The 112,644-nt window shown below is 45.4% G+C and carries 117 protein-coding genes, 1 pseudogene and 1 riboswitch (1 of these 119 only partly in view); of the genes and pseudogenes, 52 read left to right on the forward strand and 66 right to left on the reverse strand.

Going from position 1 to position 112,644, the window contains the following annotated elements; genetic code table 11:
- Positions 1-1,386: 1,386 nt before the first annotated feature.
- From ACQCVE_RS12040 to ACQCVE_RS12055, 4 genes are all read right to left on the reverse strand, one after another.
- On the reverse strand, positions 1,387-1,911 hold the full coding sequence (locus ACQCVE_RS12040) for an NAD(P)H-dependent oxidoreductase (RefSeq protein ID WP_426862979.1): 525 nt from the start codon (positions 1,909-1,911) through the stop codon (positions 1,387-1,389).
- 2 nt (positions 1,912-1,913) lie between these two features.
- Positions 1,914-2,564 (reverse strand): SDR family NAD(P)-dependent oxidoreductase, encoded by a 651-nt coding sequence (locus tag ACQCVE_RS12045; RefSeq protein WP_426862980.1) that lies wholly within the window; start codon positions 2,562-2,564, stop codon positions 1,914-1,916.
- Positions 2,565-2,612: 48 nt separating this feature from the next.
- The gene (locus ACQCVE_RS12050; protein ID WP_426844672.1) at positions 2,613-3,047 is read right to left on the reverse strand and encodes a MarR family winged helix-turn-helix transcriptional regulator; all 435 of its coding nucleotides are present in this window, start codon (positions 3,045-3,047) and stop codon (positions 2,613-2,615) included.
- 163 nt (positions 3,048-3,210) lie between these two features.
- A complete protein-coding gene (locus ACQCVE_RS12055) occupies positions 3,211-3,792 on the reverse strand; it encodes a LysE family transporter (protein ID WP_426844902.1) in 582 nt (193 codons plus the stop codon).
- A gap of 116 nt (positions 3,793-3,908) precedes the next feature.
- Between ACQCVE_RS12055 and ACQCVE_RS12060 the strand changes: the two genes are divergently transcribed.
- The 4 genes and pseudogenes from ACQCVE_RS12060 to ACQCVE_RS12075 all read left to right on the forward strand — a co-directional run bounded on the left by ACQCVE_RS12060 (position 3,909) and on the right by ACQCVE_RS12075 (position 7,904).
- Positions 3,909-4,463, forward strand: a complete 555-nt coding sequence (locus ACQCVE_RS12060) for a helix-turn-helix domain-containing protein (protein WP_426862981.1) — start codon at positions 3,909-3,911, stop codon at positions 4,461-4,463.
- A gap of 1,105 nt (positions 4,464-5,568) precedes the next feature.
- Positions 5,569-5,796: pseudogene (locus tag ACQCVE_RS12065) on the forward strand (cupin domain-containing protein); the annotation flags it as partial.
- Between the two features lie 66 nt (positions 5,797-5,862).
- Entirely contained in the window at positions 5,863-7,212 is a 1,350-nt protein-coding gene (locus ACQCVE_RS12070; RefSeq protein ID WP_426862982.1) for an MFS transporter, read from the forward strand.
- 47 nt (positions 7,213-7,259) lie between these two features.
- A complete protein-coding gene (locus ACQCVE_RS12075; RefSeq protein ID WP_426862983.1) occupies positions 7,260-7,904 on the forward strand; it encodes an ArsR/SmtB family transcription factor in 645 nt (214 codons plus the stop codon).
- A gap of 30 nt (positions 7,905-7,934) precedes the next feature.
- Here ACQCVE_RS12075 and ACQCVE_RS12080 read toward each other — a convergent pair whose 3' ends face one another.
- Entirely contained in the window at positions 7,935-8,258 is a 324-nt protein-coding gene (locus ACQCVE_RS12080) for a winged helix-turn-helix transcriptional regulator (protein WP_426844676.1), read from the reverse strand.
- A 114-nt stretch (positions 8,259-8,372) separates the two neighbouring features.
- On the opposite strand from ACQCVE_RS12080, the gene ACQCVE_RS12085 reads away from it, so the two are divergent.
- The gene (locus tag ACQCVE_RS12085; RefSeq protein ID WP_426844677.1) at positions 8,373-8,867 is read left to right on the forward strand and encodes a lactoylglutathione lyase family protein; all 495 of its coding nucleotides are present in this window, start codon (positions 8,373-8,375) and stop codon (positions 8,865-8,867) included.
- 117 nt (positions 8,868-8,984) lie between these two features.
- On the forward strand, positions 8,985-9,455 hold the full coding sequence (locus tag ACQCVE_RS12090) for an AraC family transcriptional regulator (RefSeq protein WP_426862984.1): 471 nt from the start codon (positions 8,985-8,987) through the stop codon (positions 9,453-9,455).
- A gap of 49 nt (positions 9,456-9,504) precedes the next feature.
- Here the strand turns inward: ACQCVE_RS12090 and pdaA are convergent, their stop codons facing one another.
- On the reverse strand, positions 9,505-10,284 hold the full coding sequence (pdaA, locus tag ACQCVE_RS12095) for a delta-lactam-biosynthetic de-N-acetylase (RefSeq protein WP_426862985.1): 780 nt from the start codon (positions 10,282-10,284) through the stop codon (positions 9,505-9,507).
- 128 nt (positions 10,285-10,412) lie between these two features.
- On the opposite strand from pdaA, the gene ACQCVE_RS12100 reads away from it, so the two are divergent.
- From ACQCVE_RS12100 to nagB, 3 genes are all read left to right on the forward strand, one after another.
- Positions 10,413-10,733 (forward strand): hypothetical protein, encoded by a 321-nt coding sequence (locus tag ACQCVE_RS12100; protein ID WP_426844683.1) that lies wholly within the window; start codon positions 10,413-10,415, stop codon positions 10,731-10,733.
- 161 nt (positions 10,734-10,894) lie between these two features.
- Complete coding sequence (gene nagA, locus ACQCVE_RS12105) at positions 10,895-12,106, forward strand: N-acetylglucosamine-6-phosphate deacetylase (protein WP_426862986.1); 1,212 nt, start codon at positions 10,895-10,897, stop codon at positions 12,104-12,106.
- The gene (gene nagB, locus ACQCVE_RS12110) at positions 12,093-12,830 is read left to right on the forward strand and encodes a glucosamine-6-phosphate deaminase (protein ID WP_426862987.1); all 738 of its coding nucleotides are present in this window, start codon (positions 12,093-12,095) and stop codon (positions 12,828-12,830) included. Before nagA ends, nagB begins: the two co-directional genes overlap by 14 nt.
- Positions 12,831-13,099: 269 nt before the next feature.
- On the opposite strand, the gene ACQCVE_RS12115 is transcribed toward nagB, so the two are convergent.
- The 3 genes from ACQCVE_RS12115 to ACQCVE_RS12125 form a co-directional block, all read right to left on the reverse strand.
- On the reverse strand, positions 13,100-13,915 hold the full coding sequence (locus ACQCVE_RS12115; RefSeq protein WP_426862988.1) for a pentapeptide repeat-containing protein: 816 nt from the start codon (positions 13,913-13,915) through the stop codon (positions 13,100-13,102).
- A 63-nt stretch (positions 13,916-13,978) separates the two neighbouring features.
- Positions 13,979-15,514 carry a fumarate hydratase gene (locus tag ACQCVE_RS12120; protein WP_426862989.1) on the reverse strand — a complete coding sequence of 512 codons (1,536 nt, stop codon included), beginning with the start codon at positions 15,512-15,514 and terminating at the stop codon, positions 13,979-13,981.
- A 798-nt stretch (positions 15,515-16,312) separates the two neighbouring features.
- Positions 16,313-16,654: a winged helix-turn-helix transcriptional regulator gene (locus ACQCVE_RS12125; RefSeq protein ID WP_426844903.1), complete on the reverse strand. Its 342-nt coding sequence runs from the start codon at positions 16,652-16,654 to the stop codon at positions 16,313-16,315.
- Between the two features lie 108 nt (positions 16,655-16,762).
- Here ACQCVE_RS12125 and ACQCVE_RS12130 point away from each other — a divergent pair, with 108 nt between their 5' ends.
- Positions 16,763-17,146 (forward strand): RidA family protein, encoded by a 384-nt coding sequence (locus ACQCVE_RS12130; RefSeq protein WP_426844688.1) that lies wholly within the window; start codon positions 16,763-16,765, stop codon positions 17,144-17,146.
- A gap of 28 nt (positions 17,147-17,174) precedes the next feature.
- On the opposite strand, the gene ACQCVE_RS12135 is transcribed toward ACQCVE_RS12130, so the two are convergent.
- The 5 genes from ACQCVE_RS12135 to ACQCVE_RS12155 form a co-directional block, all read right to left on the reverse strand.
- Positions 17,175-17,648, reverse strand: a complete 474-nt coding sequence (locus ACQCVE_RS12135; RefSeq protein WP_426862990.1) for a DUF3278 domain-containing protein — start codon at positions 17,646-17,648, stop codon at positions 17,175-17,177.
- A 2-nt stretch (positions 17,649-17,650) separates the two neighbouring features.
- A complete protein-coding gene (locus ACQCVE_RS12140; RefSeq protein ID WP_426844691.1) occupies positions 17,651-17,845 on the reverse strand; it encodes a helix-turn-helix transcriptional regulator in 195 nt (64 codons plus the stop codon).
- Positions 17,846-18,092: 247 nt separating this feature from the next.
- Positions 18,093-18,974 carry an ROK family protein gene (locus ACQCVE_RS12145; protein WP_426862991.1) on the reverse strand — a complete coding sequence of 294 codons (882 nt, stop codon included), beginning with the start codon at positions 18,972-18,974 and terminating at the stop codon, positions 18,093-18,095.
- Positions 18,975-19,005: 31 nt separating this feature from the next.
- Positions 19,006-19,953: a mannose-6-phosphate isomerase, class I gene (gene manA / locus ACQCVE_RS12150; protein WP_426844693.1), complete on the reverse strand. Its 948-nt coding sequence runs from the start codon at positions 19,951-19,953 to the stop codon at positions 19,006-19,008.
- 115 nt (positions 19,954-20,068) lie between these two features.
- Positions 20,069-20,266: an SE1561 family protein gene (locus tag ACQCVE_RS12155; protein ID WP_426844694.1), complete on the reverse strand. Its 198-nt coding sequence runs from the start codon at positions 20,264-20,266 to the stop codon at positions 20,069-20,071.
- Between the two features lie 127 nt (positions 20,267-20,393).
- Between ACQCVE_RS12155 and yfkAB the strand changes: the two genes are divergently transcribed.
- Positions 20,394-21,515 carry a radical SAM/CxCxxxxC motif protein YfkAB gene (gene yfkAB, locus ACQCVE_RS12160; protein WP_426862992.1) on the forward strand — a complete coding sequence of 374 codons (1,122 nt, stop codon included), beginning with the start codon at positions 20,394-20,396 and terminating at the stop codon, positions 21,513-21,515.
- A 52-nt stretch (positions 21,516-21,567) separates the two neighbouring features.
- On the forward strand, positions 21,568-21,738 hold the full coding sequence (locus tag ACQCVE_RS12165; protein WP_426862993.1) for a hypothetical protein: 171 nt from the start codon (positions 21,568-21,570) through the stop codon (positions 21,736-21,738).
- 32 nt (positions 21,739-21,770) lie between these two features.
- Here ACQCVE_RS12165 and ACQCVE_RS12170 read toward each other — a convergent pair whose 3' ends face one another.
- Positions 21,771-22,565, reverse strand: a complete 795-nt coding sequence (locus tag ACQCVE_RS12170; RefSeq protein ID WP_426844697.1) for a YfkD family protein — start codon at positions 22,563-22,565, stop codon at positions 21,771-21,773.
- A gap of 170 nt (positions 22,566-22,735) precedes the next feature.
- Here ACQCVE_RS12170 and ACQCVE_RS12175 point away from each other — a divergent pair, with 170 nt between their 5' ends.
- Both ACQCVE_RS12175 and ACQCVE_RS12180 read left to right on the forward strand, forming a co-directional pair.
- On the forward strand, positions 22,736-23,305 hold the full coding sequence (locus tag ACQCVE_RS12175; protein WP_426844698.1) for a copper resistance CopC family protein: 570 nt from the start codon (positions 22,736-22,738) through the stop codon (positions 23,303-23,305).
- 1 nt (position 23,306) lies between these two features.
- Positions 23,307-24,380, forward strand: coding sequence for a copper resistance D family protein (locus ACQCVE_RS12180; RefSeq protein ID WP_426844699.1), 1,074 nt, complete (start codon positions 23,307-23,309; stop codon positions 24,378-24,380).
- Between the two features lie 155 nt (positions 24,381-24,535).
- Here the strand turns inward: ACQCVE_RS12180 and cax are convergent, their stop codons facing one another.
- Positions 24,536-25,591, reverse strand: a complete 1,056-nt coding sequence (cax, locus tag ACQCVE_RS12185) for a calcium/proton exchanger (RefSeq protein ID WP_426844700.1) — start codon at positions 25,589-25,591, stop codon at positions 24,536-24,538.
- A gap of 115 nt (positions 25,592-25,706) precedes the next feature.
- Between cax and ACQCVE_RS12190 the strand changes: the two genes are divergently transcribed.
- Entirely contained in the window at positions 25,707-26,129 is a 423-nt protein-coding gene (locus ACQCVE_RS12190; RefSeq protein WP_426862994.1) for a pyridoxamine 5'-phosphate oxidase family protein, read from the forward strand.
- Between the two features lie 1,091 nt (positions 26,130-27,220).
- Positions 27,221-28,237, forward strand: coding sequence for a nuclease-related domain-containing protein (locus tag ACQCVE_RS12195; RefSeq protein WP_426844702.1), 1,017 nt, complete (start codon positions 27,221-27,223; stop codon positions 28,235-28,237).
- Positions 28,238-28,766: 529 nt separating this feature from the next.
- Here the strand turns inward: ACQCVE_RS12195 and ACQCVE_RS12200 are convergent.
- Positions 28,767-29,150 (reverse strand): OsmC family protein, encoded by a 384-nt coding sequence (locus ACQCVE_RS12200; protein WP_426862995.1) that lies wholly within the window; start codon positions 29,148-29,150, stop codon positions 28,767-28,769.
- A 92-nt stretch (positions 29,151-29,242) separates the two neighbouring features.
- Here ACQCVE_RS12200 and ACQCVE_RS12205 point away from each other — a divergent pair, with 92 nt between their 5' ends.
- Both ACQCVE_RS12205 and ACQCVE_RS12210 read left to right on the forward strand, forming a co-directional pair.
- The gene (locus ACQCVE_RS12205) at positions 29,243-30,436 is read left to right on the forward strand and encodes an MFS transporter (RefSeq protein ID WP_426862996.1); all 1,194 of its coding nucleotides are present in this window, start codon (positions 29,243-29,245) and stop codon (positions 30,434-30,436) included.
- 110 nt (positions 30,437-30,546) lie between these two features.
- Positions 30,547-30,693 carry a BH0509 family protein gene (locus tag ACQCVE_RS12210; protein WP_426844705.1) on the forward strand — a complete coding sequence of 49 codons (147 nt, stop codon included), beginning with the start codon at positions 30,547-30,549 and terminating at the stop codon, positions 30,691-30,693.
- A gap of 47 nt (positions 30,694-30,740) precedes the next feature.
- Here the strand turns inward: ACQCVE_RS12210 and ACQCVE_RS12215 are convergent, their stop codons facing one another.
- From ACQCVE_RS12215 to ACQCVE_RS12235, 5 genes are all read right to left on the reverse strand, one after another.
- Positions 30,741-30,878 (reverse strand): hypothetical protein, encoded by a 138-nt coding sequence (locus tag ACQCVE_RS12215; protein WP_426844706.1) that lies wholly within the window; start codon positions 30,876-30,878, stop codon positions 30,741-30,743.
- 538 nt (positions 30,879-31,416) lie between these two features.
- Entirely contained in the window at positions 31,417-32,253 is an 837-nt protein-coding gene (locus tag ACQCVE_RS12220; protein WP_426862997.1) for a YihY/virulence factor BrkB family protein, read from the reverse strand.
- A gap of 14 nt (positions 32,254-32,267) precedes the next feature.
- The gene (locus tag ACQCVE_RS12225) at positions 32,268-32,597 is read right to left on the reverse strand and encodes a hypothetical protein (RefSeq protein ID WP_426844708.1); all 330 of its coding nucleotides are present in this window, start codon (positions 32,595-32,597) and stop codon (positions 32,268-32,270) included.
- 19 nt (positions 32,598-32,616) lie between these two features.
- Positions 32,617-33,090, reverse strand: a complete 474-nt coding sequence (locus ACQCVE_RS12230; protein ID WP_426862998.1) for a low molecular weight protein-tyrosine-phosphatase — start codon at positions 33,088-33,090, stop codon at positions 32,617-32,619.
- 75 nt (positions 33,091-33,165) lie between these two features.
- Positions 33,166-33,609 (reverse strand): N-acetyltransferase family protein, encoded by a 444-nt coding sequence (locus tag ACQCVE_RS12235; protein ID WP_426844710.1) that lies wholly within the window; start codon positions 33,607-33,609, stop codon positions 33,166-33,168.
- A gap of 119 nt (positions 33,610-33,728) precedes the next feature.
- Here ACQCVE_RS12235 and ACQCVE_RS12240 point away from each other — a divergent pair, with 119 nt between their 5' ends.
- The gene (locus ACQCVE_RS12240; RefSeq protein ID WP_426844711.1) at positions 33,729-33,950 is read left to right on the forward strand and encodes a DUF1128 domain-containing protein; all 222 of its coding nucleotides are present in this window, start codon (positions 33,729-33,731) and stop codon (positions 33,948-33,950) included.
- A 57-nt stretch (positions 33,951-34,007) separates the two neighbouring features.
- Positions 34,008-34,178, forward strand: coding sequence for a hypothetical protein (locus tag ACQCVE_RS12245; RefSeq protein WP_426844712.1), 171 nt, complete (start codon positions 34,008-34,010; stop codon positions 34,176-34,178).
- A gap of 47 nt (positions 34,179-34,225) precedes the next feature.
- On the opposite strand, the gene ACQCVE_RS12250 is transcribed toward ACQCVE_RS12245, so the two are convergent.
- The 3 genes from ACQCVE_RS12250 to ACQCVE_RS12260 all read right to left on the reverse strand — a co-directional run bounded on the left by ACQCVE_RS12250 (position 34,226) and on the right by ACQCVE_RS12260 (position 37,138).
- Positions 34,226-34,741 (reverse strand): type 1 glutamine amidotransferase domain-containing protein, encoded by a 516-nt coding sequence (locus ACQCVE_RS12250; protein ID WP_426862999.1) that lies wholly within the window; start codon positions 34,739-34,741, stop codon positions 34,226-34,228.
- A gap of 77 nt (positions 34,742-34,818) precedes the next feature.
- The gene (locus tag ACQCVE_RS12255) at positions 34,819-36,099 is read right to left on the reverse strand and encodes a lysine N(6)-hydroxylase/L-ornithine N(5)-oxygenase family protein (RefSeq protein ID WP_426863000.1); all 1,281 of its coding nucleotides are present in this window, start codon (positions 36,097-36,099) and stop codon (positions 34,819-34,821) included.
- Between the two features lie 103 nt (positions 36,100-36,202).
- Positions 36,203-37,138: an alpha/beta hydrolase gene (locus tag ACQCVE_RS12260; RefSeq protein WP_426844715.1), complete on the reverse strand. Its 936-nt coding sequence runs from the start codon at positions 37,136-37,138 to the stop codon at positions 36,203-36,205.
- A gap of 241 nt (positions 37,139-37,379) precedes the next feature.
- Between ACQCVE_RS12260 and ACQCVE_RS12265 the strand changes: the two genes are divergently transcribed.
- A complete protein-coding gene (locus ACQCVE_RS12265) occupies positions 37,380-38,873 on the forward strand; it encodes an FAD-dependent oxidoreductase (protein WP_426863001.1) in 1,494 nt (497 codons plus the stop codon).
- Between the two features lie 314 nt (positions 38,874-39,187).
- Here the strand turns inward: ACQCVE_RS12265 and treR are convergent, their stop codons facing one another.
- The 7 genes from treR to ACQCVE_RS12300 form a co-directional block, all read right to left on the reverse strand.
- Positions 39,188-39,907, reverse strand: coding sequence for a trehalose operon repressor (gene treR, locus ACQCVE_RS12270; RefSeq protein ID WP_426844717.1), 720 nt, complete (start codon positions 39,905-39,907; stop codon positions 39,188-39,190).
- Positions 39,908-39,922: 15 nt separating this feature from the next.
- A complete protein-coding gene (treC, locus tag ACQCVE_RS12275; RefSeq protein WP_426863002.1) occupies positions 39,923-41,617 on the reverse strand; it encodes an alpha,alpha-phosphotrehalase in 1,695 nt (564 codons plus the stop codon).
- A gap of 86 nt (positions 41,618-41,703) precedes the next feature.
- Positions 41,704-43,101, reverse strand: a complete 1,398-nt coding sequence (gene treP, locus ACQCVE_RS12280) for a PTS system trehalose-specific EIIBC component (RefSeq protein ID WP_426844719.1) — start codon at positions 43,099-43,101, stop codon at positions 41,704-41,706.
- A gap of 185 nt (positions 43,102-43,286) precedes the next feature.
- On the reverse strand, positions 43,287-44,165 hold the full coding sequence (locus ACQCVE_RS12285) for a cation diffusion facilitator family transporter (protein ID WP_426863003.1): 879 nt from the start codon (positions 44,163-44,165) through the stop codon (positions 43,287-43,289).
- Positions 44,166-44,319: 154 nt separating this feature from the next.
- Positions 44,320-44,964 carry a DUF429 domain-containing protein gene (locus tag ACQCVE_RS12290; protein WP_426844721.1) on the reverse strand — a complete coding sequence of 215 codons (645 nt, stop codon included), beginning with the start codon at positions 44,962-44,964 and terminating at the stop codon, positions 44,320-44,322.
- 109 nt (positions 44,965-45,073) lie between these two features.
- Positions 45,074-45,463, reverse strand: a complete 390-nt coding sequence (locus tag ACQCVE_RS12295; RefSeq protein ID WP_426844722.1) for a DUF1992 domain-containing protein — start codon at positions 45,461-45,463, stop codon at positions 45,074-45,076.
- A gap of 18 nt (positions 45,464-45,481) precedes the next feature.
- The gene (locus ACQCVE_RS12300) at positions 45,482-46,195 is read right to left on the reverse strand and encodes a glycerophosphodiester phosphodiesterase (protein ID WP_426863004.1); all 714 of its coding nucleotides are present in this window, start codon (positions 46,193-46,195) and stop codon (positions 45,482-45,484) included.
- A gap of 266 nt (positions 46,196-46,461) precedes the next feature.
- Here ACQCVE_RS12300 and ACQCVE_RS12305 point away from each other — a divergent pair, with 266 nt between their 5' ends.
- Together ACQCVE_RS12305 and ACQCVE_RS12310 are read left to right on the forward strand one after the other, a co-directional pair.
- The gene (locus tag ACQCVE_RS12305) at positions 46,462-46,836 is read left to right on the forward strand and encodes a hypothetical protein (protein WP_426844724.1); all 375 of its coding nucleotides are present in this window, start codon (positions 46,462-46,464) and stop codon (positions 46,834-46,836) included.
- A gap of 209 nt (positions 46,837-47,045) precedes the next feature.
- Positions 47,046-48,878 (forward strand): solute:sodium symporter family transporter, encoded by a 1,833-nt coding sequence (locus tag ACQCVE_RS12310; RefSeq protein ID WP_426844725.1) that lies wholly within the window; start codon positions 47,046-47,048, stop codon positions 48,876-48,878.
- Between the two features lie 68 nt (positions 48,879-48,946).
- On the opposite strand, the gene fosB is transcribed toward ACQCVE_RS12310, so the two are convergent.
- Positions 48,947-49,369 carry a metallothiol transferase FosB gene (fosB, locus tag ACQCVE_RS12315; protein WP_426844726.1) on the reverse strand — a complete coding sequence of 141 codons (423 nt, stop codon included), beginning with the start codon at positions 49,367-49,369 and terminating at the stop codon, positions 48,947-48,949.
- Positions 49,370-49,479: 110 nt separating this feature from the next.
- Here fosB and ACQCVE_RS12320 point away from each other — a divergent pair, with 110 nt between their 5' ends.
- The 4 genes from ACQCVE_RS12320 (at position 49,480) to ACQCVE_RS12335 (ending at position 53,459) form a co-directional block, all read left to right on the forward strand.
- A complete protein-coding gene (locus ACQCVE_RS12320) occupies positions 49,480-50,763 on the forward strand; it encodes an MDR family MFS transporter (RefSeq protein WP_426844727.1) in 1,284 nt (427 codons plus the stop codon).
- A gap of 80 nt (positions 50,764-50,843) precedes the next feature.
- Positions 50,844-51,404, forward strand: a complete 561-nt coding sequence (locus ACQCVE_RS12325; protein ID WP_426844728.1) for a thioredoxin family protein — start codon at positions 50,844-50,846, stop codon at positions 51,402-51,404.
- 13 nt (positions 51,405-51,417) lie between these two features.
- Positions 51,418-51,687 carry an acylphosphatase gene (gene yccX, locus ACQCVE_RS12330; protein ID WP_426844729.1) on the forward strand — a complete coding sequence of 90 codons (270 nt, stop codon included), beginning with the start codon at positions 51,418-51,420 and terminating at the stop codon, positions 51,685-51,687.
- A 476-nt stretch (positions 51,688-52,163) separates the two neighbouring features.
- Positions 52,164-53,459, forward strand: a complete 1,296-nt coding sequence (locus ACQCVE_RS12335) for an O-antigen ligase family protein (protein ID WP_426863005.1) — start codon at positions 52,164-52,166, stop codon at positions 53,457-53,459.
- 450 nt (positions 53,460-53,909) lie between these two features.
- On the opposite strand, the gene ACQCVE_RS12340 is transcribed toward ACQCVE_RS12335, so the two are convergent.
- Entirely contained in the window at positions 53,910-55,016 is a 1,107-nt protein-coding gene (locus tag ACQCVE_RS12340; RefSeq protein ID WP_426844731.1) for a nitric oxide synthase oxygenase, read from the reverse strand.
- A gap of 166 nt (positions 55,017-55,182) precedes the next feature.
- Between ACQCVE_RS12340 and ACQCVE_RS12345 the strand changes: the two genes are divergently transcribed.
- A complete protein-coding gene (locus ACQCVE_RS12345; protein ID WP_426844732.1) occupies positions 55,183-56,640 on the forward strand; it encodes an aldehyde dehydrogenase family protein in 1,458 nt (485 codons plus the stop codon).
- Positions 56,641-57,251: 611 nt separating this feature from the next.
- On the opposite strand, the gene ACQCVE_RS12350 is transcribed toward ACQCVE_RS12345, so the two are convergent.
- Positions 57,252-58,208 (reverse strand): NAD(P)/FAD-dependent oxidoreductase, encoded by a 957-nt coding sequence (locus ACQCVE_RS12350; protein WP_426863034.1) that lies wholly within the window; start codon positions 58,206-58,208, stop codon positions 57,252-57,254.
- Positions 58,209-58,363: 155 nt separating this feature from the next.
- On the opposite strand from ACQCVE_RS12350, the gene ACQCVE_RS12355 reads away from it, so the two are divergent.
- Positions 58,364-59,389 (forward strand): NADP-dependent oxidoreductase, encoded by a 1,026-nt coding sequence (locus ACQCVE_RS12355; protein ID WP_426844733.1) that lies wholly within the window; start codon positions 58,364-58,366, stop codon positions 59,387-59,389.
- A 23-nt stretch (positions 59,390-59,412) separates the two neighbouring features.
- Here the strand turns inward: ACQCVE_RS12355 and ACQCVE_RS12360 are convergent, their stop codons facing one another.
- A complete protein-coding gene (locus ACQCVE_RS12360) occupies positions 59,413-60,147 on the reverse strand; it encodes a 5-formyltetrahydrofolate cyclo-ligase (protein ID WP_426844734.1) in 735 nt (244 codons plus the stop codon).
- 432 nt (positions 60,148-60,579) lie between these two features.
- Between ACQCVE_RS12360 and ACQCVE_RS12365 the strand changes: the two genes are divergently transcribed.
- The gene (locus ACQCVE_RS12365; protein WP_426863006.1) at positions 60,580-62,136 is read left to right on the forward strand and encodes an ABC-F family ATP-binding cassette domain-containing protein; all 1,557 of its coding nucleotides are present in this window, start codon (positions 60,580-60,582) and stop codon (positions 62,134-62,136) included.
- A 64-nt stretch (positions 62,137-62,200) separates the two neighbouring features.
- Here the strand turns inward: ACQCVE_RS12365 and ACQCVE_RS12370 are convergent, their stop codons facing one another.
- Positions 62,201-63,718 carry a cryptochrome/photolyase family protein gene (locus ACQCVE_RS12370; RefSeq protein ID WP_426863007.1) on the reverse strand — a complete coding sequence of 506 codons (1,518 nt, stop codon included), beginning with the start codon at positions 63,716-63,718 and terminating at the stop codon, positions 62,201-62,203.
- Between the two features lie 141 nt (positions 63,719-63,859).
- Between ACQCVE_RS12370 and ACQCVE_RS12375 the strand changes: the two genes are divergently transcribed.
- The gene (locus tag ACQCVE_RS12375; RefSeq protein ID WP_426844737.1) at positions 63,860-64,348 is read left to right on the forward strand and encodes a hypothetical protein; all 489 of its coding nucleotides are present in this window, start codon (positions 63,860-63,862) and stop codon (positions 64,346-64,348) included.
- Between the two features lie 79 nt (positions 64,349-64,427).
- Here the strand turns inward: ACQCVE_RS12375 and ACQCVE_RS12380 are convergent, their stop codons facing one another.
- The 6 genes from ACQCVE_RS12380 to ACQCVE_RS12405 form a co-directional block, all read right to left on the reverse strand.
- On the reverse strand, positions 64,428-64,892 hold the full coding sequence (locus ACQCVE_RS12380; protein WP_426863035.1) for a DinB family protein: 465 nt from the start codon (positions 64,890-64,892) through the stop codon (positions 64,428-64,430).
- Between the two features lie 231 nt (positions 64,893-65,123).
- The gene (locus tag ACQCVE_RS12385; RefSeq protein ID WP_426844738.1) at positions 65,124-65,876 is read right to left on the reverse strand and encodes an STAS domain-containing protein; all 753 of its coding nucleotides are present in this window, start codon (positions 65,874-65,876) and stop codon (positions 65,124-65,126) included.
- Positions 65,866-66,525, reverse strand: a complete 660-nt coding sequence (locus ACQCVE_RS12390; RefSeq protein ID WP_426844739.1) for a cobalamin B12-binding domain-containing protein — start codon at positions 66,523-66,525, stop codon at positions 65,866-65,868. The genes ACQCVE_RS12385 and ACQCVE_RS12390 overlap by 11 nt, the downstream gene beginning before the upstream one ends.
- Positions 66,526-66,688: 163 nt before the next feature.
- Positions 66,689-68,587 (reverse strand): ABC-F family ATP-binding cassette domain-containing protein, encoded by a 1,899-nt coding sequence (locus tag ACQCVE_RS12395; protein ID WP_426863008.1) that lies wholly within the window; start codon positions 68,585-68,587, stop codon positions 66,689-66,691.
- Between the two features lie 118 nt (positions 68,588-68,705).
- The gene (locus ACQCVE_RS12400; RefSeq protein ID WP_426863009.1) at positions 68,706-70,871 is read right to left on the reverse strand and encodes a DNA topoisomerase III; all 2,166 of its coding nucleotides are present in this window, start codon (positions 70,869-70,871) and stop codon (positions 68,706-68,708) included.
- Positions 70,872-71,120: 249 nt separating this feature from the next.
- Entirely contained in the window at positions 71,121-72,287 is a 1,167-nt protein-coding gene (locus ACQCVE_RS12405) for a DEAD/DEAH box helicase (RefSeq protein WP_426844742.1), read from the reverse strand.
- 155 nt (positions 72,288-72,442) lie between these two features.
- On the opposite strand from ACQCVE_RS12405, the gene ACQCVE_RS12410 reads away from it, so the two are divergent.
- Genes ACQCVE_RS12410 through ACQCVE_RS12420 form a run of 3 tightly spaced genes read left to right on the forward strand, consistent with a single transcriptional unit; the run spans position 72,443 to position 73,661 of the window.
- Positions 72,443-73,000, forward strand: a complete 558-nt coding sequence (locus tag ACQCVE_RS12410) for a TetR/AcrR family transcriptional regulator (RefSeq protein ID WP_426844743.1) — start codon at positions 72,443-72,445, stop codon at positions 72,998-73,000.
- An 11-nt stretch (positions 73,001-73,011) separates the two neighbouring features.
- Positions 73,012-73,347, forward strand: a complete 336-nt coding sequence (locus ACQCVE_RS12415) for a DMT family transporter (protein ID WP_426844744.1) — start codon at positions 73,012-73,014, stop codon at positions 73,345-73,347.
- Positions 73,347-73,661, forward strand: coding sequence for a DMT family transporter (locus tag ACQCVE_RS12420; RefSeq protein ID WP_426844745.1), 315 nt, complete (start codon positions 73,347-73,349; stop codon positions 73,659-73,661). Before ACQCVE_RS12415 ends, ACQCVE_RS12420 begins: the two co-directional genes overlap by 1 nt.
- Before the next feature lie 876 nt (positions 73,662-74,537).
- On the opposite strand, the gene ACQCVE_RS12425 is transcribed toward ACQCVE_RS12420, so the two are convergent.
- Complete coding sequence (locus ACQCVE_RS12425) at positions 74,538-75,827, reverse strand: ATP-binding protein (protein ID WP_426844746.1); 1,290 nt, start codon at positions 75,825-75,827, stop codon at positions 74,538-74,540.
- A gap of 205 nt (positions 75,828-76,032) precedes the next feature.
- Between ACQCVE_RS12425 and ACQCVE_RS12430 the strand changes: the two genes are divergently transcribed.
- Complete coding sequence (locus tag ACQCVE_RS12430; protein WP_426844747.1) at positions 76,033-76,221, forward strand: hypothetical protein; 189 nt, start codon at positions 76,033-76,035, stop codon at positions 76,219-76,221.
- Between the two features lie 211 nt (positions 76,222-76,432).
- On the opposite strand, the gene ACQCVE_RS12435 is transcribed toward ACQCVE_RS12430, so the two are convergent.
- Positions 76,433-77,047, reverse strand: a complete 615-nt coding sequence (locus ACQCVE_RS12435; RefSeq protein WP_426844748.1) for a cell wall hydrolase — start codon at positions 77,045-77,047, stop codon at positions 76,433-76,435.
- 225 nt (positions 77,048-77,272) lie between these two features.
- On the opposite strand from ACQCVE_RS12435, the gene ACQCVE_RS12440 reads away from it, so the two are divergent.
- A complete protein-coding gene (locus ACQCVE_RS12440) occupies positions 77,273-77,680 on the forward strand; it encodes a MarR family winged helix-turn-helix transcriptional regulator (RefSeq protein WP_426844749.1) in 408 nt (135 codons plus the stop codon).
- A gap of 72 nt (positions 77,681-77,752) precedes the next feature.
- Positions 77,753-78,949: an MFS transporter gene (locus ACQCVE_RS12445; RefSeq protein WP_426844750.1), complete on the forward strand. Its 1,197-nt coding sequence runs from the start codon at positions 77,753-77,755 to the stop codon at positions 78,947-78,949.
- 42 nt (positions 78,950-78,991) lie between these two features.
- Here the strand turns inward: ACQCVE_RS12445 and ACQCVE_RS12450 are convergent, their stop codons facing one another.
- Together ACQCVE_RS12450 and ACQCVE_RS12455 are read right to left on the reverse strand one after the other, a co-directional pair.
- Positions 78,992-80,746 (reverse strand): ABC transporter ATP-binding protein, encoded by a 1,755-nt coding sequence (locus ACQCVE_RS12450; protein ID WP_426863010.1) that lies wholly within the window; start codon positions 80,744-80,746, stop codon positions 78,992-78,994.
- A complete protein-coding gene (locus ACQCVE_RS12455; RefSeq protein WP_426844752.1) occupies positions 80,743-81,522 on the reverse strand; it encodes a MerR family transcriptional regulator in 780 nt (259 codons plus the stop codon). The genes ACQCVE_RS12450 and ACQCVE_RS12455 overlap by 4 nt, the downstream gene beginning before the upstream one ends.
- Before the next feature lie 98 nt (positions 81,523-81,620).
- Here ACQCVE_RS12455 and ACQCVE_RS12460 point away from each other — a divergent pair, with 98 nt between their 5' ends.
- On the forward strand, positions 81,621-81,929 hold the full coding sequence (locus ACQCVE_RS12460; protein ID WP_426863011.1) for a hypothetical protein: 309 nt from the start codon (positions 81,621-81,623) through the stop codon (positions 81,927-81,929).
- 181 nt (positions 81,930-82,110) lie between these two features.
- Here ACQCVE_RS12460 and ACQCVE_RS12465 read toward each other — a convergent pair whose 3' ends face one another.
- Positions 82,111-82,446 carry a winged helix-turn-helix transcriptional regulator gene (locus tag ACQCVE_RS12465; RefSeq protein WP_426863012.1) on the reverse strand — a complete coding sequence of 112 codons (336 nt, stop codon included), beginning with the start codon at positions 82,444-82,446 and terminating at the stop codon, positions 82,111-82,113.
- 180 nt (positions 82,447-82,626) lie between these two features.
- Between ACQCVE_RS12465 and ACQCVE_RS12470 the strand changes: the two genes are divergently transcribed.
- The 4 genes from ACQCVE_RS12470 (at position 82,627) to ACQCVE_RS12485 (ending at position 85,784) form a co-directional block, all read left to right on the forward strand.
- Complete coding sequence (locus ACQCVE_RS12470; protein ID WP_426844755.1) at positions 82,627-82,821, forward strand: hypothetical protein; 195 nt, start codon at positions 82,627-82,629, stop codon at positions 82,819-82,821.
- A gap of 113 nt (positions 82,822-82,934) precedes the next feature.
- Entirely contained in the window at positions 82,935-83,585 is a 651-nt protein-coding gene (locus tag ACQCVE_RS12475; RefSeq protein ID WP_426844756.1) for a nitroreductase family protein, read from the forward strand.
- Positions 83,586-84,070: 485 nt separating this feature from the next.
- A complete protein-coding gene (locus tag ACQCVE_RS12480; protein WP_426863013.1) occupies positions 84,071-84,994 on the forward strand; it encodes a DMT family transporter in 924 nt (307 codons plus the stop codon).
- A gap of 70 nt (positions 84,995-85,064) precedes the next feature.
- The gene (locus ACQCVE_RS12485; protein ID WP_426863014.1) at positions 85,065-85,784 is read left to right on the forward strand and encodes a 3-ketoacyl-ACP reductase; all 720 of its coding nucleotides are present in this window, start codon (positions 85,065-85,067) and stop codon (positions 85,782-85,784) included.
- Positions 85,785-86,003: 219 nt separating this feature from the next.
- Here the strand turns inward: ACQCVE_RS12485 and ACQCVE_RS12490 are convergent, their stop codons facing one another.
- Complete coding sequence (locus ACQCVE_RS12490; protein WP_426863015.1) at positions 86,004-86,462, reverse strand: YrvL family regulatory protein; 459 nt, start codon at positions 86,460-86,462, stop codon at positions 86,004-86,006.
- 410 nt (positions 86,463-86,872) lie between these two features.
- On the opposite strand from ACQCVE_RS12490, the gene ACQCVE_RS12495 reads away from it, so the two are divergent.
- Entirely contained in the window at positions 86,873-87,838 is a 966-nt protein-coding gene (locus ACQCVE_RS12495; RefSeq protein WP_426863016.1) for a LysM peptidoglycan-binding domain-containing protein, read from the forward strand.
- Between the two features lie 85 nt (positions 87,839-87,923).
- On the opposite strand, the gene ACQCVE_RS12500 is transcribed toward ACQCVE_RS12495, so the two are convergent.
- Positions 87,924-88,193, reverse strand: a complete 270-nt coding sequence (locus ACQCVE_RS12500) for a hypothetical protein (RefSeq protein WP_426844761.1) — start codon at positions 88,191-88,193, stop codon at positions 87,924-87,926.
- Between the two features lie 72 nt (positions 88,194-88,265).
- Positions 88,266-89,549 (reverse strand): ATP-binding protein, encoded by a 1,284-nt coding sequence (locus tag ACQCVE_RS12505; RefSeq protein WP_426863017.1) that lies wholly within the window; start codon positions 89,547-89,549, stop codon positions 88,266-88,268.
- A 161-nt stretch (positions 89,550-89,710) separates the two neighbouring features.
- On the opposite strand from ACQCVE_RS12505, the gene ACQCVE_RS12510 reads away from it, so the two are divergent.
- Positions 89,711-90,457 carry a lipase family protein gene (locus ACQCVE_RS12510; protein ID WP_426863018.1) on the forward strand — a complete coding sequence of 249 codons (747 nt, stop codon included), beginning with the start codon at positions 89,711-89,713 and terminating at the stop codon, positions 90,455-90,457.
- Between the two features lie 246 nt (positions 90,458-90,703).
- On the opposite strand, the gene ACQCVE_RS12515 is transcribed toward ACQCVE_RS12510, so the two are convergent.
- From ACQCVE_RS12515 to ACQCVE_RS12540, 6 genes are all read right to left on the reverse strand, one after another.
- Positions 90,704-91,228 carry a type 1 glutamine amidotransferase domain-containing protein gene (locus ACQCVE_RS12515; protein WP_426844764.1) on the reverse strand — a complete coding sequence of 175 codons (525 nt, stop codon included), beginning with the start codon at positions 91,226-91,228 and terminating at the stop codon, positions 90,704-90,706.
- 81 nt (positions 91,229-91,309) lie between these two features.
- Positions 91,310-91,654: a helix-turn-helix transcriptional regulator gene (locus tag ACQCVE_RS12520; protein WP_426844765.1), complete on the reverse strand. Its 345-nt coding sequence runs from the start codon at positions 91,652-91,654 to the stop codon at positions 91,310-91,312.
- Between the two features lie 299 nt (positions 91,655-91,953).
- Entirely contained in the window at positions 91,954-92,082 is a 129-nt protein-coding gene (locus ACQCVE_RS12525) for a hypothetical protein (protein ID WP_426844766.1), read from the reverse strand.
- Between the two features lie 74 nt (positions 92,083-92,156).
- A complete protein-coding gene (locus ACQCVE_RS12530; RefSeq protein ID WP_426844767.1) occupies positions 92,157-93,938 on the reverse strand; it encodes an ABC transporter ATP-binding protein in 1,782 nt (593 codons plus the stop codon).
- Positions 93,925-95,658 (reverse strand): ABC transporter ATP-binding protein, encoded by a 1,734-nt coding sequence (locus ACQCVE_RS12535; RefSeq protein ID WP_426844768.1) that lies wholly within the window; start codon positions 95,656-95,658, stop codon positions 93,925-93,927. The genes ACQCVE_RS12530 and ACQCVE_RS12535 overlap by 14 nt, the downstream gene beginning before the upstream one ends.
- A 136-nt stretch (positions 95,659-95,794) precedes the next feature.
- Positions 95,795-96,577, reverse strand: a complete 783-nt coding sequence (locus ACQCVE_RS12540; RefSeq protein WP_426844769.1) for a YhfC family intramembrane metalloprotease — start codon at positions 96,575-96,577, stop codon at positions 95,795-95,797.
- Between the two features lie 125 nt (positions 96,578-96,702).
- On the opposite strand from ACQCVE_RS12540, the gene ACQCVE_RS12545 reads away from it, so the two are divergent.
- Positions 96,703-97,020: a DUF3784 domain-containing protein gene (locus ACQCVE_RS12545; RefSeq protein ID WP_426863019.1), complete on the forward strand. Its 318-nt coding sequence runs from the start codon at positions 96,703-96,705 to the stop codon at positions 97,018-97,020.
- 53 nt (positions 97,021-97,073) lie between these two features.
- Here the strand turns inward: ACQCVE_RS12545 and ACQCVE_RS12550 are convergent, their stop codons facing one another.
- The 3 genes from ACQCVE_RS12550 to ACQCVE_RS12560 all read right to left on the reverse strand — a co-directional run bounded on the left by ACQCVE_RS12550 (position 97,074) and on the right by ACQCVE_RS12560 (position 99,136).
- Positions 97,074-97,769, reverse strand: coding sequence for a DsbA family protein (locus ACQCVE_RS12550; RefSeq protein WP_426844771.1), 696 nt, complete (start codon positions 97,767-97,769; stop codon positions 97,074-97,076).
- Positions 97,770-97,904: 135 nt separating this feature from the next.
- Entirely contained in the window at positions 97,905-98,357 is a 453-nt protein-coding gene (locus ACQCVE_RS12555; protein ID WP_426844772.1) for a threonine/serine exporter family protein, read from the reverse strand.
- A gap of 11 nt (positions 98,358-98,368) precedes the next feature.
- Positions 98,369-99,136: a threonine/serine exporter family protein gene (locus tag ACQCVE_RS12560; protein ID WP_426844773.1), complete on the reverse strand. Its 768-nt coding sequence runs from the start codon at positions 99,134-99,136 to the stop codon at positions 98,369-98,371.
- A gap of 446 nt (positions 99,137-99,582) precedes the next feature.
- Here ACQCVE_RS12560 and ACQCVE_RS12565 point away from each other — a divergent pair, with 446 nt between their 5' ends.
- Positions 99,583-100,425 (forward strand): STAS domain-containing protein, encoded by an 843-nt coding sequence (locus tag ACQCVE_RS12565; protein ID WP_426844774.1) that lies wholly within the window; start codon positions 99,583-99,585, stop codon positions 100,423-100,425.
- A gap of 166 nt (positions 100,426-100,591) precedes the next feature.
- Here ACQCVE_RS12565 and ACQCVE_RS12570 read toward each other — a convergent pair whose 3' ends face one another.
- Positions 100,592-102,943 (reverse strand): sensor domain-containing protein, encoded by a 2,352-nt coding sequence (locus ACQCVE_RS12570; protein ID WP_426863020.1) that lies wholly within the window; start codon positions 102,941-102,943, stop codon positions 100,592-100,594.
- Positions 102,944-103,070: 127 nt separating this feature from the next.
- Between ACQCVE_RS12570 and ACQCVE_RS12575 the strand changes: the two genes are divergently transcribed.
- Together ACQCVE_RS12575 and ACQCVE_RS12580 are read left to right on the forward strand one after the other, a co-directional pair.
- Positions 103,071-103,274, forward strand: a complete 204-nt coding sequence (locus tag ACQCVE_RS12575; RefSeq protein WP_426844776.1) for a hypothetical protein — start codon at positions 103,071-103,073, stop codon at positions 103,272-103,274.
- A gap of 2 nt (positions 103,275-103,276) precedes the next feature.
- Positions 103,277-103,474, forward strand: coding sequence for a YwbE family protein (locus ACQCVE_RS12580; RefSeq protein WP_426844777.1), 198 nt, complete (start codon positions 103,277-103,279; stop codon positions 103,472-103,474).
- Positions 103,475-103,568: 94 nt separating this feature from the next.
- On the opposite strand, the gene ACQCVE_RS12585 is transcribed toward ACQCVE_RS12580, so the two are convergent.
- Positions 103,569-104,192: an exonuclease domain-containing protein gene (locus tag ACQCVE_RS12585; protein ID WP_426844778.1), complete on the reverse strand. Its 624-nt coding sequence runs from the start codon at positions 104,190-104,192 to the stop codon at positions 103,569-103,571.
- Positions 104,193-104,321: 129 nt separating this feature from the next.
- On the opposite strand from ACQCVE_RS12585, the gene ACQCVE_RS12590 reads away from it, so the two are divergent.
- A complete protein-coding gene (locus tag ACQCVE_RS12590; RefSeq protein WP_426863021.1) occupies positions 104,322-105,101 on the forward strand; it encodes an SDR family NAD(P)-dependent oxidoreductase in 780 nt (259 codons plus the stop codon).
- 24 nt (positions 105,102-105,125) lie between these two features.
- Here ACQCVE_RS12590 and ACQCVE_RS12595 read toward each other — a convergent pair whose 3' ends face one another.
- Positions 105,126-106,499: a tetratricopeptide repeat protein gene (locus tag ACQCVE_RS12595; protein ID WP_426844780.1), complete on the reverse strand. Its 1,374-nt coding sequence runs from the start codon at positions 106,497-106,499 to the stop codon at positions 105,126-105,128.
- 277 nt (positions 106,500-106,776) lie between these two features.
- Entirely contained in the window at positions 106,777-109,467 is a 2,691-nt protein-coding gene (locus ACQCVE_RS12600; RefSeq protein ID WP_426863022.1) for a dynamin family protein, read from the reverse strand.
- A 342-nt stretch (positions 109,468-109,809) separates the two neighbouring features.
- Here ACQCVE_RS12600 and ACQCVE_RS12605 point away from each other — a divergent pair, with 342 nt between their 5' ends.
- Complete coding sequence (locus ACQCVE_RS12605) at positions 109,810-110,031, forward strand: hypothetical protein (protein WP_426844782.1); 222 nt, start codon at positions 109,810-109,812, stop codon at positions 110,029-110,031.
- Positions 110,032-110,037: 6 nt separating this feature from the next.
- Here ACQCVE_RS12605 and ACQCVE_RS12610 read toward each other — a convergent pair whose 3' ends face one another.
- A complete protein-coding gene (locus ACQCVE_RS12610; RefSeq protein ID WP_426863023.1) occupies positions 110,038-110,268 on the reverse strand; it encodes an excisionase family DNA-binding protein in 231 nt (76 codons plus the stop codon).
- Positions 110,269-111,111: 843 nt separating this feature from the next.
- Positions 111,112-111,156, forward strand: a riboswitch (PreQ1 riboswitch).
- Positions 111,157-111,162: 6 nt separating this feature from the next.
- Here ACQCVE_RS12610 and ACQCVE_RS12615 point away from each other — a divergent pair.
- Positions 111,163-111,648, forward strand: a complete 486-nt coding sequence (locus tag ACQCVE_RS12615; RefSeq protein ID WP_426844784.1) for a QueT transporter family protein — start codon at positions 111,163-111,165, stop codon at positions 111,646-111,648.
- Positions 111,649-111,750: 102 nt separating this feature from the next.
- Entirely contained in the window at positions 111,751-112,257 is a 507-nt protein-coding gene (locus tag ACQCVE_RS12620) for a GNAT family N-acetyltransferase (protein WP_426844785.1), read from the forward strand.
- Positions 112,258-112,447: 190 nt separating this feature from the next.
- Here the strand turns inward: ACQCVE_RS12620 and ACQCVE_RS12625 are convergent, their stop codons facing one another.
- Positions 112,448-112,644: the final stretch of an NAD(P)H-binding protein gene (locus ACQCVE_RS12625; RefSeq protein ID WP_426863024.1), read on the reverse strand. The gene runs 1,258 nt beyond the window's last position; 197 of the gene's 1,455 nt are visible here — the last part of the coding sequence; its start codon lies beyond the right edge, outside the window; its stop codon occupies positions 112,448-112,450.

Here is a 112,644-nt window from a genome sequence, read left to right on the forward strand (position 1 = left end):
GAGATCGAAAGTACATGTATGACGGGCAAGAGAACTAAGTTCTCTCCCTTTATAAATTAATACCCTATCCAATTTATAAACTTGAAAACATTGTAATGAACTTTTACACAGAAAAATGGACTTGACCAAATCTTGACCGATATCCTGTGATTTCGGCCGATTTATTGCAATCTTGACCGATATCCTGTGATTTCGGCCGATTTATTGCAATCTTGACCGATATCCTGTAATTTCGGCCGATATATTGCAATCTTGACCGATATCCTGTGATTTCGGCCGATTTATTGCAATCTCGGCCGATATCCTGTAATTTCGGCCGATTTATTGCAATCTTAACCGATATTCTGTGATTCCGGTCGATATATTTAAATCTTGACCGATATCCTGTGATTTCGGCCGATTTATTGCAATCTTGACCGATATCATGTGCTTTCGGCCGATATATTGAAATCTTGACCGATATCTTGTAATTTCGGTCGATATATTTAAATCTTGACCGATATCCTGTGATTTCGGTCGATATATTGAAATCTCGGCCGATATCCTGTAATTTCGGCCGATTTTTTGCAATCTTAGCCGATATCTTGTGCTTTCGGTCGATATATTGAAATCTCGGCCGATATCCTGTGATTTCGGCCGATATATTGCAATCTTGACCGATATCCTGTGCTTTCGGCCGATATATTGAAATCTTGACCGATATCTTGTAATTTCGGTCGATATATCAAAATCTTGACCGATATCCTGTGCTTTCGGTCGATATATTGAAATCTTGGCCGATATCCTGTGCTTTCGGTCGATATATCAAAATCTTGACCGATATCCTCTAATTTCGGTCGATATATCAAAATCTTGACCGATATCTTGTGCTTTCGGTCGATTTATTGCAATCTTGACCGATATCCTGTGCTTTCGGTCGATATATCAAAATCTTGACCGATATCTTGTGCCTTCGGTCGATATATTGCAATCTTGACCGATATCCTGTGTTTTCGGTCGATATATCAAAATCTTGACCGATATCCTCTAATTTCGGTCGATATATCAAAATCTCGGCTGATTTACTAGAATTTCGGCCGATAAACCGAACTCATTACATCCGCAAACAAATCTGGGCACCTTCAAAGAAAGGTACCCAGTTACATTCTTCTATTTTTTTAAACTAGCATCAGATAACGACTGAATAGAGTCCATTAAACTGCTCCGCAATGCTTTTTTCAGGATGGCCTTGCGGCTGCGCTTACCTTTCCGCTTTTGATAGGCCCATTTTAAAACGCCGAAACACATGAACACGCCCTCCTTCTACTAAATACTATATGATATGAGGGTTGTACCATTTTTGTTCAGGCTATGAGTGGAATTTGCCATTTTAACTGAAATTTCCTCTTATTTTGCAGCCGTCAAGTAGGCAGCCAGCTGATCTGCACTCTCTTTAATCTGCTCTGGCGACATCGTCCGGACCCCTTGCGCGAGGAAGGCCGGCAGGATTTTCATGCCGGTCAGATTCGCCATCGCTTCGAACGGCTTGAGCAATTCGTTCATGCTGTATTTGTTGTAGCCGCCTGCCTGATACGCTTCCTTCGGTCCGCCGGTTGAGGTGGCAATGGCAAATTCTTTCCCGTGCAGCTTTGTCCCTTTTGCTCCATAAGCCCAGCCGTATGTCAGGACCACATCCTGCCACTCTTTTAAGATGGCCGGACTGCTATACCAGTAGAAAGGGAACTGGAAGATGATCCGGTCGTGCTTCAGCAGAAGCTCCTGTTCTTTTTCTACATCGATCTTGAAATCCGGATACGCTTCATATAGATCGTGAACGGTAATGTCTTTCTCTTGGCTAAGCCTGTTTTTCCAAGCGCGGTTGACAGTTGAAGCCTCTAGATTTGGATGTGCAGCAATGACTAATGTTTTCATCTTTATTGCTCCTTTTCATACATGATTTCAAGATCTTTCCGGCTTTCATACATGCTGTAGATGGCTTGGGCAATATTTTCAGCGGAGAAGAAGGTTCCTTCCTCTACAAAACCTTTAATGGTCAGCGTGCCGACATAGATCCCTTTTGGGCTCAGCTCTTCATGAAGGCTGTAGGCCAGGCTGCGGATTCCTGCTTTTCCGATAGCCAATGATGAATAGTCCGCGTAAGGGTAAAGCGCCAAGCCTCCGCCTGTAAGCAATAGTGCTCCTTTTTCCATGTGCGGCAAGACTTCCTGCACGCTGGCAAGGGCCCCGGCTACATTCACTTTAAAATCCTGAACGAGCTGATCGCCGGTTAATGTGGTTGGTTTGCCAGGCGTTCCTGTCGCAGCGTTGTATAAAAGGACATCGATTGCTCCAAACGTATTTACCGCTTCATTTATAGCCGATTTTAGAGAGGCAGCTGAAGAAACGTCTCCCGCAAATCCTCTCGCTTTTATCCCCTCATTATTCAGTTGATTCTCATATTTGAGCAGCGATTCCGCATTACGGGAAATCATCGCAACGTTAAAGCCTTCTTTGCCGAATTTCTTTGCTGCAGCTAAGCTGATCCCCGGTCCGGCACCAACAATTAGTATCGTTTTTTGTATCAAAATAATTCCTCCAAACATTTGTATATGCAAATGAAACAACAAAAAAATTTATTTCTCTTTTTCAAGCTTTAAGCTGGATTCATGCAGCATCCGGCTCAAATCAAGGCTGAATTCTTTTCCGAGCAGGCCGGAGTACGATTCAAAAAGCTCTTTCAGTGAAGTCCTGAACTGTTTGTAAACTTCCTCTCCATCCTCAGTTAAAGAAATCATCGATTGCTTTCCTTCCATTTTTCTCAGAACAAGCTTTTGTTTCTCAAGCTTGTCGATGAATCTCGTGCTCGTGGAAGGGGCAATGGATAATTTTTTGCACAGCTCTTTTTGAGTAATTTCAGGATGAAATTTAATCGTCATGATCATATACAGATAAGAAGGAGCCAGATCGCCAAAATCAAAGATCTCCTCTGCAAGCTTATTCATGTTTCTCGCAAAGCGGCTCGCCGTAAAGTACAGACAGTGAATGAGTACCTCTTCTTCTTGATTCATTGCATCATTCCTCTTTTCATTTGCATATACAAATTAACATGCTGGGTATTAAAAGTCAATCCTTATGGATGGTGAAAAACAGACCTCAAGACTTGCCGGAACGTGCGAAAAACCGCCTATCGTTTTACACCATTCCACTGAAAAAAGGACCCGATCAGGTCCTTTAGATAAGGATGGTTACCGCACTATACATCAGCAGCAGTGCCATCAGAACATTGAACTGCATGCGGTATTGATGCAGCACCTTCTGGAAAACGGCACCGAAAAAGGCCCAGAGGATGGTTGCCAGAAAACCGAGAAAGGCGAGGAACAGCGAGAAAAACAGATAGCTTGCCGGTGATGCATAATAGGGAAGAATAAAGGTCGAAATGACAGTAATTCCGTAAAGAATCAGCTTTGGATTGATGAATTGCAGCATCATTCCCGCTGTAAAGGAAATGTTTTTCGGGTTGGAGTTGTCCTTGCCGCCGGGTTTGCTTTTCAGGATCTGAAAGGCAAGGAACAGCATGTAAGCGGCACCAAGGATGGTCATAAAAAATTCGACCTTCGGCAGGTATGTACCAAGCAGCATGTTAAAAGAACTGCAGGCGAGCAAAATCAGGAAACAGCCAGCACCAACACCGAGACAAAATTTGAAGGTCCGCTTAAATCCGTACTGATTGGCGAACGCCATCGCCATGATGTTGTTGGGGCCCGGGGTAAAGGACGTTACGAACGCAAAAACGAGAAAAGAAACGACTGACAAAATCTTCATCCCCCTCAAGTTGTGTGTTAAAATGACTAAAACGGTCTATATAACGATTTATATTATATTGTACATTATGGACGTTATATTGTACATCAGAAAATAGGAGTGTTTTTGTGGAGGAATTAAATCTTATTCTCGCAAGAAATCTGAAAGCCATTAGAGAAGAGAAGAAATTAAGTCTGGAGAGGGTGGCAGAGCTTACGGGTGTGAGCAAAACGATGATCGGCCAGATTGAGCGGGGCGGATCGAGCCCGACCATCACGACCGTTTGGAAAATCGCAAACGGCTTGAAAATCTCTTTTTCCTCCTTAATTCACGAAAAGCAGCCGGACACGGAAGTGGTCCAGAAAAATCGCGTGAACATGCTTTCCATCGATAACGGCAGATACCGGGTCTTCCCCTACTTCCCATTTGAGGATGAGCGGCGCTTTGAAATGTACAGCGTGGAAATCGATCCGGAAGGAAATTTGGATTCAGAATCCCACAATCCCGGAACGGAAGAGTTCATCACGGTCTTTGACGGGGAGCTTACAATCCGGATAAAACAGCAGGAACACACCATCAAGTCAGGCGATTCCATTCGTTTCAAAGCTGATGTTCCACACAGTTATCACAATCTGGGTGAACAAAAAATCCGGTTGAGCATGGTGATTTATTATCCGGAATGAGTGTGCTTCTTGTCTTCGGATGAGTCCCCCGAATACCGGATCCGGTGCATGATTGAGTCAGGGCTGCTTTAAATGAGGCCCGATGAGGAAAATAGGTTTTATTATGATGTGAGGGTTAAGAAGGAGAATGGAGAACGGTGGCGTTTTCCTTTTTTATTAAACTCTGATAGATACTATTGTTGATTTTTAACGGAAATTAAGAGAACTTCCATTGTTAGAAGTCCCATAATGTTTACCCCTTTATCCCCGTCGGTTGAACATAATTAGGTACAAAATGATATAACGCTTTAAAATTCCGTCACATGATATCGCAATAACGCGATAAAGGCAGATGATAACGCTATAAACACACTAAGCGTTAATGTGAATGGCCGTGATAAAGATGCTTTTCTTCATAGAGATGATGGATTTGTAAAAGCAGTTCGACAACAGAATGCATTGCTGCAGAAATATATGAAAAAGATGGATCTTTTAGTTATTCTCGCAAGAAAATGTATAATTTAAGTTCAAGGGGGCCATTTCAACAACAGGTGATCCACCCATATTGAAACAACTATCTGTGAATGCGCTTATTTCTTTGTTGTTAAATTGACTTTGAGCAAAGATTAATGATGAACCAACAATCATAAATACAGAAATAATAATTGAAAGACGCTGGGGTATTGTTAATCTTTTAGATAATAAATTTTTTAATGTCAAATGAATTTCCCTCTCTTTTTATTATTATTCCATAATTTTACTATGTATAAAGCTCAGTTGTATAGTAATTATTTTAATTGATAGTTAAAATGAAAAAAAGCCTGTTCTTCTTTATAAAAAGCATGATAAAAACTTTGGGTATTTAATTACATTTCTTGTTCCAACTCTTTATAGCGTTGTTTTATTTCCTTTTGCTTCTAACTGGATCAGCTGCAGCAGAGCGAGCCAATTCTCTCATTCAGACTTCGAATCAGCTCTCCCTATTCATCGGACCTGCCGCAGCCGGTTTTATTGATAAGTGGGGATCTTTTCCCGTTGTTTTCGGCTCGGTCTCCATTTTCCTTCTGACAGAAAGCCTGATAATAAGAAAATTAAAGGATCCTTGACTCGAAAAGCCCGATCAGACAGCGTGGAAATCGATCCGGAAGGAAATTTGGATTCAGAATCCCACAATCCCGGAACGGAAGAGTTCATCACGGTCTTTGACGGCGAGCTTACGGTTAGGATCAAGCAGAACGAACACACGATCAAAGCAGGCGATTCCATTCGTTTCAAAGCTGATGTTCCACACAGTTATCACAATCTGGGTGAACAAAAAATCCGGTTGAGCATGGTGATTTATTACCCAGAGTGAGTTCGCCATGAAAAAAATCTAATATATGTAAGATTTTGAAAAAGCTGTCCGATGCTGGCAGCTTTTTTGTTTTTTTGTCGAACGAAAAAGTGCAGGAAATCCTTTCCTAAAATTCAGTTTACCATTAAAATAAATTTTAACGGTAAATATTATTTAAACGGGGTGGTTATTCTGCAAAATGCCAAATTAAACGAAAGCGTCGTTTCTGTAAAGCCTAAACTTTTAACGCATCGTCCATTTGTAATTGTCTGGATGACAAGTATTCTAACGGGACTCGCTTTTTCCATGTTCCTCATTTCTCAAACATGGTTCGTCATCAGCGAACTGAATGCTCCTTCCAGGCTCGGTGCTGTCATGCTGCTGATGGTCATTCCGCGGGTGCTTCTCATGGTGGTTGGAGGGGTTCTATCCGACCGGTTCAGCCGTACACGATTAATCTCGATGGTGAACGGGACCCGCGGCATCATGATCGCGGGGATGGTGGTGCTTCTCATCACCGGCCATTTGAGTTTTCTTCTGCTTTGCCTGTTTGCAGTTATTTATGGGTTTCTCGACGCCTTCTATTGGCCTGCCAATCAATCGCTGCTCCCGGTAATCCTTGAAAAAGAACACCTTCAAAGAGCCAACTCCCTCGTTCAGACATCGAACCAGCTCTCCTTATTCCTAGGTCCTGCCACGGCCGGTTTTATGATTAAATGGGGTTCCTTCCCCCTCGTTTTCGGCTCGGTTTCCCTGCTTCTTGTGGCAGGAAGCCTGCTGATTAGGAGGGTTTCAGAACCGGGGAACCACCTGCCTGAACCAAAAAAATCTCCATCAGCAGATCTGAAGGAGGGCATTGCTTATGTAAAAAGTGTTCCTTATCTCACCCTTGCGATGTTTATGTCCGTCTCTATTAATTTCTTTCTCACGGGACCGCTTACCATCGGGATTCCGCTGCTGGTCGATCAGAGTCTGAATGGTGATGTACTCTATTTGAGCTTTCTCGAAAGCTCCCTAGCAGCCGGAATGATTACCGGGGCTCTGCTGGTTGGGAGCCTGAATATACGGAAAAAGCGTCCCATCGTTTTCCTGTGGATGATTTTCCTTCTTTCTTTAAGCAATATGCTGTTGAGTGTAATGACGGAGCTGTGGCATGGAATGGCAGTTCTTCTGGTCAGTGGAGTGACACTTTCCATCTGCAACATCCTATCCCCATCACTTGTGCAGGAAATGACAGAAAATCAGATGATGGGCCGTGTTCAAAGCCTGATGGCTACTGCTTCGATGGGATTTGTCCCGCTTTCTCTTGGCACTGTAACTATCCTGCTTGGCTTCGGCTTTTCCATTCAGTCTTTGATTGTAGTCTCTGCCATTTTTATGGCTCTGTTTGCCCTGATCATTCTTTGGAAAAGCAAAACCATCCGCCTCATTGATTAAGAAACTATGGTATTCTTTTTACAACAGACTGATAGGTGGGATGGTACGTGGCGGAAATTCGATCACTTTCACTGGAAATGATGAAGATTTTATCCGATCCGCGCAGACTGCGGATTTTAAATGCAGCGTCAGAAAGACCGATGACGGTAAAACAGCTGTCAAGCCTTCTTGGGGAACAGCCTTCCCGGCTTTATTATCACGTTAAGAAGCTTGAAGAAGCAGAACTGCTTGAGATGACCGAGACGAAACAGCTCGGGAACCTTGTTGAAAAATACTACAAGACGATTAACTCAGAGAACATCATTTACCGGGGAGATCTGCAGGCGCAGGCGAGTGAGCCGGAGCTTTCCCTCGCCCTCAAGCACCAGCTCCTCTCTCCGGCCTTACAGCTTTATGAAAAATCGCTTGCTAAAATCAGGGAAGAAAAGCGAAATGGGCGTGAACTCACTGAAATGCCCTATCACGTCAATTTCAGTACGTCCAGCCGCCGGATGACCGCGAAGCAATGGAGGGAAACCACAGCTGGCCTCATCTCGGCACTTGGGGTAAAAAGAGAATCCGAAGAACCGATCCATCAGCCGTTTAAAAGCGATGAAGAAGCGGAAAAGGCCGGAACCTACCAATACGTCCTGATCAGCTACCGGATTGAAGATGCGGAGGAGCTGGGATTCATTGAAGAAAAGGAAGACTAAAAAACCCAAGCATCCGCTTGGGTTTTCCCTTTATCCGCCATTCTCTGTCCCCCACCGGTGCATCTCCTTTAGGACCGGCATCAGCGTTCTCCCTTGCTCCGTCATCGTGTACTCAACTCTTGGCGGAACGGTTTCATACGGCGTCCGGCTGATAAACCCGTCTTCCTCCAGCTCCTTTAACTGCCGGCTCATTACTTTATCGGCGACCCCGGGAAGGAGCGTGCGGATTTCACCGTACCGCATGGTGCCATCTACTCCAAGATGCCATAGGATGACTGTCTTCCACTTTCCGCCGATTTTCCTCAGTGTATATTCAATCGAGCATTTCAGCTTGCCCTCTTCATTTACCTGCATACTCTCACGTCCTTCCTTACCTTAAGGTAAGTTTCCCACAAAAAAGTGCCTTCTTACTAATTTTTTAGCGGCTGTCTATAATAAAACCATACTCATTCAAAAGGAGGAAATACAATGCTTCCATATCCAAAATCTTTTTCACATATCGGTCTTTCCGTCCCTGACCTGGACAAGGCTGTTCAATTTTACACCGAGGTTCTCGGCTGGTATGTCATCATGGAGCCGTCTGATGTAGAAAACGACGACTCTCCAGTAGGACAGATGTGCCGCGACGTGTTCGGCAATGACTGGGACAAGTTCCGCATCGCCCATCTCGCAACCGGTGATAAGATTGGCGTCGAGCTGTTTGAATTCCCGCAAAACGAAAAGCCCGAGAACAACTTCGAATTCTGGAAAACCGGCATCTTCCATTTCTGTGTACAGGACCCGGATATTGAAGGACTTGTCGAAAAAATTAAAGCACACGGCGGCAAACAGCGCATGCCGATCCGTGAATACTATCCTGGAGACAAGCCGTACAAAATGGTCTACGTTGAGGATCCATTCGGCAATATTTTTGAGATCTACACACACAGCTACGAGCTGACATATTCCCAAGGTGCCTATTAAGCAATCAGCAGTCCTTTTCCATTTGGAATCGGGCTTTTTTTTATATAAAAAAAGGGATGGCAAGAGCCGGTGTCAAAAAGATACAATGGGACTATTTTCATTTTAGGAGGCAAAGGGATGGACATCGCAATAAAAGAACTGCCTGAATATGAAGTTGCTTTTATAAGGAGGACCGGAAGCTATTTTGAGCCGCAAGAGCATTGGGGGCAGCTGATCGATTGGGCAATCAGCAATGGTTTATATCCCCCTGAACAGTCATTCATAGGAATATCATTGGACAATCCGGATACGGTTGAAAGGAATAACTGCCGCCACGACGCCTGTGTGACGATTCCGGATGGATTCGAAAAGGAGAAGCATCCTGAAATGCAATTCAAGCGGATGAATGGAGGAGATTATGCCCTCTACCCTTTTTATGACATCCCTCCAAAATTGAAGGATGCCTATCAGTTTATATACGGAGAATGGCTGGTAAAAAGTGATTACAAAGCAGATCCTGACCGGTACAATCTAGAATTTAATTTGAATAACCCATCCGAAGATCCAGAGGGAAAATGCAGAGTGGATTTATATAAACCGATAAAATAAAAATGCTCGGCCCGAATTTGGCGCCAAGCATTTTTTTAATCGTCCATTTTCACATCGGCAGCTCCGATTTCTCCACCATCAGATCATCCAGGCTTTTAAACCGGTAGCCCTCTTTCTTTAAATCCTGGATTACCTTCTCAAGTGCATCGGCGTTATCCTTTGAAACCGTATGCAGCAGCAGGACTGCCCCCGGATGGATCTGGCTCATAATGCTGTCATAGGAATAACGCCAGCCGCGCTGCGCATCGGTGTGCCAGTCTACGAATGCAAGGGACCAAAATACCGTTTGATAGCCATACTCACTCGCAAGCGAAAGGACTCTCTCACTGAAAACACCGCGGGGAGGACGCAGATAATGCGCTTCCTGTCCAGTCAGTTTTTTCACCCGCTTGCTTACGTTGTCAAGCTCTGCTTTCAAACGAGCATCCCCGACTGCGGTAAGGTCCGGATGAAACCACGAATGATTGCCGACGATATGGCCTTCCTTCGCCATCCGCTGCACTAAATCCGGCTGGCTCTCAAGAAAATGGCCGGTGACAAAAAAAGTCGCCGGAATATGCTCCTTTTTCAGCACATCGAGTACCTTCGGGGTATACCCATTTTCATAGCCGTTATCAAATGTGAGATAAATGTCTTTTTTATTCGGATTTCCCATGTAGAAGGAACCGTATTTTTCCAATAGATCCTCCCGATCCTTTTCAATCCTGGCCGGCATGTGGTTCTTGCTTTTTTCAAAGCCCCAGTTGATTGGAGCATTGGAGACGGCATAGGCAGAATTCGGGAACAGCAGCAAAATGGCGAGCACCGCACTCCACATTCTTTTGCCCATTCTGATCACTCCTTTTTAAACGCTTTGTCCTATAGGGTGTACAACCTTTTCCTAAAACATTTACATAAAAAAAGATAAATGTTGTCCCATTCTCTGCATAAAATGATGGGGAAAAGGAAAGAACGAAGATGGAGCGAAATCTAAAAGCGAGGTGCAGCATGGAGAATCTTCACTTTGATCTTCCCATTGGTTTGTTGGGAGTATGCGGAATTGCTGGTTTCCTTCTGATAATGGCAGGAGTTCGTCTTTACTCAAAAGCGGAGCGGACAAACGCCATCCCCGTTGCGTACATCGGTTTGTACCTAGCGTCTATTCCAATCCTGGACGCCGCCTCCATTGTCAAAAGGACATCAACCTTCTGGGATTTAACACAACTCGTGCTGCTGAGTGCAGCCGTCATGTGGCTTTCGTTTTATAAACCAAAAGAAAGAAGCGGCAAGGATGCCTGAATGGGGCATGCTTGCTTTTTTTCTGGCAAAAACCTTGGTCCTATATAGTTGTCTAAACCACCTAATCCTCTCTCTTTTCAAAACCTTTTCCTGAACAGGTCTAGACCAGCTATCCGACGAATGCTAAAATATGGGTAAGATCCTTTACAAGGAGGCCATCCATGGAAACGAATAAACCGCTCCTTCTTACTAACCTCACAATTTACGCTGAAGACCGCACAATTGAAAATGGCTATCTCCGCCTGAAGAATGAAAAAATAGCAGATTATGGCTCGCTTGACGGTTACTTTTTTGACGAGGCTGACTATGAGAGAGTGATTAAGCTGTCCCCGTCCTTTTCCCTCATTCCCGGCATGATTGATGTCCATGTTCACGGGGCTGGCGGGTGCGATACGATGGATGCTGTTCCCGATGCACTCAAAACCATCGCTGAGTCACTCGCTCAGGAGGGAACGACCGGATTTTTAGCAACGACGATTACGCAGGATTCCCATTTGATTGAGAAAGCGTTGAGCAATGCAGCGGAGTACATAGGGGCTGGACAGGAGCCCGGGAAAGCAGAAGTTCTCGGCGTCCATCTGGAAGGGCCGTTTATTTCCCGGAAACGGGCAGGGGCCCAGCCGCTTTCGCATATTAAAGAGCCGGATACCGAAGTGTTTAAAAACTGGCAGGAGCTTTCGAAGGGGCATATTAAGCTGGTGACTCTTGCACCTGAAGAGCCGGGAGCTCATGAGCTGATCAGACATCTGAAAGCATCAGGAGCAGTCGCCTCCATCGGTCACTCTGATGCAACATATGAACAGGTGGAGGAAGCTATTAATGCCGGTGCAGCCCATGTGACGCATCTTTTTAACGGCATGAGGGGCATTCACCACAGAGAGCCGGGGGTAATGGGAGCTGCACTGTTAAGAGATGAACTGACAGTCGAGCTGATTACAGACGGTATTCACGCCCGCCCTGAGATGATTCTGCTTGCCTACAAGCAAAAACCAAAGGAAAACGTGATCCTTATCACCGATTCGCTTCGGGCAAAATGCATGGCTCCCGGAACGTATGACCTCGGCGGGCAACATGTTACCGTTACCGAAACGAAGGCAGCTCTTGAGGATGGGACGCTGGCCGGAAGCATGTTAAAAATGAAGGATGCCCTGGTCAATTATTCGAGGTTCACCAACTGCACAATGGAAGAGCTGATCCTCGCGGTCTCCACCAATCCTGCGAGACAGCTGAATGTGCTGGACCGTAAAGGATCAATTGCTGAAGGGAAAGACGCAGATCTTGTTATATTAAACAAGGAAAAAGAAGTCGTGATGACCATTTGCCGCGGAAAAATTGCTTTTGAAAAAGGGGGAGTGGATCATGGAGATCATTGAGGTACAGGATTACGAAGAAATGAGTCAGAAAGCCGCTCAAATCATAATCAGCAAGGTGATTCATAATCCGGAAATGGTGATCGGCTTCGCTACCGGCGGCACTCCTAAAGGAACCTACCGGCATTTGATTGAGGATCATCAAAAAAACGGAACCTCCTACAGCCGGATTTCCTCGGTGAATTTGGATGAATATGCAGGACTTGAAGCGAACAGCCCAAACAGCTACCGCTATTATATGAATCATTCTCTTTTTAACCACCTTGACATCAACATGGACCAAACTCATGTCCCGAATGGAACAGCAAAACAGCTGGAAGAGGAATGCCGCCGCTATGACGGACTCATAGACGAGCTCGGAGGGGTGGATCTGCAGATTCTCGGTATGGGGGTAAACGGCCATATCGGTTTTAATGAACCGGGGACGTCATTCACCTCCCCTACTCATGTTGTAGAGCTTGCGGAATCCACGCGTAAAGCAAACGCCCGTTACTTTGAGTCGCTTGAAGACGTCCCGACTCATGCAGTAACGATGGGAATCGGAACGATTATGAAAAGCAAACACATTCTTCTGCTCGTTTCAGGAAATGAAAAAGCAGAAGCCCTCGCAAACCTGCAAAAAGGAGCGGTTACCGAGGAGGTTCCGGCGACCATCCTGAACCACCATCCACAGGTTACAGTCATTGCAGACAAACAAGCCCTATCCCAGACCTTGACACGCCGGTGAATAGAACGAGCCGTTCCCTGAGATTAAAACAGGGGACGGCTTTTTTCATGGGATGAGTTCATGTTTCGCAGGCTTTGATTCCTCCAGATATTCCCGGGAGGATTCATAAAAAAAGAACCCTAACCAGGGTTCAATCAATCATCCTTATCATCAGAAAGCTTGCCGGCTGCAAATGATGTGGCGATGGCGCTTACTAGATCTGCAAAGAAACTGAGTAATGCAATCATCCTGCACACCCCTTTTATTACTTATTATATCTTAACAGCCTTTTATCGGGTATGATTTTTGACCTTATTTTTCCAATGATCCGGTTTTTGAAGATGCTCCGGCAGTTTTGTGTTCACATCTCCTTTAGCGGAGTTCACCTGGGCCTGTGTTAGAAAAATGCTTCCGCTCAGGTTTGCACCTCTTAAATCCGCATCTCTAATATCGGCTCCGATCCAATCGATTTTTCTTAAATCGGCATCTCGCAGGTCCGCTGCAATGAGCAGGGCGCCACGATAATCGGTCCCGTTCAAGGCAGCTCCTTTAAGCTTTGCCCCTAAGCCTTCATAGCGGCGCTTTGTTTGCCTTCCTTTTCCCCGAACGAGCTGACTCGTTTTAATGAGGCTTAGATTCGCTTCTGCTCTTAATGCCTCCACGTCTGCAGCCAGAAGGTCTTTTGGAGGCAGAAAGGTCAGCTCTTCTATTTTGCGGAATACGCGCTGCAAATCAAGATATAGAGGCTCTGCTTCCCTGCGCTGCATGGCTTCTGCCACGTAGTTCAGAATTTCGTGGAGCTGCTGCATGACAGGAAATACGGCAAACATTTCCTCCATGAGGGCTGTGTCTTCCCGCCAGGACTTTCCACCATAGGTAACACTTGAAACCTTTTGTCCGGCTCCGAAGCACTCATAAACCGCACATCCGCGGAATTGCTTTTCCCTTAAATTCTGATGAATGCCGCACCGGTAATCTTCCTTTAAATGATGGCAAGGAATTCCGCCGGGTTTATCAATCGGGAAATCTGCCGATGCAGCATAAGGCAGAGCCACACAGCATAAACCGAAGCAGCTTTCGCAATCTGCTTTTAGCTGTTCATCCATCTAATGTGTCTCCTCTCAGCAAAAGGCAGGAACGCTTTCGCATCCTCGCCTTTTTTAAACACTTTATTTAAAAACCGGCTTTCTGAATTGCGCCAGTCTTTCAAGGGAGCTTTGCTCAACGTCTTTATGAAGGCTGTTCCCGTGGGAGTCCATCGTGACGACCGCTTTAAAATCTTTTACCTTCAAATGCCACATCGCTTCAGGAATCCCGAACTGCATCAGGTCAACTCCCTCAACGGATTGGATGCAGTCTGCATAATACTGTGCAGCTCCGCCGATTGCATTTAAATATACGCCTCCGTGTTCTTCCAGAGCTTTAAGCGTTTTTGCACCCATCCCGCCTTTACCGATCACGGCCCTGATTCCGAAGCGTTTCATAATATCTCCCTGGTATGGCTCCTCGCGGATGCTGGTCGTCGGGCCCGCAGCCTTAACATGCCACTGTTCATTTTCGTCCTTCAGCATGACCGGTCCGCAATGGTAAATGATTTGCCCGTTTAAATCAATCGGCGCCTCATTTTCAGAAAGGTATTTGTGAATCGCATCACGGCCTGTATACATCATGCCTGAAATTTTGACCACGTCCCCGACTTTGAGAGAGCGGATTTTTTCTTCTGTAATCGGTGCCTGCAGGATCATTTCTTCTGCCGGAATGATTTCCTCCACAGCTGCCGCTGCCTCTTTGGCAAAGTCAATCTCTTCCCCTTCTTGGTACAGCCATTCCTGAACTTCGCCGGTTTCCGGATTGATTTTCATGCCGAGCCGTCTGAAGGCCCAGCAGTTATAGGCAACGGAAACGAAAAAGCTTGCGGGAATACGGTTGATGGCGCCAGCTTTGCAGCCCAGCAGCGTCGTTTCGCCGCCAAAGCCCATCGTGCCGATTCCAAGCTTATTGGCATTTTCCATCACATACTCCTCAAGCTCGCGAAGCTCTGGAATCGGGTTTACATCCTCATTGCTTCGGAACAGCTGCTCTTTGGCAAGCTCATACCCGCTCGTCCGGTCCCCGCCGATGCCGACGCCGATAAATCCTGCACTGCAGCCCTGGCCTTGAGCCTGATAGACAGAGTGCATGACACACTTTCGGATCCCGTCCAGGTCACGGCCGGCACGGCCCAGTCCATCCAGCTCACATGGCAGGCTGTATTGGATGTTCTTGTTTTCACATCCTCCGCCTTTCAGGATCAGGCGCGCATCAATATAATCCTTCTCCCATTGCTCAAACTTGATGACAGGAGTCCCGTCACCCAGGTTGTCCCCCGTGTTATCGCCTGTAAGCGAATCAACAGAATTCGGACGCAGCTTCCCGGTCCTCGTCGCTTCCGCAATCGCCTTTTTGATGGCTTCCTTCATTTTGATCTGGTTTGCGCCAACCGGTACTTTTAATTTGAATGTCGGCAGTCCGGTATCCTGGCAGATTGGCGAAACATTTTCATCCGCCATCGCGATATTGTCCGTGATCGTGTCAAGCGACATCGCAGCGCGCGTTCCGGCGTTCTCCCCCAGTTTTGCTTGTTGAATCGCTCTTCTTACGTCCTTCGGAAGCCTGGTGGATGTCTCCACAATCAGCTCGACCATGCTCTCATAAAATCTCTCCAACCGTACTCTCCCCTTTGTGTATATGTATAGAATTCTCTAAATTTATTATACTCCTTCAGATTTAGAATTGTAAGGGGATACATTTCGGTCGGCCTGATTCATTATTTTCATAAAATTGGACAGGTATCCTCTCCTCTTTTCAGCAGCTTCATAAGATAGTGTAAAAGATTGAAGGAAGTGAAGAGATGTTCTTTCCTGACGAAAAAGAAAAAAAGCCCTCCCTCTGCATTTTTCCGGGATACAAATGGTGCGGACCGGGCTGCAGCGGACCAGGTGCCCCCATCAATGCCGTCGACTCCTGCTGTATGCGGCACGACCGATGCTTAAGCAGAGGGACCTCCAAATGCCGATGTGACCAGGCATTCCTCCACTGTCTGCGCACTCATGCGAACAGCCGCAGCCAAAGCGGACGGACAGCCGCTCTGATTTCAGATGCAATGCGGTTTAGAACGTTTTTTTCGTGCGGAGGATGGACGGGAAGGGATTAACGAGGTGCCTGAGCTTTACTGCTGTAAAGAAGGAGGGCCAGAGACAAGATGCTGTCAGCCCCCGTGCATTAACGCCTGGCAGATCAGGTGCCGGAGCTTTAGTACATCAGCGAAAGTGGGGCCAGGCACCGTGCCTGGCCCCTGCTGCTTTAACGCAGAGCGGGCCAGAAGGCCTGTGCTTCTGAAATCAGGCAGGAGAATGGATTGGCGAGATGGTGCCGGAGCTTTAATCCTTTATCAGAGCGAGGGACAGACCCCTTGCCAAAACACGTTATACGGACTAATCCTTTCTCATCCGCTATACAAAAAGTCAATCCGTACTGCGGTTATTTCTCCCCCACTCACATAACTGTTCCAAAACAGGCAATAGACTTTCTGCTTTAGGCTTGAGACTGTACTCAACTTTAGGGGGAATTTGAGGATACTCTTTCCGCATGATCAGACCCTCTGCTTCCAATTCTTTAAGCTGTGAGCTCAGGGTTTTAAAGGTAATAGAACCTATTTGTCTTTTCATGTCATTAAAGCGAACGGGCTGATTTTCAGCCAGCAAGTAAAGAATAAGCATTTTCCACTTGCCGCCAACGACTGACATCGTATACCCAAAAGGGGTCTCCTGGATATTCCCCTTTTCTTTATAGTCGTCCATCCCCATATTGGCACTATCCTCTCTGATAGTAGCTATCATTAATGTGCGTACTGTTTTTTTCTTTTTTTCCATTCTATACTTACCTTGCATTGAAATAAAGGAGGAGAAAAATTAATGGCTACTGTCAAAACCTACAATCATAATCTTTGGGATCATGGCATATCTCAAGGGTACAACGTCAACGACACGATCTACATTTCAGGGCAATTTTCCCACAATAACGAAGGGAATTTCGTTGGTGAAGGGAATATTGAAGCACAAACTCTTCAGACGCTTAAAAATCTAGACCGGGTACTGGAAGGATTCGGTGTAACGAAGTCCAATCTCGCTTATGTGGAGATCTTTTTGACCAATCCGCAAGAACATTTCGAGCCAGTCCTGGAACGGTTTAAGGAATACATTGGAGAACATCGTCCTGCCGGCAGCTGTATAGGTGTGACCTACTTGGCCTTCCCGGAGCAATTGATTGAAATCAGTGCTGTCGCGCACACCGATTAAAGAGCTACACTCCCGGCTGACGGCTCTTTCACTCCTCTTCCTCCAGTTCCCGGTTCATTCTATAAGAGCGTTTCAGCGAAATATAGCTTGAGAAGGACATGAGGAGCGAAGCGCTAACAAGGATGACGGCAATATCTGTCCATTCTTCCATTGTGTCCGGAATACCGATTAACACACTATAGATTCCAAGAAAAATAAAGACGAAGATAAAAAGTTTTTGGAGGATCAGCATTTTTTCCTTTGCAAACCGTTTTTCGGTCGTAACGTCGGTGTATTCGATGCCGGATAAGATGTATCTGCCACACACATAGAAGGAGAAAATCCCGATGCCTCCTCCTGCTGCCAGCTCCACGTCTGAATTCCAGCCAGGAAAGATTTGGGCTGCGGCTATAAGCGCAATCAAATAGAACAAAAGCAGAATTGAAGATTCTGATAAAAATTGCATAATTTTTCTCTCTTTGTACTCGTCATCCGGCAGCAGAAAAGAAATCCATGATTTCACTGTTATTCAACCTCCCAAAATAAATCATCCAGCGTTTTGCCTAATGCTTTGGCAATGGCCATGCAAAGCTGGAGGCTTGGATTGTATTTTCCTTTTTCAATCAGACCAATTGTCTGGCGGGTCGCTTGAACTTTTTTGGCTAATTGCTCCTGGGTTATCCCGAGAGCTGCTCTTTCTCTTTTTATATGATTTTTCATCGCTCCACCCAACGTAAGATATATTTTGCATTATGCAATTTATATCTTACATCCCCAAAGATGATTTGTAAATTAAAAGCCGCTGTAAGTCAGCGGCTTTTTCTGCACGGGTTTTGGCAAACTTCAGCTTTGCCAGCGTGGATGAAGATGGATACTAAAAAAGATGGCCCCCCTTTACAATAAAGAAACATCATCGTACTTGACAAAGGGGACAGATAGAATTGGCACTGATCTTTTCTATTTTTATCTAAAGCGAATGCACTTTGCTTGCCAAAACAGCAAGGGCAATCGAACCTTTTAATCCGGCAAAGTCATTTAGCGCCGGCGGGACGATGTACGTTTCGAGATCATCCAGGAAGCTGTTTTGTAAATAACCGTTCATATAAATTTTGAATTTCTCTCGGATGAGCGGGAACAGCTGCTGCTGCTTCATGACGCCGCCTCCCAAGATCATTCGTTTCGGGCCGAATATTAAAGCATAGTTTACTAGAGCCTGAGCGATGTAATCTGCTTCGAGTTCCCATACTTCCAGGCGGTCAACAAGCTCGGTTCCCTTCTTTCCCCACCTTTTTTCAATAGCAGGGCCTGCAGCCAGGCCTTCAAGGCAATCTCCATGGTACGGACAAAGCCCTTGGAAGGAGTCAGATGGATGGCGACGGACCAGGATATGGCCCATTTCCGGATGGTTCATGCCATGAAGGACTTTACCGTCCACGACAGCTCCAACCCCGATTCCTGTTCCGACAGTCATGTACATGCAGCTGTCCAGCCCTCTAGCTGCACCCCATGTAAGCTCCCCCAGTGCGGCTGCGTTTACATCTGTGTCAAATGCCGCCGGCACATTTAATTCCTTTTGCAGGGTTGAAAGAAGCGGAAAACCAGCCCATTTTACTTTAGGGGTTGTTGTAATGTTTCCATAAGATGCACTGGCCGGGTTTAAGTCAGCCGGACCGAATGTCCCAACTCCCAATGCATTAATTGTAAATTTCGAAAAAAATGCAAATACCTGTTCAAGCGTCTCTTCCGGTGTGGACGTCGGAATCGAGCAATGTTCGATGATTTCCCCTTCTCTTGAACCGACTCCGCAAACAAATTTCGTTCCTCCTGCTTCAATAGCACCGATCAGCATTCCAGCTCAATCCCCCTTAATTATCAATCTTTTACACGTGAGAAACGATCAGCTCCAGCTTCCCGCTCATCTGAAACTCCCCAAACCCGTTCGGAAGAAGAATGTGATCCCCCTTCTTTACTTCATACGTTTCTCCTGCATGAACAAGGCTTCCTTCCCCTTCAATGACGCTGCAAAGCAGAAAGGGCTGGTCCTGGATAAAATCAGCTGTTCCATCAATCTCCCATTTATAAACAGTGAAATAGTTTTCCTTAACGTATTGGATGATTTTTTTCCCGGCTGACTCCTCGGTTTTCATGGTTACAGAAGCAGAATCATGCGGAACGGTAATGACGTCCTTTGATTTTTCCAAATGCAGCTCGCGCAGATTTCCTTCTGCATCCTTCCGGTCATAATCATACAAACGGTAGGTTGTGTCCGAATTTTGCTGGGTTTCAAGGACCAGTGTTCCTTTGCACAGGGCATGAACGGTTCCGCTTGGAACGTAGAAGAAATCGCCTTTTTTGATTTTAACGCGGCGGAGAAGCTCGTCCCACTTCCCTTCATCAATCATTGTGTCAAGCTCGCCTTTTGTCTGGGCATGGTGGCCGAATATGAGTTCCGCGTCCTCATCACAATCAATGATGTACCAGCATTCAGTTTTTCCAAGCTCCCCGTTTTCGTGCTCTTTCGCGTAAGCGTCATTCGGATGAACCTGAACAGACAGGTCGTTGTTTGCATCCAGAATTTTTGTCAATAAAGGAAAGCGGTCTCCTTCAAAGTTCCCGAAGATTTCGCGGTTGTGCTCCCATAGCTCTCCCAGTGATTTTCCTTTATACTGCCCGTTCGCCGCGACACTTTGACCGTTTGGATGAGCGGAAAAGGCCCAGCATTCTCCCGTTTCTTCCGAGGGCAGGTTATAGCCGAACGAAGAAAGGCTTGTCCCGCCCCATATTCGCTCTTTAAAAACCGGTGTAAAATAAATTGGCTGCATGGCCATTATGTAACTCTCCTATCATTGATGCTGTGTATTTCTTCCCTTATTTTACACATTTATCCGCTAAACTGGTAGACTTCTTCCTCTATCAAAAAAAGATCACCTCAGCAGATGATCTTTACTCTTCTTCTTTATCCCAATCCTTTTTAAACCGGTCAAATTTCACTTCCAGATCGTCGAGCATTTGGATCAGGCGGTCTACGTCTTCTACATCTGTCGACTCCGGATCCATGGAATCGATGACCTCCATGAACATATTCAGGCGGTTTTTTAAATAGTTTATTTGTGAGTCTTTATCTTTTGCTGCATTTCCCATCTCGGCTCTCTCCTTTCACCGTTATCATGGTAGCGGATTTAAGCGGAATTGACAACTTTCCTTTATGCACGTATTCATGGATTCATGATAAGATGGAGATTGTGATTTTATTTAAGGAGTTTTGTTGATGAGTACTACTCACAGTTTACCCCCTATTACCCCTTCCTACGACCCGTGGGAAGCTTATATGGACATAGAACAATATGGAAAGCCGATGCTGACAAACATAGAATTTACGACAACAACGCTTTGCAACATGCGCTGCGAGCATTGCGCGGTAGGCTACACGCTGACACCGAAGGATCCGAATGCTCTTCCGCTTGATCTGCTCATCCGCAGGCTGGATGAGATTCCGAATTTGCGTTCATTCAGCATTACCGGCGGAGAGCCGATGATGTCGATGAAGTCCGTGAATAACTATGTAGTTCCGCTCTTAAAGTATGCACATGAACGCGGTGTGCGCACTCAGATTAATTCAAACCTGACGCTTGATTTGGCGAGATATGAGAAAATCATTCCGTATCTGGACGTTCTGCACATTTCCCACAACTGGGGAACGATGGAGGACTTTGCGGAGGGCGGTTTTGCCATGATGGAAAAAAAACCGACCTTTGAACAGAGGGCAAAATATTTTGACCGGATGGTTGAAAACAGCCGGGCGCTTGTTGCTGCAGGCGTCACCGTATCCGCTGAAACGATGCTGAATAAACGGACCCTTCCTCATCTGGAAAAAATCCATAAGCAGATTACAGAGGAAATGCATTGCCAAAGGCATGAAGTGCATCCCATGTACCCAAGTGACTTTGCGAGCGCACTTGAAACTCTTTCATTGGAGGAGACACGCCAGGCCATCCATCATCTGCTGGATGTACGGAATGAAGATGTGTGGATGCTGTTTGGAACCCTTCCTTTTTACGCCTGCAGTGATTCAGAGGAGGACCTTGAATTAATGCGGAAGCTTCGTTCATCTAAAAATGTGACGGTTCGGAATGACCCTGACGGACGCTCCCGTCTGAACGTGAACATCTTCACGGGCGAAGTCATAGTAACCGATTTCGGCGATACACCGCCGCTCGGCAATATACAGACAGCTACACTTGAAAGTGCCTATGAGAAGTGGTCTGAATCCACAGTCGCAAAGTCACTTAGCTGCCATTGCCCAAGTGTGCAGTGCCTCGGGCCGAACATTTTGGTCAAAAACAGCTACTATGCGAATGAAGATTTCACGAAAAAGAAAGCGAAACTGTAGAGCCAAGAGGCTCTGCAGTTTTTTGTTGGCCGCATGCGGGCGAAAGGGCGTTATGGCGAATAAAGTCGACTGGATCATATTCGACCATAACTGGATTGCAATCGACAAAGTCTGGATCGTATTCGACAATAACTTGATTGCAATGCAAAGTCCGGATCATATTCGACAGAGCCCTTTGTCAATCGGCAGAATCCCGCTTGTATACGGCAAAAACTACGCCTAGCCCGCACAGCAATTCAAGTCTTGATCAGCCAGTTATCTTGGCACGTCCGAGACCATGTATCCAAATGACAGGTGATCCTGTACCGGGATCCACGCTCCAATTCCCTGGGACGTAATGTTTTTCACATTGATTTTCCGCTTGTTGCCTTTCAGCTCAAGGTAGACCTCCCCATACGTGACCTTTCCTTTTTCACTGATCGCTGGAGCGTAGGCGTAGAGGTATCCCATCTTTTTCACCGGCACATTGTAAACCTGATCTTTTTTCGTTCCGGCCCCGACAATCGTTTCAAATGACAGCGGCAGGTTGGTTTTCTTCATAGCCTCAAGAAGCATCATATTCTTTACATCTTCCATTTCCGGTACATTGGCGGTAAGGCCGCCTTTTATTTTTTTCTGGTCGTTTTGCTTGTAATGGATTTGCGCTGCGGCTTTCCCGCCGCGGTTGTCTGAAAGGTTAGAGTTGATGCGCTGATATTCCCAGTTAGGGGTAGTCTCCCTTGATTCATAGTTCAGCGCCCAGTGGCCAAGGTAAATTGTCGCCCGATAGCCGACGGCAAGCGGTGAATCAGAAATGGCAGTTTCGTTCAGCTGCTTGATTAGATTCGGGTTCTCAATAGGAACGGCCGAAGATTCCGCAAGCTCCCTTGCCAGCTCGCTCGGCTGCAGGTAGGGAAGATCTTGAGCAGGATTCGGGTATGTGTTCTCCTTTGAAATGTCCAGGACTGAGGAAGGGATTTTAGTTTTCGCTGCAGTTGAGGTCATATAGATGCTCGAAAAACACACGGATAATAGCACAGCGATACAAATTGAAAGTTGTTTTCTTTTCATGGATAAATCTCCTTCCGGCTTTGTTTCCCATAGTTTTTTCTGGCAACCACCCGTTTATCCGTGTTTCGAGAAAAAATGATCATTTTCAACAAATCCTCACACTTCCGTCTCGTACATTTCCGGATTCTTGGTAAAATAAAAAGGGAGTCGCTGTGAAAGGAGATTTTCAGATGAAAAAACTTATGATGCTTCTCGTCTTTGCATTGGTTGCATTTAATCAGACGAGTGCGCTTGCCCATTCCAAGCTCATTCAATCCAATCCGGAGCAGGGCGCAACAGTTGCAGAAAAGCTTGAGACCGTTTCTTTGACGTTCAATACATCCATTGAACAATCCAGCACGTTTAAGGTGCTGAAGGATGGTAAAACAGAAGTAGCTGTAGAGAACATACAGTTGGAGGGAGATACTTTAACAGGTACACTTCCTGAAGATATGGAGAACGGTTCCTATACCGTCAGCTGGGATATTATCGGCGCGGATGGACATGTGATTAAGGATTCCTTTGAGTTTAGCCTGAATGCACCTGTCGAAGAAAAGCCGGCAGAAGAAGAGACGGAGGAAAGTGAGGAAACGCCTGCCGAAGAGAGCCAGCCTGCTGAGGAAACAGAGGAAGCACCTGCCGAAGAGACTCAGTCCGCCGAGGAAACCGGCAGCAATAATTCCCTGATCATCATCGGAGTACTCCTTGCTGCAGCCGCACTTGCTGCGATTTTCTTTTCAATGAGAAAAGGCCGGGGTTAAGATGATTCTCATTATGCTATCCGAGGTTGGACTTTATTTAAGCTTCGCTATATTAATGGGTGCCTTTTTTATGTCCTATATTCCGGATGCGAGGAAACCGGAAATTCAAATGTCGAAGCGATGGATGCAGCTTGCCGCATTAGGAGCAGCTGTCTTTTCAGCCTCTCCTGTGCTCCAGCTTGCTTCCCGTTTTTATGAATCAGAAGGCTATTTCGGCAGCATAGTCCGGGTCATTAAAGATTTTCAAATCGGCCAGATGTGGGCGCTGTCTCTCGTACTCATCATCATGTTCTACTTATTTATTTCATTTGCGCCGGTGTTTGAAGACGTACAATATAAGACAATTTCTCTATTCTTTGTCATTTCCCTCATTTTTCTAATCAGCGTTAACAGCCATGCTGCTTCTTTAAGCGGCGCAGGCATTTTGTATCACGCTTTTCATTTCATGGCTATGAGTGTATGGGGAGGAATATTGCTTCAGGTTAGCTGGTTTTCTAAAAACAGCCGGAATTGGCTCGCGTTTCTTAAATGGTTTACACCTGTAGCAATGGTAATGATGGGAATCATCGTTTTCACAGGATTCCTGCTTATGACCCTGTTAATGAATGTCGCCGAATATCCGCAAACATGGTCTCTGAACTACGGACAATATTTGCTGATTAAGCATTTGGTAGTCATTCCGATTTTGCTGTTCGCCTTTTTAAACAGCTTTTTCATGAAAGGAATGCTGAAAAAAGGGAAGCAGCTTGATCCAAGGAAATGGACAAAAGCGGAAAGTCTGTACTTGCTGATCGTCTTCCCGGTGACCGGTGTACTCGGCCAGCAGGAGCCTCCGCATAACATTGAAGTGACCAAAGCTTCTGACGGCTTGTCCCCGCTGTTTACTCTTTTTTCAGCGGATAATGAAATCGGCTTTGCCGCTGGCGGACTCAGCATCCTGTTTGGCATCCTTTCGTTCCTGTTCATCACGCTGCTTATTATACAGTTCAAGAAGAACGCTTCAGGTCTGTCAGCCTTCCTAATGGGCCTTATGTTCGTGACTTCGGCCTACTTATTCATCATGACAAGCATCTAAAGTATGATAGCAGAAAATATTTATCTGAATATTTACAAATTTAATTTAAAATTATATGATAGCAGTAAGCAACCTCAACTGTGATTGTGGTTTCGTCCTACAAATTTGGCTGGCCCCTTTAATGGGACCAGCCGCTTTTTTTTGAAAAATATTCGCTACAGCAGGTAAAACCCAATTCCCATAATCACATAGGCAGCAAGCAGGGTCGCTCCTTCAAACCAGTTCGTATCCCCATCATTGGTGAGAATAATCGTCAGGAAGGCAGCGGTAACCATCGAAATCAGCTCTGGCATAGTGAAAACGAGTGGCATCGTCGTTTCAAACATGAGAGATAAAAGAACAAGCAGCGGCGCAACGAACATCGCAATCTGAAGCGTAGAGCCGACCGCAATTTCAACGGCAATGTTCATTTTATTTTTATACGCCATAACGATTGCTGAAGCGTGCTCTGCGGCATTTCCAACAACAGCAACGATGATAACCCCAATAAACAATTCGCTCCATCCAAGCGTTTCGCCAACCGTTTCAAACGTATGCACCAGACTTTCTGATACATAAGCAACCGCCGCTGTCGCAAGCAGAAGAACAATAGTCGCTTTTTTCGCGCCCCATTCCGGTTCTTCGTGCTCCCCCTCTTCATCCGTTTTGTGTTTATACACACCGCGGTGTGTGACCAGCCGGAAGAAAAGCGCGAACAGATACAGGACAATCAAAATGACAGAGATCCCGATACTGAACGTTAAGGTCTTAGCCTCATTCATGTCTACCGCAAATACCTCCGGAATAACAAACGCGACAATGATAGAAAAAATAAGAAGTCCTGAATTGTGTCTCGCATCATAAACACTGAATTCCTGCCTTTTATGCTTTAGTCCGCCGACAAGAAAGGAAAGCCCCCCGACTAAAAGCAGGTTCCCGATAACCGAGCCTGTCAGAGAGGCAAGCACCACTCCGGTTAATCCGGCCTGAAGAGCAAAAATAGAGATAATCAGCTCAACGGCATTTCCAAATGTTGCGTTAAGCAGCCCGCCAATACGGGGACCAGCTACAATAGCAAGACTTTCTGTAGCTCTTCCCATGTATCCCGCAAGCGCCACGATCGTCAAACAGTAGACGACGAACATGATCAGCGGAGGCCAGTGAAGCAAACTGCCAATTACAGAAAGCGGAAGCCCAGCAATGACTGCAATAAGAAATATACGATTAACCATACCTTCACCTAGCTTTCCTGAATCTTAAGTATGTATTTCCAGATAGCGGAACACATGTATGTTTCCCCGCTTTTGTTGCAAATTAACCTTGAAAGCAAGGAGGAGTGAATAAAATATGGCTAATTCTCTGGAAGATAAGATCATCAAGCTTCTTGACCACCATCAAATCGGTTCGATGGCGACAGTCCGCAACGGAAAACCCTATTCCCGGTTTATGCTATTTTTCCACGAAGGTCTGACCCTTTATACCGCTACAAGCAAAAAAGCACATAAAGCAGAAGACATCGAAGAAAATCCATCTGTTCATCTGCTGCTCGGCTATGAAGGAAAAGGGTTCCAGGATGAATACGCAGAGGTGGAAGCGACCGCATCTGTAGAGGGATCCACAGAACTGAAAAAAAAGTTCTGGAACGAAAACCTGAAGGACTGGATCGCCGGGCCGGATGATCCGGACTATATGCTGCTTAAACTTGAGCCATCCGTCTTCTGCTACTTTTCAAAAGCCGGAGAAGGTCCGGAAACGCTGAATATGAAATAAGAGGAACGGTCGAGTGTGACCGTTCTTTTTTTATTTTTGATGGGATTTACTTTGTGCGGTGGGGGGGCTGGTTGGGGTATGGCGGGAAGCGTGGCGGGACATGGTATGCGTACACTTGAAAGCCTAGTGGGAACATGGTTGGGGTAAGTTGGAAAGTGTGGTGCGAATATGGTTGGGGTAAGTTGGAAAGTGTGGTGCGAATATGGTTGGGGTATGACGGGAAGCGTGGTGGGAACATGGTTGAGGTACGCTGGAAAGTGTGGTGGGAACATGGTCGGCATACTCCGGTAGGGTGGTAGGAACATGGTTGGCGTACGCTGGAAAGTGTAGTGCGAACATTGTAGGCGTGCGCTGGAAAGTGTGGCGGGAACATGGCTGGCGTACTCTGGAAAGTGTGGTCGAAACATGGCTGACGTACTCCGGAGAACGTGGTGCGAACATGCTCGAATGACGTCGAAAAGTCTTTATATCAAAAGTACGGACAATATATCAAAAGTTGGGACAATAAAATGGTGAGTACGGACAATAAAATCAGATTTCGGACAATAAAAACAAAGTACGGACAATATATATGTTTCACCCGGACACTACCGCAAAATCCGAACAGAAGTCCTAGGGAATCTGGCTCCTTTTATACATACCACCGAGCGAATATGCTCGAATCATGCCGAAAAGTCTTTATATCAAAAGTACTGACAATAAATCAAAAGTTGGGACAATAAACCAGTGAGTACGGACAATAAAATCAGATTTCGGACAATAAAAACAAAGTACGGACAATACATATGTTTCACCTCGGACACTACCTTCAAATCTGAACAGAATTTCTATTGAATCTGGCTCCTTTTATACATACCACCGCGCGAATATGCTCGAATCATGCCGAAAAGTCTTTATATCAAAAGTACGGACAATAAATCAAAAGTTAGGACAATAAAATCACAAATACGGACAATAAAATCAGATTTCGGACAATAAAACCAAAGTACGGACAATATCGGACATCCCCGCACAACATCTCAAGTTTTGCAGAAGGGAATCCGGGGCTGTTTGCAGAATAACCATAGTATCACAAAGAAAGGAGCGACAAAATGATCGCTAAACCGCGTAAAACCCCTCTCTATATCCTCAAACTGCAGGCTCTGCTCAGGAGGTTGCCGCCGAATCATCCTAAATTCCCTCAAGTTGCCGAAGATCTAGCCAAACGAATGGCGGGGTTCAAAGGTGAACTCGCGGCTGACTATCAGCTCACCCTATTCGGCCGCAAGGACTGGGTGATGCTTGCAGATCTCAGGCTGCCGCACGGTTCGACACACTTCCAGCTGGACACGGTCCTGCTCACTCCCGCTTTTGCCCTGATTTTAGAGGTGAAAAATATTGCTGGTACGCTTTATTTTGATCCTGAATTCAATCAGCTGATACGAAAGAAGGATGGCTTGGAGACTGCCTTTCCAGACCCTATTCTCCAGTCTCACCGATTAGAGTTCCAATTCGCTGAATGGCTTGAGAGAAACCGCTTTCCCGCTTTACCAATCCACTCCCTAATTGTGGTCAGCAGCCACCGAAGCATGATTGAAGCACCTCCTGCCCATATAAAAAGTTTATCCAGAAAAATCGTTCGCGCAGAAAAGCTGCCTTTTGAACTGAAACAATTAGAGACACAGCATAAGAAAGTATATTTGACAGAAAAAGAGGTCAAGAAGCTGGCAAGGAGCTTAAACAAATCTCATATGGAAGCAGATACCCGGATTACAGACAAATTCTCCATTCCGCAAACAGACTTAATAACGGGCGTTTTTTGTCCAAATTGCAGCTGCCACCTGCAGCGGTATAAAGGGGGCTGGCTATGCGGAAGCTGCAGGGAAAAAAATAACCTGGCACATGTAGAGGCGTTAAAAGACTACCGGCTGCTAATAGGTTCAACCATTACAAACAAAGAAATCAGAGGATTTTTAAACCTTGAGAGCACATCAGCTGCGTCCAAGCTCCTGCACTCCCTCAACCTGAAATCCTCCGGTCAAAAGAAAGGCCGAATTTACGGACTTGAGCTCCACGAGCCATTGTCAGACAAACCCTCTGCAGAAAACTCCATTCAATCTCTAAACTAAATCACCGTTCAATTCCTAATCTAAAACACCATTCAATTCCTAAACTGAGCACGAAGACAAACCCTCTGCAGAAAACTCCATTCAATCTCTAAACTAAATCACCGTTCAATTCCTAAACTAAAACACCGTCCAATCTCTAAACTAAAACACCATTCAATTCCTAAACTAAAACTCCATACAATCCCTAAACTGAGCACGAAGACAAACCCTCTGCAGAGAACAGCATTCAATCCCTAAACTGAACAAAAAAAGGAACTCCACCTTTTAATGGAGTTCCTTCTGTACTACTCAAAAACACTTTTATACAATCGAAAAATGACTTTTGGGATAAAAAATAAGATATTCCATATCAATTCAAAGAATAATTCACTTCCCACATCTCTGAACGTGCTACTGGAAAATCTCCTGTTGCCTCTTTTTCTTCTTCTCATTCTTTCTCCTGTTCATCGCCTTCATTGATGTCAGGAAACAGCCGCCTCTGATTATTCCATTTTATTACATAATATGGATGAGTCAGGGCCTATTTTCTTCACTCCGATATCTCAAACGTCTCTGCAATATCGATGCTGCTCTCCACCGAGCGGACCATGGAGCAGTTTTTCCGGGTTAGTTCGAGTGCCTTTTTTATTTGATCTTCCTTTAGGCTGTTTCCTTTTATAACAAAATGAACGGTTATGCGTTCAATTCGGTTTGCCTCTTCTTCATTTCTTTCAGCATTGGCTTCGATCCGGATGTCCTCTACGTCCATGCGTTTTTTCTCGAGTATTTTGCGCAGCACTCCGCCGCTGCAGACTGCAATAGAGGCTGTCATTAGCTGATAGGGGCGGAATCCGTATTCCTCGTCTCCTGATACATGCAGGTTTCCAAATTCCAAATCGGAAGAAAATCCTTTTTCTGTGATGGTAAATTGCATTTCGATTCCTCCTTTTTTTCTTATCTTATCCTTTTTATTTGAAAACCGAAAATTTGTTGCCTATCCTCAGGGCCGGTGATACGCTAAAAAAAGTGCAGAACTTTACAACAGCGGGGTATGAATTCATGAACAAATTGCGCTTTGCCATTCTTATCAGTATTGTCACGGTGTCCGGTTTTTCTCAGGGGATGCTTCTTCCCGTTATTGCGATACTTTTTGAACAGCAGGGCTATCCTTCTTCCCTGAATGGGATGCATGCTACCGGATTGTACATCGGTGTTCTGCTTGCCTCTCCCTTTATGGAAAAGCCTCTGCAAAAATTCGGATATAAAAATATGATTATCACCGGCGGCTTCCTGGTGATGGCCAGTCTATTTGCCTTTCCCGTCCTTCAGTCCTTTTGGATTTGGTTTGTTTTAAGGCTTTTAGTCGGGGTTGGAGATCATATGCTTCATTTTTCGACTCAGACTTGGATTACCTCCCTTTCCACAGAGCAAAACAGAGGGAAAAATATATCCCTTTACGGATTATGCTTCGGGCTGGGGTTCGCTGCGGGACCATTGCTTACGGCTGTTGCACAAACGAATCCCAATCTTCCGTTCATCATCAGCGGTGCCATCAGTCTGGTTATCTGGGGGCTGGCTTTCATTTTAAGAAACGATTTTCCGGAGCAGACTGCGGCCGGTTCATCGGGGAGCACGGCGCGCTTTAAGGATGCTTGGAAGCTTTCGTGGATTGCGTTTTTGCCTCCGTTTATCTACGGGTTTCTTGAATCCTCCCTGAACGGCAATTACCCGGTCTATGCCTTAAGACAAGGTTTGACTGCTGATCATGTAGCCCTTCTTCTTCCGGCATTTGCAGTCGGCGGAATTGTTTTTCAGCTGCCCCTTGGGATCATCAGCGATAAAATCGGGCGCATGCGGACGATTCCGGTTGTGCTGTTTTTAGGATTTCTGGCTTTTGCTGCAGCAAGCTTCACACAGTCCTTTTTTATGCTGCTTCTCTGTTTCTTTTTTGCAGGGATGGTACTTGGGTCCACTTTTTCCTTAGGCCTTACTTTCATGGCAGATTTGCTGCCAAAGCAGCTCCTTCCGGCCGGGAACCTTTTGTGCGGCATTTGCTTTAGCCTCGGCAGTATTAGCGGACCCGTTATCGGCGGTCTTTACATGGAATTTGTACCTGGAAGCAGCTTCTTCCATATCGTTGCATTTCTCCTTGCAGCCGTTTTAGCTGTCTATTTAGCGAAAGGAAAAACCTATGAGAAATCAGTCGCCTATAAACAATAGGCGGCTTTTTTAAAAAATTCTGAAAAAACTATTGAACCTTTCTGCTCCTCTGTTATATAATACAAATATAAAATATAGACTGTATCATAACAAAAAAGGAGAGATAAGAAATGAGCAGACAGGAACGCAAAAATATGGTGGAGTACATTGCAGCGATGAGGGATTTGGATCGGGAAATGTTTATGTATATGACAGACGAAGAAGTTGAGCATATTTATTCAAGTGTATACACCCGCAGTATCGCAATGGGCGAATAATCCAGCCAGACAAAGAAAAAATCACCCGTCTGTGGAAGGGTGATTTTTTATGGTTTTAAAGCCGCTACATTTTTGGTTTCATCGGACCATTCTGTTCGGGATTTTGCAATTTCAATTCTCATGCCCAGTTTTTTGTACTTTTCAACAAAAGCTTCAAGTCTTTTTAATCTGTTCCCTGTACTCATAATTGATCGCCTCTCCATTTCACAAATTTCCGTGACATATTGCGGAAGACTATGCTGATTGGACAAGGGAAGCCTCACCGCTTACAGGCTGGTTCATCTATCTAAACTTTACTTATTTATGACAGCCTTGTCCAGATGCCAATGGCTGTACTTTTTTCATAAATAAACGCCGTTTTTATATTCTGTTCAAGCAGCAGCAATACTTTCGACTACTCTAATGTATGTATACCCGCTTTATTTATTTTTAAATACCTAAATTTTAATTTAATGTGTTTCTTTATTATAGAACATTTGTTCCTAAGGCGCAAAGCTTTTTTTCGCACAAAAAGCCGATCCCTTGGGATCAGCTTTGTTTCTGTTTAGTGGTATCCATTTTGGCCGTTCGCACTGCCGCTTGTTTTATGGGACGGCTTTTGCTTGGAGTTTTGCTTAGTGTGGCTTCCGCCTTTTTTCGTTTGCTTTGCCATGGTGCATTCCCTCCTGTGCCTTATTGGATGAAGCTTGTATCGCTTCTCGGTTTAGGTTGCCCAGGAGGGGATTACGTATCCGCTTGATCTGCTCTTCTTTTTACCAGGATGGCATTCAGTTCACCGCTCATGATGATGACCATTCCTGTAAGGTAGAACCAAATCATAAACACAATGATGCCGCCAATGCTTCCATAGGTAGCGCTGTAGTTGCCGAAGTTGCTCACATAGCCCGAGAACAAATAGGAGACAGCAATCCAGCCCACCGTCGAAAACAGTGCACCGGGAAAAGCCTGTTTCCAGGATATTTTTCTATTGGGTGCAAGTTTATGGAGGAGGATAAAAATAAGAAAGATAATAATGGCGCTTGCAGCCCAGCGGATGACATTCCATACAGTAAAAAATAAATCCGGAATCCCAAAAGCGCTGAAGATGAACAGGCCGATCTCCTGCCCGAAAACAGGAAAAAGCAGCGCAATGACAATTACGGCCATCATTACGATGGCAAGAAGGAGGGCGATTGCTCTCGATTTAATAAAAGAGCGGTTCTCCCGCACATCAAACGCTTTATTAAATGCGCGCATAATGGAATCGATGCCATTTGAAGCGGACCAGATGGATGCTAATATTCCGACTGTAAACAAAATAGCGTTTTTCTGGCCGAGAAGCTGGTTCAAAGCTCCCTCCATGACAACGATTGTATCCGCAGGGGCATACTGTCTGATAAACTTCAGCAAATCCTCAACGGATAAGGGGATGAAAGCAATCAATGTAATGAGCGCAATCATAAAAGGAAACAGAGAAAGCAGAAAAAAGTAGGCCAGTTCTGCAGACAGACCGGCCACTTCATCTCTTGAGAATCTTCTAAGCAGTTCAACAATGATAGTAGAATGTTTTCTGCTTCTCATACGCATCACCTATTTCAGTCGGTTTTGCTGGAAATGATCCGCTCCTTCGCCTCTTTAATCACATCAAGGATGACCGGAGTGGTTTCCTTCAGCTCATTCACTTTCTGATTCACAAATTTTAAATCATCTGTTACATTTTGCACGACAAATTTAGCGTCATTCAGCTTATCTTTCAAATCCTCGGACAGCAGAGACGGATTCCGGTAATAGTACCCGGCTTTTTCCCCGATCTCTTTTGCTTCCTCCACCAGTGATTCCCTCGTTGGCTTATGAAACATAGACAGTACAAAGCCTGCTGCTGCCCCAATCGCTACATTGCGAAGTAGTACGGATTTGTCTCCCATTTAGCATGCCCCTTTTCTTTTAATAAAGTTTTTCATTTTCCTTTATTTCTTCCAAAAGTCCCCTGCACCCACTGCTGACAAGCTCATATACCTCATCAAAATTCCCTGTGAAATACGGATCAGGCACGTCAAGCACTTCCGCCTCTTCAACAAAGTCAAGAAGGCGGCCAATATGGCCGGTCTGACTATAGCCGGCCATCCGGCGGACATTTCCAAGATTTTCAGCATCCATGCAAATGATGTAATCAAACTTCGGCAAGTCCTCTTTGATGAACTGTCTGGCAGCAAGCCCCTCAAAGCTAATCCCACTCCTTGTTAAAATTTCCTGCGTTCCTTCGTGCGGTGCTTTTCCGATGTGCCAATCCCCAGTCCCGGCAGAATCTGCTGTGATTTTATTCTCCAGCCCTTCTTTTTTCACCATTTCCCTGAATACTGCCTCTGCCATTGGAGAGCGGCAAATGTTTCCGAGGCATACAAATAGGACATGTATCAATAAAAGGCCTCCTTTCAAACATATTTTGCTACTCAAAACTTTACCTCAACTTTTGAAAAGAATCCAATCTGAACCTCAAATTTGCCGTGTATAGAAAAACGTATCTTCCACCTTCACAAATTGATTTTTCTCGTAGAGCCTTTGTGCGCTTGAATTATCAGCAGCGGTTTCAAGATTAAGGAATTTCGCGCCTGTCTTCCTGCACAGATCAGCAGCCCGTTCGAGCAATTGTCCGGCTGTCCCTCTTTTCCTTTCCTGTTCTGTCACAAATAAATCATTTACTATCCAGATTTTTCTCATGGAGACCGAGGAAAAGGAAGGGTAAAGCTGGGCAAACCCTGCGGCTGTGCCGTGTTCATCCTTTGCTAAGTAGATCACCGACTCTTTTTTCTCAAGCCGTTCTAAAATGAATTGCCGCGCTCCTTCGAGATCGGAAGGCTGGCGATAAAACATCCGGTACTCATTGAACAGGTGTGCCGCTGCCTCTGCATCCTCTATGCTTGCTTCATATACATTCATGTTTATTCACCTCGATTATTTGTCATAAGAAGCTGTCTCTAAAATTTAGACAAGCCATCTCTTTTTTCCTTCCCCCGTGATACAATAAGAAAAACTGGCCTCAAGAAAGGAAGAGAGCGTTGAATTTACGTGAAAAATCAACAGAAAATGTACAATATATGGTGGATCAGATCACCACTAAGCTCCGAATGATCAATATCGGTGCAATCCGCCCGGATCATTTTGATGGAGAAATGTACGAAGAGTTAAGAGACCTATATGAGTATGTTATGAAAAAAGAAAACATCAGCCCAAGTGAAATGCAGTCCATCACGGAGGAGCTTGGAAAGCTTAAAAAGTAAACCCTCTGCATGACTCCCCCTTCCATTGCATATATGTAGGCAAAGGGGGAATTGCATATGCTCACAAATTGGTGGCTGCTCACAGGTACCCTGGTTTTATTTTTACTTGCTGCAATCTGGCTTATCTTTTTTGCACTAAAAACAGGGATTGGCACAGAAGACGCAGAACGAATAGACCCTCTGCCGGAAAATGAGACGGCAGGAAACGAATCGGATGGACAAAAATAGGCTTCCCGCATGATACGGGAAGCCTATTTCTATTTTGCCCTAAGCGATTATTTTAAAAGATTCAGCGATTCGCGGTTGAAAGCAGGAATATCATCCGGTGTACGGCTTGTCACAAGCTGATTGCCGCATACAACAACTTCTTTGTCGTGGAAGTTCGCTCCTGCGTACTCCATATCCACTCTGATTGACGTAAAGCCGGTAGCATCGCGGCCTTCCAGTGCTTTTGCCGTAATCAGCAGCTGAGGTCCATGGCAAATGGCGAAAACTGGTTTTTTATCATCCATAAAGGATTTCGTAAACTGAACGAAACGGCCATCTGCGCGAAGCTGATCTGGAGAAAATCCGCCTGGAAGCAGCAGTGCATCAAAGTCTCCCGGCTTTACATCATCAATCGATGCATCAACTGTTACAGAAGCTTGTCCTTGTTTGCCTTTTACTGTTTTTCCTTTTTCCATTTCGATAACGGTTAGTTCATGTCCCGCTTCTTTAAAGGCTTTCTCCGGATCCGTGTACTCTACGTCCTCAAAATAATCGGTTAGCAATACAGCAACTTTCTTACCCATTGATTAAAACCTCCAAAGTTTTCTTTGTATCTTGCACTATTTAAAATGTACCCGCTTTGTTTAGAAGCAAACATTGCTTATGTGCTTTCGGGCATAAACTGCTGAAAAATCGGGTGGCCTGAAGCCTTATACCGGTCTTCTCCAAGAACCCGGTTGATGATTTTTTTATTGCGGTAAACAGAGAGTCCGAGGTTCGTCGCCCCCGTTCCGTGGGAATGGGCGATATTGGTCAGTGTAAACAGGTGATTCTCCCGTTTATCCTTGAAGGCAATCCGCAGATCCTCATATACCTTGAACCGTTTTTCATCCTCCCATTCGATCTCTTCCCTCATCTTTTCAAGCCAATCCGGCATGTACGGTTTAAATCCTGTCGCCAATACAACTTTGGCACTCCTGTGTGTAAATTTCTGCTCCGCCTGCCATTGCCGGCACGAAAGCTGATAACCGTCATCGATTCGGGCAATTTCCTGTACTTCAGTCAGCGGCTGGATCGTCACCTTCTGCTGCTGGCCTGATACGGATCGATGATACAAAAGCTCATAAATATTGGTCAGCGTCTTTTGATCTATGCCGTTCCGGAGCTGGCCAAGATCCTCCTGGGCACTGAGGCGCTTCTCAAAATCGAGCTTGTGAAAGTATTCCACATACTCCGGACTGAACACTTCCTGGGCCAGCTTAGCTGCTTCAAGCTGTAAAAATTCCGGAGACCGTGTGAACCAGGTCAGTTCAAATTTTTTCTCCTTCTGCGCTTTCAGCAGGTCATGGAAAATTTCCGCCGCACTCTGGCCGGATCCGATCACGGTAATGGAATCTGCTTCCTTCAAAGTCTGTTCTTTAAACATATATTCCATCGAGTGGAACACATCATCCTCCCGAACGCTGTCAAGCTTCATTGGCACAAGCGGCACACTCCCCGTTCCCAATAAAATATGCTTTGCCTGCACCGTTTCCCTCCCGCCATTGCTTGCGACAGTCAATTCATAATAATCACCGTTATATACAACAGACTCCACTTCATTCCCATACCGGCATGATTCAAGCTTCCTGGAAGCCCAACTTGCATAGTCGTTGTATTCTCTTCTCGGGATGGAAAAGTTCCGAAAGAAGAAAAACTGGTACAGCCTGTCCTGTTCATGCAGGTAATTTAAAAATGTATACTGGCTTTTTGGGTTCCAGAAGGTCACTAAATCAGCCAGGAACGGTACTTGAAGATCCGTGCCTTCAATCAGCATTCCCGGGTGCCAGACAAACTCCTGATTTTTATCAAAGAAAACGGCGCTGATTTCCGGAACATCTTCAAGCATCGCCGCCATGCTTAAGTTAAATGGGCCAATTCCAATCCCTGCTATATCATACATAAAAATTCTCCTCGCCTGGTATGCTAACCTCACTTTACCCAAACGAGGACAGAGTTAACCTGATGAACTTTTTTGTATGCGCTTACATTTTTTTAAATGGGGATCACTGGGCGGGATCCCTTTTAATGTGCAGAACTTCAATCTCTTTTAGAAAGTCGAATACACGCTCTTCATACTTAATACGGTCCGTCAGAAAGGCCTGGGCATGACCTGCTTTCGGTACGAGATAAAGGCGCTTTTTCCCCTTTTTCTTTTTTCTGAATAAATCCAGCGACATTTGCAGAGGGATAAACGGGTCTTCTTTTCCATGAATGAACAGGATGGGGGTTTCTACTTTTTCCATTTCTGAAATGGGGGATATCTCCCGGAATCCCCATCCATAGCGGAGCTTCGTCACGAAACTCGTCAGCAGGATAAGCGGGGAAAACCGAATCTTAAAGTCCAGAGCAAGCCTCAGGCGCATAAGTGCGGTTAAATCACTGAACGGACAATCGGCGATACAGAACCCCACCCGGCTGTCATCCTTAATATATTGTATAGAGGAGGCGGCACCGAGTGATTCCCCAAGAAGTCCGATAAATGCCTGGCTTCCAAGCCTTTCATACAGGTAGTCAACCCAGGAGCGCAGATCATCCTTCTCGAAAAAACCGAAAGATGTATGATTTCCGCCGCTAAGTCCATGATAACGGTGGTCACAGAGCAGGACATGGTATCCCCTCTTATGGAACATCTCAACATATTTAAAACTGCCGAAAAGCGACCACGTTATGCCGTGAGCAATAATGACAGCCTTTTGGCTGTTTTCCACGGGGAAAAACATGCCGTGAATTTGATAGCCATGCTTCGAATCAATAAAGAGTTCTTCCTTTTCCGTCTGCTCGAAGTGATCTGCATTGATCTCACCGCTTCTTACTCCCATTGCAAAGGTCTCCTTATACTCGACTTTGCGCGGATAGATTATGAGATTGCTAAAATAAAATGGAATCACAGCAGCAGCCAGAAACAGGATTATTACAGCTGTTATTACCCCAATCCACATCCTGTCCCACCTTCTTTATTTGCAATTTTTATATCCTATTAGCCAACTGAATTATATGTGATGAATGTTAATCCAAATGAAATTTTATGTAAAATTTCCCTAAAAGCTGCACCTATTAAAAATTTACAGCCTTCCAATTCTTATTTATAGTTATCACAAAATAACGGCATATCTGCTATAACAGATATTCCCGATTTAGCACAAAGTACAAACCAAAATGTCTACTGAAAGAGGGATAAAGATGAAAAGCGATGTTCTCATCATTGGAGGCGGCATCAGCGGACTGACCGCTGCGGCATTTCTTGCAGAAAGGGGATTGGACATAACCGTGGCAGAGGCCTCTAATGAATGGGGCGGATGCGCAGGCAAATTTAATCGCGGCTCTTTTCTCTTTCCTGCAGGTGCGACACTCGGAATGGGCTTTGAAGGGGGCGGCATCCATCATCGCCTTTTAGAAAAGCTGCACATACCATTTCCGAATGCCAAGCCTTTAAGCACCGTTATGGGAATTCATACCCCGCCCGGCTACCTGGAATATAAGCAGGACCGTCAGCAGCACCTAAACAGCCTCAGTGAAGCCTTTCCGGAGTCTGCTGCCAGGATACGTTCTTTTTATAAAGAGATTTGGAAAATAGGCGCAGAGGTTAAAAAGCTGCTTGGGACACTTCCGGCGCTCCCTCCCTCTGCTTTCATGGATATCGCTGACCTGATGGCATCACTTAAACCCGGCACCCTCACCCTTCTTCCCTATCTTGCAAAAACCGTTGGCCACCTTGTTAAAAAACATGGCTTGCACGAAGACCCGTTTGTTCAATTGCTTGATGCTCAGCTCATTGATTCCATGCAGACCGATTCGGCCGGCTGTTCGGCCATCATGGGCGCCTACGCCCTGACAATCTATCACGAAGGCGCTTTTTACATTGAAGGGGGGCTGAATCAGCTGGGTGAGGCTATGGCCATTTCGGCAGAAAAATATGGGGCTGTACTGAAAAAGCGCACATGGATCAAGTCCGTCCGGAAACACAATGGCCTGTTTGAAGCTGAAGATCAAAAAGGCCGGATTTTGACGGCGGATCATGTCGTTTCGACTGTGCCCGTCCAAAATTTCCTGGAGCTTCTTAATGAACCTCTCATACGTAAGATGGGCAGGAGCTATGTGCAAAAAGCCGAAAAAAAACAGTGGGGAACCATGACCCTTTATCTTGCCATTCGGGAAGAAATCATACCGGAAAATGCCCCACTTTTCCAGCAGGTGCTGACTGATAAGAATGGTGCCATGGCAGAAGGCGCCCACCTCTTTCTTTCCCTATCCGCCCCCGGTGACCTGATTCGAGCACCAAAAGGGTTCCGCACCCTGAATGTAAGCACCCATACCGACCTTTCGCTATGGGACACAAAGGAAAAATACGACACCTATAAAAAGACGCTGAGGGACAGGATGATAAGCGGGGTCAAAGAAGCCATCCCCCGAATTGAAGAAGGAATAGAAAAAGAGGAAATCGGGGCACCAAAAGCATGGGAGCGGTTTACGAAACGAAAAAACGGAATGGTCGGCGGAATTCCCCAAACCCTGGAGCATGCCCTGTTCAACAGCCTCTCCCACCGCACGGGCGTAAAAGGATTATGGGTTTGCGGAGACAGCGTTTTCCCAGGCGCCGGCACCGCAGGCGTCTCAGTCAGCGGCTACCACGTATACCGCTCGATAATGAGAATGATGAGGAAGAAGTATCTGTAGCGGTTCCCCGTTTTGTGGAGGGACGGGCCGACTTTGATCGTTTACGGGCCAACTTCTGTCGAATGCGGGCCAACTTTTGTCGTTTACGGGCCAATTTCCGTCGAATACGGGCCAACTCCTGGCGAATGCGGACCAACTTCTGTCGAATGCGGGCCAATTTCCGTCGAATACGGGCCAACTCCTGGCGAATACGGACCAACTCCTGTCGAATGCGCACCAGCTCCTGTCGAATACGGGCCAACTCCTGTCGAATACGGGCCAGCTCCAATATCCGTTCCACACAAAAAGCCGGCGAGTGATCGCCGGCTTTCCTTTTATACCTGACCCCTCCGTGCAAAATCAACAAACCGGAATTTGTCGAGCCGGTGACGGGATTCGGTGTACTGAAACAAGGTGGTATCTTCCAGATAAACATAGTTCTTGACGACTACGACGTGCGCGTAGTCATACAAATCCAGATAGGCGCGGTCCTCACTTGTGCATTCCTCTACCGTGATTTCCTTCTCGGCATACCCGATTTTAAGGCCGAGCTCGCCCTCCAGGTATTCATAAATGCTATTTTCACAGATTTCCTTTGATAAAAAAGGGACGGTTTTTTTGTCCAGATAATCTTTATCCAGGATGATTTTTTCCCCTGAGATTTCCCTTGAACGGACAACTTTCCAAATATCCGCGTTGTTGCCGCTTGTCAGCTGATTCATGATGGGCTCATCAGCATGGACCAGGGCGAGCTGATGAACCTTGGTGACCGCTTTTGAGCTGAACGTTTTGGCTAATTCTTTAAAGCTCACAAGACCGGATACTGGAAAGCTCATTCGCTGAGTGTCCAGAACGACCGACCCTTTACCTTTTATCTTTTGGATATGGCCGTTTTGGGCAAGCAGGTTAAGCGCTTTGCGGATTGTTTCCCTGGAAGCTTCGTATTTTTCGGATAAGACGTTTTCGGAAGGAAGAACGTCGCCCGGATTCAGGGGGCCCTCTTGAATTGTTTCGAGCAGCTCCTGATACACCACTTGATATTTTGTTTTTGCCATCCTCTTCACCATTTTCTAATTTTTCTGTTTGGTTAGATGATAAACGATGGATTCATATGGCCGCAATGAAATTTTTTCAGCAAAAGCCGGACTGTCCTCATAATTTGTGATCAGCGTTTCTGCTGTGAACCCTTCATACGAAAGACTGGATGGCAGCTCGAACATCGTTTCTTTTCCATAAAAGTTGTTGATGCACAGCAGCTTTTCGTCTTCAGTATTACGGACATAGGCAAAAATGTCAGGATGGTCATCTAAAATAAGCTGGTAGTCTCCGTCTGTAATTATGTCCTTCTCTTTGCGGAGACGATTCAGCTTTTGATAATGATAAAAAACAGATTCTTTGTCCTTTACCGCAGCTTCGGCATTGATCTCTTCGTAGTTCGCTGCAGCTGGAATCCATGGGGTTCCAGTAGTAAAACCTGCATGCTGTTCTTTGTTCCATTGAACGGGTGTACGGGAATTATCTCTTGATTTACTTTTCAGGATTTCCAGAATTTCTTCCTCACTGCGGCCTTCCTGCAGCATAATCTTGTGCATATTCAAAGATTCTACATCGCGATATTGATTGATATGCTCAAATTTAGGGTTGGTCATTCCGAACTCTTCGCCCTGATAGATGTACGGGGTTCCCTGCATCAAATGGATAACAGTTGCAAGCATTTTAGCTGATTCCGTGCGGTACTCGCCGTCGTTTCCATAGCGGGATACGATTCTTGGCTGGTCATGGTTGCACCAGAATAGAGCATTCCAGCCTCCGCCTGCGTTCATTTTGACCTGCCACTCAGATAAAATGTCTTTAAGCTTTAGAAAATCAAAATCCGCGAGTGCCCATTTTTCTCCGTTCGGATAATCCACCTTCAAATGGTGGAAGTTGAAGGTCATGCTGAGCTCCGTGCCCTCTTCATTCGAATAGCGGATACAGTGGTCAATGGTAGTAGAGGACATCTCTCCAACGGTCATCACGTCATATTTTGAGAATACTTCCCGGTTCATTTCCTGCATGTATTCATGAACCCGGGGACCGTCTGTATAGAAACGGCGGCCGTCTCCAGGAGCGATGGAGCCATCATCATCAGGGAAATCCTGATTTTTCGAGATGAGATTAATGACGTCCAAACGGAACCCATCCACCCCTTTATCAAACCAGAAATTCATCATGCTATACACATCTTTGCGAAGCTTTTCATTCTCCCAGTTCAGATCAGCCTGCGTCACGTCGAATAGATGGAGGTAGTTCTCGCCTGTAGCTTCGTCCAGCTGCCATGCAGATCCTCCGAATTTGGACACCCAGTTTGTCGGTGCGCTTCCATCTTCCTTGGACTCCTTCCAGATGTAATAATCCCGGTAAGGACTGTCTTTTGATTCGGCAGCTTTTTTGAACCATTCGTGCTCTGTGGATGTATGGTTGACTACAATGTCCATAATAATTTTCAAATCCCGCTTATGAGCCTCTTCCAGCAAACGGTCGAAATCCTCCATTGTGCCATATTCGTGGTGAATGCTGTAGTAATCACTTATATCGTATCCATTGTCCTTTTGCGGGGATGAATAGATCGGGGTCAGCCAGACAACGTCCACTCCAAGTTCCTTCAAGTAATCCAGCTTTTCTATGATGCCCTGAATGTCGCCCGTCCCATTTCCTGTCGTATCGTTAAAGCTTTTCGGATAAATCTGATATACGGTTGATTTTTTCCACCACGGATGTTTCATTTGTATGCACCACCATCAGTAAATTTTGTTGTAACCATAAGGTAAGGATGAAAAAAGCGAAAGGGACAATTGCTTGTCCCTTCCGTTTATTTTGCTTTTTTTGCTCTTGCCATGATGTACGTTAACACAAATGGAACCACTAGGGTAATGAGTACACCAATTCCAAATGACAGCCAATATTCTTTATCAATGGAAAGGAACGCAGGCAGCCCGCCTACTCCGATAGAAAAGGCTTTAACGCTGTTAATGCTGATAATAAGACCGCCGATCGCAGATGCGATTATGGCTGCGATGAACGGATAGCGGTATCGCAAGTTTACTCCGAACATCGCAGGCTCCGTTACTCCGAGATAAGCGGAAAGTGCTGCCGTACCGGCCAGTCCTTTTTGTTTCTCATCCTTTGTCACAAGCATCATGGCAAGGGCAGCGGAACCTTGCGCGATATTGGAAAGCGCAAGCATCGGCCATAAAAATGTTCCGCCGGCTGCTGCAAGCTGAAGGTCAACCGCAAGGAACGTATGATGCATCCCGGTGATAACCAGTACAGCATATAACCCGCCGTAAAGCAGTCCGCCTAATGCGGCAAAGTTCGCAAAAAGTGCAATAACGCCATCTGTTAAAAGATTTCCAAGAGCGAACGTCAACGGACCAATCGCAATAAACGAGGCAAAACCGGTAACCAATAGAGTAACAGGCGGTACGATCAGCATTTGAATGCTGTCGGGCACGCGTTTCGTCAGGAACTTTTCAATCACGGCAAGGAGATACGATGCGACTAAAATCGGGAGAACCTGGCCTTGATATCCAATTTTTTCAACGGTCAGACCAAAAATGTTCCATGCCGGTATTTCCTTCGTGTCCCCGTAAGCATAAGCACTAAGCAGGTCAGGGTGAACTAGCATTAAACCCAGGACAATACCAAGAAGAGGACTGCCCCCAAACCTTTTTACTGCCGACCACCCGATTAAAGCCGGCAAAAAGGTAAAGGCGGTATTGGCTATTAAGCTGATAATGCTTGCAAGATCCGCCCATTGCGGATAGACCACAATCAGCGGGTCATCAAAGAAAATCCCTTTTCCGGTAAGCAAGTTATTAATCCCAAGCAGCAAACCTGCGGTTACGATTGCAGGCAGGATCGGAATGAAAATGTCTGCCAGCATTTTGACAGCTCTCTGAAGCGGATTTAAATTTTTTTCAGAAGCTGTCTTCACCTCTTCTTTGGACGCTTCGCCAATGCCTGTTTGTTCAGCCATTTCGCTGTATACCTTATTAACCGTTCCCTGTCCGATGACGACCTGAAATTGTCCATTCGTTGAAAAAGATCCTTTAACGACATCGATACTTTCTAATTTTTCTTTATCTACTTTACTCTCATCCTTCAGAGCAAAGCGCAGCCTTGTTACACAGTGTGTGGCAGCTGAAATGTTTTCCTTGCCGCCGATTGCCTCAACAATCTCCTTTGCAGATTGCTTATGGTTGCTCATACCTTTCCCTCCCGTAATCGTTTTCAATATATGAGTTCTTTATCCATAGAGTGAGCTTTTAGCAGGATATTAATCCGCTTACATTCTTATTGTAACCTGTATGTACAGGTTACGATTTCATTATAAACATGTCTGTACACGTTTTCAAGAAAAATGCAAAAAAAAATAAGCAGTTCACTGTCTGCTTATTTTTCCCCTGGATACAGCTGCTCATGCTCTGGTTCAAGATGAATGAGCACTTCCATCTTCTCGAATTGGCTGTGAATGTCCGCTTCAATCCGGTCGCAAAGCTCATGCGCCGATTCTATACTCATTCCGGACGGCACGACGAGGTGGAAATCCACATAATTTTCCGGACCGGCCTGACGTGTTCTGAAATCATGAAATTCAATATACTGATCGCTGTAAGAATTCACAATACGGATAACCTGCTGCTCATCCTCTGCAGAAAGCCGGGCATCCAGAAGCGGCGGAAAGGATTCTCTCATCAGTTTAAAGGCCTCGGTCATAATGTAAATAGCAAGGACAATTCCGATAAGCGGATCGAGGAAATACCAATCTGTCAGACTTACTAGCAGCAAGCTCACCGCAACTCCGAGTGATGTATACACATCCGTGAGCAAATGCAGCGCGTTGGATTTCATTGCTACTGAATTCGTTTTTTTCGCTACATTCCCTACAACCCTTGAAACCACGAGATTAATTGCAGCACCCAGGACCATAACCCCGATTCCAAGAAGAGGAAGATGAACAGGCTCTGGGTGTAACAGCTTGTGTACACATTCATAAATGATCCAGATGCCTGCGACGAAAATGAGCAGCGTTTCAATCGTGCCTGATACATTCTCTACCTTCCCATGTCCATAAGGGTGTTCTTTATCGGCAGGCCGGTTTGACAGCCTGACAGAAAAAAAGGCAATGAGTGAGGCGAGAAGGTCCAGGGACGAATGTATGGCTTCAGAGAGAACCGCTACTGACCCTGTAACGATTCCGACCGCTATTTTTAAAAGAACAATAAATGAATTGCTGATTACAGAAAGAAAAGCAATTTTAGGTGCATTCATCAAGTGACCTCCGTTTTTAATCCTGCTTTATCCTACCAGATCAAATTCGTGTGGGTCTACAGCAACCTTTTTTGAAGGTTACACGAATATGGGAGGTGTGTAAAAAAGTTTTCTGCAGCCAATATTAATGGGTTGTTACAATTTGTAAGATTTCTTAGCATAAAAAATCATACGGATGATGAGGAGGAGACTTTGGATAAATGAGTTTTGGAGCGGATCTGATCCAGTCTCTGACCGCCATCGCTGCTGCTATCGCATCGATTGAATGGGCAGATTCGGCTGCCTCTTCCGGAATCCCGTAAATGCTTTGCCGGGCGAACCAATTTACAACATAGGTTCTTGATTCAGCAGCGTTTTTATACAGGAGTCCGTGCTCTTTTTCACCGTCGTTTAGTCTTGTGAGTAAAGCTGAGCCCGGATGAACCTCAGCCATTTTAAGATTGGTCCCCATCCCCTCCAAAAGAGAAGCTACTTTCAGCCCCCTCACCGTCAAATACACCATCCTGGTCAATGTGGGCGGCATGATGGAGCTGGAGCGCAAACCATGCCTGGCCATTTCTTTCCTGAACCATTTATCAGAAGGCCTGTCCCCTCCGCCGTCATTATATGAAAGCGGAGCATCCAATCCGACAGCGAGTGAAGAACCATCCGTCTTTTCTGCAAGCTCTAAAATATTTGCATCACTCAAACCAGTTTGCAGCTCTTCAAGATGCATGGTTTCCCCCTCCAGCCTGAAAAGGGCGGCGGCTGTATCCTTATGGTTTGATGGACCGGACAAATCAACCCCCATAATAAACATTTTCTGCACCTCCTAATTCGACATGTTTCCCGTGGAACAACCTAAAAAATTCAAATTGTGCGTCCTTTCGCCGGAGGGCGGATCTGCCCGATAAAAAAGACAGATGCACTTAGCGCAATCTGCCTGGTTGGCCCTTTAACCGGCGTTCTATCTTTTGTTTGTAAAGTGCTGATGCAGGTGAAGAGAAAGCATTCCGTTTTTCAAGCAATTTTTCCAGTTCATATTCACGCTTAGAACGTCTTGCTGAAAGCTTTTCCCGCTCTTCGTTATCAGAGGAATTCTTCATGAGGTCATCTATGGTCATAAGTTCCTTCTTCAAATCCGTTTCCGAGAGCATGCCTGCGTTTTTCAGCATTTTGTATGCCATGCGAAGGTTTTCAGGCACACTTGAAAGGTCCTCTAAAACCAGCGGCTTTCCCAATCCATTCAGGTTCTGAAACTCCCCATCTTTAATCGCTCTTTTAATTTTATCCTCGGAAACAATTGCAGAAAAATCCATCCCCAGCTCTCCCCTCTGTTACCTTATTTCATTTATATAATCAGGGTAATCTGTAATCATCCCATCGACTTCCATCTTTTTTAGAAAAGACACTGCCTCTCTGTTTCTTACTGTATAGGGTGTCGTTTTCATTCCAAGAGCGTGGATTTTTTGAACAAGGGCGCGCGAAACCAGCTTTTTGCTGGGATTAAGAAAATGTGCATATTCAGATATATCCCTAAGCATCGCGGAAGAAATTCCAAGCGGACGGAATTTCATCAGGACTCCTATTTTTACATCGGGCAAAATCCGGTGCATGTTCTTCATCGACTCCTGCTCGAAAGACTGGACTACCTTGTCTGCAAGGGGATATTTCGCTAACTCAGCCGCTGTCTGCTGCTCGATCCCCGGATACAAAGAGGGACTTTTCAGTTCAATCAGCATACCAGCCTTCCCGTTGTACCGGTCGAGCACCTGTGAAAAAGTCAAAATGCGCTCCCCTTTAAATTCAGGTGAAAACCAGCTGCCCGCATCCAGTTTTAACAGCTCCGCTGCCTTCCTGTCACGGACCTCACCGCTTCCGTCAGTCGTCCTCTCCACGTTCGTATCATGAATTACGACCAGCACGCCGTCTCTGGAACGCTGCACATCAAACTCTAAATAATCGGCTCCCATTTTTATTCCTAAATCAAAGGATGCTTTCGTATTTTCCGGCGCATACCCTGACGCTCCCCGGTGAGCAATATTCAGCATTCCCGGTACCCCCTCCCATAGGGTTTCTAAGCCATTACAGGACCTGGATTGAACAGACCGGTGCCTGTATCAGCCTGTCCTGCTCTATTTTCATCATAAGATGAATAAGTCGAATAATCAATTCTGTGCGGGTTTACCAACCGATTGCTAAGCTTCCTGCCCGCTGCATATATCAGCCTAAGCGGCTGCGCCCATTCTTCAGCCGTCATATTTCTTATGAGCTTGCCATATGAATTTATAAACTGGCATTGAAGGGGGACAAGTTAGTGAGTATGGAGGAAAAAGCAGCCCGGTACCGGAAGATTTCTTTGCAGATTAAGGAGCTTGAGTCAGAGCAAAACCAGCTTAAAGAAGAGCTGAACGCTTATTTAGATGGCCGTTTCGGGGAAAATCAGAAGGGTAAAATGGAATTGGGAGAGTACGTGGTCCAGCGGCAGATCCGGTCTCTTGAAACCTATGCAGAGGATACCCTCATTGCCAGATTGGAAGCATTGAAGCTTGAAGACTGTATTCGAACAGTGAAGAAGCCGGATAAAGACAAAATCGAGGCTGCCTTAACCCTTGGGCTGGTGTCAGGGGATGACCTTAAAGATTGTATTAAACAAAAAATGTCTAAAGTGCTGATTATTAAAGAAAAATAGGTTTCCTGCCGGGTCTTACGAAGATCCGGCATTTTCGTATACATAAATTATTTTTGAAGGACTTTTCCGGTCTATTTTTCCAGTGTGCCGTGAGTCTTTGTCCTTAAATATGTTTTCAATATAAATCTTTTGGTTTGAATTTCTTCTGATTTGGTTATTTAAACAGTACGCTTTGAGCGAGATTAACTTGAACAGAAGGAGAGAACAACATGAGTGCAGGGAATCTCTGGTTTACACTTTTAACTTGTGCTTTATTTATGGGAATTGTTGCTTGGATTTCATATAAAAAATCCAAAGACAATGTAGGGGATTCCAACGGATATTTTCTTGCCGGAAGAGGCTTGAACGGAACATTCATTGCTGGTTCACTCTTGCTCACGAATTTGTCTGCCGAACAGCTCGTCGGATTGAACGGACAGGCTTACCGCACAAATTTAACGAATATGGCCTGGGAGGTTACAGCTGCCATCCCCATTATTATAATGGCGCTTTACCTATTGCCTAAATACCTGGGCGGAAACTTCACGACCCTTCCCGAATTTTTGAGTAAACGCTTTGATGAAGGCGTTCGATTGTATACAGTTATTTTATTTATGCTCGGCTACATATTGGTTACGAGTCCATCCATGCTTTATTCAGGCGCAATTGCTGTTCTTAAGCTGTTTGATGTTCCAGCCATTTTCGGCATCAGCTATGAACAATCCATCTGGGTGATTGTATGGGGGATTGGGATCATAGGAGCCGTTTATGCGATCTTCGGAGGACTGAAGGCGGTAGCAATCTCGGATACTCTGAACGGAATCGGATTGCTGGTTATCGGTGCCCTCGTCCCAATACTGGGTTTCATCGCACTTGGAGGCGGAAACTTTCTTGACGGCATCAAAGAAATCTCTACGAACCATTCAGAGAAATTGAACGCAATCGGCGGTCCGGAAGATTCAGTGCCATTTGGTACGATTTTTACCGGGATGATCATTGCCAACCTATTCTACTGGGCCTCTAATCAGTACGTCATTCAGCGTACGCTTGGAGCTCAAAACCTGGCTGAAGGGCAAAAAGGAGTAATCATCTCTGGGTTTTATAAGCTTCTGATTCCTCTTTTCATGATGGTACCGGGTGTCATTGTGTTCCATCAGTATGGAAATTCGCTCGAGTCTGTTGACCTTGCTTATCCTACCCTGATTGCAGAGGTACTGCCTACATGGCTTTCCGGTATTTTCCTTGCCGTCCTGCTTGGTGCAGTATTCAGTTCTTTTAACTCTCTATTAAACAGTGCGGCTACGATGCTTGCCCTTGATGTTTATAAAGCCCGTTTCAACCCGAAGGTCAGCGATAAAAAGCTCATCATGGTAAGCCAGTGGTTTGGTACATTCCTTGCACTTGTTACACTGTTTATCGCACCGCTTTTAATGTACGCACCAAACGGACTTTGGGATTTAATCCGTAAATTCACCGGATTTTTCAACGTTCCGATTATCGCTATTGTCTTAATCGGTGTTCTTACAAAATATGTGCCGGCTATCGCATGTAAAGTCATTATCGTCTTTCACGTCATTGCCTATTACATGCTCATCTGGGGAACCGATCAGCTATTCGGCTTTAAATGGGATATCAATTTCATTTACATCTATGCCGTCCTGTTTGCAGCAGAAGTAGCGATCATGCTTATGTTTGGTGTCTGGAAGCCAAGATCCACCCCATATGAATTTAAATCAAGGTCCGCTGTAGACATGGTGCCCTGGAAATATGCACTTTCTACATCCACCTTACTGATTGCTCTCGTTGTGATGACATACATTGTCTTCTCACCGCTTGGCCTGGCTTATGAACAAGCGATTGTGTCTCCTTACTTCTGGCCATCCATGTTTGGAGTAGCCGCCCTTGCCGTCTTCTTTATGGTCTGGTCAGTGAAGTTCTGGAATTCCCGCTATGCAGATTATGTGGCCAAGCAGCAGATGAACATTAAGGATATAAAAAAGAGAGCAAGGCTTGTACCGAAAGTAGAAACAAACTTTGTTAAATATAGAAAACAGGAAGTTTAATGCGTACCCCTTCTGTTCACTAATGCAGAAGGGGGTTTTTTATGAGTTCCTATCCCATGAATTTCTCCTCATTCAAAAAACTCCATATGCTCTTTTTCCTCTCTATAATAATCCAGCCGGTCCTGAAGAGTGCCCGTATGAAATTCAAATTTATGACCATCCGGATCTGTAAAATAGATGGATGTTTTATCTCTTTCATCTCTCGTTCTCCCCGAGAGAATCGTGACACCGAGTTGTTTAAGCTTCTCAAGCATGTTTTCTGCATCTTTTTCTTCTATTGAAAAGGCTGTATGGGTATAGGACAGATGAATGTCTGACCTTGGAATATTTTTTTCTTCATTGAGAGCGAGCCAGATCCCGTTCAAATCGAAATAGGCAGTTGTTTTTCCTTTCATCAATAGCTTTGCGTTTAATACGTTTTCATAGAAAGATATCGATCTCTTCAGATCTGAAACGGAATAAAGCAAATGATTGATTCCCGAAATCTTCATGTCCTTCCCCCTTTTACTTGCAGCATAATTTATTTCTATATAACCGTTCATGTTCCCTTCTTTTCAGGTTATGATTAGGGAGTGACTTTACAGGAATTGGGGATAAGGCCATGAAGATTAAAGAATGGGATTTTAACTTAAAGGTACGGCTTTTCGGGGAAGCGATGATGAATCTTACATTTTGGATGTTCTTTCCTTTCCTTGCTATATATTTTTCTGACGAATTCGGCAAGGAGATGGCCGGACTGTTTTTAATAGCGGCACAGGTATTCTCCGTTTTCGCTAACCTTCTTGGCGGATACAGCGCTGACCGTTTCGGGCGGAAGAAGATGATGGTCCTGTCGGCAGCCGGCCAGGGTATTTCCTTTATCGTTTTTGGAATTGCCGTGGCTCCCGCTGTAGATCTGCCATCACTTGCTTTCGTTTGTTTTGCGCTTGCAGGGGTATTCGGTGCTCTGTACTGGCCTGCGAGTCAGGCTATGATTGCAGACGTCGTCGCTGAGAAGGACCGTAGCGACGTGTTCGCCGTTTTCTATACGTCTCTGAATATAGCGGTTGTGCTTGGACCGATACTTGGAAGCATTTTTTATGTCCATTATAAGGTGCAGCTTCTGGTTGTGGCCGGGCTTGTCTGTTTTCTTGCATCTTTCATCCTGCAGAGGTGGACAAGGGAAACGGCGCCGCTTGTTCTTTCGACTTCTGCAGATCCGGAAAAGTTAAAATGGTATAAAGCGGTCAGCGGGCAAATGAAAGACTATGGAATCATCTTCCGCGACCGCACGTTCCTCCTCTATATCCTGGCGGGAATACTCGCGGCACAGACGTTCATGCAGCTGGATTTGCTCTTTCCTGTTTACATTAAGGAAGTCATCGAAAAGGAGACACTCTTTACCCTTTCGGATTGGACCTTATCTGTGAACGGTGAACAGTCTTTTGGAATGGTTCTGTCTGAAAACGGTCTGCTTGTCGCAGTATTCACCATCTCCATTACCCGGTGGATGACCAAATACAGAGAACGGAACGTTTTTATCCTTTCCTCCATTTTTTATGCCTTTTCCATCCTTTGGTTCGGTCAAATGGCGAGTACAGCCGGTTTTCTCGGTGCAATGGCGCTCTTCACATTTGCTGAGCTGATGACTGCAGGGCTTCAGCAGAGCTTTATTTCAAAAATGGCCCCTGAAGCCATGCGCGGACAGTATTTTGCTGCGGCGAGCCTCCGGTTTACAATCGGAAGAACGATCGCACCTATTTCTATACCGATGACTGTCTGGTTCGGATTTGACCTGACCTTTTTCATCCTCTGCCTGCTTGCGCTGCTGAGCGCCGCTCTATATTATGTCATGTTCCAGCGGTATGACGGCCCATCCGTAAATAGAGCAAAAGTAAGGGCATAGGCTATTAACCGGAACATTGGCATTCTCCTCCATTCTTATATATAGTAGAACGTGAGAAGATATACGGGAGGCTGTTCATTATGCTAAACGAATGGTTTAAGAAAGGCTTAACGAAAGAAGCCTATATTCAAAGAATGAGTGTGCATAAGGAAAACCTGCTTCATATCTACAACAGCTTTCAAATGAAAGAAGAAGACCGAGTGTTTCTGCAGACTCTTCAACAGGAAAACCTTCGTGCAATTATACTGACAGCTGACTGGTGCGGCGATGCGATGATGAACTTGCCGATTCTCATGAGGCTTTCCGGAGAGGCACTTATTGAAACACGCTACCTGAACAGGGACGATAATCTGGAGCTTATGGATCACTATTTAACAAACGGGACAGCCCGCTCTATCCCAATCGTTATTTTGATTAATGAAAATGGAGAAGAGACAGCAAGATGGGGACCGCGTACGGAAACTGTCCAGAATTGGGTAGATGAACAAAAGCAATACCTTCCGGACAAAGAAGCTCCGGAATTTAAAGAATTATTCGCTGTCTTCGCTGAAAATGTATCCAGGCGTTTTACTTCTGACACTGAATTTTGGGCAGACGTTAAAAATGATGTCATTGAAACCATAAAGAATCGCATTCAATAAGGAGGCGGTATCCGTGAAAACGAAACTGCTGGTGCATGGTCATGTTCAAGGAGTCGGTTTCAGGTATTATGCACAGACGAAGGCTATTCAAAGGAATATTAAAGGCTGGGCCAAAAACATGGACAATGGTTCCGTTGAAATTGTGGCAGCCGGCGAAAACCAGCAAGTGGAAGCATTCATTGGTGAAATGGAAAAAGGGAGTCCGCTGGCGAAGGTAGAAGAGATTGAGCAGATTGAATACGAAACGGAAGAAGCGTTCAGCGCATTTGATATTAAATACTAGACGAAAGACTGGTCTGCTATCCTATACATGATAGCAGACCAGTCTTTATTTGGAATAATAAGGAATTATACCCTTCCTTCATTTTCGAAAAATGTGTAGGATGAAATAGGTGCATGTGTTTACTAATCTCCTGCACAGGGTAATTACTATCGGGTTGGATTTATTAAGAAGCCGGGCAGCATGCTGTTGACTAGGAGCCGAAAAAACAGTAAAGTGTTAAAGTTGATTTCATTTTTGTAAATTATGAATGGATTCAGCTGATGCTCTGTAAAAAAACTGTAAGGTTTTCATGTATTTTTTGTTGAGATTTGGTTAAGAATTGGCTGAAGGGGTTTCGTTCGCAGGATTTAAAGATATATATTAGGAAATAAGATTAAAAATTAACTGTTATTGGGAATTTTTAGTTCTTATTCATGTAAATGCAATTCTTCACCTTATGCCTGAACGATTGAGGCAAGGTAAGAAAGAGGAGACTCATGATCAAATTAAAATTAGAGAATCTATTAGCATGGATTAAAGCTTACCATTTAGAGATTGGCGTTGGGCTTTGCTTCCTTCTCCCGCCGGTCGGAATTTTATGGCTTGTTGTTATTGGCTGGAATCACTTGAATCACGTTGTGTACAGGAGAGCTCCTTTTACACTGAATCTGACTTCATTCTTTTTCCTCTGCCTCCTTGTTTCATCAGCGGGAGCGAGCATCGTTCAGCAAAATGGAACTTATTTGCTGATTGTTGCACTGATTGCCGGATATTTAGGATTGTATCTATATATTAAAGAAACCTTAACGCTGGCGTCGTTTCAGCGATATAAACGAATCGTAATTGCAGGCGGGTTCTATTTATTCCTGTCGGGTCTTATGCTAAAGGAACACCCGGTAAACGGTCTGCTCGCCTTTTTAACCGGAACCCAGTTTATTGGCGGCTCGGCAGATAACAGTGAAGCCAGGCTGTTCGGAAGTGCGTACAATCCGAATTTCACCGCCTTCCTGCTGTTGCTGACCTTTGCTTTCGTGATCACCAGCATGCTCGGCCATATGAAAAACAAGGAACATCAGCTGCTCCTTTATCAAATTCCATTAATTCTCGTCATTGCTGCAGCGATCTTCCAAACAGGCTCACGTTCCGGAGTTGCAACGATGTTTATTATGACTTTGTTTTTGGTCATTAAACTTAACCCAAAGCTTGGAATAACCTGTTTAGGAATGCTTTTCGCAGTGAGAGATCAGCTGATTGCCCTCATTCCCCGGACTGAAGTAATCGACCACTCTGCTCTGGCCAGAAAAGAAATATGGCTGAACAGTTTAAGCATCTGGAAGGATAACACTTATTTTGGGACAACACCTCTTGGATTCTATGACTCCTACCTTGAGCTATCAGGGAAAGGTGTACCGCATGCCCATAATATGTTTCTGGCCTTTTTTGCCGAATACGGCACCATTGGAGGCTTAGCATTCCTGCTGCTGGCTGCCGGAATTGCCTTTAAATTTTGCTGCCTGTATTTTATGGAATCTAAAAGAAAACAGCTATTAAACCTATTTATGATTTCCATTCCGATTATTTTCCTTACCGGAATCCTGGATCATCCGCTCGTTTCACCACAAACGGCACTCATTGCCGTCATTCTTCTGGCAAGCTGGGACCGCTACACAGAGCCGGTTCATGTTCTGCAGAAATCGGTTGCCTACATCAAACGGGCATATCTGCGAATCAGCCTGCAGACCGATAATTCACACAACGTATCGAAGACCCAGAAGAATAAAAGCAAATATTAAAAAAAGCTTGCCGCTCTAAGTCGGCAAGTTTTTTTAGTTCCTTCAGGCTTTAATAACACGAGTAAGAGGGCCATACTCTGCAGGCAGGTCAGTTCTGCGCTGCGGCAGGACGCCGCGTCTTTAGCAGAACTTCCTTCGCAAGGCGCCTCTGCTTTTCTTTTTGTCCAGCTCCGGCGCCTAGCCCCTCGAGGTCATAAGCCTCTTCCCCTGCGAAAGGAAAAACACCTTTCTTCGGAGGCCTGCAGGAGGCAGGTCAGTTCTGCGTTGCGGCAGGACGCCGCGTCTTTAGCAGAACTTCCTCCGCAAGGCGCCTCCGCTTTTCTTTTTGTCCAGCTCCGGCGCCTAGCCCCTCGAGGTCATAAGCCTCTTCCCCTGCGAAAGGAAAAACACCTTTCTTCGGTGAAGATTCTTATGCTTGTCGGGGCTGAGCAAGGCGCCTCCGCTTTTCTATTAATAAGGGCTTTTTTGGTAAAAGTAGTTTGGTGTTTTAATTTCATTGTTGTAGTTTTTATGAAAAATATGTGTTGTTGCCGGAGATACAGGCGGGATGAGCCAGGTCCAGTCCCCTGTTACTTCTCTGCCGCTGCTCTCCTCTCTCTCCTCGAACCTTTTAAACTGCGAAGCGGCTGTGTGGTGATCAACGATGCTGACGCCTGCTTCTTTAAAGGAGTGCAGCACAGCTGCATTGAGTTCAACGAGAGCCCGGTCTTTCCAAAGTGTAGAATTAAGCTCTGTGCTGAGCCCCATTATCGATGCCACTTTCGGCAGCATATTGTACCGTCCCTCATCTGCCAGGTTTCTGGCTCCGATTTCTGTTCCCATATACCAGCCGTTAAAAGGAGCGGCTCCATATACAATCCCTCCAATTTCAAGGCTCATATCCGATATGATTGGAACCCCGTACCATTTCAAATACAGATCTTCAATCGCCGGAATTTCGGGGTGCCGTATGGGAACTTCCATAATTAGTGATTCCGGGATGGAGAACATTTTTGGTTTCCCTCCGCCTGCGGAGATGACTAGCGGAAGAACCTCAAAATCTGTTTCCTTCCCTTCCCAGCCGAGCTTTTGGCAAACCTTTGTAAATGGAATGGAGGCCGGGTCTCCGATTCTCCCGCCTGCCTTTTCATATCCTGCATAGCGGATCAGCTGATGATTCCAGATTCGGATTCTGTCATGCTCCTTTATTTTTTGCTTGAAGATGGTGATGACAGGTCTGATTTTACCGCCGTTGGAAGCATATTCGATATGGCGGAAGAGTGCTTCTGCCACTTGCTCCTCTGTCTCAAGGCTGCGCTCATCTATAACATGGAGGGATTGCCAAAACAGCCGGCCTATGCAGCGGTTACTGTTTCGCCATGCCATCCTCGCTCCATATTCCAGTTCTTCCTCAGTGTGTTCATACTCTCCCGTTTTCACAATTTCTTCTTTTATACTGATCAGCCGATTCTCAATTTTATCTTGTTTCTCCAGTTCGTTATAACTGTTATAAATGAATTCCTTTGCCTTCAGGAACAGGTCATTTGCTTCTGTCACAGCTGTCCTCCTATAAGTCATACTAGACTTTTAACCACTTTAACAATAGTAGAAATGATTCACAATGTCCAACAGAACAATCAGGAAAAATCATCCATAAACCTTAGAGGACGGAGCATTCACCCGTTTTACCTCTCCGCATATCGGGTAATTTCGAGAGTGTAACTAAAAAGGAGGCTTTCGAACCATGAGTAATCAGATTACCTATACAAAACATTATATAAACGGTGAATGGGTTGAGGGATCCAGCGAAAAAACAATCCAAAATCAAAATCCATATACTGGAGACCTTCTTCTTGAAATTCGTTCAGCTGATAAGAATGACCTCGACCGGGCCTATACAGCTGCAAAAGATGCCCAGAAGGATTGGGCTGCAACCCTGCCGGGGGAACGTCGTGCAGTTCTTGAGAAGGTCGCACAGCAGCTGAATGACCGCAAAGAGGAAATTATTGACTGGCTTATAAAAGAGTCAGGCAGTACTCGGGTAAAAGCAGAGGCTGAATGGTCTGCAACATTAAATATCGTGAAGGAATCCGCAAGCTTCCCGTACCGGATGGAAGGCAAAATCCTTCCTTCTAATATCCCCGGAAAAGAGAACAGGGTCTACCGCTCACCTAAAGGTGTTGTAGGTGTAATCGGACCGTGGAATTTCCCGCTGCATCTGGCTATGAGATCTGTGGCGCCCGCTCTTGCTGCAGGAAATACGGTTGTTTTGAAGCCATCTTCGGATACTCTTGTTACCTCCGGATTTTTGCTTGCTGATTTATTTGAAAAAGCAGAGCTTCCAAAAGGCGTTTTGAATGTGGTTGCGGGCAGGGGCTCTGAAATTGGTGATGAATTTGTCCTTCATCCGATTCCTAAAGTAATTTCCTTTACAGGTTCAACCGAGGTTGGGCAGCACATTGCTGAGCTCGCAGGGAAGGGCTTGAAGGAAACTGCTCTTGAACTGGGCGGAAACAACGTAATGGTTGTATTGGAGGATGCCGATCTTGATCAGGCGGTGGACGCAGCAATTTTCGGGAAATTCCTTCATCAAGGGCAAATATGTATGGCTCTTAACCGGATCATTGCGGTAGAAGAGATTTATGATGAATTCGCGGAAAAATTTGCAGAGAAAGCCAAAAAGCTTGCTGCAGGAAATCCCGAAGAAGCAAAAACAGCTGTTGGACCATTAATAAACGAGGAAGCATTGGTACGCATACAGAAGGATGTCGAAAAAAGCATTGAGATGGGAGCGAAGACGCTTGTTTCCGGAAAAACAAATGGAAATGTTCTTCACCCAATCGTTCTCGGAGAAGTAACAAGTGATATGCCGATTGCTAAAAATGAAATTTTTGGCCCTGTCGCACCGCTACTTAGAGCAAAAGACGAAGCCGAAGCTATCGAGATTGCCAATAACTCTCCATATGGCTTAAGCGGTTCTGTTTTCTCAGGTGACCTGCACCGCGGTGTGCAAGTTGCAAAAGAAATTGAAACCGGTATGATTCACGTGAACGACCAATCTGTAAATGATGAAGCCCATGTTGCCTTCGGAGGCGAAAAGCACTCCGGCATCGGCCGTTTTGGCGGCGAATGGGCGATTGAGAAATTCACGACGGTTAAATGGATCGGGGTCATGGAAAAACCAAGAGAATTTCCATTCTGATCAACCGAGCCGCTTGATTCCCTAACCTTACCGGATGAGGAAAGCGATGCATGACTTCTACACGGGGAATGCATTATAGCCAATCCATCCCCTTTACCCAGTAAATGTGCTCTAAGCTATTAGCTTAGAGCACATTTTTATTTTCTGTCTTATTTAGGGTCTGATCGGCTGGCAGGGCTGGCAGGCAGGGTGTGCCCGGGCGCTTTCCACTGATGGCGGAAGCAAAACTGCCTCCGGCCCCCACTCTGCTAAAGCACTAAACCTCCGTCCCCGTTCAGAGCAAAGCCTTGCCGTATAAGAGATTCCAGAGTATCCTCTCTGTCCCCGAAAAGAAGAAAAATCGGGGACGGAGGATTCCTCCGTCCCCAATTATGTTAACTAGCCATCCTCTGTCACCAAAACAGCAGAAGCGTTGGGGGAGTAAGGATCATTCTTTTCTGCCTCCGGCCCCTAATGCTTTACCGCAACGGGGGTCGGAGGCACCAAGCAACGCATTTCGTAGCGCCTCCCCCTCTCATACCTCAGGTCGAAGCCGCCACCGCTGAGAAACAGCGCCCCGGCTGCTGACCGAAACCCGGAAGCATCCGAGGCGCACTTGTTAAATCAGCCTCTTAAAGCTTCTTTAACCGTTCAGCCAGCGCTTCAGCAGCCGCTTTTCCTGAAAGAAATGCGCTTTCAAACCTTGTTCTTCCAGCCGGGTCATCTTGGTGCAGAAAAGCATCTCCGGCAATCAGCAAAGGATGCTTGTTTTCAAGCTCGATAAAAGGCTGGTAAATGGGGCGAACCGCTTCCGCAAATCTCCACCTCTTCAGCTGAACCGCTGCAATGTTCTCAGGATGGACGAAGGGTTCCGCCCGTTTAAGGATCTCTGCTATCACCTCTTCTGAAGGCTGGTCGTACCAGTTACGGGACCACTCCCCAGTCATATAAATACTGGCAATCGGCTCAGCAGAAATTCCTTTAAGTGAATGATCCGCTATTCTTTCCAGTCCATCCGGAAGGCTTTGGTCAATATGGCCTTCGTCTCCTATAATAAGTGATTCCTTTAAGGTTACCAGCGCTACAAAGCTTGGATTAAATTTAATGCTTTTTAACCTGTCTCCAGAATCCATCCCGCTTTCCTCCAGCAGCTCGATAGCCTGCGGCGCAGGAGTGGTCATAATCAATGCTTCTGACCGGATTTTCCCGCCTTCCTCAGTAACCAGCACATACCCATTTTCAGCTTCCTGAATACGGATTACCTTTGTTTCGGTTTTCACATCGAATTGTTCTGCGAGCTTTTTGGCGAGACTGTTCATCCCTTCAACCCCTGTGTATCTTGGATATGGGTCCCCGAACCACTTTTTAATCCAGCCTTGCTCAAGCCATAGGGCGGCCTCTTCCTTCAAAGCCTCTGTACGGACCGTGAAAAATTGGGCCCCATGATCTGCCCTGCCTTTTCCGATTCTTCTCGTAGCAAGCCGCCCGCCTGCACTCCGTCCCTTGTCCAGCAGCAAAACATCAGAAAATCCTTGTTCTTTTAACACCTTTGCAGCCGCCAGCCCAGACAGCCCTGCTCCAATAATCACGATTCTCAAACGTCATCCCTCCCTGCTTCCACTTTACCGTTAAAAGCCCGGAGCGGCCAAATTGAATAGGCTCCGAAAAGGTGTATTCTTTGAAGAAGTAAGCGCATGATGATAGGGTAGAAATAGTAGAAGCATATTTTAAGGAGGAATGAGACATGGAAACAACCACTCAAAAACAAATTGAGCTAGCTCAGCGTCCGAATGGAATGCCTGACAAGGATACGTTTCGATTTACAGAGGCAAGCGTGCCGGAACCAAACCAGGGTGAAGTCCTGATCCGCACCCTGTACTTATCGGTGGATCCATACATGAGAGGCCGTATGCAGGATACGAAATCGTATGTTGAACCATTCCCTTTAAATGAGGTCATTCATGGCGGCGCTGTCGGTGAAGTGGTTCAGTCCAAGGCAGACGGCTTCAGCCGCGGCGATACCGTAGTCGGAATGCTGGGCTGGCAGGAGTATTCAGCTGTACCGGCTAAGGCTATTCGTAAAATCGACCCTGATATCGCTCCTGTTACAACTGCCCTGGGAGTGCTCGGCATGCCGGGTCTTACAGCATACTTCGGTCTGCTTCACATCGGCCAGCCTCAGGAAGGCGAGACTGTTGTTGTATCCGGTGCAGCAGGGGCAGTCGGTTCCATTGTTGGACAAATTGCAAAAATTAAAGGAGCACGAGTGGTAGGAATTGCGGGTACAGATGAGAAAACGCAATACCTGAAAGAACTCGGCTTTGATGAAACCATCAACTACAAAACCGATCATGTCGAGCAGGCACTTGAAAAAGCTTGCCCGCATGGAATTGATGTGTATTTTGATAACGTCGGCGGTGAAATTTCGGATGCTGTCTACAGCCAGCTGAATAAATTTGCCCGCGTGCCGATTTGCGGAGCCATTTCTTCTTACAATAAAGCAGGCGAAGATTTGGGCCCCCGGGTTCAAACGAAGCTGATCAGGTCAAGTGCGCTGATGAAAGGCTTTGTTGTAGGAGATTATTCTGACCGGTTTGAAGAAGGCTCACGTCAGCTTGGAGCATGGGTTCAAAATGGAAGCCTGAAATACGAGGAAACCATTGTAGAAGGATTTGAAAATATTCCCGAGGCATTTCTTGGGTTATTTAAAGGCTCCAATCTAGGTAAACAGCTGGTTAAGGTCGCGGACCCGCTTTACGCAAACCTATAATTCGTCCAACCCCCTTTACGCATTCATGCTAAAGGGGGTTTTTTAACTGTGGCGGTCAAATTCTTTATTTCCCCGAGCACCGGCATCGCTTCCATTTCCGCTTGCGTTACTCTGCTCCAAACGATTCCCGTTGGCTTCGCCACAGTTGAACCCGTCTTGCTTATACCTGATTCTGTGGCGATCCAGTCTGCGGTCAAGTCAAATTCTTCAACCGGAATAGGATCCTCCACTATCTGTCTGCTGTGGACGGTGGTGATGACGGGAACTTCCCGATTGCCCAGCTCCCGGATGATTGCATATTCCCTGTCGGCATATCCCTCTCCTTTGCCAAGACGCCTGCCGTCCTGCGTCATCGCAACCGAACCAACCACAATCAGGTCAATGGGCGGCAATTCGGATAGGGGAAGAAGCTGGCCGTATTCTTTTATATGACTCAGGCTTGCAGCTCTCCTTTCCTCTCCGGCAGGCACCCATTCCGGCTTTACCTGGATGAAACCTGCTTTCAATCTCGGGGTTGGGACGAGAAGAATTTTCCCGTCCTTCAGCACCTGCGCCCTTAGCGGCAGCTGGGGAGCATCAGGGTTGACCTTGACTGTTTTTGCATCTTTATATTCCTTCATTTCGATGACAAAGGATGCAGCTTGTTCAGCCCCCTTAAAGTTTGGAATTCTTCCTTTAAGCGGAAACGGGAACCGGCCGAGTTTTTCATCCTCCAGCCTATTCCATACTTTTTCCCGTATTTCATTTTTCTTTGTCATTGTTACGCATCTCCTAATCTGGATTTTTTCAGAAATCGCTCTTATTCGGGATGAGCCAGGCCCAGTCCGCTAAATTTCTTTCCTCCGGGCAATTTTTCCCGGGAAATAATCAAATAGTGCCGGGATTCTGCTTTGTTTTTCCCCAAATTCTATCTTTTTTTCCTTCCGCCTCTCCCTTTCGCATATCATGAGGTTTCGTTATAATCGGAGGGAGAGTAAAAAAATAGAATCCACTGAATTTAAGGCTTTGTTTAACACCTGTTGATTGGAGTGGAAGGCATGAGACTCCGTGCTAGGAGCAGCGGGAAAGGTCAGACCCCGCAGGCGCAAAACGGCGGGGAGGCTCACCGCCCTTATATTAGCGAATGCCTGCTAACTGCAATCAACAGCTGAGTTTAACAGAGCTTAATATAAAAGGAAAAGGTGTATGCGATGAGTGTATTATCAGTAAAAAACCTCAGCCATGGTTTTGGCGACCGGGCTATCTTCAATGATGTATCCTTCCGGCTGCTAAAGGGTGAACATATCGGATTGATCGGTGCTAACGGGGAAGGAAAGTCCACCTTCATGAATATTATTACCGGAAAGCTCGAACCGGATGAGGGCAAAGTCGAATGGTCAAAAAAAGTGCGAGTCGGATATCTTGATCAGCACACAAACCTGGAGAACGGACAGACAATGCGTAAAGTGCTGCAGGGCGCATTCCAGTACTTGTTTGATATAGAGGCTGAAATGAACAGCATCTATGATAAGATGGGCAGCGCCTCTCCGGAAGAGCTGGAAAAGCTTCTTGAGGAGGTAGGTGTTCTTCAGGATACGTTAACGAACAATGATTTCTACATCATTGATTCAAAAGTTGAAGAGGTCGCACGCGGTCTCGGACTGACCGATATCGGGCTTGAGCGAAATGTTCAGGATCTGAGCGGCGGACAGCGGACAAAGGTCCTGCTCGCCAAGCTTTTATTAGAAAAACCGGACATTCTCTTATTGGATGAGCCTACAAACTACCTGGATGAGCAGCACATTGAGTGGCTGAAGCGGTATCTTCAGGAATACGAGAATGCCTTTATTCTAATATCTCATGACATTCCCTTTTTAAATAGTGTAATCAATTTGATTTATCATATGGAAAACCAGGAATTGAACCGCTATGTCGGCGATTATGAGAATTTCCAAAAAGTCTATGAAGTAAAAAAACAGCAGCTGGAATCCGCCTTTAAAAAGCAGCAGGCTGAAATTGCGGATCTCAAGGACTTTGTCGCCCGCAACAAGGCACGTGTTTCTACAAGGAATATGGCAATGTCCCGCCAGAAGAAGCTTGATAAAATGGATGTCATCGAACTCGCTGCCGAAAAGCCAAAGCCTCAATTTCATTTCAAAGAATCCCGTGCCGCGGGCAGGGTCATTTTTGAAACGAAGGATTTAGTGATCGGGTATAACGAGCCTCTCTCAAGGCCTCTGAAATTGAGAATGGAACGGGGCCAGAAGATTGCCCTTGTCGGAGCAAACGGAATCGGGAAAACCACCTTGCTCCGCAGCATATTAGGTGAAATTAAACCGATTGGCGGCGAAGTGGAGCGCGGGGATTACCTTCAAATCGGCTACTTCGAGCAGGAGATCAAGACGAGCAATTACAATACGTGTATAGAGGAAGTGTGGAATGAATTCCCTTCCCTTAACCAGGCAGAGGTTCGTGCCGCCCTGGCAAAATGCGGGCTTACTACTAAACACATCGAAAGCAAGATTGAAGTGCTAAGCGGAGGAGAGAAAGCGAAGGTACGCTTCTGCAAGCTGATGAATAATGAAAGCAACCTGCTCGTACTGGATGAGCCGACCAATCATTTGGACATCGATGCTAAGGAAGAGCTGAAACGGGCTCTGAACGCATACAAAGGAAGCATTTTGATGATTTCTCATGAGCCTGAATTCTATCAAGGGCTGGCGACAGAAGTATGGAATTGTGAAGACTGGACCACAAAGGTGTTTTAATGTCGTGCAAGCTACAGGCTCAATGAAACTACCTAATATAAAGGAGACCCTGTCCGGTCTCCTTTTATAATTCTCCCTTTTTCATCATTTTTTTCACATCGCGTGCTCTGTTTAAAATCTGCTCTTTTTCTTCCTCGTCCAATTTCCCGAGATTTTTATAGTTAAATTTCATCCGCATATTGCCAGAAAGCTTTTCCTCATGCCGGCTCAGAAAGTCATAGTAAAGGGAATTGAACGGGCAGGCATCCTCCCCGGATTTCTTTTTAACGCTATAGCGGCAGCTTCCGCAGTAATCACTCATCTTATTGATGTAGTTTCCTGACGAAACATAAGGCTTTGTAGAAATTAATCCATCGTCTGCGTAAAGGGCCATTCCGAGAACGTTCGGCAGGACTACCCAGTCATATGCGTCAATGTATACCTCATTGAACCAGTCCGAAACCTGCTTTGGTTTTATTCCTGCAAGATTTGCAAAGTTCCCAAGAACCATCAGCCTCTGAATATGGTGGCTGTAGCCATTATTCTGTATGCTTTTTACAGATTGATGGACGCAATTCATGTTTGTCTCCCCATCCCAATAAAACTCAGGCAGCGGAAGCTGGTGCCGCAGGGCGTTACCCTTTTCATAGCCGGGCATTTTTTTCAAATAGACAGCCCGCATGTATTCCCGCCAGCCAAGAACCTGTCTGATAAACCCTTCCACAGCGGCAAGCGGCGCATCCCCATCACGGAAGGCCTTTTCTGCACGTTCGATCACTTTCATCGGCTGAAGGAGTCCGATATTAAGAGAGCCTGATATCAGAGAATGGGACATAAACGGATCATCTTCCAACATTGCATCCTGATAGTCTCCAAATGTCTTAAGTCTATATTTTACAAAATGCTCGAATGCCTCTTCTGCCTTTTTTCTGGTGACAGGCCAGTCAAATCCATCAAGTGTTCCAAAATGGTCTTTATAGGTATCTTCCACTTTTCGGATCACATCTTTTGTGATTTGATCCTGCCTGGTGGATTTAGGCTTTTTAAAATTCAGTCCTTTTTTCGGAGGCTTGCGATTTTCCTGGTCATAGCTCCATTTCCCGCCCTCAGGATTATCACCGTCCATCAATACGTTAAACCGTTTCCTGAGCTCGCGGTATATGGGATCCAGCCTCCACTCCTTTTCACGATCGAGCAAGCTGTCCCAGTCCTTCTCCTTTGTTAAAAAAAGAGCTTCCTCTTCTAAAAAGGCAACGTCAGTCTTCTGATCGTTTTTCCACTTTTTCAGTATTTTTCTCATCCGATGATCGGCAGGGAGATGAATAATTACCTCATCCGGTTCATGCTGACTTTTATGCTCTTCCCAGCCCTTTTCAAAGGATTCAGATTCCCGATAATCCACCTTATAGCCTTTATCGCGGAGCTCCTCCGCAAAATGCCTCATCGCAGAAAAAAGAAGAACAAGCTTCTGTTTGTGGTAGTTTTGCCATTGACTGCGCGAGTCTGCTTCAATCATTAAGATGATGTCCTCCTCAGGATTCATCTGTTTAATACCCTCCATCTCCGGCGTCAGCTGGTGGCCAAATATCCAGATTGTTTTCATAGATTGTCCCTCCTGTCTTCAACCCCATTCCTGCTTGAAGGAGCTTTGAAACGGAAATAAGCATATTGGAGGGAAGGAAAAATTTTTCTTTACTCATTTGCTCACACCTATTAAAATAAAACAGCCGAGGGGGTGCAGCAATTGGATAAGATCGCTTTTCTTCTGGCTGCAATGCTCGTATTCTTAACGGCTTGCAGCTCTGAACAAAAAGAAATTGAAGCTTATATGGATTTAGTTACAAAGTGGAACACCGAGGAGTTTGAAATCATCAAAGATTATGAGGAAGCTTATTCGGATGAAACGACCACAAAGAAGGAATATTTGGAGATTCTAGACAAAACGCTCAGCCGCTACCCGGATTTTCTTAAAACGGCCGAAGCCTATCGTCCACAAACAGAACAGCTTCAGACGCTCCATGCCATATATACAGATTCATTAAGGAATTATTATGAATCCATGGTGCTTGACCGCGCTTACGGGAAACCAGATCAAGAAGATCAGGCGGAAATGGATAAAAAGTTCAGTTCCTATCTTGAGGAATCGGCCATGCTGGCTGAAAAATTTGAATCTGAGCTTGAAAAAACAGCTTCTATGTACAATATTGAGCTGGAGTGGGAAGAAATCCAGTAAACGCAAAAACCATTGGTTAAACTGAAATCACAGATGCAGCGAAACTGGATTCCTCCTCACTTACTTCATATTCTTTATCTTATTCAAACATTGAGATTTCAGGGTCTAGATCACAACAGTGAACAAGCATAGCATGCAATTGTCCCCTATGGTGATAAACGTGTGCGGCTATCTCTAATAGCCATTCATATCTCGTATAAGTCAAACCCCAATACGCAGTCGTTTCCGCTAAAAGTTCTTCATCGGACAGATTCATATAATTATTTTTTAATGCTTTAAAATTCGCAGTTAAACCTTCTTTTATCAAATTCAACGTTTTATACGATACCCCAGAATAGAACCGTTTCATCTCCTCTTCTGTTGCTTCATTGGAAATATGCCAGTCGGCTTCACAAATTACAGCTATGTGCTCCAGCAATTCTCCTATTGATTGCTTGCCTGCGGTAGGTCTCTTATGCAGATCTTCTTCATGCAATTTTCCTAGGATTTCAGTAATTGAATGGACAGCAAATTCAGTTTGATGCAATACACTTTTACAATTCACTCCCGTTGCCCCTCCACTGAATTTCATCAAAACCCTATAGGTCAGCCGCAGCTGGCTGAATCTCTTCATCAAGCTCATCTGCAATGAATAGTACATGTTTCAGAATGTTAAAAAAGCAGTCCTCTTCTGTTTTGAATGGGACTGCTTTTTGGCTTATTCATTTGCACCTTAATCATCCATCGGGTTTCATAAAATCTGGACAAAGCTTCCATTCCCATCAATAGGTGTATATTATACAAGATAGGTTTTAATCGCCTTCGGAAGAGTACTGACAGATGGAGCGTCCAGTTCCTCTCCGGATTGATTCATTGCTTTTACGTGGGCAGGCGTCAACCCGGTAAATACAGGTTCAACCCCCATCAGTCTGAATTCCGCAAAGAGCTTTCCCAGTTCTTTTATTCCGTTTTCAGTAAGTGAACCGATCCCGTGAAAATCAAGAATGGCATGTTCGAAATCCTCTTCAAAAAGATTGTTCAGCAGCCTTGACCGGTTTCTTATGATTAAGTCCGCCTCCAGATTCCCAAACAGCGGGATCAGCACCAGCTTGGGCGACAATGTGATGGCAGGACCGGAGAGCTCGGTGATTTTATCCAGCGATTTTTCTAATGCTTCCTTTTGAAACAGCAGCTCCATATCCGTTTCCGCGAGCCGCTTTTGCTGTTCGCTCACTTTTGAAACAAGTTCCTTCATATGAAGGTCCTGCGGGTGGCAAATGATGTGGCCTTCTCCGTCGACCCAATTAACCGAGAGCCTGAACGTTGCTACCGGCTCACGCAAGGTTTGAAGAGCGACCTCCGCCTCCTTCTTCCCGTAGCCCGTTAACAATTTTTCTGCTTTTACACGGCTTCCATCGTCAGCAAGGTCCAGGAACAAGGTGCCTTCTTTGAACGAAAAAAGATTCCTTGCTTCATGAGAGAAGTCAAGGATCTCAAGCTGGCGGTTTATTTTAAAGTAGACTATAGGCAAATGACTGCTATTTGACAACTCGTTTTCCTCCAGCGTGTTCCAACTGGAACCATTCTGACAGCATTGTTAATGAAGGGATGAACTTTGTCCTTTCAGAACCGTACTGAGTGAAATCATGAGTAGCCAGGAGCCGTCCGCCAAGTAAAACCGCAGGCTTTGTGCGGATGGATTCCAGTCTGTGAATGTATTCTTTAAGAAGCCCGACCCTGTAGTTCAGACTGAAAGAGATTCCGATCACATCCGGTTCCCATTTTTCTGCAGCCGAAAGCGCATATTCCAGAGGAAGATTAGGACCTAAAAACTTCGTGTCCCATCCATTTTCTTCAAAAAGAATATGGACCATTTTCAAACCAATAAAATGGTCCTCCTCCTGTACACATAAAAACAGTGCCTTGGACTGTTCATCTGATTTTGGTTTTTTTTCTCTCATGTAGTGCTGATATTTCGATAATATATAATCGCATGTAGATGTAGCCAAATGCTCATCTGCAACTGTAACTTCGTTATTTTCCCAAAGCACCCCTACATGACGCATTGCATTGGTAAAGAATTTCTCGAATAGATCAAGAGTGGAAGTCCCTGCGTCCATTTGGTGCTGGACCATTTCCCATACAGCTTCATGGTCTCCCTCAAGAAGTCTGTAAGCCATTTTTTCAGGAGTTTTCATCGTCTCACCCCTTGCTGGTAGATTCTCTGTCTCCTACCCTACCATCTTTTCTTCAATTGCACGAATAAAAGAGGCTGGTAAATATATCAACGTCTTTATAAGATGATACCATTTATATAGAAAAAACTGAATGTATACCTTTTGGCAAAGAGATTATGATGGTTTAATTGGATTTGGATTGCTCGATTTCCTCCAGAATCAGGGACAGCTCCGTCCAGCGGTCCATAGAATATTCCAGCTTCTCCTCCGCGGATTTTTGCTCTTCCATCAGCTTTTGTATTTTGCCGAAATCACTGCCTGCTTGATCAATGCTCTTCCGGATGTCTGAAAGCTTCTCTTCGAGTTCCGCAATCTGATCTTCAAGCCCGTCCCACTCCTGCTGCTCTTTATAGGAAAGCTTTTTCCGGGAAGTTTTAGCAGAATGTACGGGCTCAGATGGCTTTGCCTCTTTTTTTACGGCTGGCTGCTGCTTTCGTTCTTCCATGTATTCTGAATAGTTTCCAAAAAACTTTTCAATTTCTCCTTGTCCTTTAAATACAAACAGCTGGTCAATGACGCGGTCAAGAAAATACCTGTCATGGGATACGGTGATGACGACTCCGGGAAAATGATCTAAATACTCCTCGAGAACTCCAAGTGTCTGGGTATCCAGGTCATTCGTCGGCTCATCCAGGAATAAAACGTTCGGCTCCTGCATCAGGACCGTCAAAAGATACAGGCGTCTCCGCTCTCCCCCGGAAAGCTTGCGGATATATGTGTACTGCATGGACCTCGGAAATAAGAAACGTTCCAGCATTTGCTCTGCTGTAATAGCCGTCCCATCTGCCGTATGAACAATTTCCGCTGTTTCCTTAATGTAATCAATCATCCGCAGGTTTTCATCCATGTCTGAATGATCCTGTGTATAATAACCGATCTTTACGGTTTCCCCCGTTTCAATCATCCCGCTGTCCGGCTTTATTTTTCCGGCCAGCATATTTAAAAGGGTGGTCTTTCCGGTTCCGTTTGGTCCGATTAGGCCGAGTCTGTCCCCCGGTACGACGAGATAGCTGAAATCCCGGACAAGCCGCTGATCTCCGAAGCTTTTGCTTACATCCGTAAGCTCGATGACTTTCTTGCCGAGTCTGGTGCTTCCAAGAGCAAATTGAAGGTCATGCCTGGATGTATCAAACTTCTGGCCTTTCATTTCCTCTACCCGCTGGACGCGTGCCTTTTGCTTCGTCGTTCTTGCTTTCGCTCCTCTTCGAAGCCAGGCAAGCTCGCGTCTGAGGGTGTTTTGATGCTTTTGTTCACTCTGCGCTTCCTGTTCTTCCCGCTCAGCCTTTTTTTCCAAAAACATTTCATAGTTTCCTTCATATATAAAGAGCTTCCCTTTATCCAGCTCAAATATTTGGCTCGTCACGCGGTTGAGAAAATACCGGTCATGCGTCACGACGATAAATGACCCTTTATATTGACCGAGGAATGCTTCCAGCCATTCAATGGTATCCTGGTCAAGATGGTTAGTGGGCTCATCAAGAATAAGCAGATTGGCTGGCTGGATCAATGCCTTTGCAATCGCAACCCGCTTTTTTTGCCCGCCAGACAGCTCTTTGATTTTTCGTGAATAATCGGAAATCCCCAATCGGGTCAGGACGGTTTTAGCTGTGGTGATCGCATCCCACGCATTTAGCCCATCCACTGTTTGCTGCACTTTCATCAGTTCAGACTGATAAGCTTCGTTTTCGGGATGGCTTTCAAGCAGCACGAGAGCTTTTTCATAGTCCCTCATCCCCTTCATGATCGCCGCGTCCCCCTGATAAATCTGATCCAGAACGCTTAGCTCTTCATTCAGCTCCGGCGTTTGGGGCAAATATTCGATATGAAACTGATTGGCATGGAGCATGGTACCGGATTCAGCGGTTTCCAACCCCGCCAGGTATTTGAGAAGCGTCGATTTTCCAGTACCGTTTACTCCAATCAGACCAATTCTCTGCTTTTCTGAAATGGAAAAAGAAAGGTGGTCAAACAGCACCTTTTCTCCATATGTCTTATAAAGATTTTCAACTGATAACATGCTCATATCCGATCAACCTTTAGTTTTTATTGGAATCCTTTTTAATCCATCTGCTGATTCCCCATCAGCCTTATTATCCGGAAGCTCTTATGCACTCCGGCTGTCAGCCGGCACGGTAAAGTTTTTATTTCAGTTTCAGCTTCGCCAGGGCGTCTGCTAATGCATTATTGGAAAACTCATCATCCTGTTTTTTCATATAATTTGCAACTTCTTTTTTGGATACTTTATGATTTTTTTCCTTCTGTTTCCTTTCGTTGAAAGCCGAAAGCTTCTCACGGTGGCCGCATACACACATAAACATTTGGCCTTCCCCTTCGCCCCGCAGCTCCAGCCGTTTATGGCATTTAGGACAGCGGGCGTTGGTCGTCTTTGAAATGTTCTTCCTGTTCCCGCATTCGCGGTCCTGGCATACGAGCATTTTCCCCTTTTTCCCTTTTACTTCAAGCATCAGCTTGCCGCAATCCGGACATTTCGTTCCTGTCACATTATCATGCTTGAATTTTTGGCCGCTGTTTTTTATATCGGTCACGACTTTACCGGCGTACGTTTTCATCTCTGTAATAAACCGGTCTTTCGGAAGCTTCCCTTTAGCAATCGCAGCAAGCTTTTGCTCCCACTCGGCCGTGAGTACCGGCGACTTAAGCTCTTCCGGCACTAATCCGAGCAGCTGCTTCCCTTTAGATGTAACGGCAAGGTTCTTCCCGCGTTTCTCGATGACAAATGAGCTAAAGAGCTTTTCTATTATATCTGCACGGGTAGCTACTGTTCCGAGACCCCCGGTTTCCCCTATCGTTTTGATCAGTTCCTTGTTTTCACCGGCCATAAATTTCGCCGGATTTTCCATCGCTGATAAAAGGGTTCCTTCATTAAACCGTTCAGGCGGCTTTGTTTCTCCGGTCGTTTGAGTCAGCTTCGGTTCAAAGCGGTCGCCCTCTTTAACAAGCGGGACATCTGAAACGGATTCTGCGTCCGAATCTTTTCCCGCTGCTTCTTTCCAGCCCATAGCAAGGACCCTGTTTCCTTTTGCGGCAAACTCTTCTCCGCCGATATCGGCCAGGATGGAGGTTTGCTCATATTCATACGGATCGGACAGAACAGCAAGGAACCGCCTTACAATCAAATCGTATATGTTTCGCTCCTGGCTGGTAAGTGAAGATAAGAGCGGTGTCTCTTCAGTCGGAATGATGGCATGGTGGTCGGAAACCTTGGCATCGTCCACAAACGATTTGCCTGCCTTGATTCCTTTTCTTAAAATTGCCGCTGCATATGGTGCGTACGGTTTCACCTCACATGCTTTCACCCTGTCTTGAAGGGTTGAAACCATATCGGATGACAAATACCTTGAATCGGTTCGGGGATACGTAACGGCTTTATGCTGCTCATACAGCTTTTGCATAATGGAAAGCGTCTGCTTGGCAGAGTATTCAAACCGTGTATAGGCATCCCTCTGAAGCTCGGTTAAATCGTACAGCGGAGGTGCAAAGCTTTTTTTCTTTGTCCGTTTAACCTCTTGAATAACAGCCTGTTTATTTTGGAGCTGCTGCAGAAGGCGGTCGGCCTGTATTTTATCAAACAGTCTATTTTCATTCGTTTTTTTATGCCGCCATGTCAATTTCAGCCCTTCCATGCCTGAAGCTAATAGACCGTAAAAGATTTTGGGCTGAAACTGGCTGATCTCTTCTTCACGCTTTGCAATCATTGCAAGGGTGGGTGTCTGAACCCGCCCGCAGGAAAGCTGGGCATTAAACTTTGTTGTCAGCGCACGTGTGGCATTGATTCCTACAAACCAATCCGCTTCAGAACGTGCAACAGCTGAATGATAAAGGTACTCATACTCTTTTCCGTCCTTTAGGTTTTTAAATCCCTGACGGATTGCCTGGTCTGTGACGGATGAGATCCACAGGCGCTTCAGCGGTTTATTCACCTTCGCTTTTTCAAGGATCCAGCGCGCCACGAGCTCCCCCTCACGGCCGGCATCAGTTGCAATCACGATTTCCTTCACATCACCGCGTGTTAAAAGGGACTTTACCGCATGATATTGCTTGCTGCTTTGCTTAATTACGGTCAGCTTTAATTGTTCCGGCATAATCGGCAGCTCATGTAAATCCCACGACTTATATTTTTGATCATACGCTTCCGGATCCGCAAGCGTCACCAAATGTCCAAGCGCCCAAGTCACAATATACTGGCCGCCCTCCAAGAATCCATTCCCTTTCCGTTCCGCCTTCAGTACACGTGCAATATCCCTCGCTACAGACGGCTTCTCAGCTAATACCACTGTTTTACTCATTTTAACATCCTTTCAGGCAGCATGAATCGTTGCCTTTCTTTATATAAATCGCATCATTCCGCGCGAAAATAACCTTCTTACAGTTTATCAGAAAATGGGGAGGGTGCAAGAAATGGGGGCCTGGCCCGTAATCCACCGGACGTTATAATCCGCCTTCGCATATCCGTTACTCTTAATGGAAGTTCTCCCATCCGCCAATAAAACCTCAATAAAGAAAAAAGACCCCTGCAAAGGGTCCTCATTCCAATACTATCTCTTTCTTCCATTCCTTCTTCGTTCTTCTTCGCTAAGGATATTTCCGCCGTATAGAACGTTCGGCTCAAGCTTAAGACCGAGCTTGCCCGCGTATTGTTTAAGTTCACGCTCTTCTCTTTCTGTCACAAGAGAGATGACGGTTCCGCTCGCGGATGACCCAAGTCTGCCTGTACGGCCGGAACGGTGTACAAATTGGTCGATGTCTTCCGGGAAGTCCAGGTGGATGACTTGTTCAAGATTTTGGATGTCCAGCCCTCTTGCTGCGACGTCTGTTGCAATCAGCAAAGGCGTGTCACCTTTCCTGAACTTCTTCAAGGCGGCTTCCCGATCCGTTTTCCCGCTTTCGCTGTGCAGGATGCTTACCGGCATGCGATTGTAGGCCAGTTTTTCGGCTGCCACATTTACGCTCCCGATGTCCTTCATAAAAGCAAGCGTCTTAACCGGGGCAGCTCTCATGATTTTTTCCAGAGCTTTCAGCTTGTCGCGCTGTTCACTGACAATATAAAGGTGGCGCACCTCTGATTTGATGGCTTCTTCCCGGGCTATATTGATTTTCACCGGTTCCTTCATCATCGCTCCGGCAAGCTCCTCGGTTTTCGTCGAAAGAGTAGCCGAGAACAGCAGCAGCTGGCGGTCCCGCTGAGTGCTTTTAATGATCTCCTCGATGATCTTCATATGCTCCGGCACAAGAAGCTGATCCCCCTCATCCAAAACAATCGTTTTTACTTCGTGCATTTTAAGTTTCTTCATTTTTATCAGCTCATGCACCTTGCCGGGTGTACCTGTAATGATGTGAGGATTCTTTTTCAGCTTCTCAAGCTGACGCTTCGGATTTGCACCTCCAATAAAAGAGGCGGTTCTTAATTCGCTTCCTTTAATCCATTCCTGGATAACGGCATGAATCTGCATGACGAGCTCATGAGAGGAGGCCAGTATAACAGCCTGGGGCTGCTTGCCTTCCGGGTTCAGCCTCTCCAAAACGGGGAGGAGATACGCCAGTGTTTTGCCGCTGCCGGTCGGAGATTTTGCCAGAACATCTTTATTTTCCATAATCGGCTCAGCCGATTGTGCTTGAACGGTTGTAGGAGCAGGAAAAGCAGAATGCTTCCACGCTTCCTGTATAAACTGCTGGAATGTTTGTATATACGATGCTTGGGACATTCCTTCAACACCTTTTCTGTTAGTTATTTTCGATCATTCAACATTGTAAATAATAGCATCAATTCAGCAGAAAAGCCATGACGCGCCCTATCTGTTGATTTCAGCAAAAAAGCATGCTAGAATAACTTACGAACGGTCGTAAGGAGAGTGAAGCCATGAAAGCAGATGAGTTAAAGCAAAAGGCACTGATTGTTTTTTCACAGCACGGGTATGAAGGAGCATCTCTTTCTTTAATCGCTGAGGAAGCAGGAATCAAAAAACAATCCATCTACTCTCATTATAAGAGTAAGGATGATCTGTTTCTTCAAACAGCGGAGGACGTGTTTCAGCATGAAATGGACCATGCCATTGCCAGTCTTAAAACAAAATCAGCCGAAGATATACATTCCAGGCTATATGCATATCTGACGGATTGCATGGAAAGATACGAAAAAAATGCGGAAACAAAATTTTGGCTCCGTACAGCCTTCTTCCCCCCGGAACATATGTATAAAGAGCTGATGACACAAGTATATAATCATTTGGATGTTCTTGAAGCCGCACTTTTCGAGCTGTTTGAGGGTGCTCGGATAGTTACAGATTCCAGACAGGCCGCGATTGCGTATTTAGGTGTGCTGGACAGCTTGTTTGTTGAAATGCTTTACGGAGGGAAAGACCGCAGTCAAAAAAGACTGGATGCATCATGGAGCATTTTTTGGAAGGGAATTCATTAGGAGGGATTTACATGAATCGATATTGGATCTATGTCGTACTGGCCAGTTTTTTTGAAGTAGGCTGGGTAATTGGATTAAAGCACTCAGATAATGGGCTGGAATGGACTGGAACGATTATTGGCATTATCGTGAGCTTTGGAGTTATGCTTCTTGCTGCTTCCAAGCTTCCAGTCGGTACGGTTTATGCCGTATTCGTTGGACTTGGCACAGCAGGAACCGTTTTAGCGGAAATCATCTTCTTTAATCAGCCGGTAGAGCCCTTAAAGCTTTTAATGATTGGGATTTTACTTGTCGGAGTTATCGGACTTAAGATGGTCACTGATGATACGAAAGGAGAGACAGGCTGATGGCATGGATTGCTGTAGTATTTGCCGGATTGTTTGAAATGCTTGGAGTTGTTTCAATGAACAGGCTCACAAGAAAGCGTTCGATTGTAAATATGCTATTCTTTGCAGGAGCCTTTTCTGCAAGCTTCCTTCTCCTTTCAATCGCCATGAAGTCACTCCCTATGGGGACAGCGTACGCGATCTGGACCGGCATCGGCGCAGCCGGCGGTGCCGTTATGGGCATGATCCTGTACGGCGAGTCCAAGGAGTGGAAAAGGATTCTTTTTATCGCTTTGATCCTTGGGTCTACTATTGGTTTAAAGCTGATTGCCTGATGGCAGGCTGGAAGGTTTTTGAGAATAGAGAGCAGGGTTCCGCAGATGGGACCCTGTTTTCTTTTGCATTGAATCGTTTGGATGGAAGGGGCTGTGGATAGTGGATATTTGGCTGAGAGTATTCAGGTACAGGTGCAGTTCTGTCCGTTGAGTTAGGATACGCTCGGCCGGCAGTGGTTCTGGTTTGGGTTTGGTTCCGGGTATTTGGCTCGGGTGCTGGATCCGGGTATTTGGCTCGGGTTCTGGTTCCGGGTGCTGGTTCCGGTTTCAATAATAGCTCTGGTTCTGGATTCCGGCTCTTTTAATCGTTCTGGTCCGATAATGGTCTGGTTCGCCTCCGACCCCCGATGCGTTAAAGCACCGGGGGCTGGAGGCACTAGTTCATTATTCTTACTCTCCCAACGCTTTTGACACCTAGGGGACGGAGGATAACCAGTTGATATAATCGGGGTCGGAGGCAGCCTCCGACCCCTTTTTTCTGTATTTTCGGGGACAGAGGGAACCATCTCCAGTGCCTTGTCCTGCAAGGTTTCAAACTGCATAGGGACAGAGGTTTAATGCTTTAGCAAAGCGGGGGTCGGAGGTACCGGAGCTTTAATGCTGTAAAGAAACCGGGGACAGAGATACGGTGCTGTCAGCCCTTATGTACCGCGGATCGGCGGAGCTGGTGCCGAAGCTTTCGTGCGGCAGTGAAAGTGGGGTCAGGCGCGGTGCCTGGCCCGCACTGCTTTAACGCGGTGCGGGTCAGAGACCAGCACTAGTAAACCCTTGCGGCACAGCGGATAGGAGAGATGGTGCCAGAGCTTTAGCTCTTTAGCAAAGTGAGGGACAGACCCCAGCAGCGGACCGCAAAGCCCCGAGCGAGTGCGGCAGCTTTCATTTTGCGATGGGCAATTTTACGGTAGCCGTCGTTCCTTTTCCTTGTTGGCTGGAAAAGTGGATGGAGCCTTTATGCCGTTTGATGATGCTGAAGCAGACAGCAAGACCAAGTCCGGTCCCTTTTTCCTTAGTGGAATAAAAGGGTTCCCCGAGCTTTGCAAGCCTCTCTTTTTCCATTCCTGAACCATTATCCTTAATGGTAATTACGGCGCAGTTATCTTTTACGAAAAGCTTTATGGCAACAAAACCTGCCTGCGGAATGGCTTCAATGCTGTTTTTAACCAAATTCAAAAAGACCTGTTTAATTTGATTTTGATCACAGCAAATTTGTAGAAGGTGTTCCTGTTCCGCTTCAAGGCTGATCATGACGTTTTTCATATTTGCTTCGCCTTCGATCAGTGCAATGACATGCCTGATTATGAAATGCACATTTTCCTTATTAAAATGGACATCCTGCTTTTTGCCAAGGGCCAGCATTTCACCGGAAATAAGGTTGATGCGGTCGATTTCGGACATCATGATGCTCAGGTGCTGGTCATCCACTTGTTTGGAGGCAGACATCAGCTGGACGAACCCCTTAAGAGAGGTAAGCGGATTTCTGATTTCATGAGCAACAGATGCAGCCAGTTCTCCGATGATCGACATTTTTTCAGTTGTGATCATCAGTTCTTCGCTGGCTTTAAACTCGGTGATGTCCCTTGCGATTCCAAAAACACCCTGTATCTCTCCATCTACAATCATAGGGAGCAGGGAGCAGCGGAGAATGCGTTTCTGGTTCAGACGGGTGTTTACCGTGAGTTCGAATTTTTGAGGATTCCCTTCCAGGACTTTTTCAAACAGATCTTTCGCTTTTCTCTGTTCATCCATTTTAATGAAATCCACCGCGCTCCTGCCTTTTAAAGAGGATTCCTTCCATCCGATTATCATCTCGCCTTCAGGATTAAGCGCCATAAGCCTCCCGCAGCAATCCGCTTCAAATACGCCATCGGGGTTGTGGTGGAAGAGAGACCGGTAGTGTTCATTGCTCCGTTCAAGCTCCCGTTCCTTTTGCTTAAGCTTTTCTTTTGACCGGATAAATTCCCTTGTGCTCCTATGTACGAGTGCATACAAACAAACACTTGTAATAAAAATGTACATCCAGCCTTTATATTGCTGGAAAAAGCTGTATAAATGCAAATCTTTTCTGGCTATAAGCAAGGAAAGATAGTCTGTACTGAAAATCCAGATAACTCCTATAATGAGGTAAATTAGTGCAATTTTAAGTGCAATTTTTCTGGAGGGTTCCATAACCGGCCACCTACTATTATTTTCTTCTACTATTGTAACGAAAAGTCTGCTGGATGTGTGAAAAACCTTTTGGTAAAAGATTGCATTCTATTCTTTGCTCTTATTCCCATTTGTTTTAAATGCATTTCACGATAAAATAGTTTTAGAAACCTATCTATAACGGGTACATCATTTACATGAGGATTGACCGAGGAGGACCTATCACTTGAATGGAATTATCTTATTTGCTGTTGCTGCATTTTTATTAATGACTTTTCGTCTCATTACGGTTGTCCGCATGAAAAATGCCCCGAAAGGCAATAAACGAATGGCTTGGCTGCTTTACGGGATCGGAATTGGAGCGCTGGCAGGAGCTGTGCTTGTGCTGCTGAATACGGTTTCTGTTGCTCCTTAATAAAGAGATTGATAAAACCCAGCTGCTGATTTCCGGTGCAGGCTTTTGCTTATCAATGGGCTGGGAAGCTCCTCTAAGCTTTGCGCTTGCGGGTCCCATCCGTTCTGCTTCTCTCTCAGGAGGATTGCACCTTCCGCTCCAATCAGCAGGACTTACTAACAAAACCCATTAAAAAGAGCGGATCACTGGGATCCGCTCCTTTTTGATGACGTTATTTTGCGAATACATGGTCGCCGATTGTTGTGGTCACTTCTTTTCCGTTAAGAAAGCTTGAGCTGGCTTTATCAGGATTATAGAAGTAAAGAGCACCTTTGCTGATGCTGGAATAAGAGATTGCTTCATTGACCGCATCTTTTGATTCCTGGCTGGCAGGATTATTGATTTGGCCGTTTGCTACCGGTGAAAATTGCCCCGGTTCGTTGATTACCTCATTTACACTGTCGGGGAATTTATCACTTTCCACGCGGTTCATAACAACAGTGGCTACCGCTACTTTTCCTTCATAGGACTCACCCTTGGCTTCAGCCTCTACAAGGCGGGCCATTAACTCTTTATCTGCATCGGATACCGCGTATTCAGCACCCTTTACATCTTCTGCGCCTGCTACAGGAACCTGAAGGGTTTCACCTGTGTAAATCATATTATCTGAACGGCTGTTGGCTTCCTTCAGTGCATCAATTGAAACGCCGTATTCTTGTCCGATTTTATAGTAAGAATCACCTTGTTGGACCTTGTAACTTTCAGCACTTGCTGCGTTCGCTTGCCCAGCAAAAGTAAGAGCTCCAATTGCAATGCTTGAGGATAATACTAGACCTTTGGCTTTCATATTTGTTTCCTCCCTTTGTGTTTGCTCCTAAACAACCCTAACAGAAAAAAAATATGGTTTCAAAGGATATGTATTCCCTGAAAAGAGTTTCATAGGCAATCTATCCACTTCTCGCCAACTCACGTACAGATTCTTTACTATTTCAAACTTATTCGGCTTATTTGATTGATTTTCGTCCAAAAAGGAGATAAAATACTTACTTAGGTAAATAAATGAGGTGAAAAAATGGAGGATTCTAGGAATATCATCCATAATCTGCATCAGCTCGTAAGGTACTTATCAAAGGAATCGAATGCCCGCCTTCAGGACCATGGAATTTACAGTGCCCAATGGTCTATTTTATATTGTCTGATCCGGTTCGGACCCATGTCGCAAACCGAAATTTGGCGTTACATGAACGTGGAAGCCCCAACCGTCACAAGAACGATTGCCAGATTAGAAGAAACCGGCTGGGTTAAACGGGAGCCCGGGGCCGATAAGCGGGAAAGAATTGTTTCATTAACGGCTGATGCGGAGGGAAAGCTTGGCAGCATCAAAGAAACGATGATTTCATTCGAAGAGGAAATGCTGCAGTATTTGGATGAGAATGAACGCCGTACATTAAGCCGTCTGCTCCAAAAAATCGGCAGCTGACAAATCATAGGGAATCCATCACGATTGGGCCCGTTTCTTCCAAAAAATTGACCGTATTAAAGGAGGTTCAACATGACTGCATCCACAAGTAAAGCTCCTATATGGACAAAAAGCTTTATCAGTAATTTTATCATTAACTTTTTTATTTTCATGACGTTTTATGCCCTGCTTACTGCTCTGCCTATCTATGTTGTAGAGGATTTAAACAGGTCAAATGCCGAGGCCGGACTGGTCATTACCGTATTCATGCTTTCCGCCATTCTAGTCCGTCCTGTCTGGGGAAAGCTTCTCGAACGGTTCGGGAAAAAAATCTGCCTGATCATCGGGATGATTTTGTTTATGCTCACCACTGTTGTCTATGTATGGGTTGATCAATTTGCAAGCTTGCTTGTCCTGCGATTCATTCACGGCATTTGGTTCAGTGTCATTACAACGGCAACCGGTGCGATAGCAGCTGATATTATTCCGAAAGAGCGGCGTGGAGAAGGATTGGGATATCATGCGATGTCAATGAATCTCGCCGTAGTTTTCGGTCCTTTTCTTGCGTTAACGCTTCTTCAGTTCACAACATTTACCGTCTTGTTCGTTCTTTTCACTGTCTTGGCTGTAGCGGGGGTACTGTTCAGCTTTGTTATCAAAGTGGAACATTCCGTACCCCCTGCTGCTGCACGTAAATTTACAGCCTCTGATTTGCTCGAGAGATCAGTGATACCGATAGCGGTGATTGGCGGCCTGATTGCATTTTCTTATTCAGGCATTATTTCCTTTATCTCCATCTATGCCAAAAGCTTGGGACTTACCCAGGCAGCAAGCTACTTCTTCGTTGTATTTGCTGTGGTCATGCTGTTATCAAGACCATTTGTAGGCAGGCTCTTCGACCGGAAAGGCCCTGCTATTGTCATGATTCCCTCTTTTATCGTTTTTGCAGCCGGGATGCTGCTGCTCAGCTTCACCGATACAGCTTGGATGCTGCTCATGTCAGGCGCACTGATCGGACTTGGATACGGCTCTCTCGTTCCCTGTTTCCAGACGCTCGCTATTCAAAGAGCCCATCCATCAAGGAGCGGACATGCCACTTCCACCTTCTTTACGTTCTTTGATATAGGTATAGCAGGAGGCTCCTATATTCTAGGCATGCTCGCAACCGACTTAGGCTACTCAAGCCTGTATTTATACGCCTCAGGGCTAATCATTCTTACCCTGTTTATCTTTACAGCTGTAACGCGGAAAAAACAGACAAGCTATCTGCCTCAGGATCACGCCTCCTGAAGAGAAAAGACCAAATCTTTGCGGATTTGGTCTTTTTTTATGTTAATTGGCCGCCTCCAGCTGCAGCTGCTTTTCCGCAAGCTTGCGGTATAAAGAATGGCTTTTCAGTAATTCCTCGTGTCTCCCCTGTCCTGTTAATTTCCCGTTTTCCAGGATGAGAATCTGATCGGCATCAACGACTGTGGATAACCTGTGGGCAATCACAAAGGTAGTTCTGCCTGTCATTAGATTTTTCAGCGCCTGCTGGACTAGAACCTCCGATTCGCTGTCGAGATTGGACGTAGCTTCATCGAGCAGAAGCAGCGACGGATTTTTTAAAATGGCCCTCGCAATCGCAATCCGCTGTTTTTGCCCTCCGGAAAGCTTGACCCCTCTTTCTCCTACCTCAGTTTCATAGCGGTCGGACATTTTTTCAATAAACTCCGCTGCATTCGCAAGCTCTGCCGCCTGCTTGACCTCTTCGTCCTGAACCTCACCCTCGATTCCGTAGCAAATATTATCCCGGATCGACCCCGACATAATAGGACTGTCCTGGGAAACATAGCCGATCTGCCTTCTCCAGCTTCGCAAATCAAAGCTGCTGATGTCCTGTCCCCCTATCTTCACACTGCCCTTTACCGGCTTATAAAACCGTTCGATCAGCGAAAAAATGGTGGTTTTCCCGCCGCCGCTCGGTCCGACCAGTGCCACCGTCCTGCTTGGAGAAACGGTAAAGGATAAGTCCGTTAATATCGGTTTATCCTCTGAATAACTGAAATGTATATGTTCAAACCGAAGCTCTTTATTTAAGACATCCGCTTTCTCAGCCCCATTCTCTTCGGCATTCATAGTAAAGAGCTCCTGAATTCTGTCTGTCGCGCCCATCGCTTTTTGAAAGGCCGTGAAAAAGGAGGCAAGCTGGGTAAATGGAACAATAATCTGAAACACGTAAATGATAATGGCAACAAGGGTTCCTGCCGATAAATCCCCTGTTGCAACTCTCACACCTCCGTAGCCGATTAAAATAACAAGGACAATCATCATGATTGTTGTCATGAACGGCGAAATGATTGCCTGAATTTTGGCTTCCCGGAGTCCGAGCTTAAACAGGTTCCCGATTCCATTCTTTCCTTTTCCTTCCTCAATATCTTCCCCGCTGTAAGCTTTGACAAGCCTGACTTCGCCGAGCACACGGCCCAAATCCCCGCTAAATGAAGCCATCCCATCCTGTGTCGCCTTTGAAATTCTATATATTTTCGTCCCCATCGGCCAGAGCAGCAGCATAGAGAGCGGAATGACCGCGAGCATGATGGACGTCATCTTCCAGTCCAGCATGAACAGGATAACGACCGAACCGGCTATTGCGATAATCCCTGAAATGAATGTTACAAGGTGGTTCGTAATCAATGTCTTGATTGTATCGGTATCCTGGGTAATGCGGCTCATCGTTTCTCCGGACTGGTGCTGGTCGAAATAAGAAACCGGCAGCAGCAGAATGTGGCTCCACAGCTGTTCGCGGATTCCTTTCACAATGGCTTCCCCTATGTACATCAGCATATAGTAGGAAAAACCGGCGCCAACGGACTGCAGCACGAACGCTCCTATTAAAAGAACAATTACATTGGAACTTAGTGAGGCAGCTCCTGCCTGGTCCACCAAATCCTTGGTGAAGATCGGCACAATCAGTCCAGCCCCTGTTTCAAGCAGGCTCAGGAACAGCACCGCCGCTATCATCCATGCTGAAGGCCGGTGTTTTTTCAGCAGTCTGATAAACGCATTAAGCTGATGTTTTTCAATTCTTTCCGTTTGTTCTTTCATGATTCAGTCCCCTTTTTTTCTCCCTTTGATTCACTCCAGTAAAATTCAAAGGCCCTTGCGATTAGCTTTTCCTCCTCTTCGGTGAACGGAGAAGCTGCAGGTATTTCTTCTTGAGCAATCGCTTCAAGCCGATCCCAGTTCTGGCCAAGATAAGTATGTTTGGTCATCATCTCCTCTTCCCCAAGCATTCCGGACAGGAGACGTAAACATTCCCTGATTAACATCTGAATTTCGTTTGATTCAGGGGTATACTCCTGCAGGGAATCCTTCATTTCCTGGAAAAGCAGCACGGTCTTTTTATGTAGAATCAGCCACTCTTCTTCTGAAAAAGTTTCCAAGCGGGCAGCGTATTTCTCTGGAAAATGAGTTTTTACCCACTCCATATGCTCATCTTCCTTTTGTATGCTTTCAATTACAAACGCAAGAATCTGAAGATTGGGCCGCTTCTCTTCTTCTAAAAGGGTAAGAGCATGATCCAGTGAGAGAATAACCCGGCTTATATGGCTCTGCTTATGCTTCATCAATTCCCTCTGCATTTCGAGGGATGATTTCAAATCACCGTCAGCCGCTGTCAGCAGTTTACGTATTTGTTTCAGGCTGAAGTCAAGAAACTTAAGTGAAAGAATCTGCTGGAGAATGACCAAGTCTTCATCCTTATAATACCTTCTGCCGGACTCGCTCACATAGCTCGGCTTCAGCAGCTTCTGCTGATCATAGTAGCGAAGCGTTCTTATCGTAACACTTGTCTTTTTGGCAAATTGTCCGATCGTGTACACTGGGATAACCTCCTTATGCCTCATTATATATCCTGACGTTACGTTAGAATCAACTTCTTATGCAGAAAATGGTATACTATTGCTCGAGGTGATCATGTATGTCAAAAAGCAAAGCCAGGAAGCAGCGGGAACACACAATCCGAAATCATGGATCCGATACGGCAAAGCTAAGAGGAGCCGCCCCCGACTACAGCTTGCATGAGCGAAAAACAATGACAAAGCAGGAAAAATGGAAGAAAACCTATTCAAAGCATAAAAAGCGATCCCTTCACGGAGCCAGTGATGAAGGAATCGCTTTTTTGTTTAGCCGGAGGACAGGTGTGAAAAGTTGGCGAATCTTGTCGTTTGGCCCGTATTTGGACGAAGTTGGCCCGTATCCGGGTAAACCTGGCCCGTATTCCTGCTAAGTTGGCCCGTATCCGGCTCTAGTCGGCCCGTATCCAACTCCACATTGACACCGAGTGGCTCCGTGTGTGCCTCTGTTTCACTTTTTTCCATCTATCTGACCGCTTTTCTGTCCGTTCCCGCTGAAAACCGCGACTGCTTTCCCACCCGCCAGTTCACAAAAAAAGCCAACCACCCATCGGGTCATTGGCCAATTCGGTTATCCTGTTCGAGTTCGATCCAATTTTCGGACCAGTTTTCGATTTCCTTCAGTATAGGTTTAAGCGCTTGGCCTTTTGCTGTCAGCGAATATTCAATGCGTACAGGGGTTTCAGGGATAATGGTGCGCGTGACCACACCGTTTTGCTCAAGATCTTTGAGCCTGTCTGACAATACTCTTCCGCTTATGGAGGTAGATGCTTCCAGGACACTAAATCGTTTCGGACCATCGAGCAGCTGATGAATAATCAAGCCTGTCCATCTTTTGCCGAGCATTTTTATTGCCTGCTCAAACCGGGGACATATGTGTAAATGTTCCATTTTCATCACTCCCACCCTCATTATAGCGCAGGATTACTAAAAATAAAAAAGTTACATTTTACAACCAGCTTTTTTTCAGCAGAAGTCTTCATAGCCGGTCATTTGTATACTAAAGGGTCTATCTTGGTTTAGTCATGGGGCATCAAGGAAACACCTCCTATAAGGGGGGGCTTGATTTAAATGACCATAATAGCCGTGCTGCTTGTATCCTTGGGTTTGGTTCTTTCTCCGGTGATCGGATTTGTTTATCCATATTGGAGGGAAATTCAGGGAGAAGAAGATTTATCAGAAAAGCAGTTGTTTGGCGTTCGCGCTTTAGGAATAGGGGTATTGCTTCTCACGGTAATCATCGGACAATTCCTGCTTCAGCTATAAGCTGCCGAACAGCATTAAAGCCAATGGTTCATTCATGCGGTTCCGGAAATTGGATTCATCTGCTTGGATAAAATGGGCAAGCTATTAGTGAAAATCCGGAAAGGGGAATGTGTATGGCCTTATTTGACAAGCTTTTCAGTAATGAAAATAATGATAGCGCAGGGAAGAAAGACTTTCTGGCAGCGGTTGAGGAAAGGCGATCCTACTATGCCATCAGCAAAGATCCCGTTGGCCCGGACGATAGGATTAAAGAAGTGGTCGAACATGCTGTCAAGCACACACCTTCTTCCTTTAACTCCCAGAGCGCGCGGGTTGTGGTCCTTTTGGGAGAACAGCATAGCAAGCTCTGGAGCACCATCACGACAGAGGCGCTGAGAAAGGTTGTTCCTTCAGGCCAGTTCAGCCCGACAGAAGAAAAATTAGAAGGCTTCGCAAACGGCTATGGCACGGTATTATATTTCGAAGATCAAGCCGTGATTGAGTCTCTTCAGCAGCAATACCCTCTTTACCGTGAAAACTTCCATACATGGTCCGAGCAGTCCTCCGGCATGCTGCAGTTTGTCATATGGACAGCACTGGAGCTGGAAGGGTACGGGGCCTCTCTTCAGCATTACAACCCATTAATTGATGAAGCGGTTCAGAAAGAGTGGAAGCTTCCGGCAGGCTGGAAGCTGATTGCTCAAATGCCTTTCGGTAAGCCTGTATCGCCCCCTGGACCTAAAGAATTCAAACCGCTCGGGGAACGTGTACAGTTTCATAAATGACTTGGGAACCTGACGAATATTAACGGCCCGCGAGGCCGTTTTATTTATATATCCGTATGAATTTCTCTCCATTTACAGACAAGCTCTGTCCTGTGATAAAGGACCGTTCATGAGACGCCAGATATATGGCGCCACAGATCTCCTCCGCTCCTTTTACCTGCATCCTGACATCTTCCTAATTTGCAACATCTGCCTGAATGGCAGCTGCAGAACCCCCTGCAGCGCGAATTTCCTTTGCTGCCTGCACGGCCTGTACAGTATTCCTGTGATAATTCCCGGCGGCGAATGCTCCTTCTTCAGCAAGGGCGTACAAATGGCAGCACCGAGCCCGCGTCACCCCCGGTAACGATAGCTAACTGATTTTTAATCCTCAAATTAATGCCCTCCTTTTCCAGTATATTACTCAATAGAAAATCAGCATTATTGTGATGGAAAAAGCAGTGTGATAGGCTGATACTTGAAGTCTTCTGAAAGAAGGGAACCCGGTGAAAAACGCTCGCATTTATTTTACTCTAGTCGGCATTATGCTCTTGTGGGGATTTAATGTCCCTCTTCTAAAAATTATTGTTGGAACATTTCCTCCCGTCACGATTACCTCGTTACGGATTTTCACAGCAAGTATTTGTGTTTTTATCATGCTTTATTTTCTAAAACTTCTCCGGAGGCCCACTCTCCGTGAAACAGGTTTGATTATCGGATGCGGCTTATTGAACGTAGTGGCCCATCATTATTTTTTGTCGATCGGCCTTTCCATTACCAGCTCGACAAATGGCGGCCTCATTTTAGGGCTTGGCCCCATTCTGGTGGCCATTCTGTCGATTATTTTTCTTAACAAGAAATTAACGGTCATCCGCCTTACCGGCTTCCTGCTCGGTCTAGCCGGTGTTTCTTTTACCGTTATAGCCGGCGGGAAGGGCATCAGTGCCGTGAACGCCGGAGATGTATCCATTTTTTTCTCCATCCTTACCCAGGCATTCAGCTTTGTGATTATTAATAAATCCTGCAAAAATATGGACCCGAGACTGCTGACCGGTTATATGCTCTTTTTCGGATCGATCGTTCTTTTTGTCATCTCTCTTTTCACAGAGAAAGACGGCCTTTCCTCCCTTGCCGGCGGAAATCCGAAAGTATGGACAGCCTTTTTCCTATCCGCCGTATTTGCGACAGCCATTGGGCATATGACGTACAATTATGCCATCGGCCAGGTTGGAGCGGCAGAGTCCGCTATTTTTATGAATCTCAATACTCTTTTTGCTCTTGCCGGTTCGGTTCTCATTTTAAACGAGACCGTTTACCCTTCCCACCTTCTCGGATTGCTCCTGATCATATCAGGTGTTATTTTAGGGTCAGGCGCTTACGAAGACTTGAGATCGAGAATGAGACGCAAGCACAGCCATTCTGCACAATAGGACAAAGTTTTTGAAAATCAAAGCATATAAAATTATGATGGGAAAAGGACAAGCTGAAGGAGGCAATACCATGGGTCAATCACTGCAAGGGAAAACAGCCTTAATTACAGGGGCAGGCCGGGGAATCGGGCGTGCCGCAGCCCTTCATCTCGCAAAAGAAGGGGTTCATGTAGGACTGCTCGGAAGAACAGAAGAACATCTTAAAAAGACTGCTGAAGAAGCCCGGGCATTAGGTGTAAAAGCGTATTACGCTTCTGCCGACGTGGCATCCAATGAGTCTGTGAAAAGAGCTTCTGCACAGCTTGAAGAGAATCTTGGTTCCATTGATATTCTCATTAACAACGCAGGCATTGCAAAATTCGGCGGCTTTCTTGAGCTTGCGCCGGAGGATTGGGAAAACGTGATCCAAGTAAATCTGCTTGGCTCTTACTATGTTACACGGGCTGTCCTGCCGGGCATGATTGAACGGAAAGCGGGGGACATTATCAACATCTCCTCCACCGCCGGCCAAAAAGGGGCGCCAGTTACAAGTGCCTACAGCGCTTCTAAATTCGGATTGCTTGGCTTGACAGAGTCACTTGCGATGGAAGTCCGCAAACATAACATCCGTGTTTCCGCCCTTACGCCAAGCACCGTTGCAACGGATCTTGCCATTGATAACAATCTGACGGACGGAAATCCAGACAAAGTCATGCAGGCTGAAGACATTGCGGAATATATCGTCGCCCAGCTCAAGCTCAATAACAGGACATTTATCAAATCAGCAGGGCTATGGTCTACGAATCCTTAATTGAAGCAGTCTGAAAAGTCCTGCTGCAATATGAAAAATCCCCGGTATGATGCCGGGGATTTCTTTGTACATCCTTTTAGTTCTAAAAGTATTAGGGGAACTCCTTCAGAAACAGAGTCTTGCCGGTGAGCAGCCCCCAAGCGGGAATCAGCCAGAGCAAAGGAAACCGGACTCGCCTGACAACTTCTTTGATCCTGAATGAGAGCTCCCATGAAGAATTCAGGAATTCCTTTTACGCCCGCCGCCATCTACTGTCAGTTCAATAATGGCAATTAAAGAGGCCGCGATTACTTGAGTGATCGTGTTTATATGTATAGATTGCATAACCATGCTTAGAAAAGAGAAGATAGACCATGTAACAATGAAGCTTGCCAGAAATTTAACAAACCTGGCAGCAAGACCATTTATGGCCGTTTTTGAAAGCAAGACAACAAATACCTTATTCACTATATCCCCTGCCAAACCAAGGAGAAAGTAAAAAATCACAAACTGAACCAGCGAGGACAGAGAATCATAGTGAACTCCTGCCAGATTGAAAATACCGGCTATCCCAAAAAAATAGGCAGCAAATACAAATACAATCGTAAGAATCACGATTACTGATAGCGCGGTCACAACAAAAATCTTAATACCTGCCGTTTCTTCACTAAACGGCTTATCATCATGCTCCAGTATCATCCACTCCTATAATAGATATATCTTCCATTTTACCATTCAGCCAGAGTTATTTTGCATCCGTACAAATAACGATTTTCCCCTAAGAGTTTTTGATAAAAAAAGGAAAAAATCCCGACTGCAAATCCTGGTTTAAAACTCCCTTCTTTAAAATTTGTCGGATGCCCCGTCCAATAGTCCTGTTTTCTATTATTATTCTATGTTAGCTTTTTCCTTTTATACTATAGTCATTTTAATGAAAACCCTTCACAATACGTGATTTCAGCTGATACGGACTGCCGGCTGTTCAAAATTTCAAACCTGATATTACTGAATGAAATGTTTTTGTAACATAAATAGAAACTGTTTGATACACGATTGTCATATAAATCTAGTAATATTAGCCATCATATACATAAAGGGGACTAGGACTTTTGAAGAAGTTTATTTTGACAGTCAGTGCAGGTATGTTCTTGTCGTTTGGAATCTCAGCCGGTGCCTCCGCAGCCACATATTCCGTCAGATCAGGTGATTCTCTTTGGAAAATTGGTCAGAAGCATAATGTTACTGTGAGCCAGCTTAAATCATGGAACAGCTTGAAATCAGACTTGATTAGAGTGAACCAAAAGTTGACAATTTCACCGTCTTCCGCGAAAGCTTCTGTAAAACCGGCTTCCGCAAAATCCGGATCAAGCTATACCATTAAATCCGGGGACACTCTTTCAAGAATTGCTAAAACGTATAAAACGTCCGTCAGCCAGCTGAAAAAATGGAACGGCTTAAAATCTGATACAATCTACGTGAACCAAAAGCTGATTGTTTCCGCTTCTGCTTCAGCACCAGCCGTTAAACCAGCTTCCGTTAAACCAGCTTCTGTTAAACCAGTTGCCGTAAAATCCGGATCAAGCTATTCTGTTAAATCCGGAGATACTCTTTCAAGAATTGCTAAAGCCTATAAAACGTCCGTCAGCCAGCTGAAAAAATGGAATGGCTTAAAATCTGATACAATCTACGTTAATCAGAAGCTGATTGTTTCCGCTTCTGCTTCAAAACCGGCCGTTAAACCAGCAGCATCCAAACCAGCAGCAAAACCGGCGGCAAAACAATCATATAAAACGATGACTGTGACAGCAACTGCTTATACAGCCAGCTGCAAAGGCTGCAGCGGGATCACCGCTACAGGCATTAACCTAAAGAAAAATCCGAATGCAAAAGTGATTTCCGTAGATCCTAAACAAATTCCGCTTGGTTCTAAAGTTTATGTGCCAGGTTATGGAACGGCAATTGCAGGTGATACCGGCGGTGCCATCAAAAACGGTAAAATCGATATTTTCCTATCTTCCCGCAGCGCAGCTCTTAAATGGGGCGTTAAGAAAGTAACGATTAAAGTCTACAACTAAAAAACACTGGCTGCAAAACAAAAAGGAGCAGGTCCCATGGGATCTGCTCTTTTCATTTCAGAGGTATAATGGCGGAACTATTCAGTCAGCTGACCTGTTCTTCTTTTTTATAGATAATTAATGTATGGCCATCCCCATAAGCAAAACGGAGATCGTGCCCGATGCGGTTCAACGCAGGAATCAGGGTATTGTGATACTCTTCCTCTTTTATATCTTTAAAGTGCAGCCTTAATGCCTTGTTAATTCGGACATCAAGGTCCAGCTGCTCTGAATCCTCGATAGAAGCCCGAAGAAAATTTGGATTAAGGATAAAATATTCGTGAATATCATATAAGACCACATGCAGATTGCTCATTGGATTTCCTCCTATCCATCATTAGCTTATTTATTCCCAATAGCGGAGGACGCTATACAGGAAAGTAGTTGGCTAGAAAGGATCGTAAGTTCCAGCATTTTCTTTGGCTGTGTAAGGAAGTGAAATTTTCACCGTGGTTCCTATACCAGGCTGGCTTTTGTAAACGGTTTTGCCTTCCATTGCATCAATGATTCCAAGGGATACCATCGTACCAAGTCCTGTGCCTTTTTCTTTTGTTGAATAATACAGGCTGCCGAGCTTTGCCAGCTGCTCTTTCGTCATCCCTATGCCGGTATCGGCTACGGTAATTTCTGCTTTTTCTCCTTCCACTGACAGCAAAATGGCTACAGATCCACTCTCGGGAGTAGCTTCTATTGCATTTTTAATAAGGTTGATCATAGCCTGCCGCAGCTGGTTCCTGTCTGTTTCCAGAATAATTTTTGTTTCAGCCTGACAGGTTAATGTAACTCCCTTTTTTAGTGCCAGAGGGTTCAGAAGCTGTGTAACATCCTTCAGGAAATTGCTCAGCTCAAAGGTTTCCACTATCTCTAATTGTGGCTTGGCAAAGTTCAAATAGCTGCTGATAATGGATTCAGCTCTGTCCAGCTCACTTAATATGAGAGGCAGATAGGGCAGGTTTCCTTTTTTATCATCTGCTTTTATAAGCTGTAAAAACCCTTTTACAACTGTAAGCGGGTTCCTGACTTCATGTGCTATAGATGCTGCCATTTCACCCAGCGTATTCAGTTTTTCAGCTCTGAAGATTTCCTCCTGGAGCCTGTTCCTTTCAATGCTCGCTTCATGCAATAGTGCGGCAAATCCCGAGCCGAGCATTTGTATAGCCCCAAGGATGAAGATAAAATAGCTGACTTCCGCTGTATAAACGATGTCTGCATTCGAGGCAGTCATGTAGCTTAAAACAACTCCCTGCTGGATAATCACCGCCCAGAAAGCTGCTAAGACCGCCCACATCACTCTTTGCCATTTCTTTTCCGTTTTGTTAAAGCTTTTGCCGGCGAGCATGGGACCCGCAGCCGAAAGAATGGCTATTAAATAGCCGTACAGCAAGGCATCTCCGCCTACAAAGGTTCTCATAATAAAGATAGCAGCCAGTACAATAAACCCGCTGTGCAGCCCGCCGTAAAGAAAAGCAAGCACTAAAGGAACATAACGGAGATCCCAAAAAAACCCAAGACCTTCATAGGCAAACAAAATACAAAGAGCAGCGGAAAAGCCATGGAGGATTCCAATCAAGTACGAAGTTCTTCCAATGGAACGTTCAGAGAAAAAAACACTGTGGATCAGGATAGGAGCAAGAACAATCAGAACGTGCAGTAATAATTTTTCTACGATCATAATCTCTACCCCGCAGCTATTTTTTTATTAAATACGACATCTATTTCCATTATCCCTCTTTCAGGCAGGTATTTTTGTCGATTTTATAACCAGGCACTTCTTTTCATCCGCAGCGTATCGTAATGCATAAGCCTGATTAAGCGGGGTGGTGGATCAAGTATATGTGGAGAAGAAAACCATTTTACAATAACGAACTGGCCGAATTTTTACTTCATATGTGTGTGTATGCCTATCGCCAGTATATCAATAATGGGCCAGTAGAAATCGTACCCGGCTTTCAGTTAGTTAAGGCCTTTAAAGCCTCAAGCATCGGTGTACCCGAATGGTTTGGATTTATCCTGGAATCAGATGATGCAGCGGTGATTGCTTTTCGCGGTACGCAATCAGATGAAGACTGGATAGCTGATGCTGCCATCCGACAATCCCCTTACCTTTATCATCCCGGCGCAGGTCAGGTTCACCGGGGCTTTCAGTCAATCTATTCCACATGCAGAGATGAAATTTTAAAAGCGTATGAAGGCATATCGAAAAAAAAGAACCTGTTTATTACGGGCCATAGCCTTGGCGGTGCTTTAGCCGTTCTTCATGCGGCTGATGCAGCAGCAAACTCAGGATTCCGATCCATTGTCATGTACAGCTACGGCGCTCCACGGGTTGGAGACGGTTTGTTTGCGTCCGTATATGACCGGCTTGTACCGAATAGCATTCGCTTTGTTAATAAGACAGACATTGTTCCAAAGCTCCCGCCTATTATCGTTTACAATCCCATTAACCACTCCAAATCCTTTTACCAGCATGTTCAAACGTCCTATCCCTTCACTATTGATTCAGGCTCCATTTCGGCAAACCATATGCCCGGCACCTACTTCACGGGATTAGAGAGTTTGAATCGGCTCATCTATATGTAAAGAAAGCTGGTCTTCATTTTTTTCTCATAAGTAACGCACTTATTGCCTCAGTGAACCGGAGAGCATCAAAATGTGCTGAAGGAAAGTCAGAAATGCAAAAGGTTATTCTGAATCCTCATACATCTAAGCACCACCCTTCTTAATCGGGTAAGACCCGCGTCCCCTGCATCGGTCCTTCAGTCTATGTCCCTGTCCCGCTAAAATGTCCATGAAAAAACCCCCTTATCCAGAAAGGGGGGGGGCAGTTTATTGAGCGGCCAGGACATCCGCGAATTCTTTAGCGTATTGCGGGAGATCCGGAGGCCTGCGGCTCGAGACGATGTGGCCGTCTGTAATGACTGCCGTGTCATGCCAGATTGCACCTGCATTGGTCATGTCATCTTTTATTCCAGGTGTGCTCGTGACGTTTCGGCCCTTCAGAACTCCTGCGGAGATGAGAACCCAGCCGGCATGGCAAATCTGTCCGATTGGTTTCTCATTCTGGTCCATGTGACGGACCATGTCCAATACTTCCGGGTAGCGGCGAAGCTTGTCCGGAGACCAGCCTCCGGGTACAAGGATCGCATCGTAGTCTTCAGGTTTTACATCAGAGAAAGCAATATCCGACGTAACGGGAATACCGTACTTTCCTTTGAAGGTTTGATCTGCTTTTTCACCAGCGATATGAACCGTTGCTCCTTCTTCTCTTAAGCGCAGAACCGGATACCAAAGTTCAAGATCTTCAAATTCATCACTTGCAAGCTGAATAATTTTTTTGTTTTCTAGACGCAATTAAAACACCTCCGGATTTAAGTATATCACGGAGGTAGCTATGAGCTGCACTGTTTGGATCGCAAGCCTTATGTCGTCCAATCAATCATCATTCTTATTGGCTGCATTTCTCAATCTGCGGATGATGGAAGCAATGACGCTGATCTCATCCTGAGAAACAGGTTGTCCATCAATTATGAGGTCATACTTAACGAATAGATGCTTGGATTGAAGATCGATCACTTCTTTATTTCGCTTTTGGGAAACGAGCAGATCACTAATCTCGACGTTGTATACCTCTGCAATCCTTTTTAATAATGAAATAGAGGGTACATAGAGACCCCGCTCTATTTTCGAAAGATTGCTGTAGTCATAGTTCACTTTTTTGGCAAGGCTTTGAAGGGTATCGCCATTGCATTTTCGCACTTCCTTAATACGGTTTTCCATAATAGGCACAACCTCACTTCTACCCTATTGTACCCATTGCATACGCTTGAGTGAATATTCGAATACTCATTTGGGTATACTAGAAAAATTTTTTTGTGTTTTTGGTCACAAAGACCAATTAGGTGAATAGGATAGTGCTGAGGACACCTTTTTTAGGGTAACCTCATCTCACTTCTTCTTCGCTCTGCTTTTTGAGGGTTTTGCTCTTCATTAAAGATAGAATAGCAGCGTTGTGCCGGGCCGGGAACTGCATTCCAGGACAGCTGCAGCATCAAAAAAAAGAACAGGACCGGGCGCTTTTATTTGCCCACCGGCTCCTGTTCTTTTGTGTGATCTTGTAAAAGTGGACTTGCACGGAAAATTGCCGGAACTGTTTTCCTCCCGAACCAGTTTGCAGCATGTTCCAGCCATACAATCATCCTATTCATTGATTTTTCCTCCGCCTCATCGTATTTGCTAATCTATTCCCTCATCCGCTCATTCTTAAGCCTATGAGAAAGCTTTAGCTAATATCCTCAGACGATTGATGCAATTGATAATAAGCTCTTCTACACCGGATCAGTTCTTCATGTGAGCCTTTTTCGATAATTTCCCCATGATCCAGGACGATAATTTGATCAGCCTGACGGATTGTGTTCAGCCTGTGGGCAATGACGAAGCTCGTCCTTCCTTCCATGAGCGTTCTTAAAGCATCCTGAATTTTCAGCTCCGTGATCGTATCAATGCTGCTTGTAGCTTCATCCAGTACGAGAATAACCGGATCAGACAGAAGGGCTCTTGCGATTGACAGAAGCTGCCTTTGCCCCTGGCTGATTCCGCTTCCTTCGTGTTTAAGGACCGTATCATACTTTTGTGGAAGCTTCATGATAAAAGAGTGGGCGTTAGCCTGTCTTGCTGCTTCCACTACCTCCTGGTCGGATGCATGAAGACGCCCGTAGCGGATGTTTTCACGAATGGTCCCTTCAAATAAGAAAGGATCCTGAAGAACAAAGCCCATATTCTTCCTTAAGTCTGCCCTTCTGATTTTGGTGATGTCCTCTCCATCCATTAAAATCGTCCCCTCCGTCGGGTCGTAAAAGCGTGAGAGCAGGTTAATGACCGTTGTTTTTCCCGCACCCGTTGCACCGACGAAAGCTATCATTTCTCCTTTTTCCGCCTGGAAATTTACGTCTTTGAGAGTCGTTTCACCTTCAGTATAACCAAAGGAAACACCGCGGAAGGCTACGTCTCCTCTTGTAATTCCATTTGTGAGATCCTTGCTGCCGTCTTCCCTTTCTTCTTTTTCATCCATAATTTCAAACACGCGCTCTGCACCTGCGACCGCTGACAAAATTGTATTAAACTGGTTGGCAAGGTCATTGAGCGGCCGCGTAAACTGCCTCGAGTACTCAATAAAGATGACAATGGTGCCAATTGTAATCCAGCCTTTGATAGCCATGAAGCCTCCTGCGGCTGCAATGATTGCAAAGCTTAGGTTGTTTAGAACGTTCATGAGCTTAGGGATGAAACCAGAGTAGGTCTGCGCCCAGAACCCTGCTTCGCGCAGTCTTAAGCTCCGGTCCAGAAACTCCTCCGTAACCCGGTCTTCCTGGGAAAAAGCCTTAACAATTTTCTGGCCGGAGAAGGTTTCTTCAATATATCCATTCAATGCTCCAAGATGCTTTTGCTGTTCTTTAAATTTTTTGCCGGTTCGCTTTGTAATCCATTTCATTCCGAACAGCATGAGCGGAATGATGGTCATTGCCAATGCTGTAAGCAAGGGGCTGAGGATGAGCATAAAAATTACAGTCCCTATCAGAGTCAGTACGCTTGACAGGATTTGAATAACGGAACTGTTCAGTGTTTGGCTGACGTTATCCATATCATTTGTAATCCGGCTCATCAGCTCGCCATGCTGCCGTTTATCAAAAAAGGCAATCGGCAGTTTTTGAACATGCTGAAAGAGCTGTACTCTCATTTTGTAAACCGCCTGCTGGGCGATGCCGGCCATCCAGAAATTCTGAAGCCACGAAGAAATGGAAAACCCTGCGTACACTAGAATCAGCAGGAACAGCTGGCGGGTAAGGCCATTTGTTTGCAAAGGAACGATAAACCGGTCAATTGTCTGTCCAATCAGATAAGGTCCAAGCAGCCCGAGCGCTGAGCTTGCAAAAATCATGAAAACAACAAGGGTGAGCAGTCCTTTGTTTCCATCCATATAACTCCATATTCTTTTAACTACTCCCGGCCAATTGTCAGGCCGCTTCTGTTTGGTTCCTTGAAGCTGATGGCTAGAGGGCCTCATAAACGTGCTCCCCCTTCATTTGAGACTCCCAGATCTGTCTGTATATACCGGAGGATTCAAGCAGCTCTGAGTGAGTGCCGGCATCCTTGAGCTCTCCTTCCTCCAAAAGAAGGATCTGATCCGCTTCTGAAGCTGTACTGATTTTCTGAGTGATGAGAAAAGTGGTACAGGAATAGGATTTCAGTGCTTTTAGCAGCCTGCCTTCCGTATTCATGTCAAGAGCGCTCGTGCTGTCATCCAGAAGCAGAATCGCAGGTGTTCGGATTAATGCTCTCGCAATAGACAGCCTCTGCTTTTGCCCTCCGGAAAGGTTGACGCCTTTTTGTCCGACCACTGTGTCATATCCAAGCGGCAGATTCTCAATAGTATCGTGGATCTGGGCATCTTTAGACGCTTGTATAATTTGATCCATCGTTGCTTCAGGGCAGCCCCACGCAATATTTTCGCGGACCGTTCCCGTAAATAAAACAGCTTCCTGCGGAACATACCCGATTTGGTTTCGTAAATCCTTCAGCCGGAACTCTTTTACATTTTTACCGTCAAGAAATACATCCCCTTCCTCTGCTTCATAAAGTCTGGGAATAAGCTGAAAGAGGGTCGATTTACCGGATCCGGTTGCCCCCATTAGCGCGGTCGCTGTCCCCTTTTCAGCACGCAAGCTGATCTCATGCAGAACCGGGGCTTCACTGCCCGGATAGGAGAACGTAACCTTTTTGAATTCCACACTCCCCTCCTCTAGCTGAGGGAGGGATTCAGTTTGAGGAGCCTCTTTGAGATGAGGCTCTGTTTCCAATACTTCTGAGACGCGGTGAGAAGAAGCCTTTGTTCTGGAAAAAGCCATGATAATAAAGGAAAACATCGAAATGGCCGCTGTAATTCTTAAAGAATAGTTCACGACCGCCACCACTTCCCCGACTTTGGCTCCGCCGCTGCTAGCCTCTGAAACACCAAACCAAAGGATTGCGATAATACCGGCATTCATCACAAAATAAAGAATGGGCATGGTCATTTCAATCAGGCGCAATACCGAGGTGGTCCGCTTTCTCAATTCTTCTGTAGCGCTTGTAAAGCGGCGGATTTCGTATCCAGAGTTTAAAAAAGCTTTAATGATGCGCATTCCTGCCAGATTTTCTTTCATGACCCCATTCACGTTATCGAGCCGTTCCTGAACGAGGCGGAACATCGCGCCCCCGGCCTTCAGCACCCATAAAAGAAAGAAAATAAGCACAGGAATAGCGAACACCAGGATGAGGGCCAGTTTCACATTGACAATCAAGGCCATCACTGTTCCCCCGATGACAAGGAGCGGGGCCCTGAGCATTATACGCAGACTCATAAAAACAGTCATCTGGATGGTATTAACGTCATTCGTTACTCTCGTAATTAAAGAAGAAGGCTGGAATTCATCAAGGTTGGAAAAGGAGAAGGACTGCACTTTTTGAAATAAGCTGCTCCGAAGATCGTAAGCAAATCCCTGGCTTACCTTGCTTGCCAGAAAAGAATTGGCCACACCTGCTGCGAAAGCAAAAACCGACATGGCGAGAAGCACGCCTCCCCAAAACCAGATGACCCCCAAATCTTTCTGCAAAATCCCCTGGTCAATCATCCGGGCAATAATAAGAGGCTGGAGCAATTCTACCGCAAGCTCTGTCAGCATAAGACCAAGTGCAAGGCCAGCAGGCAGCCGGTACGGTTTTAAATACGAAAACACCCTGTTCATGGTATCCCTTCTCTATGTATGGATTGTTCTTTCTATCATATCCTTATGCAGGAAATAATTTAATTATTTTGATTGGAAAATGGGCTGGAATCTGAAATACAGCAAGGGGGCTGAGCAATCGGCCCACCCCCGCAAGTTATTCTCCCAGGCCTTTCAGCTGCCTGCTTTTTTTAATAAAAACAAATGCACCGATTCCAATTCCATACACAACGATCTCTGCAGTAATCAGGTTGACCATTCCTGCCTGATAAAGGCCTGGAAAAAAGTCGATGAGCGCATGAATCAATATGGCGCCAAATATCCAGCCATATTTTTTGTTTTTAACGGCATAGAGGACCAGCAGGGATAGAGCAATCTGAATGAAGAAAGCAGCGGCCCTTTCCAAGCCTCCCATAAATGCCACAGGGAAAGTAAGCCCCGTTAACGCACCTGTCAGCTGCTGGATGACCTCCGGCGGCAGGCTTGCACCCATCGTTTCCTCAAGCCTGCCCGAATTTTGCAGAAGAGCCAGAGATATGAGCTGGATGCTTCCGAGAGTTCCGATTAAAAGCGCTTCAACTCCTCCGTGGCCCAAACCATAGGCAAGACCGTCCTTTCGCTCCTGATACATTTTCAGCACCCATGCAAAAGCGATAAACCGGCCCATTTCCTCGAAAAATCCTGCGGACAGGCCGCCATATATAGCAAACAGGATCGGCTGATCGACTATAGCGGAGGTCGATTCATTCGTTACTAGAATAAATTGGTTAACAGCACCGCCCAAAACATTAGAAAACACAAAAAATATCAGGATCCCAATTAAGACAGGACGGAAGGCAATCCGGTATTTTTTCCTTAGAAGGATGTATCCTGCAACTGGAAGGATGATGGAGATGATCATTTGAAATACAAGGCCAATAATGGCGGATTGTGATACCATGCGGACTTCCTCTTTTCTCTATTTTATCTGATGTTTATTTTACCATACTTTAAATTATCCAAATATTGAATGAAGATTAGAATGCACTCGGAAAAAGCTGGGAGGTCTTAAGGAGGGATGCTCTTATGGGAATAGCAATCGTTATGATCATGATCCCATTCTTCATTTTCGCTGCCGTTTTATCGAAAGGGAAAGGAGCTTTTCTGATTGCAGGCTATTATACAATGTCTGAAAGTGAAAAGGCTCAATATGACGAAGCAGCCTTGTGCAGGTTTATGGGAAAAGTGATGTACAGTGTCAGCTTTTGCCTGGCGCTGATGGCATTAGGGGAGATGCTGGAGATGGACGCTTTGCTTGGTGCAGGTGTTATTCTCTTAACAGCTTTGATCATTTTTTTATTCGTATACTCAAATACATCCAATCGATTTAAAAGAACCCATTAATTTGGAACAGGGCAAGCGTAAAGAGCAGACTCCCAACCGGGAGTCTGCTCACCTTATTTCGCTTCTTCTTTTGCTGCCGATTCCACTCTTGTTCTTAAATCGTCCATGTTACGTCCAAGAAACATTTTCCCATTGACGAAAAGGGTTGGAGTTGATGTTACGCCAAGCTGTATAGCGAGGGCATCATCTTCATTGGCGGCAAGCTTACCTTCTTTATTTTCATAACTCTCAATCACCTTGTCCACATCTTCCTTCCCAGCCATCGTGCTTAGAAGATTTGTCAGGTAATCTTTTTTGTAGATATCCTTGTTTTCAGCTTCAGGATCTGACGGCTGAGCATCATAGAGCGCCTTATGGAATTCCCAAAACGTATCGTTGCCAAGCTCCAGATAGACGCTCTCCGCGAACTCTGCAGAACGGTAGGAGTCAACATTGATAAACGGATGCTGAAAAAAGAAAAACTGCACTTTTCCGGTTTGAATCAATTCCTCGTCGATCTGTTTAAAAAATGTGTCGTTAAACCCTTTACAGGCCGGGCATTTGTAATCGCCAAATTCAATTATTTTCACCGGGGCATCCTTATCTCCCAGGTACGGTTCATTTTCATAGGAAATGATGCCGGGATTGCTCAATGCTGACCGGTTATAGCCAACAAACAGCCCGCCGATTAGGATGGCCAGCAGGATGACAAATAAAAGCCCGAAAACAAAAGGTTTTTGAGAAAATGTATTCTTTTGCTCTTTTTCCATATACTCACTTCCTATTTCTTCATTTCATGTGAAAATCTCTTGCCTGCGTGTTACAGTCATACTCATTTTACAACACTCATCCCCCTGCTAAGCCAAAAGTTATGGCGAGAAAATGAACTTTCCCTGCCAGCCCTTTTACCTTCCCCGCTCCTTATTCAGCCGGTTAAGCTGAGTTTGCCTGATCGCCTGGTTGATCACCTCTGAAAATACGAGTCCGATGGCGATGGAGCCGGAAACCATAAAAGCTTTAGCTGCAAGACTTAAAGCGAGATCATAATTATTCTGGACAAAATTGCGCATTGCGTCATAAGCCATCCCTCCGGGGACAAGAGGGATGACACCGGCTACACTGAAAATGATTACAGGCGTTTTATATATTTTTGAGAAGACCTGGCCTGTTACCGCAATAACAAAAGACGCCACCACTGTAGAAAATACCGTATCATACCGGCTCTCAACCATGACATAGTAGATAATCCACCCAAGCATCCCGACGAATCCGCATTTGACCAGGGATTTTCTCGGTGCATTAAAAATCATGCCGAATGCTGCTGAGGCAATAAAGCTTGTAATGAGCTGTTCAATCATGAAGGATCCTCCTATCCGGCAAAAATGGAAAAGACGAGTGCAATACCGGAACCGATGGCAAAGGCGGTAAGAAAAGCCTCTGCTCCTTTAGAGAGCCCCGAAATAAGATGACCGGCCATCAGGTCCCTCACTGCATTCGTAATCAGAAGTCCGGGTACGAGCGGCATGACGGAGCCGATGATAATCTTGTCCACCTGATGGCCAATCCCGGCGTTAACAAACAGGAAAGCAAGGAGGCCGATAATAAAAGACGCAAGGAACTCTGAGAAAAATTTAATCGGTACAAGCCTGTGAAAATAAATCAGGCTGATAAATCCTGCTCCTCCGGCTGCTATAGCGGGCAGAAAATCCCCCCACTGCCCCATAAACATAATAAGAAAGCAGCCGCTCGCGACAGCGGCCGCGGCAGACTGAAGCCAGAATGGATACGTGTGTCCTGCTTTTTCAACGCTTTTCAATTCAGTGTAGGCATCGTCTGCATTGAGCTCGCCGCTGCTGATCTTTCTGGAGATGGCATTTACGAGGGCGACTTTTTCCAGGTCTGTTGTTCTTTCCGCAATCCGAATCAGTTTCGTCTTCGTCGGCTCTCTCCCTTCCACAGAAAAAATAATTCCTGTCGGTGTTACATAGCTGTGAGAAAGACGGAAACCGAAAGCGGAAGCCATACGGGTCATCGTATCTTCTACCCGATAGGTTTCCGCGCCGCTTTGAAGCATTATTTTCCCGGCGAGCAGGCAGACATCCATAATTTCATATGTAAAGGTCATTTGTTTATCCATAGCATTCTCCCAGCTTTGTCAATGTCGAAACAACTCTAGTGTAGCTGAAAAAAACAATCCGGACAATTTTAAGCTATATCCGTATTTTCGGGAAATCAAGTCTACAGCGCAGTACAAAGAATAAATGACGAGTAAATCGTTTTGAATTGACAGCTGCTCCATAGGAGACGGATGGGCGCCAGAGCCTACAAAGCTTAAGCTGACGGAGATTACCCATTGAAGCAAACATTAGTATTTTAACCTTCATGGAAGCCTGACTATACGAGACGATAAAGATCAGACATCTTCAGCGGGCGGCCTCAGTAATGTTATATCCATCCCCTTTCCGCCCAATTCAAGCTGTCAGCCCGGTGAGGAAAAAAGAAATAACAAGGAAGCCATTGACAACCTTCCTCTGGTTGCATGAGAATTAAAGGAAGAATGACTCATCCAGCAAGGAGATTTTTATGGAAACTAAAGCTAAGGCTCTCTACCAATATCTTGTCGACACTGCTCCTGAATTTACAGAAGTATGGTACACACATCAAACGGTCAAGCCGGGCTCTGACTACTCTTCCGATGCCCCGGAGCAGATAGTGGAGAAAATAAAAGAGCAAAACACCAATTACGTGAGGCTTGTTGCCAAATCCCTTGATCAGACAGAGGAAGAAATGAAGGAAAGCATTAGAGAATGGACGAAGAAAACCGCCGCCGACCGGGCGCAATCCAGGACTTCAATTGGAGAAGTCACCCGCAACTTCGGAGTTTTCCGCCGCGTATTCTGGCAGTTCATCGAGCGTTTTGCAAAAGAAACAAGTCTCCCAATCATGATCCAGGATCTTTTCTATTGGGAAAAAAAGCTGAACACCAGTCTTGATTATGTCATCGAATCTTTTACGAAGCAATTCATGAAAATCATGATTACCCGGCTTGAAGCGCAGTCCTCTCTCATTAAAGAGCTGAGCGCACCTGTCATTGAACTGCATGATCATATCGGACTTCTGCCAATTATCGGCGATATTGACACAGCAAGAGCAAAAAACATTCTTGAATCTGCCTTGGAACAAAGCATTGATTTAAGAATAACGGTCCTCATTCTTGACCTTTCCGGCGTCGTGACCGTTGATACGATGGTGGCAAAAGAAATTTTTCAGCTCGTAGAAGCACTCAGGCTGATTGGCGTTGAAACGGTTATAAGCGGGATTCGGCCCGAGGTCGCCCAGACAGCTATCCAGCTTGGCATTGACTTTTCCGGAATTAAAACAGAAAGCACTCTTCAAAAAGCAGTCAGAAAAATGGCCAGTGTATAGGAAAAGCAAAAGCCATCCGGTGAGGATGGCTTTTGTTCCGTTTTAAAGGCCGGAGTCATGGCGTAAATGGTGTTTAAAAATGCAGAAAAATGACTTTTCGATGATATTCTTAGCAACCCCAAAGCCATGCAGACCGATGGCTGCTTTTAGCCCGGGCCAGGCTTTATTAAGAGACGGTCTCTTTGCTCAGCAGCTCATTCAGCTCTCCCGGCGGCAGCGGCGGGCAAAAATAAAAGCCTTGAATAGACGGGCATCGCAGCTCGTCAAGAAAATCAAGCTGCTCTCTCGTTTCTACCCCTTCGGCGACAATTTCGAGGTCAAGGTCTCTTGCCATAGAAATAATGCTCGATAAAATCGCGTTGCTCTGTTTGCTGCTGTTGATTTTTTTGATAAAGGACCTGTCGATTTTCAGCACATCGATTGGCAGCTCCTGCAAATAACTTAACGAGCTGTACCCTGTCCCGAAGTCGTCGAGACTGATTTTGATGCCGAGCGCTTTCAGCTCCGTCAATTTTTGAATTGTTTGTTCTTTATTTTCAATCATCGCACTTTCAGTAATTTCAATTTCTGCATATTCCGGGTTCAAGCCGGTCTCTTTTAAAACATTCTTAACCGTTTGAACAATCTCTTCATCATAAAAATGGTAATGGGAAAAGTTTACAGCCACCCTCTGCAAAGGATAGCCTCTTTCCCTCCACTCTTTCATCTGCAGAAAGGCGTTTTTCAGCACAAATTTTTCGAGCAATCGAATCAGCCCTGTTTTTTCGGCTATCGGGATAAAAACACCGGGAGATACCGGGCCGAGTTCAGGATGGGTCCATCTCACAAGCGCTTCCGCACTGTTGAAGCCTCTTTTTTCAAGACTGAACTTAGGCTGGTAATGCAGGGTCAATTCTTCGTTTTGAATCGCTTTTCTCAATTCATTTTCCATATAAAGCCCGCGGTGATAATGTTCGTTCAGCTCATTTGAAAAGATGATTTGTTCCCCGGGCTGCTTGCTTTTCGCTACATGAAGCGCCATGCTCGCATATTTGAACACTTCCTCATGATTGCTGCTGTGCAGAGGATAAGCTGCTGCGCCGGATGCTGCATTCAAATTAACTGATATTTCTTTATAGCAAACCGGCTTCTCCAGTGCTTGAAGGAAGGATCGATCGATTTTTGGGGGCTTCTTCCCATATAACACGATGGAAAAGACACCTTTATCTGTGCATCCGATCAGCGAACCCTCCGGCATGCAGCTTTTCACCCTTTCGGAAGCCGCTTTGATCACTTCATCTCCAGCATTTTCCCCATACAGCTCCTGAATGCTTTGAAGGTTTACTATACATAAAGACAAAAGCGTATAAGGCCTTTCTGTCTCCTTCAATAAAGTCTTAAACCGTTTCTCGTTCGGCAAACCGGTGAGATCGTCAAAGTAGGCAAGCTTTTGTATCATCTCTTCTGCTGTTTTAATTTCCGATATATCTTTTAAAATGGCATAAAGACCTGTCACTTTCCCGCCGGCGTTAATGGATATTATAGAGGCGATAGCGGTAATGGATGCTCCATTCTTTTTCATTACACTGACTTCTGCAGAAAACGCTTGACCGGCAATTGCTTTCGATACATTAAATCCAGAAATTTCCTCAGGCTTCCCGAGAAGAGTATAGCTTTCACCCTGAAGCTCTTCTTCGGAATAGCCTGTCAGCAAGGCTGCCGCCCGATTGCATCCGGTTATGATGCCGGCTGCATCAAGAGTAAAAACCGCATCCAGGTTATTCTGATAGAGCGAAGCATACTCTTCATTTTTTACATTAAGCTTCCGGAACGAATAATAGGAAGGAACAAACTCAAGTGCTGCCATTGAAATAAGCCCTACCGTATAAGGGAGCAGAACAAGCGGCTGATGCTGATCACCGATTGAAAGGACGGACAAAATGACCATGTACGGAAATACGGACAGGGCGCACCCAATCAGCACGCTTCCGCTGATGCTCCAATAAAATGCAGCCCGGTTTGATTCCTCATCCAGAATAAGGAACAGAAGCTGGGCTCCTGAAAAAACGGTACCGGTCATAATGGTCGCACACATAACGATAAGAAGGACATTCCACTTCATCTGATCTTCGTAAACCGGGTAGAATCCCGCATAATCCGCTGCAAGCAGGGCGATAGTCAGATAGACGCAGACTTTTGAATAGTGCCTTGCATTTCGCCTTCCTGCTTTTCTCCCGTCGATAAAATGCAGCAAAAGGTAAACGAGGAAAATAAAAACCGGCAAATACACCCCGTTTGTCAGATCAGGGCTAACCGAAAATCGCAAAGAGGTGTAAAATAGAATTTGAGTTATCCAGAATATCAGCCCAATTGCGGCGGATACGAGAATTTTTTCTGAATTGGAAGTCTGGGGATGGTTCTTAAGTTTAATGGAATAAGCAAGAATTCCGAAAACACTGATCATACTAATGATTGCACATGCTCCATAGACGACTGGATCTACAAAGCTTCCAATATGACTTACCCGATTCGGATCCACTGGCCATCTCCCTTTTCTCTCTTAATTTAAGCAGAGCCTGCTTAAAGCAAGGGTTATGTATTAGTTATCGGGCTGTTTAGATGTAATTTTTAGCTTTTAAGGAAAATATTTCACAGGAGGATGTATTATGAGTGAAGAAATAAACAATCACGCAGATGAAAAGCCGAAAGGCAAAATGTCGCTGCAGGAAGCGATGAAGCAAAGACTGGCAGTTAAGAAGAAAGAACAAGCCGGCGGACAGGCTGATAACGGTCTCGTAAAATCCACGAAGAAAATGACGAGCCAGCAAACAAAGAAACCAAATAATCAGCGCCGGCGTACCGGGGTCTGACCATGGATGGCCGACAAAGAATCCATATTAAACCAGGTATCCGGGTAAATATTGTCCTGAAGGCCGATCAGCGCACAGGCAGGCTGACAGAAGGCAAGGTAAAGGATATTCTCACCAACTCTGCGAACCACCCCCACGGAATCAAGGTAAGGCTTGAGGATGGACAGGTTGGCCGTGTGCAGGAGATTTTGGAAAACTAAAAAAGGCTGTCCCCGCTGAACAGGTTGGGGCAGCCTTTTTGCTTTTAAGCTTATACATCTAGACTAGTGTGAGACGATGAACCTGATCTGTCCGTTACCTCGTTCCATACCGCCGGTAGCCTGGCTTTTTCTCCCCGTATTTCCCCATTGGCCTGCGGGAGAGAGCGGTTTTCAGGTAGGAAGCGCCTTCTTCATTTTTGCATTGAAGCAGAGCATGGAGCTGCATGACGTCATCGAGCGCCCGGTGCGTCTGTGAGGCCCCCAGTCCATGCTGCCTTATCAGATAGAGCAATTTGGATTGAAAAAAACCATACTCCTTCCACGGGATATGCCGGACACTGCAATGCCAGCGAAGATCGGCCGCTTCCGGATACATAGCGCAGACAAAGCTTCTGTCAAAGGAAGCATTATGAGCGAGGGCAAAGTCCGCCTTGCTGAACGCTTCCAGGACCCGATCATCCTGAAAAGCCTGTCCTTCTACCGCTTCGAACGGAATGCCATGAATTCTGTATGCCTGCTCATAGTTTGCAAGAGCCCCCGGTCCTTTCGGTTCCCTCAAATACGAATGCTCCTCTTCTATTCCAAGGAATTCATCATTCGACTGGTGATAACGAAAAAGGATGATTCCAATTTCAATCATTTCATCCTGCCTGGGTGACAGCCCTGTTGTTTCGACATCTACAATCATGCCGGTCAATATGTCCTTATTTCCAATCAACTGAATCCCTCTTTCTGTTAACGTTTCTATTCATCTTAAATACGATTCCCGGTTTTCTCCAGCTTCTGTGTGTTTTTTCAGAGCCGGGTTGGGGAAAGGGGTTATTATTGAGTACAAGGAGGCCATTTGATGACCATTTTTTCTCGTGATGCGTTAAAAAACCAGCACATTCTTATTACAGGCGCTACCGGCGGCATCGGATACGAAACAGCAAAGGCGTGCGCTGAAGCCGGTGCCAATCTCACAATAACCGGCAGAGATGAAGATAAGCTCGCAGCGCTTCAAGGGGACTGCGAAGAATTAAATCCCGGTGTCTCAATCCTGCTGTTCAGCGCGGACCTTGATGCAGCGGATGAGCGGGACAGCCTTTTGGATGCAGCTGTTTCCGAAAACGGTCCGGTTACAGGGCTTGTCAACGGTGCCGGGATTGCAGGAGGCGGTCCCCTTGAAGAGCTGACAGAAGAGGATTTAAGGCGGATTATGGAGCTTAACTTCACCTCAACTGTCCTGTTTACTCAATTGGTCTACAGACATATGCTCGTGTCAGGGCGCGGGGCTGTCGTCAATGTTTCCTCTTTATCCGGCATAAGAGGAACCCACGGAAACAGCGCATATGCAGGGTCTAAATTTGCCCTCATCGGATTCACCCAGTCTTTTGCAGTGGAAGCCATTGAGCACGGAATCCGCGTAAATGCGGTCTGCCCGGGATATGTAGATACGAAAATGGGTCGTGCAAGCATCGGGCGAAAAGGCGAAAAAACAGGCCGCACCTATGAAGAAGAGCTGAAACAGGCGGAAGCCTCCATCCCCTCAGGGAGAATCAGTACACCAGAGGAAGTGGCAGCTGCTATTGTCTTTCTGCTGACCGATGCAGCAGCCAATATCGTTGGTGAATCCGTGAAAATTTGAGTCGGAAGTGTGATGTAGCATTTTTTAGCCGTTCGATGCCTTTTGCATCGTTTGGAGAATGCCCATATAAGCTTTTGCCTCCTGTGCCATCCCCATTTCCTTATAGGTTTTCGACAGCCATTGCACAGGTTCGGGGTTAGAAGGATTTAATTCCATTTCCCAGCTGAAGCAGTCAATCGCTTTTTGATATTGCTTCATTTCATGATAAAGACGTCCAAGAGCGAGCTGCTGTTCCGGGTCATCCTGGTAGGCAGCCATTTTTTTGAAGTTTTCCGTCATTAGAGACGGAATCGGATGCAGCCAGTTCAGGACTGCAGCAAAATCCTGATGCTTCAGCATGTTCGGTATGATTATTTTTAACATCCGTCCGCATTCCCTCTGATCCTCCATGCTCAGTATAAATTGCTGGAGCTTTTCCTCATCAAGCTTTTTATAATCAAAGGCAGGGTCTGACAGCAGAGTGATCAGCTGCTCTGCCCGGCATTCATCAGAATCCATCAGCACAGCAGCGGCATCCTCCAGCCTGCCATCGCTCATCAGCGCTTCAACCAGATCCTGTCTCGCCTTCGCGTCCCTCATTAATCCGCGGCAGGAGTCCCATAAAATGACGGCCCGCTCACTTGCTGTGAACCGGGCTGCCAGAAGCTTCGAAAACTCCTCATACAATTCAGGCGCCGGCTCCTTTTCATTTTTAAAATAATGAATATACTGCGCAGCCTGATCCATCCAGCGTTTTTGCTCAGCCAGCAATTTCTGAAGGCTTTTGAAAGAGGCTTTTCCTTTCTTCATACAAAGCACCTCAGCGTGCAGCGGGTCGGCCGTTTTCATTTCTGAAAAAGAACCCTCGTATATGAGCCTGTATTTCAAATAGTCCATATGCTGGGATAATTCATGAGCCCATTGATTTTTCGGATCCGCATCCAAAAGGGTGATCAGAACCTGATAAGCCATACGAAACTGTCCGCTTCTGCGGTATTGGAAGAAGAAAGACTTCGCTGCTTCTGTAATTTTCTCTTTTGAAACAAAGGAGTCAAAATGCGATAGAATATAAACCGTTTCCTGGGGAGTAAGCTGCTTGGACAGCGTTTTAAACAGCTGGGTCACCGTTCTCAGCTGCAGTGTCTGCGAGGGCGTAAAGAGTGCATCAATCAGAGGATGGGGAGCATCAACTACAATTCCCTTCCGGAATGCTTTGCTTAGCATAGAACCTTTTTTTATAGAAGTATACTTTCCAGTCAGAAACTGATTTTGATAAAAGAACAAGTAGCAGGTGCCTTTTTCCGGGTGGGATGCTTCAGCAATTCTCATCCGGTTGTAGAAAGCCAGTCTTTTGATAGGAAGCTGGTATGGCTTTTCTCCGCTTTGAGCAATCGTCGCATGTTCAATGTGTCCGCCCAATTGAATCCCTCCATATGTTCTTTTCTTTAAGTTTAACACTAAATAGGCAATTCCACAGAATAAAAGAACAAACACCCTGAAGAATATAGGCCGTTTCAGACGATGGAGCCGGACGAAAATACGCGAGCCTGACCTGTAAGTGCTCTCTTCCTGTTTTTTAAATCCAAACGATTTTCATAAAGAAAACCCCCGGTATACCGGGGGTTTTCACTCATCAGGATTTTAGGACACTTCAGCGATCGGCCTCCTGACTCATGCGAGACAATGGATGGCTCACCTAGCGGGTGCCGAGGAGCATCCATTCGTACTGGCGCAGACGCAGTTCAAATAAGGTCAGAGACTCCTTGAAGGTACTTAAATGGTTTTTCATATCCAGCAATTTGCTTTGTTTAGCTGAAATGGCGGTATGAGTTTCTTCAACCGTCTGCTTCAGGACACTGAACGGATGGCTGAAGAAAATGGTAACATCCCGGTCAATGCCTTTTTCAAACACATCAAACGGAAGGAGGAACTTAGAGATGATATCTTCTGTCAGCTCAGAGTAATCCTCATTTTCAATATATTGTGTATATCGGTTAACCATCATTGTTTTGTTTTGTGCAATGGCATTAATGAGCTTTCCGGCACTTTTCAGAAGAAGCTGGGAAGGTGTATGACGCATCAGAATATTGACTTCATCAAGCTGGAAGCCGCTTGTCATGCGCTGTACATCCCGCCTCCAGTCATCTGCAATTTTAAAGTCACATGATAGCTCGACTCTGTCTGATTCAAACAGCTTATTAAAGCCGCTGCTCATTTCATCAAGGTGGGCCTGGCTCACCTTCAGTTCATCATGTGAGGAGGAGATCCATTCGTGAAGTGAATCCCGGTACATAGGCAGGACGGTATCATCGATGTAAATTTTAATCCGGCTGTTCATCTCTTCATTCAGCTGCAGATGAATTTTGCCAAAGTCACTGTCCTCCCTCACAAGCTTAGCGCAGCTGCGGAGCATTTCCGGAATTTTCACCCTCATATCCTGCCTGATTTCTTCTTTCACTGTATGGAAATAGCGGCGGATTTCCACTGTTTTTTCCTTTTCCAGATCTTCAAGCTGATGAATCGCCCCATTCAGCTTTGAAACCATGTCCTCATTCCAGACTATGGATTTCTCTAGGGAGCGCTCATGCTCCAGACGAGTATCCAGCAGATTGGTTATCGTCGTGCGAATGACAAAGAGAAGCTTCGCCACTCTGTCATCGAGTCTCGCCGGGCTGAAGTTCTTTTCAATAAAATCATCAAACAGCTCCAGCTGACGGCTGCTCTTATAATGAGAGGAGTAAGCGAACACCTTAGCCTCAGGGAAAACGGTGTGAATCCTCTCCTCGGTATCAAGGAGCACCCTGTTTGCTTCTTCCTCTCCATACACCGTATCCATTTTGTTCAGCAGGAAGTGAATCGGCATATCGGGTGCAAGATCTCTGATTCTCAGAAGGAATTCAGACTCCTGCGCAGTGAATGGCGCGTTGGCAGATAGAATAAAAAGCATGCTGTCCGCCAGATTAATATAATGATGGACTTCATTTCTTCCGCCTAATCTGCTATTAAACCCGGGGGAATCAATCATCGTCATCCCATGCCTGCTCAGAAATTCCGAGGGCAGTCTGTATTCAATAAAACGGTCATTTGCTGTAAGGCCGCCGGGTTCCCGTATTGCCTTCACTTCGCTGATTTCTGTTTCTGGATGTTCTCTTACAATGACAACGGTCGAGCTCTCCTCGCCCAGCACCGGTTCATCCAGGACGGAATTAATGAAAGACGATTTGCCTGAGCTTGCGGCGCCTGCAACGAGAAGATGCCGTGTATGTAAATCAAGGAGCTCCTGCACCATCCAATTTGACTGATCACCGATTTCCACCTCATTCTCAAGGCTCCACCTCTTCACGGAATCAAACAGCTCGAGACTCTCCTCAAGTCCGGCTGTTATGTTCTGTTTCCAGCTGACCAGATTTTCCGCCCGGTAAACCTGTTCAGCTGATATGCTTTCAGGGAAAAGATCATTCCAGGCAAGCACGGCAGCCGCTGAAAGAATGGCATGATTCGCTTCAGACATGCTAAGCCAGTTAACCAGAAAGCCGGGCAGAACCTTCGACAGCTCTTTTACCGAATATGCGCCGCCCGTCAGCTGAAGGTATGTCTCCTCATGACGCTTGGACAGCTTCCTCCAGGAGTGGGACTGCTCGCCATCAAGAGACTGGTAAACGTTATTAACATTCATCAGCCAAGGCATGTAAGAGGGTTGTCCCTCATACGAATGCCATAATGAGAGCACAAGCTCTTCAAAATGAGGCGGGCTCACATGATACATGGCGGCAAGAACTTCATTAAAATAAGACGGTTCAAAACGGTTTGTATATCCGTTCGTTATGTACGCCTGCAAAACTTCCGCCCAATCAAGAGATTGCGTTCGGATGGTTTCATTTGCAGCAAGCTCTACAGCATTTTCCCAATCCTGATGCTCCTCAAAAAATGCCCGCGCAATCAAGGCGATATTTTGATAATCGGGATCAAGCGCCACCGCTTTTTTAATAGACAGAACGGCTGCATCCTGCTTTTCCTGCTGCAGATAGAGCGAAAACAGCTGCAGGGCAACCTCAATCTTTAATACAAGACTGTCCGTTTCAATGCTCTTATACAAATCCAGAGCTGCCGCTTCCATCCCAAGCTCCATATAAGCATCGGCCATGTTTTTCCTGGCCCACTGATCCAGTTCGCTGGTAATGTGCTCCCACTTAAAGATCGCAGCTTCATAATCCTTATGGTGAAAATAAACTTCACCCTGGGCAAAACGGATATCCGATGCATCCCCGTCTTCCTTCTGATGCTCATCAAGGAGCAGGCTTCCAAGCACCTGAACAGGGTGTTCCCCTGACTCAGGGGCCAGTAACTCATAAAAGGTTTTCTTGCTTAACTTCGTTTCTGCAGTCATGGTCGGCCTCCAAATAATAGAGTATATATATGTAAATTCCCCGTCTATAGTCCCGTTACACCTAATGGGTATCTAATTTCATATTTTAACAGAGTTTTTTGCCGGGTTATTGCAAAAGGATGTCAGTTTCAATACAGATTAGACACAAACGTAAAATTAGAGGATTCATTTCCCATGGGTTTTTATGGTAGAGTAATAAAAAACCGCAAGCTTTTGTCTAAATAAGAGAAATCCATTCAATTACATTAAGCTTGGGGATGAAACCTTTATCCCAAACTCGCCGGTCTTCGGCTTTTATTTGGACAAGCACATAACAGCGAAATTCTATCTGCAGGAGGAAACATGCACATTGTTCAAAATCGGTTTGCCGCCACTTTTCACATCATTCTTCTTATTGTCTCGATCAGCGCCGCTGCATCCATTTTGCTGACCGACCCGAAACTTGAGTCCCAGCTTCTTCAGTTTATGGCAGCATGCATCATCGGAGGCGGAAGCACATTAAAGCTGTACCGGGCACATACAGCCAAATCAGGAAAAAAGTCAGATGAGCCCCGCTCACTCTGACTTTTTTTAGTCCTCATCCTTTACATCCGGATCTTCCGGCAGCGGCTCACTCTTCCACTCATCAAGCTGCTTCTTCGCCTTCTCCAGCTGATCCAAATGCCCGTTAAACTGCTCCTTATTGATCAAATAAACCTTCCCGTCAAACAAATACCGGATCAGGTTTTGGTGAATCAGGGTCTCGACATAGGTCTCCGGAAGGGAAAGATACTCAGCCGTTTCTTTAATCGTTAAATACACACGAAATTCCTCCTCTATACGGATGATTATAACGAAAGAGGGGATGATGGGTAAACAAGGGGACGCCAGGTTATTATTGGCTCAGGACCCGAATGGGATTTTGTTGGTTATTGTCCTCCGTATTTTGGTTTTATTGTCCGTACTTTGGTTTTATTGTCCGTACTTTGGATTTATTGTCCGTACTTTTGTTTTATTGTCCTCCGTACTTTGATTTTATTGTCCGTATTTTGGATTTATTGTCCTCCGTATTTTGATTTTATTGTCCGTACTTTGATTTTATTGTCCGTACTTTGATTTTATTGTCCGTACTTTTGTTTTATTGTCCGTACTTTTGTTTTATTGTCCGTATTTTGATTTTATTGTCCGTATTTTGATTTTATTGTCCGTATTTTGGATTTATTGTCCGTACTTTTGTTTTATTGCCCTCCGTATTTTAGTTTTATTGTCCGTAGTTTGGTTTTATTGTCCGTACTTTGGTTTTATTGTCCGTACTTTGGTTTTATTGTCCGTACTTTGGTTTTATTGTCCGTACTTTTGTTTTATTGTCCTCCGTATTTTGGTTTTATTGTCCGTACTTTGGTTTTATTGTCCGTATTTTGGATTTATTGTCCGTACTTTTGTTTTATTGTCCGTATTTTGATTTTATTGTCCGTACTTTTGTTTTATTGTCCGTACTAACGCAGATAAAGACTTTTCGAGATGATTCGACATTAATAGACAACGCCTTCGCCCCGCGTAACGATTACATTCCAAACCGCCACACAACATACAGATGCGCGAACCAACGTCCTTGCTCATACTAAATGTTTACAAATCCTCTTTTTCATACTATAATATCTACTTTCGAACGTGGTTCGAGATCCTCCCACGAAAAAAAACTAAGGAGTAGAGAAAATGAATATCCGAACACTCGCAGCTAATGGGATTTTGGCTGCCATTTATATTGTTGTGACCACCCTTGTTCAGCCAATCGCATTCTCAAATATACAGTTTCGCATTCCTGAGATGCTGAACCATTTAGTCGTTTTTAATAAAAAGTACATTTTTGGAATTGTGCTTGGAGTTTTTATTTCCAATATGCTTTGGTCGCCAATGAAGGCATACGATGTGATATTCGGAACTGGCCAGTCGGTTATTGCTCTTCTTATAACGATCGCAGCTGCAAAATATATCAAGAACACATGGGCTTTGATGGCTGTAAACACGCTTGTGTTTACATTTACGATGTTTATCATAGCCTGGGAGCTGCATTTGGCTCTCGGCTTCCCGTTCTGGATTACATGGGCTGTAACAGCTGTCGGTGAATTTGCAGTGATGGCTGCCGGAATGCCGATTATCTATGCTTTGAACAAACGGCTTAAGTTTGAAAAACACGCTTAAGCCCTCTGGATGAAATCTCTATGATTTCATCCTTTTTTATTTCAAATTTCCAGGATATCCCGCTTCCTTGCAGAATAACCTCCATAAAGGAGGGGAACCGCTATGGAGATCCGCATTCTAGATGTGAATGACGCATTTGTTTTTCAAACACTCCGACTGAAAGGCTTAATAACAGAGCCAGAAGCATTCGGCTCCACCTTTGACAGAGAAGAGCGGTATTCACTGGAAACAGTCGCTCGAAGGCTGAAGCCCACTGACAGCAAGTTCACACTGGGAGCTTTTGACGAAAACCATTCTCTGGCTGGAATGGTCACTTTCATTCGGGGAGAGAGCCCTAAAACCGCTCATATAGGAAATGTATACGGCATGTACATAGAACCTGTTCACCGCAGACAAGGCTTGGGAAAAGCACTGCTGCTGGACCTTCTAAAAAAAGCAGGCAAAGAGAATGTGGAGCAAATCCATTTATCCGTTGTTTCTGGGAACGCAGCCGCCAAAAATCTATATAAATCTATGGGGTTTAAAACCTATGGGGTGGAGAAACATGCGTTAAAGTTTAATGGGAAGTATTATGACGAAGACTTAATGGTCTTATTTTTGCGCACATGAACTTGACAAATACAGGATCCGATTGCCCGATTGAGACCGATAAATATCCAAAACCGGCTGACAAATATCGGAATACGGCCGATATACGGGGCTCTAAACGATAAAACGCCCAAATCGTTAAGTACATGAAAATCCAGCTAATTATAAAAGCTTGCCGGCCGATTTGTCTCCCAAATCGGCCGGTCAAGTCTCAATTCATATGAACAATCCGCTTGACCGGTCCATTTTGCTTATGTTCATCTGTTTTATCCATCAAATTCAGCAGGTGCCTTTTGTATAGATACATCACAATGATGTGGATTTTTGCCTGAGACAGCCTGTAAATAATCCATGGCAGGGAAGGGCGGTATTCATGAATGGCGATGATGCACTCCTGTGTATCAGGAA

The organism is Metabacillus sp. 113a, from assembly GCF_050107635.1.
In the GTDB taxonomy this organism is placed as follows: Bacteria; Bacillota; Bacilli; order Bacillales; family Bacillaceae; genus Metabacillus_B.

What these genes read in the sequence shown, in the direction of transcription:
- ACQCVE_RS12040 (WP_426862979.1), bottom strand. Translation starts at nt 1,911, where the DNA reads ATGAAAACATTAGTCATTGCTGCACATCCAAATCTAGAGGCTTCAACT.
- ACQCVE_RS12050 (WP_426844672.1), bottom strand. Translation starts at nt 3,047, where the DNA reads ATGAATCAAGAAGAAGAGGTACTCATTCACTGTCTGTACTTTACGGCG.
- ACQCVE_RS12080 (WP_426844676.1), bottom strand. Translation starts at nt 8,258, where the DNA reads ATGCAGGTAAATGAAGAGGGCAAGCTGAAATGCTCGATTGAATATACA.
- ACQCVE_RS12085 (WP_426844677.1), top strand. Translation starts at nt 8,373, where the DNA reads ATGCTTCCATATCCAAAATCTTTTTCACATATCGGTCTTTCCGTCCCT.
- ACQCVE_RS12090 (WP_426862984.1), top strand. Translation starts at nt 8,985, where the DNA reads ATGGACATCGCAATAAAAGAACTGCCTGAATATGAAGTTGCTTTTATA.
- pdaA (WP_426862985.1), bottom strand. Translation starts at nt 10,284, where the DNA reads ATGGGCAAAAGAATGTGGAGTGCGGTGCTCGCCATTTTGCTGCTGTTC.
- ACQCVE_RS12100 (WP_426844683.1), top strand. Translation starts at nt 10,413, where the DNA reads ATGGAGCGAAATCTAAAAGCGAGGTGCAGCATGGAGAATCTTCACTTT.
- nagA (WP_426862986.1), top strand. Translation starts at nt 10,895, where the DNA reads ATGGAAACGAATAAACCGCTCCTTCTTACTAACCTCACAATTTACGCT.
- nagB (WP_426862987.1), top strand. Translation starts at nt 12,093, where the DNA reads ATGGAGATCATTGAGGTACAGGATTACGAAGAAATGAGTCAGAAAGCC.
- ACQCVE_RS12115 (WP_426862988.1), bottom strand. Translation starts at nt 13,915, where the DNA reads ATGGATGAACAGCTAAAAGCAGATTGCGAAAGCTGCTTCGGTTTATGC.
- ACQCVE_RS12125 (WP_426844903.1), bottom strand. Translation starts at nt 16,654, where the DNA reads ATGGGGATGGACGACTATAAAGAAAAGGGGAATATCCAGGAGACCCCT.
- ACQCVE_RS12130 (WP_426844688.1), top strand. Translation starts at nt 16,763, where the DNA reads ATGGCTACTGTCAAAACCTACAATCATAATCTTTGGGATCATGGCATA.
- ACQCVE_RS12140 (WP_426844691.1), bottom strand. Translation starts at nt 17,845, where the DNA reads ATGAAAAATCATATAAAAAGAGAAAGAGCAGCTCTCGGGATAACCCAG.
- ACQCVE_RS12145 (WP_426862991.1), bottom strand. Translation starts at nt 18,974, where the DNA reads ATGCTGATCGGTGCTATTGAAGCAGGAGGAACGAAATTTGTTTGCGGA.
- manA (WP_426844693.1), bottom strand. Translation starts at nt 19,953, where the DNA reads ATGGCCATGCAGCCAATTTATTTTACACCGGTTTTTAAAGAGCGAATA.
- ACQCVE_RS12155 (WP_426844694.1), bottom strand. Translation starts at nt 20,266, where the DNA reads ATGGGAAATGCAGCAAAAGATAAAGACTCACAAATAAACTATTTAAAA.
- yfkAB (WP_426862992.1), top strand. Translation starts at nt 20,394, where the DNA reads ATGAGTACTACTCACAGTTTACCCCCTATTACCCCTTCCTACGACCCG.
- ACQCVE_RS12165 (WP_426862993.1), top strand. Translation starts at nt 21,568, where the DNA reads ATGGCGAATAAAGTCGACTGGATCATATTCGACCATAACTGGATTGCA.
- ACQCVE_RS12170 (WP_426844697.1), bottom strand. Translation starts at nt 22,565, where the DNA reads ATGAAAAGAAAACAACTTTCAATTTGTATCGCTGTGCTATTATCCGTG.
- ACQCVE_RS12175 (WP_426844698.1), top strand. Translation starts at nt 22,736, where the DNA reads ATGAAAAAACTTATGATGCTTCTCGTCTTTGCATTGGTTGCATTTAAT.
- ACQCVE_RS12180 (WP_426844699.1), top strand. Translation starts at nt 23,307, where the DNA reads ATGATTCTCATTATGCTATCCGAGGTTGGACTTTATTTAAGCTTCGCT.
- cax (WP_426844700.1), bottom strand. Translation starts at nt 25,591, where the DNA reads ATGGTTAATCGTATATTTCTTATTGCAGTCATTGCTGGGCTTCCGCTT.
- ACQCVE_RS12190 (WP_426862994.1), top strand. Translation starts at nt 25,707, where the DNA reads ATGGCTAATTCTCTGGAAGATAAGATCATCAAGCTTCTTGACCACCAT.
- ACQCVE_RS12195 (WP_426844702.1), top strand. Translation starts at nt 27,221, where the DNA reads ATGATCGCTAAACCGCGTAAAACCCCTCTCTATATCCTCAAACTGCAG.
- ACQCVE_RS12200 (WP_426862995.1), bottom strand. Translation starts at nt 29,150, where the DNA reads ATGCAATTTACCATCACAGAAAAAGGATTTTCTTCCGATTTGGAATTT.
- ACQCVE_RS12210 (WP_426844705.1), top strand. Translation starts at nt 30,547, where the DNA reads ATGAGCAGACAGGAACGCAAAAATATGGTGGAGTACATTGCAGCGATG.
- ACQCVE_RS12215 (WP_426844706.1), bottom strand. Translation starts at nt 30,878, where the DNA reads ATGAGTACAGGGAACAGATTAAAAAGACTTGAAGCTTTTGTTGAAAAG.
- ACQCVE_RS12220 (WP_426862997.1), bottom strand. Translation starts at nt 32,253, where the DNA reads ATGAGAAGCAGAAAACATTCTACTATCATTGTTGAACTGCTTAGAAGA.
- ACQCVE_RS12225 (WP_426844708.1), bottom strand. Translation starts at nt 32,597, where the DNA reads ATGGGAGACAAATCCGTACTACTTCGCAATGTAGCGATTGGGGCAGCA.
- ACQCVE_RS12235 (WP_426844710.1), bottom strand. Translation starts at nt 33,609, where the DNA reads ATGAATGTATATGAAGCAAGCATAGAGGATGCAGAGGCAGCGGCACAC.
- ACQCVE_RS12245 (WP_426844712.1), top strand. Translation starts at nt 34,008, where the DNA reads ATGCTCACAAATTGGTGGCTGCTCACAGGTACCCTGGTTTTATTTTTA.
- ACQCVE_RS12250 (WP_426862999.1), bottom strand. Translation starts at nt 34,741, where the DNA reads ATGGGTAAGAAAGTTGCTGTATTGCTAACCGATTATTTTGAGGACGTA.
- ACQCVE_RS12255 (WP_426863000.1), bottom strand. Translation starts at nt 36,099, where the DNA reads ATGTATGATATAGCAGGGATTGGAATTGGCCCATTTAACTTAAGCATG.
- ACQCVE_RS12260 (WP_426844715.1), bottom strand. Translation starts at nt 37,138, where the DNA reads ATGTGGATTGGGGTAATAACAGCTGTAATAATCCTGTTTCTGGCTGCT.
- ACQCVE_RS12265 (WP_426863001.1), top strand. Translation starts at nt 37,380, where the DNA reads ATGAAAAGCGATGTTCTCATCATTGGAGGCGGCATCAGCGGACTGACC.
- treR (WP_426844717.1), bottom strand. Translation starts at nt 39,907, where the DNA reads ATGGCAAAAACAAAATATCAAGTGGTGTATCAGGAGCTGCTCGAAACA.
- treC (WP_426863002.1), bottom strand. Translation starts at nt 41,617, where the DNA reads ATGAAACATCCGTGGTGGAAAAAATCAACCGTATATCAGATTTATCCG.
- treP (WP_426844719.1), bottom strand. Translation starts at nt 43,101, where the DNA reads ATGAGCAACCATAAGCAATCTGCAAAGGAGATTGTTGAGGCAATCGGC.
- ACQCVE_RS12285 (WP_426863003.1), bottom strand. Translation starts at nt 44,165, where the DNA reads ATGAATGCACCTAAAATTGCTTTTCTTTCTGTAATCAGCAATTCATTT.
- ACQCVE_RS12290 (WP_426844721.1), bottom strand. Translation starts at nt 44,964, where the DNA reads ATGTTTATTATGGGGGTTGATTTGTCCGGTCCATCAAACCATAAGGAT.
- ACQCVE_RS12295 (WP_426844722.1), bottom strand. Translation starts at nt 45,463, where the DNA reads ATGGATTTTTCTGCAATTGTTTCCGAGGATAAAATTAAAAGAGCGATT.
- ACQCVE_RS12300 (WP_426863004.1), bottom strand. Translation starts at nt 46,195, where the DNA reads ATGCTGAATATTGCTCACCGGGGAGCGTCAGGGTATGCGCCGGAAAAT.
- ACQCVE_RS12310 (WP_426844725.1), top strand. Translation starts at nt 47,046, where the DNA reads ATGAGTGCAGGGAATCTCTGGTTTACACTTTTAACTTGTGCTTTATTT.
- fosB (WP_426844726.1), bottom strand. Translation starts at nt 49,369, where the DNA reads ATGAAGATTTCGGGAATCAATCATTTGCTTTATTCCGTTTCAGATCTG.
- ACQCVE_RS12320 (WP_426844727.1), top strand. Translation starts at nt 49,480, where the DNA reads ATGAAGATTAAAGAATGGGATTTTAACTTAAAGGTACGGCTTTTCGGG.
- ACQCVE_RS12325 (WP_426844728.1), top strand. Translation starts at nt 50,844, where the DNA reads ATGCTAAACGAATGGTTTAAGAAAGGCTTAACGAAAGAAGCCTATATT.
- ACQCVE_RS12335 (WP_426863005.1), top strand. Translation starts at nt 52,164, where the DNA reads ATGATCAAATTAAAATTAGAGAATCTATTAGCATGGATTAAAGCTTAC.
- ACQCVE_RS12340 (WP_426844731.1), bottom strand. Translation starts at nt 55,016, where the DNA reads ATGACTTATAGGAGGACAGCTGTGACAGAAGCAAATGACCTGTTCCTG.
- ACQCVE_RS12345 (WP_426844732.1), top strand. Translation starts at nt 55,183, where the DNA reads ATGAGTAATCAGATTACCTATACAAAACATTATATAAACGGTGAATGG.
- ACQCVE_RS12355 (WP_426844733.1), top strand. Translation starts at nt 58,364, where the DNA reads ATGGAAACAACCACTCAAAAACAAATTGAGCTAGCTCAGCGTCCGAAT.
- ACQCVE_RS12360 (WP_426844734.1), bottom strand. Translation starts at nt 60,147, where the DNA reads ATGACAAAGAAAAATGAAATACGGGAAAAAGTATGGAATAGGCTGGAG.
- ACQCVE_RS12365 (WP_426863006.1), top strand. Translation starts at nt 60,580, where the DNA reads ATGAGTGTATTATCAGTAAAAAACCTCAGCCATGGTTTTGGCGACCGG.
- ACQCVE_RS12370 (WP_426863007.1), bottom strand. Translation starts at nt 63,718, where the DNA reads ATGAAAACAATCTGGATATTTGGCCACCAGCTGACGCCGGAGATGGAG.
- ACQCVE_RS12390 (WP_426844739.1), bottom strand. Translation starts at nt 66,525, where the DNA reads ATGAAAACTCCTGAAAAAATGGCTTACAGACTTCTTGAGGGAGACCAT.
- ACQCVE_RS12395 (WP_426863008.1), bottom strand. Translation starts at nt 68,587, where the DNA reads ATGAGCATGTTATCAGTTGAAAATCTTTATAAGACATATGGAGAAAAG.
- ACQCVE_RS12400 (WP_426863009.1), bottom strand. Translation starts at nt 70,871, where the DNA reads ATGAGTAAAACAGTGGTATTAGCTGAGAAGCCGTCTGTAGCGAGGGAT.
- ACQCVE_RS12405 (WP_426844742.1), bottom strand. Translation starts at nt 72,287, where the DNA reads ATGTCCCAAGCATCGTATATACAAACATTCCAGCAGTTTATACAGGAA.
- ACQCVE_RS12410 (WP_426844743.1), top strand. Translation starts at nt 72,443, where the DNA reads ATGAAAGCAGATGAGTTAAAGCAAAAGGCACTGATTGTTTTTTCACAG.
- ACQCVE_RS12415 (WP_426844744.1), top strand. Translation starts at nt 73,012, where the DNA reads ATGAATCGATATTGGATCTATGTCGTACTGGCCAGTTTTTTTGAAGTA.
- ACQCVE_RS12420 (WP_426844745.1), top strand. Translation starts at nt 73,347, where the DNA reads ATGGCATGGATTGCTGTAGTATTTGCCGGATTGTTTGAAATGCTTGGA.
- ACQCVE_RS12425 (WP_426844746.1), bottom strand. Translation starts at nt 75,827, where the DNA reads ATGGAACCCTCCAGAAAAATTGCACTTAAAATTGCACTAATTTACCTC.
- ACQCVE_RS12435 (WP_426844748.1), bottom strand. Translation starts at nt 77,047, where the DNA reads ATGAAAGCCAAAGGTCTAGTATTATCCTCAAGCATTGCAATTGGAGCT.
- ACQCVE_RS12440 (WP_426844749.1), top strand. Translation starts at nt 77,273, where the DNA reads ATGGAGGATTCTAGGAATATCATCCATAATCTGCATCAGCTCGTAAGG.
- ACQCVE_RS12445 (WP_426844750.1), top strand. Translation starts at nt 77,753, where the DNA reads ATGACTGCATCCACAAGTAAAGCTCCTATATGGACAAAAAGCTTTATC.
- ACQCVE_RS12450 (WP_426863010.1), bottom strand. Translation starts at nt 80,746, where the DNA reads ATGAAAGAACAAACGGAAAGAATTGAAAAACATCAGCTTAATGCGTTT.
- ACQCVE_RS12460 (WP_426863011.1), top strand. Translation starts at nt 81,621, where the DNA reads ATGTCAAAAAGCAAAGCCAGGAAGCAGCGGGAACACACAATCCGAAAT.
- ACQCVE_RS12465 (WP_426863012.1), bottom strand. Translation starts at nt 82,446, where the DNA reads ATGGAACATTTACACATATGTCCCCGGTTTGAGCAGGCAATAAAAATG.
- ACQCVE_RS12470 (WP_426844755.1), top strand. Translation starts at nt 82,627, where the DNA reads ATGACCATAATAGCCGTGCTGCTTGTATCCTTGGGTTTGGTTCTTTCT.
- ACQCVE_RS12475 (WP_426844756.1), top strand. Translation starts at nt 82,935, where the DNA reads ATGGCCTTATTTGACAAGCTTTTCAGTAATGAAAATAATGATAGCGCA.
- ACQCVE_RS12485 (WP_426863014.1), top strand. Translation starts at nt 85,065, where the DNA reads ATGGGTCAATCACTGCAAGGGAAAACAGCCTTAATTACAGGGGCAGGC.
- ACQCVE_RS12490 (WP_426863015.1), bottom strand. Translation starts at nt 86,462, where the DNA reads ATGATACTGGAGCATGATGATAAGCCGTTTAGTGAAGAAACGGCAGGT.
- ACQCVE_RS12500 (WP_426844761.1), bottom strand. Translation starts at nt 88,193, where the DNA reads ATGAGCAATCTGCATGTGGTCTTATATGATATTCACGAATATTTTATC.
- ACQCVE_RS12505 (WP_426863017.1), bottom strand. Translation starts at nt 89,549, where the DNA reads ATGATCGTAGAAAAATTATTACTGCACGTTCTGATTGTTCTTGCTCCT.
- ACQCVE_RS12510 (WP_426863018.1), top strand. Translation starts at nt 89,711, where the DNA reads ATGTGGAGAAGAAAACCATTTTACAATAACGAACTGGCCGAATTTTTA.
- ACQCVE_RS12520 (WP_426844765.1), bottom strand. Translation starts at nt 91,654, where the DNA reads ATGGAAAACCGTATTAAGGAAGTGCGAAAATGCAATGGCGATACCCTT.
- ACQCVE_RS12525 (WP_426844766.1), bottom strand. Translation starts at nt 92,082, where the DNA reads ATGAATAGGATGATTGTATGGCTGGAACATGCTGCAAACTGGTTCGGG.
- ACQCVE_RS12530 (WP_426844767.1), bottom strand. Translation starts at nt 93,938, where the DNA reads ATGAGGCCCTCTAGCCATCAGCTTCAAGGAACCAAACAGAAGCGGCCT.
- ACQCVE_RS12535 (WP_426844768.1), bottom strand. Translation starts at nt 95,658, where the DNA reads ATGAACAGGGTGTTTTCGTATTTAAAACCGTACCGGCTGCCTGCTGGC.
- ACQCVE_RS12540 (WP_426844769.1), bottom strand. Translation starts at nt 96,577, where the DNA reads ATGGTATCACAATCCGCCATTATTGGCCTTGTATTTCAAATGATCATC.
- ACQCVE_RS12545 (WP_426863019.1), top strand. Translation starts at nt 96,703, where the DNA reads ATGGGAATAGCAATCGTTATGATCATGATCCCATTCTTCATTTTCGCT.
- ACQCVE_RS12550 (WP_426844771.1), bottom strand. Translation starts at nt 97,769, where the DNA reads ATGGAAAAAGAGCAAAAGAATACATTTTCTCAAAAACCTTTTGTTTTC.
- ACQCVE_RS12555 (WP_426844772.1), bottom strand. Translation starts at nt 98,357, where the DNA reads ATGATTGAACAGCTCATTACAAGCTTTATTGCCTCAGCAGCATTCGGC.
- ACQCVE_RS12560 (WP_426844773.1), bottom strand. Translation starts at nt 99,136, where the DNA reads ATGGATAAACAAATGACCTTTACATATGAAATTATGGATGTCTGCCTG.
- ACQCVE_RS12565 (WP_426844774.1), top strand. Translation starts at nt 99,583, where the DNA reads ATGGAAACTAAAGCTAAGGCTCTCTACCAATATCTTGTCGACACTGCT.
- ACQCVE_RS12575 (WP_426844776.1), top strand. Translation starts at nt 103,071, where the DNA reads ATGAGTGAAGAAATAAACAATCACGCAGATGAAAAGCCGAAAGGCAAA.
- ACQCVE_RS12580 (WP_426844777.1), top strand. Translation starts at nt 103,277, where the DNA reads ATGGATGGCCGACAAAGAATCCATATTAAACCAGGTATCCGGGTAAAT.
- ACQCVE_RS12590 (WP_426863021.1), top strand. Translation starts at nt 104,322, where the DNA reads ATGACCATTTTTTCTCGTGATGCGTTAAAAAACCAGCACATTCTTATT.
- ACQCVE_RS12600 (WP_426863022.1), bottom strand. Translation starts at nt 109,467, where the DNA reads ATGACTGCAGAAACGAAGTTAAGCAAGAAAACCTTTTATGAGTTACTG.
- ACQCVE_RS12605 (WP_426844782.1), top strand. Translation starts at nt 109,810, where the DNA reads ATGCACATTGTTCAAAATCGGTTTGCCGCCACTTTTCACATCATTCTT.
- ACQCVE_RS12615 (WP_426844784.1), top strand. Translation starts at nt 111,163, where the DNA reads ATGAATATCCGAACACTCGCAGCTAATGGGATTTTGGCTGCCATTTAT.
- ACQCVE_RS12620 (WP_426844785.1), top strand. Translation starts at nt 111,751, where the DNA reads ATGGAGATCCGCATTCTAGATGTGAATGACGCATTTGTTTTTCAAACA.